The following is a 115,343-nucleotide window of genomic DNA, read 5'->3' as shown; positions in this document are numbered from 1 at the left end:
CGGCATCTGCAAATCCATCAGGATCACGTCAAAGGGCTGCTCCGCCACCTGCTCCACCGCCTCGCGCCCGTTGTCCACCACGGTGACCACGGCTTCGACCCGGCGCAGGTACTCCATGATGAGCTGCTGGTTGACGCGGTTGTCTTCGGCCAGCAGCACCCGGGTCCCGTGCAGCAGCTCCCTGAAGTGCTGCTGATCCCCCTGCGCCTCGGCCTGACGGACCTTGTTGTCGTGGGAGCTGCCGTTGAGCAGCTCGTCCACCTTGGCCAGCAGGGCGTTCTCTGTCATGGGCTTGGGCAGGAAGTGGGTCAGCCCCATGCTCTCCATGCGCCCGTGCAGCCCCTCCCTGGACCAGGCGCTGGTCATCAGTATGGGCAGGCGCCGCCACTGGCTGTGCTGATACATCTCGAGGGCGAGATCCAGGCCGTCCTCCTGCCCCATGCGCCAGTCGAGGATGGCGAGCCGGATGTGGTGGCCCTCCTCACGCAGCGCCTGGCGGGCGCGGGAGAGGCTGTTGACCGCGATCACCGAGGCGCCGGCCCGGCCCAGTATGTCCTTGGCGAGCTCCAGCACCAGTTCGTTGTCATCCATCATCAGGATGAGGGGCTGGTGATCGAAGAAGACCCGGCGCCCGGAGACCCCATAGACCGCCTGGGACAGGGGGATCTCGAACAGGAAGGTGGAGCCCACCCCGGGCTTGCTCTGCACCCTGATCTCCCCCCCCATCAGCCCCACCAGCCGCTGGGAGATGTTGAGCCCGAGCCCCGAGCCGCCATATTTGCGGGTGTTGCCCGCCTCCAGCTGGGTAAAGGGCTGGAACAGCTGCGCCTGCTTCTCCGGCGCTATGCCGATGCCGGTGTCCCGCACGCTGAAGCAGACCCGCATCGGGTATTGATTGACTAGAGTGATGGCCACCTCCACCTCCCCCCGCTCGGTGAACTTGATGGCGTTGTTGACCAGGTTGACCAGCACCTGGCCGAGGCGCAGCGGATCGCCGCGCAGGAAATCGGGCACCGCAGGCGACTTGTTGATGATGACCTCGATCTGCTTGCGCTCCGCCAGATCCGCAAACATGGCGGCCAGGGAGTCGAGCTGCTCGCTGAGATCGAAGTCGATCTCCTCCAGGGTCAGCTTGCCGGACTCCACCTTGGTGAGATCCAGGATGTCGTTGATGAGCAGCAGCAAGGTATCGGACGATGACTTTATCTTGTTGAGATAGTCCCGCTGCTGCTGATCGAGCTTGGTCTGCAGCGCCAGGGCACTGAAGCCGATGATGGCGTTCATGGGGGTGCGGATCTCGTGGCTCATGTTGGCCAGGAAGTCGCTCTTGGCCTGGGCCAGCAAGGCGGCGTGGCGGGACAGCTCGCTCAGCTTCTGGTTGCGGCGCCACAGGGTCGCAGCCACCAGCGAGAAGCAGAGCAGCGCGCCCCCCAGTACTATCAGGTAGAAGCGGCTCTTGAGGGAAGAGGCCAAGTCCAGCTTGCTCTGCTTCCAGGCCGGCAGCGAGGCCAGCCCCTTCATCTCGACGATCTGGTTGCGCAGGCGATGGTATTCCATCACCTGCTGGTTGAGCTCCTGGCTGAGCCGGGTAAGGGCCATGACCTTGGGCTGCCCGGGGTAGGTCTCCATCAGCCGCCGTTGCAGTTGCTGCAGTTGACTCTGCTCGCTCGTGTCCCAGCTGCGCCTGAGGTAGTGGCTCAGGCGGGCGAGCTCGGTGAGATCGCGGGCTTGCTCGGCCCCGGCCGGCAGGGTTGCCAGCAGCGCCTTGAGCTGGCCCTGGAAACGGGGCGCCAGGTATTCGATGGTCATCTCCATGGTGTAGAGCCTGGCGAGATCCAGCAGATAACCATCTATATCCCGTTGCAGCGCCTGGGACTTGGGATCATCCACCGACCCCGGGTCTTCGCGCACCTGGCTCACGAAACGATCCAGGCTGCTCGACAGCAGGCTGAGGCGCTGCTGTACGCTGCCATCGCTGGCCTTCTCGCGTCCCAGCAGATAGACGGTGTCGGTATTGACCCGGTTGAGGACCAGCTCTGCGGCCACGCTCAGATCGGAGGCGCGTTGCTGCTGGCTCAGCAACTGCCAGCAATAGGCAGAAAACGCCAGCAGCGATACGATGATAAGGCCAAAGACAACACCATTGTCCCGTGCAACACTCTTCATCCCGTCTCGATTCTCATGTCATGGTCGGCCATCCGGTGACCCTGGGTCAGGGCCAGACAGCCGAGTGTGAAAAACAACTGAGCACTATGTTACCGTTAGTCTGCTCTGTGAATGCAATAAAGATGTTGCCGGGCCATGAATAAAGGAGCCAATTATGTCACTTGTCACTACCTATTGTAGCCACTGCTTTACCCGCAATCGCCTGCCCGGCGACAAGCTGGACGCCAGTGCGAAGTGCGGTCGCTGCCACCAGCCCCTGTTTTCCCACTCCCCGGTGTCGGGTCGCATGGCGCACTTTGATGCCCTGATCCAGTCCGACATACCGGTGGTAGTCGACTTCTGGGCCAGCTGGTGCGGCCCCTGCCTGCAGTTCGCCCCCGTCTTTCAAGAGATAGCCCAGGAGCTCGAACCCCGCATCCGCTTCGTGAAGCTAGACACCGAACAGGAGGCCGCCATCGCCAGCCGCTATGCCATTCGCAGCATACCGACCCTGATGATCTTCAGAGGGGGGCAGATCCTGGCTCAGCGCAGCGGCTCCCTGCCCAAGAGCCTGTTCAAGGAGTGGTTGCTGTCCGTCACGGCAGCACCCAAATGAAAACGAAATGTTTAATTTCTGTTTAATGTCAGATCCATTTTCACTTGACTCTGTGAGTCGCCACATGCTTTGACCATATCCCCCTGTTTCAAACAGGGGGATAAATGTAACCTCGGCAACACAACAACAACCATAAATTAACCGAGAGAACAACATGCATACCTCTGCAGTCCCTTCCGCCCCTACACGCTGGCTGGACATCAAGGCCGGGATCGTCATTCTGGATCTCCTGCTGCTCTGTGCCATGCTCGCCTGGCTTCCGTTTGATCCCATGATCAACAAAGGCCTCGGCATCCTGATCTTCATCGCCATCCTCTGGCTGACCGAGGCGGTGAACATCACCATCACGGCCTTGTCCATCCCGGTGCTCGCCACCCTGCTCGGGGTGTTTGACATGAGCAAGTCGCTGACCGACTTCGCCAACCCTGTCCTCTTCCTCTTCTTCGGCGGCTTTGCCCTGGCGGCGGCCCTCTCCAAGCAGGGGCTGGATACCCAGATCGCCGCCAAGGTGATGCAGCTGGCCAAGGGGCACCTGGGCTGGGCAGCCATAGTGCTGTTCACCATCACGGCGGCGCTCTCCATGTGGATCAGCAACACCGCCACCGCCGCCATGATGATGCCGCTCGCCCTCGGCATGCTCAAGGGACTCGACGTTCACAAGGAGCGTCGCACCCTGGTCTTCGTGCTGCTTGGCGTCGCCTACAGCGCCAGCATCGGCGGGATCGGCACCCTGGTGGGCAGCCCCCCCAATGCCATCGCCGCCGCCCAGATGGGACTTGGCTTCACCGACTGGCTGAAGTTCGGCATCCCGGTGGTGCTCATCTTCATGCCGGTGGGCATAGGCCTGCTCTACTGGGTGACGCGCCCCAACCTGTCGCACCAGGTCAGCACCGAGCAGGTCACCATAGAGTGGACCGGCCAGCGCAAGACCACCTTGCTCATCTTCCTGACCACAGTGCTGCTGTGGATTGGCTCCCAGCCCATCGCCGCGGCGCTCGGCGGCATTCCCCAGTTCGATACCCTGATCGCCATGGGCGCCATCCTGGCCATCGCCGTCAGCCGGGTCGCCAGCTGGGATGACATCAATCAGAACACCGACTGGGGCGTGCTGCTGCTGTTCGGGGGTGGCCTGACCTTAAGCGCCATCCTCAAGCAGACCGGCGCCAACGCCTTCCTGGCGGAGCACCTCTCCAGTGCGCTCGCCACCATGCCCATCTTCATCATACTGCTCTGCCTTGCCGCCTTCGTGGTGTTCCTGACCGAGCTGGTCTCCAACACCGCCACCGCCGCCCTGCTGGTGCCGCTGTTCGCCGGTGTGGCCGAGGCGCTGGGGGTCTCCCCCATCGTCGTGTCCGTGCTGATCGCCGTCGGGGCCTCCTGCGCCTTCATGCTGCCGGTGGCCACGCCGCCCAACGCCATCGTCTTCGCCAGCGGTCACATCCAGCAGCGGGAGATGATGCGCGCCGGTCTGGTGCTGAACCTGGTGTTCACCGTCATCCTGACCCTGCTGGCCTATTTCATGGGTGACATCCTCCATTGATCCCCGGCCAGGCAGATGGGCCTGAGGATGCTGACGGAGCAAGCCCCTGAGCCGTCATCCACCTTGCCCGTTGAAACACCAGAGCCCCGCACCGTCGGGGCTCTGTTTATTCTTCCCCCCCCAGCGTATCTTCCCCAGCCCCTCCCCCTCTCCTTGCCACCGGCCCTGCCCTGTGACGCGCCCCGGGCCATTAACACGGCCTTAAGAAAGTGCCTCCATGATGCGGACAAGGGCGCGCCGGCAACAGGCGCATGGAAAGTCGGTATGCATCACAATGAGAGGAAAAAATCATGGCGAAATCGATGGGAAGCGGCAGGGCCATCAGGGTATGGGATCCCCTGATCAGGGTATTTCACTGGGCTACCGTCCTGCTGTGCGTGCTCAACCTGTTCATCCTGGAGGAGGGCAGACTCAATCACCGCTATGTCGGGTACGCCCTGGCCGGATTGCTGGTGCTGCGCATCCTGTGGGGATTTGTCGGCTCCGACTACGCCAGGTTTGCCCAGTGGTTTCCGACCCCGGCCCGCCTGGGCCGCTACCTGCAGACCAGCTGGCAGGGCAGACACCCCTATCATGCCGGCCACAATCCGCTGGGCGCCTTGATGATACTGCTGCTGTTGACCTGTCTGGTGGGGACGGCCGTCACCGGGATCATGACGGGGTACGAGCAGCTGTTTGATGAGGAGCTCATGGAGGAGCTCCACGAATTCTTTGCCAAGGCGCTGCAGATCGCCATCTTCATCCATGTGCTGGCGGTCATCGTCCTCGATCGCCTGACCCGGGGGGATCTCATCAGGGCCATGATCACCGGCAGGAAGCGCGTACCAGCCGACACCGAGATCGTCGACAAGCGCTGAGGCACCTCAGCCAGATGAGATAAAAAAACCCCGCGATGCGGGGTTTTTTCATATTGGGAGTGGTCAGCCGACGTTGCAGCTCTTCAATTTCCAGATCCGATCCACGTAGTCCTGGATGGAGCGGTCGGAGTTGAACTTGCCCATAGTAGCCGAGTTGATGATGGCCTTCTTCGCCCACAGCGCCGGATCCCGATACCAGGTATCGATCAGCTTGTGCGCTTCCGAGTAGGAGGCGAAATCGGCCAGGGTCAGGTAGGGATCTCCCCCTTCCAGCAAGGAGCGCTTGATGGAGGCGAGCTCCCCCGGGCGACCCGGCGTGAAGTAGTCGGTGTCGAACCAGTCCAGCACCGCCTTGAGCTCGGAGTTGGCGTAGTAGAAGTCGTACGGATTGTAACCGCGCGCCTTCAGGGACTTCACCTCGTCCACGTTCAGGCCGAAGATGGCACAGTTCTCGGCCCCCGCCTCTTCGGCGATCTCGATGTTGGCGCCGTCCAGGGTGCCTATGGTGATGGCGCCGTTCAGTGCCATCTTCATGTTGCCGGTACCTGAGGCTTCATAACCTGCGGTGGAGATCTGCTCGGAGACATCCGCCGCCGGGATCAGCTTCTCGGCCAGGCTCACCCGGTAGTTCGGCATGAACACCACTTTCAGCTTGCCCTGGATGCGGGCGTCGTTGTTGACCCGCTCCGCCAGCTTGTTGATGGCGTAGATGATGTCCTTGGCCAGCTTGTAACCGGGCGCCGCCTTGGAGCCGAAGATGAACACCCGCGGGTGCATGTCATAGTCCGGGTTCGCCAGCAGACGGCGGTAGAGCGCCATGATGTGGATGAGGTTCAGTTGCTGGCGCTTGTACTCGTGCAGACGCTTGATCTGGACGTCGAAGATCGCCTCGGCCGAGACATCGATGCCGGTTTCCGCCTTGATGACCTTGACCAGCTTCTCCTTGTTGTGACGCTTGATGGTCATGAACTGCTGCTGGAACGCCTTGTCGTCGGCAAACTTGGTCACGCTGCGCAGCTTGTCCAGCTGCAGCGGCCACTCCTTGCCCACCACTTCGTTGTAGAGGGCGGCAAGCTCGGGGTTGCAGGCCAGCAGCCAGCGACGGGGGGTCACGCCGTTGGTGACGTTGCACATCTTCTCGGGCCACAGCTCGGCATACTCGGGGAAGAGATCCTCTTTCACCAGCTTGGAATGGATCTCGGCCACGCCGTTCACCTTGGAGGAGCCGATGACGCACAGGTTGCCCATGCGTACCTTGCGCACGTCCCCTTCTTCGATGATGGAGAGCTTGGCCTTGATGGCGTCGTTGCCCGGCCACTTGGGCTCCACCAGCTCGTTCAGGAAGCGGGCGTTGATCTCGTAGATGATCTCGAGATGACGGGGCAGCACCTTCTCGAACAGGCTGACGGACCACTTCTCCAGCGCTTCCGGCAGCAGGGTGTGGTTGGTGTAGGAGAAGACCTGATAGCAGATGGCCCAGGCGGCATCCCAGTTCAAGTCTTCCTCGTCCACCAGCACCCGCATCAACTCGGGGATGGCCACCGTCGGGTGGGTATCGTTGAGCTGGATGGCAATTTGCGCGGCAAAGTTGCGGAAATCCGAACCATGAACCCGCTTGTAGCGGCGCATGATGTCCTTGATGGAGCAGGCACAGAAGAAGTACTGCTGGATCAGGCGCAGCTCTTTGCCTGCATCTGTCTCGTCATTCGGGTAGAGCACCTTGGAGATGGTCTCGGCCTGGGCCTTCTCTGCCTGGGAGTCGATGTAGCCACCGGCGTTGAACACGTCCCAGTCGAAGAACTCGGAGGCGCGGGATTCCCACAGGCGCAGGATATTAACGGTGTGACCGCCAAAGCCCACCACAGGAATGTCCCAGGGCACCCCTTTGATCTTGCGACCGGCGTGCCACACCTTCTTCAGGCCGCCCTTGTCACCGAACACGGTTTCCACGTAGCCGTAGAGCGGGATCTCCTGCACCGACTCGGGGCGGCAGATCTCCCAGGGGTTGCCATATTCACGCCAGGAGTCCGGGCGCTCGATCTGGCGGCCATCCTGGATCTCCTGACGGAACAGGCCGTGCTCGTAATGGATGCCGTAGCCCACCGCCGGGTAATTCAGGGTGGCCAGGGAGTCGATGAAGCAGGCGGCCAGACGGCCCAGGCCGCCGTTGCCAAGGGCCATGTCCGGCTCTTGCTCGCACAGGTCGGTCAGTTCCAGACCGAGTTCACCCAGGGCCTCTTCGCAAGTCTTGTACAGGGAGAGGTTGTGCAGGTTGTTGGAGGTCAAACGCCCCATCAGGAATTCAGCAGAGAGATAGTGAATCGCACGAGTATCTTTCTTGAAGTGAGTCTGCTGAGTACGGGTCAGGCGCTCGTACACCTGTTCGTTGACGGCGGCAGCGGTCGCTTTCCACCATGCTTCGGGAGAGGCTTTCTGTTCGCTTGTACCCAAGGTAGAACGCAGGTGACGCACGATACTCGCCTTGAGCTGATCTTTATCCAGTTGGAGATCCTGGTCTGTCTTCTTCTTGGTAGCCATAAACCATTTTCCTTCGTTACAAATAAAAAATGTTATCCCCTTGAGGGACCGGCGCTGTTGTTATCTCAGAATATGTTCCGGCGTGGGCATACTAGCTAAAGCCGGGGGTTTAAAAGTTAACGTGAGTCACACTTTAACGTATAAAAATGACAGTTTCACCATGAAAACCCTTTCCTATATCCTCCCTGAACAAAATAAAAATAACCTTAAAAATCAAAACATTGAATGAAATACAAAAAGTTGGATTCATGAATAGGTTTTCAATGATTGCCAGCGGCTGAAAATACGTGAAAATAAGCGCCGACTCGGCCGGCGATGAAATCGCTTTCAATGCTTGGTGTATCAGCACGGCAATAAAAGGAAGCTGCCCCAATTGGGGCAGCTTCCTGAGCTGAATTAACCATGGGCCTTGAACTGGTTACTCATGGGGTCGTAGTGATAACCAATCTGCTGCAGACGGGTGGCCAGCTGATCCTCCGTCATGTCGTAGTAAGCCAGCAACTCTTCCAGACCATCGCACTCCAGCCGCAGCTTCTCGTTGATGATCCCGAGCAGAATATTGGCGTCCAGCCGTTGCAAGGTGCTCACATCCATCTTGGTCCCTCCTCTTGCCATACATACTGTATAACCATGAGCGCCGGCCCGCGCTTTGTCTACAGGTTAAAAAACACCCGCCCCATCATCGATATAAATAGTGTTTAAATTCAAATGGTTAATAAAAACCCCTGTTAGTCTGCTCACATTTTTAATCACAAACGCCTTGTCACTGGCATGAGATAGAACTACTGTATACGCATACAGCATGGTTATTCATACAGGACACACATATGAGCCAGCCCCTGAGTCACCGCCCACTCTCCTCCTCTGCCGGTGTGATCACCACCTGGCCCACCCGCCATCAGAGCAAGGCGGAGCATGAGCATCGACTGGCCATGGATCTCCATGAAGCCCCGTTGCTGGATGCGCTGGGAAGATTGAGCCAAAGCGACAGCGGCTGGATCCTGCTCATAGCGCCGCCAGGGCTGCCCGTAGCCAAGCAACTGCAGGCACAGGGAATCAATCCCGCCCGGGTACTGGTGGTTCACGGCCCCAAGATCAAGAACTGGCAACGTCTGCTGGAGCAGAGCCTGGCCAACGGCCATTGTGCCGCCGTCTTGACCTGGCTGCCCGAACGGGTTGCCCTGGATCGCAGCCGCCTCAGCACCCTGGGTCAGCGTGCCGGTGTCCTGACCCGCTTCTTCGAGCCCACCCCTTCCCAGGGCTCTCTCTGTTACGGTGGGCAGGACGTCTACCTGAACCATTGAGTCATATCGTGCCGACCCGGGCTGGCAGGGCTCCCCGCCCCAGCGTCAGTCTGGCAGGGCGGCAACCAAGACGAGAAAGGCGACCCTGGGGTCGCCTTCTGTCATATGGCCTGGGCTGCCATCTGCCCGGCGCCCCGCAGGGGCTTTTACCGGATCAGGCGAGCCTGGTATCCAGCTCGGCAATTTTGGCAGACCAGTAGGCCGGACCGGTTTCATGGATGTTGTTGCCCTGGGAGTCCACCGCCACTGTCACCGGCATGTCTTCCACCTCGAACTCATAGATGGCTTCCATGCCCAGATCGGCGAAGGCCACCACACGGGCCTTCTTGATGGCCTTGGCCACCAGGTAGGCGGCGCCACCCACTGCCATCAGATAGACGGCCTGGTGCTGCTTGATGCTCTCGACGGTTTTCGGACCCCGCTCGGACTTGCCTATCATGCCGATGAGGCCGGTTTCACCCAGCATCATGTCGGTGAACTTGTCCATCCGGGTGGAGGTGGTGGGACCGGCCGGGCCGACCACTTCGTCACGCACCGCATCGACCGGGCCGACGTAGTAGATGAAGCGGTTGGTGAAGTCGACCCCTTCCGGCAAGCCTTCGCCATTTTTCAGCATGTCGGCAATGCGCTTGTGGGCGGCGTCACGGCCGGTGAGGATCTTGCCGGACAGCAGCACGGTATCGCCGCTCTTCCAGCTGGCGAGCTCGGCCTTGGTGATGCCGTCGACATTGACCCGGCGCACGTTGCCGCCCGCTTCACGGGTGATTTCCGGCCAGTCACTCAGCCTCGGCGGAGTCAATTCGGCGGGGCCAGAGCCGTCGAGCTCAAAGTGAACGTGGCGGGTGGCGGCGCAGTTGGGGATCATCACCACCGGCTTGGAGGCGGCATGGGTCGGGGCGGATTTGACCTTCACGTCCAGCACTGTGGTGAGGCCCCCCAGCCCCTGGGCGCCGATCCCCAGCCGGTTGACCTTGTCATAGAGCTCGACCCGCAGCTTCTCTTCTGTGGTCTCTGGACCCCGGGCGATCAGCTCTTGAATGTCGATGTGCTCCATCAGGGCTTCCTTGGCGAGCACGGCCGCCTTCTCGGCGGTACCGCCGATGCCGATCCCCAGCATGCCAGGCGGGCACCAGCCGGCGCCCATGGTCGGCACGGTTTTGAGCACCCATTCGACCACGTCGTCGGAGGGGTTGAGCATCACCATCTTGGACTTGTTCTCGGAGCCGCCGCCCTTGGCCGCTATGCTCACTTCCACCTTGTCCCCCGGGATCATGTCGATGTGCACCACGGCAGGGGCGTTGTCCTTGGTGTTCTTGCGACTGCCGGCCGGATCCGCCAGCACGCTGGCACGCAGCGGGTTGTCCGGATTGGTGTAAGCGCGGCGAGTGCCCTCGTCCACCATCTCCTGCACCGTCATGTCGCTGTCCCACTGCACCTGCATGCCGATCTTGACGAAGCAGGTGACGATGCCGGTGTCCTGGCACAGGGGGCGATGCCCTTCGGCAGACATGCGGGAGTTGATCAGGATCTGGGCCAGGGCATCCTTGGCGGCCGGGTTGATCTCGCGGTCATAGGCAGCCTTGGCGGCGTGGACAAAATCGAGGGGGTGGTAGAAAGAGATGTACTGCAGGGCGTCAGCAATGGAATCGATAAAGTCCTGTTTTCTAATGATGCTCATATCATCCTCACTGGTCCTTGTCGTCGCTTGCGCGAGCAAGGGCTTCCATATGAGCCGGGCCTTCGGCAGGCGGCGAATGCGCACAGAGCCGGCGACTACGGCGTGTTTTTATAACGGTGTTTTTCTTAAAAATGCCGGCGGCCATGATACGCTTGAGCACCCGAACCGGCTAGGGAGCTGGGTGCAAACTGTTGCCTGTGTAACAAAAAATGAAACCAAGACTGCATATCCACCATTTCGATCCGCAAGCATCGCTTCACGCCCTGTTTGCCCGCTTGCAACACCAGGCCTGGGCCATCCTGCTGGAATCGGCAGGCCCAACGGGCGCCGACAACCGCTTTGACATCATCAGCGCCGATCCCCTTGCCACCCTGGAGACCCGGGGTGCCAGCACCTGCCTCACCCAGGCTGGCCACCAGAACCATCATGACGGCGATCCCCTCGCCCTGCTCGCCGAGACCCAACGAGCCCTGCTGGGGGAGCTGGTGCAGGATGAGCATGACCTGCCCTTCATCGGGGGCGCCCTGGGGCTCTTTGGCTACGATCTGGGCCGGCGATTCGAACGTCTGCCCGTCCAGGCCAGTGCAGACATCCAGGTTCCCGACATGGCAGTGGGGATCTACGACTGGGCACTGCTGCGGGAGGTCGCGACCGGTCGCTGGCAGCTGGTGCACTGGGGAGATGAGGCCGGGCTCGCCAGACGATTGCAGTGGCTGGCGGCGCAAGCCCCTCGGCCCTGCGCCCCCTTCGCCTTGCAGGGCGAGTGGCAGAGCAACATGAGTCGGGCCGAGTACGGCGAAAAGTTCGCCCGCATCCAGGCCTATCTGGCGGCAGGGGACTGCTATCAAATCAACCTGACCCAGCGCTTCAGCGCCCCCTATGGAGGGGACGAGTGGTCCGCCTATCTCGCCCTCAGTGCCGCCAACAAGGCCCCCTTCTCGGCCTTTGTCCGGCTGCCCCGTAGCGCCATGTTGAGCCTCTCCCCCGAGCGCTTCCTGCTGCTCGATGGCCGCCACATCGAGACCAAGCCCATCAAGGGCACCCGGCCCCGTCATCCGGATCCCGCTATCGACAAACAGGTGGCCGAGTCGCTCGCCAGTGCCGACAAGGACAGATCGGAGAACCTGATGATCGTGGATCTGCTGCGCAACGACATAGGCCGGGTCAGCCGCCCTGGCTCCGTCAGCGTGCCGAGCCTGTTTGCGGTGGAGTCCTTCCCCGCCGTGCATCACCTGGTCTCCACCATTCACGGGGAGCTGGATGCGCGCTGGCAGGGGGTGGATCTGCTGCGGGCCTGTTTCCCAGGCGGCTCCATCACGGGGGCCCCCAAGATCCGGGCAATGGAGATCATCGAGGAGCTGGAGCCGGTGCGCCGAAACGCCTATTGCGGCAGCATCGGCTATCTGAGCCAGCACGGTCGGATGGACACCAGCATCTGCATTCGCACCCTGATAGCCGAAGCCGGCCGGCTCCATTGCTGGGCGGGAGGGGGCATCATCGCCGACTCAGACCCGGACGCCGAATATCAGGAGACCTACGACAAGGTGGCTCGCATCCTGCCGCTGCTGGCTGCCTTGCGCCAATGAGCCTGTGACTGCCCTCGCCCGCCCCAAGGAGACCAGGACCGAGATGGATATCGAGATGAACCGCGCCGAGCTGCTGACCCGCTTCCTGTTGCAGCGCCCCGCCCCCGCCCACCGTTTGATGCTGGCAGGGCTCAAGCCGGCGGCTGTGCTGATCCCCCTGGTGGAGCGCCCCCAGGGGCTGCGCCTGTTGCTGACCCGTCGCAGCACCACCCTGCGCCACCACCCGGGGCAGATAAGCTTCCCCGGCGGGCGCCAGGATCCGGAAGATGAGAGCCTGATCCACACGGCCCTGCGAGAGACCCATGAAGAGCTCGGGATCCCCGCCTCCCAGATCCGGGTCATCGGCAGCCTCACCCCGCTCAACACCATCTCCCTGTATGACGTCCTCCCTGTACTGGCCATGATAGACCCCGACTACCGGCTTGCCCTCAGCCCCGACGAAGTGGAGCAGGCCTTCGAGGTGCCCCTCAGCCATGTGCTGGATCCGGCCCACCACATCGCCCTGACCCTGCCAAGGGCGGGCAAGCGCCACACCATCTACTGGATCCCCTGGCAGCACTCCTTCATCTGGGGGGCAACCGCCAGCATGATCCGCCAACTGGCCCAGCACCTGTCAGAACAACATATTGATAACCTTTAGAGGTGAGAAATCATCCAGTTAACATTCAACTAACACTGCATATGATAAATAAATTTTGATTTTTTATTCTTTTGATCACATTTCCATAAGAAAGTGCGGGTTTCAGCCTCATAAAGGTGAATCTGATCAACATTTTTGGGTAAAAAGAAAGTATTCTTGCGCCGACTAATTAAAACCACACATTCGGGGTGAGACACATGTCCAATACTGTCACTGGCGCACAGGACGTTGCAGCCGCACAGGAGCAAGGGATCCGCTCGGTCCAATCACGCGGTTGGAGCAAACAAGACACCACCTGGGTTATCAGCCTGTTCGGCACCGCCGTCGGCGCCGGCATCCTGTTCCTGCCCATCAACGCCGGCATGGGTGGCTTCTGGCCACTGGTAGTGATGGCGCTGCTGGTCGGCCCCATGACCTACCTGGCCCACCGCGGCCTGGCGCGCTTCGTGCTCTCCTCCAAGAAGCCCAATGCGGACATCACCGAAGTGGTGGAAGAGCATTTCGGCGTGGGCGCCGGCAAATTAATCACCCTGCTCTACTTCTTTGCCATCTACCCCATAGTGCTGATCTACGGCGTGGGCATCACCAATACCGTCGAGAGCTTCCTGGTCAACCAGCTGCAGATGACGGCGCCACCGCGCTGGATCCTCTCCATCGTGCTGATCATGGCCATGATGTCGGTCATGCTGGCCGGTGAGAAGCTGATGCTGAAGGTCACCGAGTTCCTGGTGTACCCCCTCATCGCCATCCTGGCGGGCATCTCCCTCTACCTGATCCCGGACTGGACCGGTGCCGCCCTGGCCCAGGTGCCCTCCGCCAAGGATTTCGCCACCACCCTGTGGCTGACCATCCCGGTGCTGGTATTCTCCTTCAACCACAGCCCGGCCATCTCCAGCTTCGCCCTGGCCCAGCGCCGTGATCACGGCGACAACGCCGTTGCCAAGTCCGACGCCATCTTGAAGCGCACCGCCATCATACTGCTGGGCTTCGTGATGTTCTTCGTCTTCTCCTGCGTGATGAGCCTGACTCCGGCCCAGCTGGCAGAAGCCAAGTCCCAGAACATTGCCGTGCTCTCCTACCTGGCCAACCAGCATGCGAGCCCCATCATCTCCTACTTCGGTCCGCTGGTTGCTTTCGTCGCCATCGTCTCCTCCTTCTTCGGCCACTATCTGGGTGCCCGTGAAGGTCTGAAGGGCATGGTGATGCAGCAGATGCGCTCCTCCGGCAAGGAGCCGAACCACAAGAAGATCGAGCTGTTCATCATCGCCTTCTTCATCCTGACCCTGTGGGCCGTGGCCGTGATCAACCCCTCCATCCTCGGCATGATCGAATCCCTGGGTGGTCCCATCATCGCCACAATCCTGTTCCTCATGCCGATGTACGCCATCAAGCGCGTCCCGGCCATGGCGAAATACCAGGGCCAGATCAGCAACCTGTTCGTGGCAACCATGGGCCTCATCGCCATCTCTGCCATCCTCTATCAACTGGTCGGCTAACCCCGCCCCCGATAGCCAGGGTCAACCGGATCGCCGGTTGACCCTGCCAGAGACCCACAGCCCGGCAGGCTCAGCGTGCCGGGCTGTTTTCATTGCGGGGCACCGGCAAGGGCCAGGATAAGGCTATCTGCCTATCAGCCACCTTTCCCACCCACCCGCTGCGTTGCCGCCCGTGCAATCTGCTCTCTTATCAGTCCCCGCGCTTGGGCAAAAGGGATGACAGCCCCATGCTGCCGAGTGATCCCCCCGCCCATGTTCCTTTCAGACCTTCCCCAACCCTTTGCCGGGTTCCCGTGCAGGAGGATGGGCGCTATACCGCGCCTACATCGGGCACCTCGGGCCCCCCCTCAGGAGCCTGGGTTTGCATCCGATACACGGGATACCGTCGCTCGCCAAGGCTCCAAGGCGGCGACACAGAACGACCCCAATCCTGCGCCCCTCTGCCCGCTGACTAGCCTTGAGCCCTTGCCGCGATGGCGACACGGCGGCTGACTGCCCATCAGCGCCTGAGCCTATGACCCCCGCCGCCCCTGCTGCCCTTCCTTTCCAGAGGGATAGCCGCGACCGCCCTCGCAGGCAGGCGCGTCCACCCATGGACAAGAGGCCCACAGCGGCAACCGGCAGATTGGATTAAGGAAGGCGCAAGCGTCGGTGACACAAGATTGCAGACAATAAAAAGCGCCCTCCGAAGAGGGCGCCAGCATTCAGGGAAAAGCTAAGGGGATCAGGCTTCGCGGCTGGGCAGCGGCGCCGCCTCCAGCAGGCTCTCATCCTCGGCCATGCAAGCGGCCGCGGTGAACAGCACGTCGGTGGAGCTGTTGAGGGCCGTCTCGGCGGAATCTTGCAGCACCCCGATGATGAAGCCCACGGCGACGACCTGCATGGCGATGTCGTTGCTGATGCCAAACAGGCTGCACGCCAGCGGGATCAGCAGCAGGGAGCCACCGGCCACGCCGGAGGCGCCACAGGCGCTGATGGTGGCGACCACGGAGAGCAGAATGGCGGTGGCTATATCCACTTCCATCCCCAAAGTGTGCACCGCCGCCATGGAGAGCACAGTAATGGTGATGGCAGCACCGGCCATGTTGATGGTGGCACCCAGCGGAATGGAGACCGCGTAGGTGTCTTCCGGCAGACGCAGCTTCTCGGCCAGCGCCATGTTGACCGGGATGTTGGCGGCGGAGCTGCGGGTGAAGAAGGCGGTCACGCCACTCTCTTTCAGACAGGTCAGCACCAGCGGATAGGGGTTGCGTTTGATCTTCCAGAACACGATGAGCGGGTTGACCACGAAGGCGATGAACAGCATGCAGCCGATCAGCACCACCAGCAGTTGGGCATAGCCAAACAGGGCATCGAAACCTGTCTCGGCCAGGGTGGAGGCCACCAGACCCAGGATGCCGAGCGGGGCGCAGCGGATCACCGCTCTGACGATGCTGGAAACCCCGTGGGACACATCGGAAATCAGTGCCTTGGTGCTGTCACCCGCGTGACGCATGGCGATGCCAAGGCCGATGGCCCAGGCCAGGATACCGATGTAGTTGGCATCCAGCAGCGCCTTCACCGGGTTGGTCACCACGTTGAACAGCAGGGTCTGCAGTACCTCGGTGATGCCGCCCGGCGGGGTGATCTCGGCAGTGCTGGCCACCAGGTGCAGGTTGGAGGGGAACAGGAAGCTCGCCATCACGGCCACCACGGCGGCCAGGAAGGTCCCCAGCACATAGAGCAGCAAGATCGGCTTCATGTTGGTCTTCTGACCCTGCTTGTGACCGATGATCGCCGACATTACCAGCACGAAGACCAGCAGCGGGGCGACCGCCTTCAGGGCACCGACGAACAGGCTGCCAAGCAGACCCGCCGCCTTGGCCCATTCAGGCATGAACATGGCAAGGAGGATACCGAATACCAGACCGACCAGGATCTGGCTAACCAGACTGGTGCTGTTGACCAGTTTTATGAGGGGGTGTTGTTGTGTCATCAAATAGTCCCTGTGCACTCATGGTGCGTGAATCATTAGTCCTGTTGGCAACCTGCCGCGCGCATTGACACCGGCCTGTGGACGGTGGTGCCGTTGGCAAACCTTCTTCTGGATCTGTCCAGTACGCGTGGGGTTGCGGACAAGGAATATCCCATCTGCCATCGTTTTTTTCCACATAATCACTGAAAAATATCAGGGTTACCTCACAAAAAATCTACAACAATGTGATAACACAATATCAACTACGGTCAAATTGTCACCAAACCAGTCCTATCATCGGCCGATGTGGAGGCGAGAGTGGTATCATGCCGCTCACTTTGCACTGGAGCCTGTTGCCATGATCACCTCTTTATTGACCCGACACTTCGGCTTCGACCGGCTGCGCCCCGGCCAGGAAGCGGTGATCAGCCGCCTGCTAGCCGGCAAGAGTGCGGCAGCCATCTTCCCGACCGGCGCAGGCAAGTCCCTCTGCTACCAGTTGCCCGCGCTGGCACTGCCCCATCTGACCCTGGTCATCTCCCCCCTGCTGGCGCTGATGCACGATCAGCTCGCCTTCTTGCAGAGCAAGGGGATTGCCGCCGCCACCCTGGACTCCAGCCAGACCCCAGAGGAGAGCCGCCGGGTGATGCAGCAGGCCAGTGACGGCCAGCTCAAGATCCTGATGATCTCGGTGGAGCGCCTCAAGAACGAACGCTTTCGCCGCTTTATCGCCCAGGTGCCACTCTCCCTGCTGGTGGTGGACGAGGCGCACTGCATCTCGGAGTGGGGCCACAACTTTCGGCCCGACTATCTGAAGCTGCCGGACCATCGCCGCGATCTCGCCATTCCCCAGGTACTGCTGCTCACCGCCACCGCCACCCCGGCGGTCATGGCAGACATGCAGGCCAAATTCGCCATCGAGGCCGAGGATCTGGTGGTGACAGGTTTCTATCGCCCCAATCTGGATCTCACCGTGATCCCGCTGGCCGGCAGTGCCCGCGATGGCTGGCTGCGTGACGAGTTGCGCCGCGATCCCGCGGCCCCCACCATCGTCTACGTCACCCTGCAGCACAGCGCGCAGCAGTGCGCCGATCAGCTGCAGGCCATCGGCATTCGCGCCTGTGCCTATCATGCGGGGCTGGATCCCGCCCTTCGCAGCCAGATCCAGCACGACTTCATGGCCGGCCGACTCGACTGCATCGTCGCCACCATCGCCTTTGGCATGGGCATCGACAAGGCCGATATCCGCCGGGTCATTCACTACGATCTGCCCAAATCCATCGAGAACTACAGCCAGGAGATAGGCCGCGCCGGACGTGACGGGTTCCCCTCCCGCTGCATGGTGCTGGCGAGCCGCGCCCAGTTGCCTGTGCTGGAAAACTTCGTCTATGGGGACACCCCGGACAGGGAGGCCATCCTGAGCTTGCTCCAGATCCTGCAACAGAGTGGTGCCGAGTGGGAATTTGGCCTGCTGCGCCTCTCCAACGAGACCAACATTCGCCAACTGCCCCTCAAGACCCTGCTGGTCTATCTGGAGATGGCGGGGATCATTGCCCCGGCCTACAGCTACTTTGCCGAGTACCGTTTCAAGTTCGTGCTGGAAAAACGGGAGATCCTGGCTCGCTTCAATCCCGATCGCCGCCAGTTCCTGGAGCAGCTGTTTGCCTGTGCGCCCCAGGCGCGCAGCTGGTGCACCATGGACTTCGATGCGCTGTGGCAGGGTTATCAGGGGGAACGCCAGCGCGCTGCGGCGGCGCTGGATTATCTGCAGCAGCAGGGCTGGATCGAGCTTGAAAGCAAGCAGATGACGGAGGTGTATCGGATCGTGCGCCAGCATATCGACCCGACGGCACTGGCCGAAGAGCTGCATGGACTGTTTGAAAAGAAAGAGCAGAGCGAGCTTGCCCGCCTCCAGGCCCTGCTGGGGTTCTTTACCTCGACCCACTGCCTGAGCCATGAGCTGGCCCGCTATTTTGCCGATGAAGAGGCGCCCGAGCAGTGCGGGCACTGCTCCGTCTGCCGGGGGGAGATAGCCGTGCTGCCGCCGCTGCCATCTCCGGGCTTGCCCAACGAGCACGGCTTGCGCGCCTGGTGCGATCCTCTGATTGCCCTGTGTCACCAGCGCCATCCCAGGATCCTGACCCGCTTCCTGTGCGGTATCGCCACCCCCCTGACCACCCGGATCAAGGCGAGAAACCTGGCCGGTTTTGGCCAGCTGGCGACCCATCCCTTCGCCGAGGTGCTGGCGGCGGTGTCCGCGATCTATCCTGCCGACGCTTGATCACCCGCTTGCCGGACGCTGAAAAAATAAGACCCTCGCGGATGCGAGGGTCAAGCCAACGGAAACGTGCTTAAACAGAGCTTAGTATCTGCGCAATCACCCACTCTCTTGCTAAAGCGATGACTGCTCGACACAGGGCCAATCTAGAGCAGCCGGAATGTAGCGTCAATGTAAAAATTAGAGCTTAAACACCAAACAACACGCATTACGTTAACGTAAGCGTCATGACATTTCATCCCTTCTCCCCTGCCACCCTTGCCCCGCCTGCACTTCGATTCGACAAACCCGGGGACCATCATTTTCTGCGCCTGCCACACAAACATTTATTTTTTATGTCTTTGACATTTGCATCACTGTCGTGGCAAAAATAATTTAACAGTCAGTAACATAGAGATGTCATTGGCTGCCTCTTCCCGCATGAGGATCGGGAAGCTCCCGTACAAACTTAAACCAATGATGGCGATGGATTACTGGGGGCTGTTGACTAGGCTTAAGAGGTAAACAGAACAAAAGTAGTGATCCACTCTTTTTCAGGGTAAGCGACTATAACGAGGGCTAAGTTATGGGCATCTTCGAGCACTATCAACAGCGGTATGAGAAGGCCAGAGAGGAGGAGTACAGCATCCAGGAGTTTCTGGATATGTGCAAACAGGACAAATCCTGCTATGCCTCCGCCGCCGAACGACTGCTGGTTGCCATCGGCGAACCGGAAATGATCGACACTTCCGTCAATCCGCGCCTCAGCCGCCTCTTTTCCAACCGCGTCGTCGCACGCTATCCCGCTTTCAAAGACTTCTATGGCATGGAAGAGGCCATCGAGCAGATCGTCTCCTACCTCAAGCACTCCGCTCAGGGACTGGAAGAGAAGAAGCAGATCCTCTATCTGCTCGGCCCCGTCGGCGGCGGCAAATCCTCGCTGGCCGAGAAACTCAAGTCCCTGATGCAAAAAGTGCCCATCTATCGCATCAAGGGGTCGCCGGTCAATGACCACCCCTTCTGCCTGTTCGACATCGAAGAGGACGGCGAGATCCTGGAAAAAGAGTACGGCATACCGCGCCGCTACCTGAGGCCCATCATGTCCCCCTGGGTGGCCAAGCGGCTGCACGAGTTTGGCGGTGACATCACCAAGTTCAAAGTGGAGAAGGTCAACCCCTCCATCCTGGATCAGATCGCTATCGCGAAAACCGAGCCGGGGGACGACAACAACCAGGACATCTCCTCCCTGGTGGGCAAGGTCGACATCCGCATGCTGGAGCACTACGCCCAGGATGATGCCGATGCCTACTCCTACTCAGGGGCGCTGTGCAAGGCGAACCAGGGGATGATGGAATTCGTGGAGATGTTCAAGGCTCCCATCAAGGTATTGCACCCCTTGCTGACCGCGACCCAGGAAGGCAACTACAACGGCACCGAGGGGCTCTCCGCCCTCCCCTTCGACGGCATCCTGCTGGCCCACTCCAACGAATCCGAGTGGCAGCAGTTCCGCAACAACAAGAACAACGAGGCCTTCCTCGACCGGGTCTACATCGTCAAGGTGCCCTACTGCCTGCGCGTCTCGGAAGAGGTGAAGATCTACGAGAAACTGCTGTTCAACAGCGAGCTTACCGAGGCCAAGTGCGCCCCTGGCACCCTGGAGCTGCTGGGCCAGTTCTCCGTATTGTCACGGCTCAAGGAGCCTGAAAACTCCAGCCTCTACTCCAAGATGCGGGTCTATGATGGCGAGAGCCTCAAGGATACGGATCCCAAGGCGAAGAGCTATCAGGAGTATCGCGACTACGCTGGCGTCGACGAGGGCATGAACGGCCTCTCCACCCGCTTTGCGTTCAAGATCCTCTCCCGTGTCTTCAACTTCGACCATGCGGAAGTGGCGGCCAACCCTGTCCACCTCTTCTATGTGCTGGAGCAGCAGATAGAGCGCGAGCAGTTCCCGCAGGAGCTGCACGATCGCTATCTCGAGTTCATCAAGGGCTATCTGACCCCGCGCTACGTGGAATTTATCGGCAAGGAGATCCAGACCGCCTATCTCGAGTCGTATTCAGAGTACGGGCAGAACATCTTCGATCGCTATGTCACCTATGCCGACTTCTGGATCCAGGATCAGGAGTACCGTGACCCCGAGACCGGCCAGCTGTTTGATCGGGCATCGCTCAACAGCGAGCTGGAGAAGATCGAAAAACCGGCCGGGATCAGCAACCCGAAAGATTTTCGCAACGAGATCGTCAACTTCGTGCTGCGTGCACGGGCCAACAACGCAGGCCGTAACCCCAACTGGACCAGTTACGAGAAGCTGCGCACCGTGATCGAGAAGAAGATGTTCTCCAACACGGAAGAGCTGCTGCCGGTTATCTCCTTCAACAGCAAAACCTCGGCCGAGGAGCAGAAGAAGCACGATAACTTTGTCGAACGGATGATGGAGAAGGGCTACACCCGCAAACAGGTACGCCTGCTCTCCGAATGGTATCTCAGGGTACGCAAGTCATCCTGACCCTGCCGTGTTCAAGGGGGAGTTATGGCGCATTTTATCGACCGCAGGCTCAACGGCAAAAACAAAAGCGCTGTCAATCGGCAGCGCTTCATCCGCCGCTACAAGAAGCAGATCAAACAAGCGGTCTCGGATGCTGTCTCCAAGCGCAGCATTCAGGACGTGGACAAGGGCGAGAGCATCAGCATCCCGACCAAGGACATCGGTGAGCCCCATTTCCATCAAGGCCAAGGCGGTAAACGGGAGATGGTGCACCCGGGCAATGATCAGTTCGTCTCCGGTGACAAGATTGACCGCCCCAAGGGAGGGGGCAGCGGTCAGGGCGGGGGCGAAGGCCAGGCCTCGGATCAGGGTGAGGGAGCTGACGACTTCGTGTTCCAGATCTCGAAAGACGAGTACCTGGACCTGCTGTTTGAGGATCTGGAGCTGCCACGGCTGCAGAAGACCCAGCTCAACCAGCTGATGGAGATGAAAACCTACCGCGCGGGCTACACCTCCAACGGGGTGCCCGCCAACATCAACGTGGTGCGCTCGCTGCAAAATTCGCTGGCGCGTCGCATGGCGCTGCAGGCGGGCAAGAAGCGCCAGCTGCGTGAACTGGAGGAGCGGCTGGCCCTGCTGGCCGTCGATCCCAACGAACATTTTGCCGAGATGGCACAGCTCGAAAAGGAGATCAGGGAGCTGAAACGGCGGATCGAGGCGGTGCCCTTCATCGACACCTTCGATCTCAAGTTCAACAACTTCGTCAAACGGCCCGTGCCCTCCAGCCAGGCGGTGATGTTCTGCCTGATGGATGTCTCCGGCTCCATGGATCAAGCCACCAAGGAGATGGCCAAGCGTTTCTACATCCTGCTCTATCTGTTCCTGAGCCGAACCTACAAGAACGTGGAGGTGGTCTACATTCGCCACCACACCCAGGCCAAGGAAGTGGACGAACACGAGTTCTTCTACTCTCAGGAGACCGGCGGCACCATAGTCTCCAGCGCCCTCAAGATGATGAACGACATCATCAACGAGCGTTACCCTGCCAACCAGTGGAACATCTATGCGGCGCAGGCGTCCGATGGCGACAACTGGGCGGATGACTCGCCCCAGTGCCGGGAGATACTGATGCGCGACATCATGCCGCGGGTGCGCTACTACTCCTACATCGAGATCACCACCCGCGCTCATCAGACCCTGTGGCACGAGTACGAGTCGGTGGCCGAGCAGTACCCCCACTTCGCGATGGAGCACATTCGCAAGGTTGAGGACATCTATCCGGTGTTCCGGGAGTTGTTCAAGAAGCAAGCGGCTTGAGGGATCACATATGGTAGAAACCGCGAGAAAAATAGCGCCGCTGGACGATGGGCCTGACTGGAACTTCGATCTGCTGGAGACCTATCACCAGGAGATTGCCCGGGTTGCCAAGTTTTATCGGCTGGATACCTATCCCAACCAGATCGAGGTGATCACCGCCGAGCAGATGATGGATGCCTACTCCAGCGTCGGCATGCCCATCGGCTATCAGCACTGGTCGTTCGGCAAGCGCTTCATCCACACCGAGCGCAACTACAAGCGCGGCCAGATGGGCTTGGCCTATGAGATCGTCATCAACTCGGACCCTTGCATCGCCTACCTGATGGAAGAGAACACCATGCCGATGCAGGCCCTGGTGATGGCGCACGCCTGCTATGGCCACAACTCTTTTTTCAAGAACAACTACCTGTTCAAGGCCTGGACCGATGCCTCCTCCATCATCGACTACCTGCTGTTTGCCAAGAACTACATCACCGAATGCGAGGAAAAACACGGCATAGATGCCGTAGAGCGGCTGATCGATTCCTGCCACGCCCTGATGAACTTCGGGGTGGATCGCTACAAGCGGCCCCAGAAGATCTCCCTGGCAGAGGAGAAGCGGCGCCAGAAGGCGCGGGAAGATTACCTTCAGACCCAGGTCAACGAGTTGTGGCGTACCCTTCCCAAGCAGCACAAGGCCGCCGGTATCGAGGACAGGCGTTATCCACCCGAGCCTCAGGAGAACATCCTCTACTTCATCGAGAAGAACGCCCCCCTGCTGGAACCCTGGCAGCGGGAAGTGGTGCGCATAGTGCGCAAGATCAGCCAGTACTTCTACCCGCAGAAACAGACCCAGGTGATGAACGAGGGCTGGGCCACCTTTTGGCACTACACCATCCTCAATCACCTGTATGACGAGGGGAAGATCAGCGATCGCTTCATGATAGAGGTGCTGCACAGCCACACCAACGTGGTGTACCAGCCCCCCTATAACAGCCGCTACTACTCGGGCATCAATCCCTATGCCCTCGGTTTTGCCATGTTCACCGACCTGCGCCGCATCTGCGAGCACCCCACAGAGGAAGACAGATACTGGTTCCCCGATTACGCCGGCACCAACTGGGTCGACACCCTGCACTTCGCCATGCAGAACTTCAAGGACGAGAGCTTTATCAGCCAGTTTTTAAGTCCTAAAGTGATGCGCGACATGAAGTTGTTTGCCATCGATGACGACGATCTGAAGAACTACCTCAAGGTCTCCGCCATCCACAACGAGGAGGGTTACCGGCTGGTGCGCAACACCCTGTCAGCCCAATACAACCTGAGCAATCTGGAGCCCAACATTCAGGTCTACAACGTGGCGGTGAAGGGAGATCGCTCCCTCACCCTGCGTTATGTCCCCCACAACAGGATCCCCCTCGGCGAGTCGCGGCACGAGGTGCTCAAGCATCTGCACCAGCTGTGGGGATTCGATGTGGTGCTGGAGCAGGATAACGGCGAGCTCACCGCAGACATCATAGGGCGCTGCCCGGATCGCAAGAGCCTGACCTGATGGGCAGGCAAGGAGCATAAAAAAACGCGCCATCAGGCGCGTTTTTTCGTTGTGACACACATCAGTTATCGCACAGGTTGCTCGGCATGTCCTGGCGCAGACGGGTCCACAATTTACCTGACTCTATACCGTACTGGCGCACCGTCATGAACACGGCCTCGTGATTCTTGGTCTCGGCCAAGCCCAGCAGCGTCTTGTAGTAGGCATCCGCCGTCTCGCGCGCCTGCTTGTCGGAGAAGTAATAGCGGCCGACCCGGCTGTACAGCCCTTTGAACCCATTGAGGATCAAGGCGTAGATCGGATTGCCGGAAGCAAAGGAGAGCTGGTGGTGCAGACGGTAATCGAACTCGGCATAGGCCTCAGCCGTGTTCTCGACCTCATCGGCACCGCGCAGGATCTCGGCGGCTTGCTCCGGGTTGTTTCTAATGGCGCCACGGATGAAGATGGTGCAGATGTTGGTGCGCGCCGACAGCAGTTGGGCCACCAGATCCGGCACCTTGTCCTGATCGAGCCGTGCCAAGGTCTCCAGGATGTTGAGACCCGAGGTTTCCCAGAAATTGTTGACCTTGGTCGGTTTGCCATGCTGGATGGTGAGCCAGCCATCGCGGGCAAGGCGCTGCAGCACTTCGCGCAAGGTAGTGCGAGTCACGCCAATCAGCTCGGACAGTTCGCGCTCCGCCGGCAGAATGGATCCTGGAGGAAAGCGATTGTTCCAGATGGACTCGATGATGTATTCCTCGGCAAACCCGGCAGGGCTTTGCGCTTTTATGACCATGTGGTGACTCTGTTGTAGTGCGTAAAAAGGCTCACGAATAATAGCAAAGCCGGTCATGCTGGCAAGCAGAAGGTCAGTCCTCTGCTCACATTAACCCGATCTTTTTGTTAAAAATATGTATACAGCCATATGGCCGGAGCCAAGCAACACCAAATGATGGTGATATCGACGCCTCGCCGCTGGGCAAGTACGGCGGCGTTATTTATAGTTAGCGCTCCCTTGATTAAAATCATGTGCAATCAATTTGATAAAGGTGAATATCCGGATGTTCGGGTCGAGTCGGGCTCGACTGCATAGACGCAGATACCAACAACAGAACAGAGAACCATCATTATGCCAATCAGCCTAGGGCGCGCTTTTGCAAAGAATTTTTTGGGTAATGCCCCTCGGTGGTACAAAATTGCCATCGTTCTATTCCTGCTGATCAATCCGATCGTCTTCCACATTGATCCCTTCCTGGCTGGCTGGTTGCTGGTTGTCGAGTTCATCTTCACCCTGGCCATGGCGCTCAAGTGCTACCCGCTGCAACCGGGCGGCCTGCTGGCCATCGAAGCCGTGCTCATCGGCATGACTTCGGCGAACCAGATCAAGCATGAACTGGTGGCCAACATCGAAGTGCTGCTGCTGCTGGTCTTCATGGTGGCCGGCATCTATTTCATGAAGCAGTTGCTGCTCTACGTCTTCACCAAGATGCTGGTCCGCATCCATTCCAAGACCCTGCTCTCCCTCGCCTTCTGCCTGGTGTCGGCCTTCTTGTCCGCCTTCCTCGACGCCCTGACGGTGATCGCCGTGGTCATCAGCGTCGCCACCGGTTTCTACTCCATCTATCACAAGGTGGCCTCCCGCGACGAGTTTGAGGGTCAACATCAGGATGACGAGGACATCGACGAGTTGTCTCGCCAGCACCTGAACGAGTTCCGCGCCTTTTTGCGCAGCCTGATGATGCATGCCGCCATCGGTACTGCCCTGGGTGGCGTGTGCACCCTGGTCGGCGAGCCCCAGAACCTCATCATTGGTGAGCAGGCGGGCTGGCATTTCGGTGAATTTGCCATTCGCATGGCCCCGGTCACCATCCCCGTCTTCCTCTGCGGTCTGCTCACCTGCATCCTGGTGGAGAAATTCCGCTGGTTCGGTTATGGCACCAAGTTGCCAGAGCCTGTGCGCCATATCATGGAAGCCTATGAGCGCGACGAAGATGCCGGGCGCAGCCCGCAAGACAAGGCCAAGCTGCTGGTCCAGGCGGCGATCGCCCTCTGGCTCATCACTGGTCTGGCCCTGCATCTGGCGGCGGTGGGCCTGATCGGCCTGACCGTCATAGTGCTCGCAACCTCCTTCACCGGCGTCACCGAGGAACATGCCCTAGGCAAGGCCTTCCATGAGGCGCTGCCCTTCACCGCCCTGCTCACCGTCTTCTTCAGCGTGGTCGCGGTGATCATCGATCAACAGCTGTTCAAACCGGTGATCCAGTGGGTACTGGCTGCCAAACCCGAGGATCAGCTCGCCCTCTTCTATCTGGCCAACGGCTTGCTCTCCATGGTGAGCGACAACGTCTTCGTCGGCACCGTCTACATCAACGAGGTAAAGACCGCCCTGCTCAATGGCGCCATCAGCCGCGAGCATTTCGATCTGCTGGCGGTGGCCATCAACACGGGGACCAATCTGCCGTCGGTGGCCACCCCCAATGGCCAGGCGGCCTTCCTGTTCATGCTCACCTCGGCGCTGGCGCCGCTGCTGCGCCTCTCCTATGGCCGCATGGTGTGGATGGCTCTGCCCTACACCCTGGTGCTGGGGCTGGTGGGGTTCTTTGCGGTGGAACAACTGCTCGCCCCTGCCACCGAATGGTTCTACCAGGCCGGCTGGCTGACGCAGGGGGGCGCCGTGCCAACCCTGGCACCCGCGGCACACTGATGACGCGAGGGGCCATGAGGCCCCTTTCTTTTTAAATGGGGCTCTGCTCTAATTCAGCCATTATTTTTCTCTGTGAGATCAATCAGATGATCGAGTTTCTTCGCCGTATTGCCAGCCATCGTCTGGCCTGGGGCCTGCTGGCCGCGTCTGCTCTCTGCTTCGAGCTGTGCGCCCTCTTCTTCCAGCATGTGCTGGGTCTGCACCCGTGTGTGATGTGCATCTATGAGCGGATCGCCATCCTCGGGGTGTTTGCTGCCGGCCTGCTCGGCATGGTGGCGCCAGAGAAGTGGTATCTCCGCTGGAGTGCCATACTGCTGTGGGGCTACAGCGCCTTCTGGGGCCTGAAGCTGGCACTCAAGCATGTGGATTACCAGGTGAACCCCTCCCCCTTCAATGTGTGCGAAGGCTTCGTCGACTTCCCAAGCTGGGCTCCCCTCGATCAGTGGGTGCCCTGGCTCTTCTTCCCGGACGGCGATTGCAGCGAGATCAGCTGGCAGTTCCTGAGTTTCTCCATGCCGCAGTGGTTGATCGTCATCTTCGCCGCCTACCTGCTGGTGTTCGTGGTGGTCGCCATCGGTAACCTGGTCAAGGGCCGCTGCTGCAACTGACGCTGACGCCGCCATATAAGACGCATCAACGCACACAAAAAGGGAGCCATCGGCTCCCTTTTCCATCAGCGGTGCCAATCACCCAAGCCGCTCCCGTTTCTCCATGCCCCTGTCATCTGGCTGATGGCCAGCTTCGCCGCCTACCTGCTGGTGTTCGTGGTAGTGGCAGTCGGCAACCTGGTCAGGGGCCGCTGCTGCAACTGACGCTGATGCCGCCATATACAACCCATACAAAAGGGAGCCATCGGCTCCCTTTTCCATCAGCGGTGTCAGCCACCCAAGCCGCTCCCGTTTCTCCATGCCCCTGTCATCTGGCTGATGGTCAGCTTCGCCGCCTACCTGCTGGTGTTCGTGGTAGTGGCAGTCGGCAACCTGGTCAGGGGCCGCTGCTGCAACTGACGCTGACGCTGACGCAGCCATATAAGACGCATCAACGCATACAAAAGGGAGCCATCGGCTCCCTTTTCATTTTCCGCAGTCTCTGTGCACGGTTGCACAGGCACGCACTCAACTCGCCTTGGCGGTGTGCATCCGAGCCTTCACCATGCCGACAATCATGGGCAGCAGCGAGATGCCGATGATGCCGAAGATGAGCAGGGTGAAGTTGTGGCGCACCACCGGCAGGTTGCCGAAGAAGTGGCCCGCATAGACGAACGACAACACCCACAGCAAGCCGCCAATCAGGTTGAACGCCAGGAAGCGCGGGTAGGTCATGGCTCCCATGCCCGCCACGAAGGGGGCAAAGGTGCGCACTATGGGCAGGAAGCGGGTGATGATGATGGTCTTGCCGCCATGCTTGGCATAGAAGGCGTGGGTCTTGACCAGATAGTCGCGCCGGAAGATCTTCGAATCGGGATTGCGAAACAGCTGATCCCCGAAGAAGTGGCCTATGGTGTAGTTCACCACGTTGCCAAGCACGGCGGCGATGATCAGCACCCCCGCCAGGGTGTGCACGTCCAGCACGCTGCCCACTGTGAGGGCGCCTGCGGCAAACAGCAGGGAGTCGCCGGGCAGGAAGGGGGTCACCACCAGGCCGGTCTCACAGAAGATGATGAGGAACAGGATGGCGTAAACCCAGATGCCATAGTGCTCGAACAGCTCTTTCAGGTGCACGTCAACGTGCAGAATAAAGTCGATTGCAAACAGGATCAGATCCATTTTCTCATACCCATGAAGTGAACGGCGTGGAGTCTACGCCAATGCCTTGCGCCCGACAATCTGCGGCATCGTCTCTCCCCTCATTCCAGGGTATCCAGCCCCTTCCTGACTGTTGCGGGCAGGCAGGACTCCCCCCCCCAGAGCAGCAACAGCAGCAGGCTGACGTCGTCGAGCCAGCCAACGAAGGGCACCAGATCCGGGATGAGATCCACCGGACTGATGCCATAGACGAGGATGAGGATCACCAGCCCCTTGGCCCACCAGGGGGTGTCCGGGTGGCGAAAACCGGCGTAGAGGCGACGCAGGCGCCGCCAGATCAGCCAACGCTTGCCGCTCATGATTCAATCAACTCGCCGCGCAGCCGCTGGATCTGATCCCGCATGGCGGCGGCCTGTTCGAACTCCAGATCCCGGGCATGCTGGAACATCTGCTCCTCCATCCGCTTGATCTCCTTGGCGATCTCGCTGGCGGAGCGGGCATGGTACTCCCCTTGCGGCTCGGCCGCCTTGCGACTGCCTCTGCCGGGTTTGCCGGCGGTGCGGCTGCCCCCCATGTCCATCACGTCCCCCACCGACTTGTTGAGGCCCTTGGGCGTGATGCCGTGCTCCAGGTTATGGGCGTGCTGCAGGGCACGGCGCCGCTCGGTCTCCTCGATGGCCACCTTCATGGAGTTGGTGATGGTGTCGCCGTAGAGGATGACCTTGCCGTTGAGGTTGCGCGCCGCCCGGCCAATGGTCTGGATGAGGGAGCGGGTGGAGCGCAGGAAGCCCTCTTTATCCGCATCCAGAATGGCCACCAGGGAGACCTCCGGCATGTCGAGCCCTTCCCGCAGCAGGTTGATGCCCACCAGCACGTCGAATTTGCCGAGACGCAGATCACGGATGATCTCCACCCGCTCCACTGTGTCTATGTCCGAATGCAGGTAACGCACCCGCACGTCGTGATCCGCCAGGTATTCGGTCAAGTCTTCCGCCATCCGCTTGGTGAGGGTGGTGACCAGCACCCGCTCCTCCACCGCCACCCGCAGCCGGATCTCGGAGAGCAGATCGTCTACCTGGGTGGTGACGGGGCGCACCTCGATGACAGGATCGAGCAGGCCGGTGGGACGCACCACCTGCTGCACCACGTCGCCGCCGGACTTCTCCAGCTCGTAGGGGCCGGGGGTCGCCGAGACGAACACTGTCTGGGGCATCAGGGCCTCGAACTCGTCAAACTTCAGCGGCCTGTTGTCGAGCGCCGAGGGGAGCCGGAAGCCGTACTCCACCAGGGTCTCCTTGCGGGATCTGTCCCCTTTGAACATGGCGCCTATCTGCGGCACAGTGACGTGGGACTCGTCGATGATGAGCAGGCCATCCCCCGGCAGGTAGTCAAACAGGGTGGGCGGCGGCTCGCCGGGGGCCCGCCCCGACAGATAGCGGCTGTAGTTCTCGATGCCGGAGCAGTACCCCAGCTCCTGCATCATCTCGATGTCGAACTGGGTGCGCTGGCTGATGCGCTGCTCCTCCACCAGCTTGTTGAGGGAGAGCAACTGCTCGCGGCGTCCCTTGAGCTCTTCCTTGATGTGATCGATGGCCCCGAGGATGGTCTCGCGCGGCGTGGCGTAGTGGGTCTTGGGGTAAATGGTGTAGCGCACCACAGTCTGCTCGATGGCACCGGTCAGGGGATCGAACTGGGAGAGGCGCTCCACCTCCTCGTCAAACAGCTCCACCCGCAAGGCCAGCTTGTCCGATTCGGCAGGGTAGATGTCGATCACCTCCCCCCGCACCCGGAAGGTGCCGCGCTGGAAGGCCATGTCGTTGCGGGTGTATTGCAGCTCGGCGAGGCGGCGCAGTATGTCCCGCTGGTTGATCACATCCCCCACCTTCAGGTGCAGCATCATGCTGAGGTAGGCCTGGGGGTCCCCCAGACCATAGATGGCCGATACCGAGGCGACGATCACCACGTCTCGCCGCTCCAGCAGCGCCTTGGTGGCCGACAGCCGCATCTGCTCGATGTGATCGTTGATGGAGGCATCCTTCTCTATAAAGGTGTCCGTGGTCGGCACATAGGCTTCCGGCTGGTAGTAGTCGTAATAGGAGACGAAGTACTCCACCGAGTTCTCGGGGAAGAACTCCTTCATCTCCCCATAGAGCTGGGCGGCCAGGGTCTTGTTGGGAGCCAGTATCATGGTCGGGCGGTTCAGGGTGGCGATGACGTTGGCCATGGTGAAGGTCTTGCCCGACCCGGTCACCCCGAGCAGGGTCTGGTGGGCGAGGCCGGACTCGATGCCATCGAGCAGGCGGGCGATGGCCGCAGGCTGATCCCCCGCGGGTTTAAACTGGCTGGCCAGCTTGAAAGGCTTATTCATGACGACTCCCGACAAAAAACGGCAAGAGAGCAGTGTACCCCGAGTTGACGGGCCTGGGTATCCGCTCTCGCCCCCTGACGGCTATTGACCCCGAAATGCGACCTCTGTATGATGCTCCTCCTTGCCTGATGTTCCCCCGTAGTTCAGTCGGTAGAACGGCGGACTGTTAATCCGTATGTCACTGGTTCAAGTCCAGTCGGGGGAGCCAATTCCTCACCATCTCGGTGCAAGTTATCCACTTTAGTGCTTTCCTCTGCCAATTTTAATGCACAAGCCGTCCCTCGCGGCACACTCCCCATTTGATCCCCGGTTCCTGGCCAGCAGCGTTTTGTTCTGCTGCGTATAACTATTTGATTTTTATAGAAACATTTTTTTACCGGTATTTTTTGAACAGTCCTTGCACCCCAGTATTGGCGCGGCTTGCAGGCTGATCGCCAAGTTTCATGAACAGGGTTATCCACAGTTTCTGTGGGTAAGTGTGCCAAACCCAATGCAGGCCTAGGTTGGCAGCGATTGTCTCCGCTTTGGCGAGGCGAAACATCTCGCCCCCCATTTTCTCCTGTTTTTGCCCTCCCCCCTAAATGGGTCGGACGGGGGCGAGACCTCCTCTTCCTGCCACTTTTTTTTCGCCATGCCCCGTGCCATGGGTCAGCCTCCACCGAACGGCAAGAAGGGTTCCTTTGCATCCCTCGCTCCCCGCCAGTCAAAAATGCTGAAAACCATGCTCAATCGCCCCCTGCACAGCAGGTAATAAATTGTCCACAGGGCTGTCACTCCTTCCCCGGTCGACAGCAGAAATCACTCATTGACAGCGAGAACGGCAGCGGAAAATAGAGGTATTTTCCCCAAGTTGCCCGCGCATCCCTCCCCTCCCCGGGGAGACCAGCACTTAACTGGCCGTTAATCCGCTTTCGCGCTTCTTTCTTGATGAGGGATCCGGCACAATATCGGCCCCACTTTTTTCCTCGGTTTTTCCGGGCATGACCATAGATTTCGTGACACTGCTACATCAAAGCGACTCCCTGCTGCTGTTCGTGGTGCTGGCCTTCGGCCTGCTGCTGGGCAAGGTGCGCATCGGCAACTTCCAGATTGGCAACACCATAGGGGTGCTGTTCACCGCCCTGCTGTTTGGCCAGATGGGGTTCCAGTTCTCCACCTCCACCGAGAACGTCGGCTTCATGCTGTTCATCTTCTGTGTGGGGATCGAGGCGGGCCCGCACTTCTTCAGCGTCTTCCTGCGCGACGGCATCCACTACATCACCCTGACCCTGGTGATCCTGCTGACCGCCTTGCTGCTGACGGTGGGACTGGCCAAGTTCTTCAATCTGGGGCCCGGCATGGCGGCGGGGATACTGGCGGGGTCGCTCACCTCGACCCCGGCGCTGGTGGGGGCCCAGGATGCCCTGCGCAGCGGCCTGCTCAACCTGCCCCACGGCACCGACATGCAGCCCGTGCTCGACAACATGGGCATCGGCTACGCCCTGACCTACCTGGTGGGTCTGGTGGGGCTGATGCTGGTGGTGCGCTACCTCCCCTCCCTGGCACGACTCGACCTCAATACCGAGGCCCAGAAGATCGCCCGCGAGCGTGGGCTCTCCGACAGCGAGAGCCGCAAGACCTACCTGCCCATCATCCGCGCCTACAGAGTCGGCCCCGAGCTCGCCGCCTGGATAGGTGGCCGCACCCTGCGCGAAACCGGCATCTACCCCCACACCGGCTGCTATGTGGAGCGGATCCGCCGCAACGGCATACTGGCGAGCCCGGATGGAGACGCGGTGATCCAGGAGGGGGACGAGATCGCCCTGGTGGGCTATCCCGAGAGCCACGAGAAGCTGGACGTCAACTACCGCAACGGCAAGGAGGTGTTTGACCGCAACCTGCTCGACCTGCAGATCGTCACCGAAGAGATAGTGGTGAAGAACGACGCCGTGGTGGGCCGCCATCTGGTGGAGCTCAACCTGACCGAGAAGGGCTGCTTCCTCAACCGGGTGGTGCGCTCCCAGATCGAGATGCCGTTCGATCGCAACATCATGCTGCAAAAAGGCGACGTGCTGCAGATCAGCGGCGAGAAGCAGCGGGTCAAGCTCTTGGCCAACAAGATCGGCTTCATCAGCATCCACAGCCAGACCACGGATCTGGTGGCCTTCACCACCTTCTTCGTACTCGGCCTGCTGATTGGCTCCGTCTCCCTGGTGTTCGGCCAGATCGAATTTGGCCTCGGCAACGCCGTCGGCCTGCTGCTGGCGGGGATCCTGATGGGTTACCTGAGGGCCAACCACCCGACGGTCGGTTATGTGCCGCCCGGTGCCTTGCGCCTTGCCAAGGATCTCGGCCTCGCCGTCTTCATGGTGAGCACAGGGTTGAAAGCGGGGGGCGGCATCCTGGATCACCTCAGCGAGGTGGGGGTGGTGGTGCTCTTCTCCGGCATGCTGGTGACCACCTTGCCGGTGCTGGTGGGCTATCTGTTCGGGGTCTGGGTGCTGAAGATGAACCCCGCCCTGCTGCTCGGGGCCATCACGGGGGCCCGTACCTGCGCCCCGGCCATGGACGTGGTCAACGAGGCCGCCAACAGCTCGATCCCGGCGCTCGGCTACGCCGGCACCTATGCGGTGGCCAACGTGATGCTGACCCTGGCGGGCTCCTTCATCATCGGTTTCTGGTTCTAGCCCAGGTCCCCTTGACCCGGCACAATCCGCAAAGAGGGAGCCCATGGGCTCCCTCTTTTATTGTCGGGGCTGAGGGCTTTCAACGACCAGGGAGGGGCAGCAGGCTGGATAGCTGGAATCGTGCTATTGGCTGGCGGCGATGAAACTCAAAGAGCTAAAGCGCCCCCTGCGCGGCACTTACACTCAGTAAAACGAGTGAGGTGATCGTCATGAAACGCTTATGGATTTTCCTTGTTTGGGTGCTGGGTTCCCTGCCACTGGCCTGGAGCGCCGAAGCGGACAAGGCGGCAGTCGAAGAAGAGGCGCGCAGCGCCCTCAGCTTCGCCAGCGAGGATCTCGCCAAACCCATGTTGGGGGACCTCGACGCCATGATGGAACGGCGCACCATCAGGGTGCTGACCACCTACAACAAGACCGGCTACTTCATCCACAAGGGGGTGCAACGGGGGGTCACCTACGACGCCTTCATGCAGGTTGAAAAGCGGCTCAACGAGCAGCTGCGCAAGGACAAGGCCATCAAGCGTCACCTCAAGCTGAACTTCGTCTTCATTCCGGTCGCCCGGGAAAACCTGCTGAAGGCCCTCATCGACGGCAAGGGGGACATCGCCGCCGCCAACCTCACCATCACGGACAAGCGCAGGCAGCAAGGGGTGGAGTTCAGCGCCCCCCTCATCGAGAACGTGCGCGAGCTGCTCATCTCGGGGCCGGACTCCCCCAAGGTGGAGAGCGCCGCCGATCTCGGGGGCAAGAGCATCTATGTCAGGCCCTCCTCCAGCTACTTCGAGAGCCTGATGGCCTACAACCAGGCACGCAAGGAGGCGGGGGACCCCCTCATCGACATCCAGCCCGCCTCCGAGGTGCTGGAAGATGAAGATCTGGTGGAGATGGTCAATGCCGGCCTGCTCCCCTTCATCGTCATGGATGAGCACAAGGCCCGCTTCTGGCAGAAGATCTTCCCTGCTATCCGGATCCACGAAGAGCCCGTGTTTCGCGACGGCGGCATCATCGCCTGGGCGGTACGCAAGGAGAGCACCCAGCTGCTCGCCATGCTCAACGAGCAGATCAAGGCGCTGCGGGGCAAGGCCACCGGCGAGGCCATCCTGGCCCGCTACCTCAAACAGAACAAGTTCATCAAGAGCGCCGCCGCCGAGGCCGAGCGCAAGAAGTTCCTGCAGGTGGTGGAGCTGTTTCGTGAATACGGCAATAAATACGACGTGGACTGGCTGCTGATCGCGGCCCAGGGCTATCAGGAGTCGGCCCTCAACCACAAGGCGCGCAGTCATGTCGGCGCCATCGGCATCATGCAGATCATGCCCGCCACCGGGAAAGGGCTCAAGGTGGGGGACATACGCCAGCTCGAGCCCAACATCCACGGCGGCGTCAAATACATGCGCTGGATGATAGATCACTACTACGCCGACGAGCCCATGACGGCCCTCGACAAGGCCCTGTTCTCGTTTGCCTCCTACAACGCCGGTCCCGCCCGGGTGGCGCGGCTGCGGGCCGAGGCCAAGAAGCGGGGGCTGGACCCCAATGTCTGGTTCCACAACGTCGAGTACGTGGCGGCGGAGAAGATAGGCCCGGAGACCGTGACCTATGTGGGCAACATCTACAAGTACTACATCGCCTACAAGCTGGTGATGGAGCAGTTGCAGCTCAAGGAGCAGGCCACCGACACCCTCAAGCAGCAGGAGAAGATGGGCGAGAAAGTCTCGGCGGCAGAGAAATCATAGGCAGCCAGGACCAATGTCAGTTGCAGGCGGGGCTCCCTCTTCAGCAGAGGCGAGCCCCGCCTCTTCTTAGGCGAAAAGCGCCCTTCCCCCCATGACCAGAATGAACAGAATGGGCAGAACAGCCTTAATAGCCATTACGGCCAGATTGTTTTCCAATCAGACACGATTAATTAACCTCCTGGCAACAATCACAAGGAGAACACCATGTTGCAAGGAACCTTCAAGCGCACCCTGCTCTGCTGCCTGCTGGGAGCCAGCCTCGGCGTCCAGGCCAAGATAGACGAAGTCCACTTCCTGATCCCGGGCGGCGCCGGCGGCGGCTGGGACAACACGGCCCGTGGCACCGGCGAGGCCCTGACCAAGTCCGGCCTCATCACCACCGCCTCCTACCAGAACATCTCGGCCGGCGGCGGCGCCAAGGCCATCGCCCACCTGATCGAGACCTCGGCCCAGTCCGACAAGACGCTGCTGGTCAACTCCACCCCCATCATCGTCAAGTCCCTCTCCAAGGAGCTGCCGCAATCCTTCCGGGATCTCACCCCGGTTGCCGCCATCATCGCCGACTATCAGGCGCTGGCGGTCCCCCTGGACTCCCCCTATCAGAACTGGGCCCAGTTGCTGGCCGCCTATGAAGCCAATCCCGCCAAGGTGAAGATCGCCGGTGGCTCCGCCCGCGGCAGCCTGGATCACCTGGTGGCCGCCATGACCTTCAAGAATGCGGGGGCCGATGCCGGCAAGCTGCGCTACGTGGCCTATGACGCCGGTGGCAGCGCCATGGCGGCGGTACTGGCGGGGGAAACCCAGGTGCTCTCCACCGGCTTTGGCGAGGCGATGGAGGCAGTCAAGTCCGGCCAGATGCGGATCCTCGGCGTCACCGCCCCCGAGCGGATGCCGGATGCGAGCGAGGTGCCCACCTTCAGCGAACAGGGCAACCCCACCGTCTTTGCCAACTGGCGCGGCTACTTCGCCTCTCCCGACGTCAGCCCCGAGCAGTCCGCCGAGTTCGCCGCCCTGCTCAAGCAGATGTACGACAAGCCGGAGTGGGAAGTGGTGCGCGCGCGCAACAGCTGGATCAACCAGTATCAGGCCGGCCCCGAGTTCACTGCCTTCCTCAACAGCCAGGAGCAGCAAATTGGCGGCCTGATGCGCGAGCTCGGCTTCATCAAGTAACCTTCAGCCCGTGGCGGGCCAGGCCCGCCCATCGGAGTCATCATGCGACTGACCAAGGAAAGGTTCGGGGGGCTGCTGTTTTTGCTGCTCTCCCTCGCCTATGGCTATCACGCCACCCAGATCCCCGGTTACCCGGGGGACGAATATGAACCCTTTACCGCCAGCACCCTGCCCTATGCCCTGGCGGGTGTAGGGGTCCTGCTCTCCCTGATCCTGATCTGTTCCCCGGGAGGGGAGCGACTGGGCAAGGAGTCCGGCAACTGGCGGCTGGTGTTCGCCCTGCTGGGGCTGATGCTGGTCTATGGCCTGGCCCTCGGCTGGCTCGGCTTCCTCATCGCCACCATCCTGTTCCTCATCGGCGGCATCCTGCTGATGGGCGAGCAGAGCCTCGCCTTCGCCTGCAAGGTGAGCATCCCCTTCACCCTCATTTTCTGGGCCCTGCTGACCAAGGGGCTCAATGTCTATCTCGAGCCGGGTCGGCTGTTCACCCAGTTGCTGGGATAAGGAGAACCCATGTTAGACGGAATCCTGCAAGGGCTCGGCACCGCCATGATGCCCATCAACCTCTTCATGGTGGTGGTCGGCTGCTTCGTCGGCACCTTCATCGGCATGCTGCCGGGCCTCGGGCCCGTCACCGCCATCGCCCTGATGATCCCCATCACCTACGGGCTGGATCCGGCCTCCGGCATCATACTGATGGCCGGGGTCTATTACGGCTCCATGTTCGGCGGCTCCACCGCCTCCATCCTGATCAACACCCCGGGCTGCTCCGCCAGCATGATCACCGCCATCGACGGCTATCCGCTGGCCTGCAAGGGGTTCGCAGGCAAGGCGCTGGCCATCGCCGCCTACGCCTCCTTCGTCGGCGGCACCCTGTCGGCTATCTTCCTGATGGTGGCGGCGCCCCTGCTCGCCAAGGTCTCTCTCGCCTTCCAGTCGGCGGACTACTTCGCCCTCATGGTGCTCGGGCTCTCCGCGGTGGCGGCCTTCGCCGGCAAGGGCCAGGTGCTCAAGGCACTGATCATGGCGCTGTTTGGCATCATGATCTCCACCGTCGGCATCGACCGCAGCGTCGGGGTGGACAGATTCACCTTCGGCCTGCCGGATCTGCGGGATGGCTTCTCCTTCCTGCTGCTGGCCATGGCCACCTTCGCCCTGGCGGAGATCCTGATGACGGTGCTGCGCCCGGGCAAGGACACCAGCAAGGAGGAGGCGAGCAAGCTGCAGCAGCTCGGCTCCCTCAAACTCAGCCGGGACGAGGTCAAGGAGATAGCGCCCCCCATCGCCCGCTCCTCTGTGCTGGGGTTCCTCATCGGCGTGCTGCCGGGAGCCGGCGCCACCATCGCCTCCTTCATGGCCTATGGCGCCGAGCGCAACTTCGCCCGCAAGGGCAAGCGGGACGAGTTTGGCAAGGGCAGCCTGACCGGCATAGCCGCGCCGGAAGCGGCCAACAACGCCGCCTCCAGCGGGGCCTTCGTGCCGTTGCTGACCCTGGGGATCCCGGGCTCCGGCACCACGGCCCTGATGCTGGGGGCCCTCATCGCCTACGGTATCCAGCCAGGCCCGCGCCTCTTCATGGAGCACCCGGACGTGTTCTGGTCGGTGATCATCTCCATGTATCTGGGCAACGTGGTGCTCTTGATCCTCAACCTGCCGCTCATTCCCTACCTGGCCAAGGTACTGCAGGTGCCGCGCCCCGTGCTCATTCCCATGGTGCTGCTGTTCTCGCTCATCGGGGTCTATCTGGTCTCCTTCAACACCATGGACATCTATGTGATGGTGCTGGTGGCCCTGGTGGCCATCGGCCTGCGCCTGCTGGACTTCCCCATGGCTCCCATGCTGCTCGGCTTCATCCTGGGGGGCATGCTGGAGGACAACCTGCGCCGGGCCCTGGTGATCAACGACGGCTCCCTGAGCTTCCTGTGGGAGCGCCCCATCACCCTGGGCTTCACCCTGGTCACCCTGGTGATGCTGTTGCTGCCGCTCTGGCAGTGGTGGCAGGCCCGTCGCACGCCGGTGGCGACCCTGCAATCCGACCCGACCTGATCCCAGCCATCACAAAAAGAGCGCCAACAGGCGCTCTTTTTTTGGGTTGGAACCGGCCACTCACCGCTGGCGGTAGCGCCGCTCCGGCCGCCCGACGGTGCCGTATTCGAGCTCGGGGCTCGCAAGCTGCTGACCCACCAGAAACTCCAGGTAGCGGCGCGCCGTGGTGCGGCTCACCCCGACCCGGTTGCCTATCTCCTCGGCGCTGGCCCCCTGCTGATCGAGGGCCGCCAGCACCCTTTGCAGGGTGAGGGCGTCTATTCCCTTGGGCAGGCCGCCCGCCGCCACCTGTTGCAGCGGGGTGCCAAAGAGCGCATCCACCGCCTGCTGATCGATGTCCGCCAGGGCGGCCAGGGCGGCGCGGCTCTGGCAGTATGTGTCGAGGGTGTCGCGCAGTCGCTCGAACACCACGGGCTTCAAAATGAAATCCACCACCCCGAGGCGCATCGCCTCCTGCAGGGCTGCGGCCTCACGGGCGGCGGTGAGCAGGATGACGTCGAGATGGGCCCCGCACTGGCGCAGCTCCCGCAGCAGGGAGAAGCCCTCCCCGTCCGGCAGCCATACATCCAGCAGCACCAGATCAGGCTTGAGGATGGCTATCTGCTCTCTCGCATCGAACAGGGTGAGCGCCACCCCCAGCACCTCGAACCCCGCCAGCCGCTGCACGAAGCGACGGTGGATCTCGGCAATGGCCGGATCATCCTCGACGATCAGGATCTTGATCACTCACACCTCCTTGGGAATGTAACAGACGACGCAACTTCCCTGCGCCGTGGCTTCGATGGTGATGGTCCCCTGCAGGGCATCCAGGGTCCTGCGCACCAGGGCGAGGCCGATGCCGTGGCCGGGCTCCGCCTTGCTGCTCACCCCGCGCTCGAACAAGGTGTCCGCCAGGGCGGGATCCACCCCACCGGCCCCGTCCTCCACCTCCAGGATGAGATCCTGGCCGAGATCGCTCAAAGAGACCCGGATCGGCTGATAGGGGGCGCCATGGCGGCGGGTCGCCTCGAAGGCGTTGTCGATGAGGTTGCCAAGCAGGGTCACCAGCTGGGAGCCGCTGACCCGGGCGGGGATGTCGTGCAGGCGGGAATCCGGGTCCACCTCCAGCACCAGTCCCAGCTCGTGGGCCCTGTGATACTTGCCAAGCAGCAGACCCGCCACCTTGGGCTTGGCGATGGCCCCCATCAAAAAGCTCAGCAGGGTCTGCTCGGTGGCCGCCTCCCGGCCGATGAAGGCGAGTGCCTCCCGGGTGGCACCCAGCTCGATGAGACCGGCTATGGTGCCGAGCTGGTTGTTGTGTTCGTGGGTCTGCACCCGCAGCAGATCGCTGTAGGCCTGCACCTGGGAGAGCTGGGCACTGAGCTCGGCCAGCTCGTCCTTGCGCCGAAAGCTCGAGACGGCGCCAATCAGTCTGCCCTCCTGCACCAGGGGCAGCCGGTTGACGATGAGAGACTGGCCGTTGAGCACTATCTCCTCGTCATACTGGGGCCGGGGATCCTGGATGAGGGAGAGCATGCGGCTGCCGGGCAGCAAGCGGGTGACGGGCTGGCCTATGGCGGCCTGCGCGGCCCGCTCATCGAGGCGCAGCAGCCGGATGCCGTTGGGATTGAGGGAGGTGAGCCTGCCCTGCTCGTCTATGGTGAGTATCCCCTCGCGCACCGTGCGCAGGGTGCAGTCGAGCTCCGCATAGAGGCGCCCTATCTGCTCGGGCTCAAACCCCAGCAGGGCCCGCTTGTAGCGCTTGGCCAGCCAGGCCGCGGCGGCGCTGTTGAGCAGCACGATGAGGAGGGTCATGGCGAGGCCGAAACGCAGGAAACCCTGCAGGTCCGCCTCTATGTCCCGCACCAGATAACCGACCGAGACCACGCCGATGACCCTCCCCATCTCATCCCGGATGGGCCCCTTGCCGCGCACCGAGACCCCGAGGGAGCCCTGGGCGCGGGAGATGTAGAACTCCCCCTGCAGGGCACGGGCAGGATCGTCCCCCATCATGGGTTTGCCTATCCTGTCCGCATTGGGGTGCACCAGGCGGCGCGCCTCCTCATCGCCGATGACGATGTAGCTGGCACCGACCTCGGCCCGCATCCGCTCCACCAGCACGTTGAGCCGCGCCCGATCGACCCGCTTCACCCCCGCGATGACGCCGGGCTCACGGGCCACCAGCCGCGCCACGTCCAGGGCCTGATCCCCCACCTCCCGGTAGCGCTGCTCGGCGACATAGTAGTAGCTGGCCCCGCTCAGCAGCACCAGTTGCAGCAGGCTGACCAGGCAGAGCATGAGCAGGATGCGTCCTTGCAACCCCAGCTTCATGCCTCCCTGTCACCTCGCAACAGATCGAGCAGCAGGCTGCCATCCCGCAGGGCCTTGTGCACCTGCACCGAGGTGGGCTTGGTGGGATCTTCGTAAAAATGGGTGGACTCTATCTGCAGCCGCACCAGGTATTCCGCCGGCAGCTGACTCGCCAGGGACTGGTGCAGCATGGGGAACAGCAGCCGATCGGCCCGGGTGATCTCCCCCCCCAGCAGCAGCTTGCCCGGGTTGAGCAGGCAGATGAGGTTGGCCAGCACCCGGGAGAGCCGGCCCGCCGCCTGATGCAGTATGTCCTGGCACAGGCTGTTGCCCGCCAGCGCCAGCTCGCACAGCTCGCGGATGTTGACGCTCGCCGGCAGATCGTGCTCCTGCATCCGCTCGCGCAGGTCCCGGTACTGGGCCTCCAGCGCCTGGTTGGTCACCAGCGTACAGGCGCAGCCGAAGCCGCCGCAGTAGCAGCGCTGGCCATAGGGTTCCAGCTGCAGGTGGCTGAGATCCCCGAGCAGGGCCGACTCGCTCTCGATGAGCTGGCCGTTGACCACCATACCCACCCCTATGTCGTTGTGGACGAACACCAGCACCGCATCGGCGCAGTTCCTGGCGGCGCCCCACTCCCGCTCGGCCTGGATCCAGGTGCGCACGTCGCCGCTCACCAGCACGGGCACCTCGAAGGCCTCTTGCAGGCTGGGCCCGAGCGGCCAGTTGCGCAGATCATAGAAGGGGAAGTGCTTGACCATGCCGGAGTGGCGCTCCACCTGCCCGGGCAGGCAGAGGGCGATGCAGGCCAGCCGCAGGGCCTTCTTCGGCAGGAAAACCTCGATGGCCCGCACCAGGCTGGCCAGCAGATCGTCGCGTTCCGACTCGCTGAACAGGTGGCGATGACGCGCCAGGGAGTGGCCGGCGAGATCGAACAGGGCCATGTCCACGTAACCGCGGCCAAGACGCATGGAGAGAAACTGGAAGCGGCGCTCGTTGATGCGCAGCAAGGTCTGACGACGGCCACGGCCCACCGAGCTCTCGCCACAGGTGACCACCAGACCGCCATCGAGCAGTTCGCGGGTGATCTTGGTGATGCTGGCCGGTGAGAGGCCGGTCAAACGGGACAGATCGGTACGGGACAGTTCCTTGTGCTCTTCCAGGCTGGCGTAGACCAGACCGTAGTTGAGCTGACGGATCAAATCGATACTGCCTTTCACGATCTCATTCATAGGGTAGGGGCTAACGAAAGGAACGAATGGCGCGATTTTCCCACATTCTGCGCCGATCCCCAAATTTGCCGTCTGGAAATGACGTCCAGACGGCAAAAATGTGACTAGTAACGGAAGCGGGAGACGAGTTGACGCAATTTGTCACCCGTGCCGGCCAGGGCCCGGGTGGTGGTGTTGGACTCCCCGGCGGCCTCGGTCAGCTCGCTGACGATCTGCTGTATGGCCACCAGGTTCTTGTTGATCTCCTCGGAGACCGCATGCTGCTCCTCGGCGGCGGTCGCTATCTGGATGTTCATGTCGTTGATGGTGCTGACCGCCGTCACCATGCTGTCGAGGGAGCTGGCGATGTGGCTCGCCTCCTGCACCGTCTCCTGGCTGCGCGATTCGCTCGCCTGCATCACCTCCACCGCCTGACGCACGCCACCCTGCAGCCGCTGCAGCATCTCGTTGATCTCCTTGGTGCTCTGCTGGGTGCGACCGGCCAGCGAACGGACCTCGTCCGCCACCACCGCAAAGCCGCGCCCCTGCTCACCGGCCCGGGCCGCCTCGATGGCGGCATTGAGCGCCAGCAGGTTGGTCTGATCGGCGATGCCGCGAATCACCTCCACCACGGATCCTATCTTGCCGGTCTCCTGGGCCAGCTGCTCGATGACACCGGAGGCGGTGTGCACCTCCTCCACCAGGCGGTTGATGCTGCCGATGGCGCTGCCCACCACCTCGCGGGCCGCATCGGATTCCCGCGCCGCGTCGCTGGTGGCCGTGGCCGCGTTGGAGGCGCTGGCCGCCACTTCCTGGGCGGTGGAGCTCATCTCGGTCACCGCGGTGACCACCTGATCCGTCTCCTTGCCGTGGCCTTGCATCTGCCGGTCGGCGTGCTCGCTTAAGCTGTGCAGGCGATCCACGGCCCCCAGCAGCTGATGGCTGGTCTCCCCGACCTGGCTCACCACCGACTGGATCCGCTCCACGAAGCGGTTGAAGGCGCTGGCCAGCTGGCCCACCTCGTCATGACTCTGCACCTTGAGGCGCCGGGTCAGATCCCCCTCCCCGTCGGCGATGTCATTGAGGGCTGCGACCGCATCCGCCAGCGGCCGGGTGACCCGGTTGCCGAGCACCACTGTCACCGCCAGGGTCACCCCCAGGATCACCAGAATGAGCAGCACGCTGCTCTGCAGTGAGCCGTGCATGTTCTCCTCGCGCTCACTGCGCAGGGCCGCCAGCTCGGTGTCGATGTCATCTATGTAGAAGCCGGTCCCCACCACCCACTGGTACTTGTCGAGCACCAGGTTGAAGGAGAGCTTGGGCGCATCCCGCCCGATGGAGGGCTTGTTGGTCCAGTACTCCGAGTAGCCATCCCCCTCACGGGCCGCCTTGACGATCTCCTGAATGAGGAAGGTGCCCTTGGTATCCTTGTCCTGCCAGCGGTTCTTGCCCTCCACCTCGGGGCGAGTGGGCAGCAGCAGGGTATTGCCCTGGAAGTCGTAGACGAAGAAGTAACCGTCACTGCCATAACGCAAGGGGCGCAGCAGCTCCTTCACCCGGGCACGGGCCTCCGGGCTGTCCGGCGCGGCATACTCTTTCTCGATGGCCGTCTTGGCGAGCATCAGGTAGCTGCTGAGCAGGGCCTTGCGCTCCTTGACCGCCTTGTCTCTCGCCACCACCAGCTCGGACTCCAGGTCGCTCCTGGCCACCAGGTAGTTGCTGAGGTTGACCACCAGGGCCATCAGCAGCACGGGGATGGCCCCCAGCAACAGAATTTTCTGCTTTAGCGTCATCTTGTACTTCCTTTAGCCATTTATTGTGGGTGCTTCGTTCCTGCTCGCTCAGCCATGGAGTGCTGGCCGAAGGGGGAGTGCCTTAGCTACAATCCCGCCACCTTCTATTATCGACCCGATGAACTGACCCATGAGCCAATGTCCTTGCGGTTCCTCTCTTTCCCTCGCCCAATGCTGCGGCGCGCTTCACGCCGGCCAGGCCGCCACCACCACCGAGCAGCTGATGCGCTCCCGCTACAGCGCCTTCGTGCTGGGCTTGGGAGAGTACCTGGTCCATAGCTGGCACCCGGACTATCTGGGGGATCTGACCCCAGAGGCGCTCTCCCACACCGACACCCGCTGGGCGGGGCTGGAGATCCTGTCCGCCCAGGGCGGCCCCGCGGATGAGACCGGCATGGTGGAGTTCAAGGCCTGGTTTTGGGAGGGGGATGAGCGCCACTGTCTGCACGAGCGCTCCCGCTTCGTGCGCCACCAGGGGCGCTGGGTCTACACCGACGGCGAGCAGGATCCGGCGCAGCCCAAAGCGGGTCGCAACGATCCCTGCCCCTGTGGCAGCGGCAAGAAGTTCAAGAAGTGCTGCGGCTAACCCTCCCTATATGCCGCCATCCGGCCAGCCCGCGGGCTGGCCTTCCCCTCCTCTTCTCGTGCAGCCCCCTGCCCGCCTCGGCGGTGACGTGACCCTCATCACATTTCGCTCATCACCTCACACATAATGAGCGTTTACGAACATTAATTTGGCCAATATCAAACATTTTCAGCCAGACAGGCGCCACACTGGCCTCATCTGGAAGAGATGAGACGGGCAAGAATGAAAAGAATCACCACAGAAGTCGTCATCATAGGGGGTGGCGCCACCGGGGCCGGCATCATGCGCGACTGCGCGCTGCGCGGCATCGACTGCATCCTGCTGGAGCGGGACGACATCGCCGCAGGCACCACGGGTCGCAACCACGGCCTGCTCCATTCGGGGGCCCGCTACGCGGTGACGGATCCGGAGTCCGCCCGCGAGTGCATTCAGGAGAACCGCATCCTCAAGCGGATCGCCAGCCACTGCGTGGAGGCGACCGGCGGCCTATTCGTCACCCTGCCGGAAGATGACATCAATTTCCAAAGTACCTTCATGGAGGCCTGCGCCCAGGCCGGTATCGACACCCGCCAGCTGGATCCCCGCGAGGCGCTGCGGCTCGAACCCAACGCCAACCCGGCAATGATAGGCGCCATTCATGTGCCGGATGGCACGGTCGATCCCTTCCGCCTGGCCGCCGCAAACGTCTTGGACGCCAAGGAACACGGCGCCCGCATCTTCACCCACAGCAAGGTGCTGGGGCTGCTCCGCACTCAGGATAGGGTGCACGGGGTCAAGGCCATCAATACCCGCACCGGCGAGGCGTTCGAGGTGGAGTGCCAGGAGGTGATCAACGCCGCCGGCATCTGGGGCCAGCAAATTTGCGAATACGCCGACCTCGGCATCCGCATGTTCCCGGCCAAGGGCTCCCTGCTCATCATGGATTACCGCATCAACCAGCTGGTGCTCAACCGCGCCCGCAAACCGGCGGACGCGGACATCCTGGTGCCGGGCGACACCATCTCCCTCATCGGCACCACGTCGAGTCGCATCGATTACCACAAGATTGACCAGCTCACCGTCGAACCCGACGAGGTGGAGGTGCTGCTGCGCGAGGGGATAAAACTGGCCCCCATCATGGCCCGCACCCGCTTGCTGCGCGCCTACGCCGGGGTGCGCCCCCTGGTGGCGGTGGACGGCGACGAGAGCGGCCGCAACATCAGCCGCGGCATAGTGCTGCTGGATCATGCCGAGCGTGATGGCCTCAAGGGCTTCAACACCATCACCGGCGGCAAGCTGATGACCTACCGCCTGATGGCGGAGTGGGCCACGGATCTCGTCGCCAGCAAGCTCGGCAACAACAGGCCCTGCCGCACCGCCGAACTCAATCTGCCCGGCTCGCGGGATCCGGAAAAGGTCTCGGCCCCCGGTCTCTCGGTGCCGGTGGAAGGCTCGGCCCAGTACCGCCACGGCGAGCGGGTCATCGCCTTCTTCCGCGACAACCCCAAGGCCAACGCCCTCATCTGCGAGTGCGAGATGGTCACCGCTGGCGAAATCGAATACGCCCTGCGGGAGCTCGACGTGGACAACCTGGTGGATCTGCGCCGCCGCACCCGTCTGGGCATGGGCCCCTGTCAGGGGGAGCTGTGCGCCTACCGCGCCGCCGGCCTGATGCAGGAGTACGGCAAGGCCGATGGCCGTGAGGCCTGCGTCATGCTGCGCCAGTTCCTGGAGGAGCGCTACAAGGGCACCCGCCCCGTGCTCTGGGGCGATGCCCTGCGCGAAGCCGAGTTTACCTACTGGATCTACGAAGGGCTCTTTGGTCTGGGGGAGTGGACGGCGCCCCACCTGGTGGCGGAGCCCCCCTTCCCCCTCGCCCGGACCCCGTCCAGCCCATCCAGCCAAGGAGTGCAGCCATGAAATTTGACACTATCGTGATAGGCGGCGGCATGGCAGGCCTGTCGGCGGCCCTGCGTCTGGCCGAGGCGGGCCAGAAGGCGCTGCTGATGGCCTCGGGCCAGAGCGCCCTGCACTTCTCCTCCGGCTCGGTGGATCTGCTGGAGAGCGAAGGCGACCCTCGCGCCGCCCTGCCCGCCTTTATGGCGGCCCATCCGGATCACCCCTACAGCAAGGTGGGCCTTGCCAGCATAGAGGCGAGCCTCGCGGATCTGCAGCGCCACTGCGCCCTGCAGGGTTTGCCCCTGTTTCGCCAGGAGCGCAACCACCAGCGCCTGACCCCCATAGGCACCCTGAAATCGACCTGGCTCTCCCCCGAGACCTGCGCCTGCGTCACGGAGGCGCCCGCACCGGACGTCCTGCTGCTGGCCACCCTCGAGGGCTTTCGCGACTTCCACCCGGCGCTGGCGGCGGCGAATCTGGCGACCCACTCGCGCTTCGCCCACAGCCGCATCCTGACCGGTGAGATTCGCCTGCCACAGCTCGCCGCGTTCAGCCGCAATCCCCACGAGTTCCGATCCGCCGACATCGCCCGCCTGTTTGACAAACAGCAGCACGACAAGCAGGACCTGCTGACGGATCTGGCCCGCGAGATAGGCCGCATGGTGCAGGAGTGCGGCGAGCCGGGCTGCCGCCATATAGTGCTGCCCGCCTGCCTGTCCCTGGGGCTGGTCGGCCCCCGTCTGGCAGAGCTGGAGCAGCGCACCGGCTGCACCATCAAGGAGGTCGCCACCATGCCGCCGTCCCTTATCGGGATGCGGATGCAGGAGGCCCTCAAGCGCCGCTTCCTGGCCCTCGGCGGCACCTTCCTCACCAGCGAGCGGGTGCTGGGCGCCCGCTACGAGGGCGACAGGGTGGTAGGCGTACACAGCCAGAATGGCGACGATCAGCTGTTCGAGGCGGACCACTTCGTGCTCGCCTCCGGCAGCTTCTTCAGCCGCGGGCTGGAGTCCCGCCTCGGGGGCATTCGCGAGCCCATCTTCGACGCCGACGTCCTGAGCCTGCCCGAGCGCGACGCCTGGGCAGGTCGCCGCCTGTTCGACCACCACCCCTTCATGGGCTTTGGGGTCAAGACCGACGACCAGCTGCGGGTGCTGCGCGGCGGCAAGCCGCTTGCCAACCTCTATGGCGCCGGCAGCGTGCTGGCCCACTACGACCCCGTCAAAGAGGGCTCGGGCTCCGGGGTCGCCGTCGCCACCGGCTGGCAGGCCGCAGGCCATATTCTGGCGGAGGGCTGAGATGCCTCCCCTTCACTTCCTGACTGCGGGCAGCCAACTGCCCGCTCGACAATCCCATTGCCGCGTCCCTTGCGCTTTTTATCCGGCCCGGGAGGAGTAAATCATGCTACTGGATCATGCCAACCAAACCTTCGATCAGTGCATCAAATGCACCGTCTGTACCGCCTACTGCCCGGTGGCCAAGGCCAACCCCGCCTATCCCGGCCCCAAACAGGCGGGCCCGGATGGGGAGCGGCTGCGGATCAAGAGCCCGGAGCTCTTTGACAGCGCCCTCAAGCACTGCACCAACTGCAAGCGCTGTGAGGTGGCCTGCCCGAGCGGGGTGCGCATCGGCGACATCATCGCCAAAGCCAAGCACCAGTACAGCGGCTTCAAACCGGGAGTACGCGAGTTCGTGCTCTCCCACACGGATCTCATGGGCAGCATGTCCACCCTGATGGCCCCTGTGGTCAACTTCACCACAAGCCTCAAGCCGATGAAGCTGGTGCTGGACAAGGCGCTGGGGGTCTCCTCCCACCGCGACCTGCCCAAATACTCCCAGGGCACCTTCCGCGGCTGGTACAAGAAGCAGAAGGCCACCCAGGCCAGCTATGCGCGCCAGATAGCCTACTTCCACGGCTGCTACGTGAACTACAACCACCCGCAGCTTGGCAAGGAGCTGGTGCAGGTGCTCAACGCCATGAACATCGGCGTCCAGTTGCTTGCGCGGGAGAAGTGCTGCGGCGTACCGCTGATTGCCAACGGCTTCATGGACAAGGCCAAGCGCCAGGCGGCGTTCAATATCCAGCAGATGGAGAACTCCCTGCTCGGCAACGAGATGCCGCTGCTGGCCACCTCCTCCACCTGCGGCTTTACCCTGCGCGACGAATACCCCCACCTGCTGGAGCAGGACAACCACAAGGTGCGGGATCGCATCTCGCTAGTGACGCGCTTTATCTGGAACGAGTTCTACCAGGGCAACAAGCCGGCGATGAAGCCGCTCAATCTGCACATCGCCTACCACACTCCCTGCCACATGGAGAAAATGGGGGGCGTCATCTACACCCTGGAACTCTTGCGTGCCATTCCCGGGGTCAAGGTGACGGTGCTGGAGTCCCAGTGCTGCGGCATCGCCGGCACCTACGGCTTCAAGTCGGAGAACTACGAAACCAGCCAGACCATAGGCGAAGGGTTGTTCGATCAGATAAACCGGCTGGCGCCCGATCTGGTGATCACCGACTGCGAGACCTGCAAGTGGCAGATCGAGATGAGCACCGCCTTCCGCTGCGAACATCCGATCCATCTGCTGGCCAAAGCCTTGGCTTGAGATGAGCATGTCCCTATCTCGCTGCGAGCACCCCAGCCACCTGCTGGCCCAGGCGTTGGTATAGCGGACGGCAGACAGGGGCATAGGCAGAGACTTGTCGAGATGAGCACTCCGACCTGCCGTTGCAAGCACCCGATCCATCTGCTGGCCCAGGCGCTGGCCAGATCTTCTTCCAACATCCGGCCGGACGGCCCGTTTAGCAAAGGGGCTGACGGGTAAAAACCTGGCAAAAGAAGAGCCGGCAACCGCCGGCTCTTTTCTATGGTGCTGTCTCCCTCAGATTCAGGGGTGCTGGATGATCAGGCTGTGCTGATCCAGCATGGACTGCAGTATGTCGTGAGAGGAGGAGCCGCTCAGGTTCCAGCCGCTCAGATCCACGTCCTTCAGGGTGATCTGCTGGGTAACCTGACCATCCCCCGCCGGAGAGACCGAGAGATTCACATCGCTCAGGCCCGCGCTGCCCGTGGTCACAGACGCAGAGAGGTGGCCCAGCAAGCCATCCACGCTGTTGTCGGTCACCCCCTTGAGCAGATCCGCCAGATCTATCTTGTCCCCCTCCTCCGGGTGGAAGTCGGTGACGGTGTCGATGGCCGGCAAGGCCGCCGTCCCCTCATCGCCGCTGCCCCACACGAAGAGATCGCTGCCCGCGCCACCGGTCAGGATGTCGTTGCCCTGACCGCCCCGGAGCATGTCATCCCCCAGGCCGCCCAGAATGCGATCGTCACCGGTGGCGCCGAACAGCCAGTCACTCTGATCCGAGCCCAGCAGATCATGGCCGCTCTGGCTGTGGATATTGAGAGTCTCCTCGGCCGATCTCAGGGTGCTGCCACCCGCGCTGGATTCCGCACTCAGGGTCAGGGCATGATCCCCCGCCGTCAGACCGCTGAGGTAGAGGGGCACGGACTGATCCCCCGGTAGCAGCCAGTCGCCGTTGCTGTCCGCATGGCCCACGCTCTGGCCGTGCTCGTCCACCACCTGGGCCCCCCCCAGATTCTGGATGCGGATGGAGAGTTCTCCCGGCGCCGGGTTGACCACGCTGGCGCTCAGGTTGAGCGGCACCCAGGCCCCTTGCAGGGTATGGATGTCGTGGGTACCCAGGCTGAGCTGGGGATCGTCTGCCTCTGCGGTCACCTGGATGCCAATCTGGGCGCTGTCGGTCAGGACGCCGCCCGACCCGGTATTGCCCTGATCCGAGGTGGTGATGGTCAGGTTGTCCTGTCCCCAGAAGTCCTTGGCCGGCTCGTAATGCAGATTGCCATTGATGAGGTTGTTAAGATCATCAAGGGAGCCCACCAGGGTGATCTCGCTGGTACCCGCCCCCTGCACCGAGACGGCACCCGCCGCCCCGAGCAGGGTCAGCACGCCGTGCTCGACCCGCAGCACCATGGACATGGGGGCCGTGCCCGCATCCACGTCCTTCACGCTGATCCCGGAGAGGGACAGTGAACCATCCTCCTTCACCTGCATGGCCCCCGGCACCTGGGTCACAGGGGCATCGTTGACCGCCTCCACCTCGATGGGCAGCACGCCGGTGTCGGCCAGGGCGCCACCGCTGCCGGTGTTGCCCTGATCATTGGTCACCATGGTCAGGGCATCCTGACCATTGAAGTCCTGCTCGCCCTGATAGGTCACGCCCCCCGCCAGCAAGGCATTGATGGCGTCTTGCGATCCGCTCAGCACCAGGGTATCGCTGCCGCTGCCGACCACTGTCACCCCGCTGCCGTCCGCCAGCACCAGGGTGCCGTGCAGGACCGACAGACGCACCTCCATGGGGCTGCTGCCCGCATCCACGTCCTGTACCTGCAGGCCCTTGATGACAAAGGGAGTATCCTCCTGCGCCACCTGAGGGGTGTCCGGCAGCACGTTGACGGGGGCGTCGTTGACCGGCTGCACCTCGATGGGGAGCACGTCGGTGTCACTCAGGGCACCGCCGCTGCCGGTGTTGCCATTGTCATTGGTGACCATGGTCAGGTTGTCGTTGCCGTGATAGTCCGGATTGCCCTGATAGGTCACACCACCGGAGAGCAAGGCATTGAGATCCGCCAGGGAGCCGGTCAGCACCAGAGATCCGGTGCCGTTGCCGGTCACGGTCACGCCGCTCCCTGCCGGCAGGTTGAGGGTGCCGTGTTCCACCGACAGACGCACCTCCATGGTGCCGCTGCCCGCGTCCACATCCTTCACCTGCAGACCCTGGATGACGAAGGGCTTGTCCTCCTGCGCCACCTGGGGATCCGTTGGCAGCACGTTGATGGGGGCGTCGTTGACCGGGCTCACCTCCACCTGGATGGTGCCGTTGACCTCTGGGCCAAGGGCGCCGTTGTCCAGGCTCTGGGCCGTCACCTTGAGATCCAGGGTGCCATTGGCATCCTTGGTCACCAGCTCCACGGCAGCCAGCTTGGTGCCCTCCGTGGTGACCTGCCAGACACCGCCGCCCAGATCCACCACAGTGCCATTGACCCCGTTTGGCAGGCGAATTTCGGCGCCATCGGGTACCCCTTCGATGGTGACTCGCACCTGCTCCGGGCCGTTCTCGTTAACATTGGTGGCGCTGCCGCCGGTGGCCTGGGTGTCCTTGGTCTCCAGCCCCAGGTTCAGGGTGATCACATCCCCCTCGGTGCCACTCGCCTTGTCTTGAATGTCGGCGATGATGGGATCCCCCACCGGGTTGACGGTGACGGTAAAGCTGCCGCTGGTCTCAAGAGGCAGGGTCAGCCCCTTGTCCAGGGTGAAGGCGCTCAGGGTGAGCTCCACGCTGCCGCTGAAGTCTGCCGGCGGGATCAGGGTCAGCTTGGAGAAATCTGTGCCCACCGGCACCTGCCAGACGCCGCCGCCGTTGTTGACCGCCGGAGCCGACAGGGTGAAGCCGTCCGGTACCCCCTTGATCTGCAGCGCCACTATCTGCTCGGAGCCATCATTGTCGATCAGGGTCGCGCCTAGTCCGCCGAGGTTGACGCTGCCATCCTCGTTGCCGCTCACATCCTTCACCGTAAGCTGGGCCGGATCGTTGACCGGCAGCACCTCGAAGCTGGCATTGCCGCTCCAGCTGCCGCGATCCGTCCCCGTGGTGGCGGTGTCCAGAATGTCCACCTTGATCTCCAGGGGGACCTGACCGCTGAAGTGCTGCTTGGGCACGAACACCAGATCCTTGAGGCCGTTGGCATCCACCACCAGGGTGTTGACCGGCAGGCCGTTGCCATCGAGGAAATGGCCGTACTGGGCATCGACGGTCACAGTGACCTTCTCCACCGTCTCCAGACCACCGTCGGCCACCGTGGGGCTGATGTCCGCCAGCTTGACCGAGAGATCGAGGTGGATCTCGGTGTCTTCCAGGTTGTCCGGCTGGCCGTCGCCGTTCACATCCTTCACCTGCAGGTGCAGCTCGGGTAGACCATCGGCGCCGCCCTTGATGTCCACCTCGGGGGTGATGGAGAGGGTGACGTCCTTCTCCACCTGCTTGATATCACCGCTCACCGTGTCGGTATTGACCAGACGCACGTTGAAGCGCAGGCCGTCACCGGCATAGTCTTCCGGCAGGGTCAGGGTCAGACGGTCGAGATCGCCGAGGCCATTTGGCAGCTTGATCAAGTACTCGCCGTTGACGAAGTCGAAGGTGAGCCCCTGCACATTGACGTCCGACGGCAGACCCGTGATGACGATGCTGAGCTCGTCATCCCCGATGTCCGCCGTGCCCAGGGTCACCATGCTCTTGAGCTGACTGCCGAAGTTGACACCGTGATCTTCCACCCCTGTGATGGGGGCGCTGTTGTCAAAATCGACATCGGCGGCCACCTGGCCCGAGTGGGTCGCGTCTTTGAACTCGGCGCTAGCGGTGAGCTCCCGATAAGCCGGGGCGCTCACATCCCCTTCGTTGTTGTCGCCAAGATCGATCACCCTGGCGCTGACCTTGAAGGTGACTGTGCCTTTGTAGTCATCCGGCGAGCGCAGGGAGAAGCTCCCAAGGGCACTGTTCGGCACTGTCCAGTTGCCCTGGCCATCGTTGATCCCCCCCACCACCACGAAGCCGGGGGGCAGATCGCTGATCACCAGATAGTCGATGGTCTCGACGCTGCTGGGATCCAGATCCTCGAACACGAAGACGCCATTGAGCGGAATATCGTGCCCGTCCGGGCTCTCCAGCGCGCCGCCAATCTGTACCAGATTGCCATCGGGTTCGACCACGGCCTGGATATCCACATGCAGCTGACCATTGACCTCTTTGCTGACTACAACATTGGAATCCACATCCTTCTGAGTCACGGTGACATGGCTCTGGATAGTGGTGTCCCTGTCGCTGTCCTCCGGTCCCTTCACCAGCAGCTGACCGCCGCCGAGCAGGCTCTTCAGATCAGCGTCACTCAACGCCACCGCACCGCCGTTCACGGTGAGCTGGGTCTCAACCCCACCTGCGCGGATCCAGATCTCGTAACCTGGCTCTATGCCGGAGAGACTGAGGTGAGTCACCTTTTCGGCGCCGTCGGTGAGGTCCGGCTGCCAGTCGAGGACGGTGAACTGATCCTCCAGACCCTGGCTGGTCTTGGCATAGTCACCGGCGTCGATCACCGGCTCCACCTTGATGGTGAGCGGCACATCGAAGCTCTTGTGATCCCCGTCGTTCTCGGTCACCACCACGTGGCCGATGAGGTGGATGTCGGCGGTGCTGTTGGGGGGCGGCTGGATCTGCAGGTTGCCCAGACTCGAGACGTCGACCTGATAGGTCGGCTTGCCCTGGGCGTCGAGCCCGGCGAAGGTCAGGGTCAGCTCCTTGCCGTTGCCATCGAACACCTTGGCTCCTTCCGGCAAGCCTTCCAGCACCAGGTTGAGGGTTTCGGAGCCATCGCCCGTCGTCTCTCCCGACGCCAGTTTGAAGTCCAGCGGCGCCTTGCCATCTTCCCCTATGGTGGTGACATAGCCCTTGCCATCCTGGCTCCAGCCGGTGCTATCCAGATTGAAGTGAGGCTCATCTACCACCCCCACCAGATCCACATGCAGGTTCTGGCTGCCGGTCACCTTCTCGTTGACCACTGTATGGGTCTGACCGTTGGCATCGGTCAGGGTGGCGGTATCTTTCACCACCCCCTGGATACCGAGATCGAAGTCGACGTTGCTGTCCTTCGGCGGCTCCAGCTTGAGCTCGCCGATACGGGCATAGGGCACCTCGTAATAACCGTTCGCATCCAGGGTGACCGCCACGCCGCCGAGCCAGAGGGTGGCACCGGCGGGCAGGCCGCTGATGCGCACGAACATCTGCTCGGAACCGTCCGTGGTGTCCCCCAGATGGGCGAGCACTATCTTGCTGCCCAGATCCAGCAGGTTGTCTTCCTTGCCCTGGATGTCGCGCACCGTCAGCTTGGCATCATCCGCCTGCGGGTTGACGTTGATCACCACCTCCAGCGGATCGCCGAGGGCCGTCTCCTGGCCGGTGACCACTGGGGTTTTCTCCGTGCTGACCGGGGTCACAACGAGCTTGATGTCGCCGCTGTAGTCCTTGCCGGGCACCACGGTGACCTTGTTGATCTCCCCCGCTGAGACGGTCACCAGGCCGTTTGCATCGGGTGTGAGCACCTTGCCGTTCAGGGTCAGGCTGCCCTCGCCGGACGCCCACGTGATCTGGTAGCTCAACGTCTCGGAGCCATCGGTATCCGTCAGGTTGGCCTGCACGTTGAGGGAAATGCCGGTGCTGTCCTCGTTCGTGCTGTAGTGCTGGTGGGTGCTTGCCCCATCCCAGAGCGGCTTGTCGGCAATGCCCTGCACAGTGATATCCAGGTTACCGGTCAGCACCGGGGGCTTGTTCCCCTCGGTGACACCGACCTGCAGCTGCACCGGGAAGCGCAGCGGGTTGCCGCCATCGTTGTAGCTCGAGTAGTCGTGATCGGGCACAAAGGTCACGCCCTTGAGTTCGAACTTGTCGTTGGTACCGACAACGGCTTGCATCGCCGCTGGCGGCACCTGGTACCAGGTCTTGCCACCCTGAGTCACCGTCGTGAGCGATACTCCGTTGTAGTAGAAGATGCCCTGGGCATTGGCCGGCGCCTGGATAAGCAATTTCTCGACGAACTCGCCCCGATCGTAGTCGCCTATGTCCAGATCCATGGTGATGGGAATGCCATGAGTGGGGTCATTGGCCCCCGCATCCTCGGCACCGGTGACGGCGCTGACGGTGAGCTTGCCCGCCTCGTCCCTGATGGTCAGGGTCAGGACCCCGTCATCGGTATCCCCATCCCCATCCACCAGGTGGAAGTCGACCTTCTGCACCAGGGTGTTATTGCTGTGATCTATATCAGCCCGGGCGGTGAAGCTGTATTTCCCCTCGGCGTTGATCACCAGGGTGCCTATGGTCTGCCCAGTGCTGTCTGTGACCGTAATGGTGGTGTCGCCCTTGGCGGCGATGGGGTGCGGGGTGCCATTGATGGTGACCGACCTGATCACGGCATCGTCAGCACCTTCATTGGCGGTGGCCAGCAGATCGCCGCTCACCTTGCCGCCCTCGTTCAGGGTCTTGCCCGCATCCACGGCCACCGGCACGTCATCCTGCACGCTCACATGGCCTATCACCTCGGCGCTGAGATCCCCATCGCTGTCCAGGGCCTGCAACGGCAGCTGGATATCCAGCAGATCCTTGCCCTGGACACTGTGATCCAGGTTGCCGGTCAGCTCGAAGGTATAGCGGCCGGAGACATCCAGGGTCAGCTTGAAGATGAGCTTGCCCCCGCTGTCCTTGCCAACGTAGACACCCGGCTGGCTGTCGGCGCTGAGGGTCACTGCCTTGCCCCCTGAGCTGAGCGTGTTCAAGGCATTGAAGCGGGCCACATCCAGTTGCAGGCCGGCAACCCGATCGCTCCCGGCGGCGATCGTCACCTGGCCGACGGCGATCTCCCCCGTTCCGGACGGGCTGGTGCCGACGTGCTGACCACTGCCACCATTGAGATCCGACTCCTTGACGGTGACGCTCCCGATGGAGCTGATCACGGGATCGGCCGCATCGGTGATCACCGCCGTGGTATTGCCGGTGATCACCGAGCCGTCGCTGTCGGTCACCTGCACCGGCAGGGTCAGGTTGAGCCTGTCGTTGGCGCCGTGATCCAGGTTGGTGTGTACGGTGATCTGGTAATCCAGGGTCGCCGAGCTGTGGGCCGCTATGCTGCCCGGCACGCTCGGCAGGGTGACAGTCAACACCAGGGTGCCGCTCGCGGTGACCCCCTGGAAGCTGTGGCCGTTGCTGCCCGGCACCTCCTGCCAAGTCAGGGTCTCACCGTTGTGGGTGATGGCCTTGCCGCTGGCATCCACAACCTGACCGGAGAGGGTCAGGCGCACGTCCACCACGGGATCCGAATCCGCCTTGATGGTCAGGGTGCCGGTGGCTTGCTGGTCGTCCGCGGTCTGGTTGTTCGCAGCCCCATCGAAGCGCCCCTCGGTCAGGGTGACGCCGGTGAGGCTGAGGGTCGGCTTGTCCCCTTCCGAAATGCTGATGTTGAGGGTGCCCGAGGTGGTGTCGTTGTTGCCCGCCCCCTTGTCGCTGTCGACGACATTGATCTTGAATGGCAGCTCGGTGCTGCTGCCATTGGCCTGGTGTACCCCCTCGAACAGGGTCACCTTGTAGTCGAAGCCATTGCTGGCAGCGTTGTCGAGCTTGCCGCTGATCTCCACCTGCAGCACCTCGACCCGCACCCCGTTCACTTCCACATAGCCCTTGAGGATCTGGTTGCCCGGGATGCCAGCATCGCCGTCCACCAGTTCGTATTTCACGCTCTGGCCCAGGGCGGTCAGGGCCGGCTGCTCGTTCACATTCGCAAAGGAGACCTCGCTCACCCGATCCGAGCCCGCGTCCACGGTAAAGTGACCGGTGCCGGTCAGGGTATTGCTGCCATCGAGCCCACGCTCATCCAGATTGACGCCGGGGCCAGCCACAAAGCCGGGCGCATTGCCATCCTTGATGGTGAGTGGCAAGTCGGTGGAGACCCTGTCCCCGTCCTTGTCGGTCAGGGTCACGGTCAGCGGTAAGTCGAGGGATTCGCTACCCTGGTGATCCAGCTCGGCGCTCAAGACAACCTTGGCGCTGACGCTCCAGTTGCCGTTGTTGTCCACCAGATCCAGCTCGGCGCGCAGCACCTCGCGGCCATCCGCGCTGGTGCCCACCAGATCCCCATTGGCATCCAGGGTGAAGGTCACCGGACTGCCGTGGCTGCTGTATTTGCCGTCCAGGCTCTGCTGGATGGCCGAAATATCGAATTTCAGGCTGTTTGCATCGAGCGCATCAGCGCCGTGACTCACGGTGAAGCTCATGTGGCTGACCACATCCTTAGCCCCCTGGTTGGCCTCCGTCATGGCGGTGCCGGTCACGGCGCTGATCACCGGATTGGCGCCATCCCCGATGGCAACGCTCAGGGTGGAAGAGACTTTGTCCCCATCGCTGTCGGTGAGGGTAAAGCCCGCCTTCAGCAGGCTGTCGGCACTGCCCTGATCCAGCGGCTGGTTCAGGGTGAAGACGTAGTGACCTTTCTGATCCAGCGTCAGGGTGAACACATTCTGGCCGTTGACCGCGCCGCTGATGCTGTTGCCGCCGATGCTGATGACAACGGGTTGGCCGCCGCTGGTGAGCCCCTGCAGGCCCGGCTGGCTGGCATCGAAGCTGATGCTGGCAAGGGGGTCGCTGCCGGCGGTGATATCGAGATCCCCGGTCAGGGTCTGGGCCGTGCTCCAGTCGCTGTCCTCCACCAGAGTCAGGGAAACCGGGTCGACCTGGGGCAAGGCGCCGTCGGTGATCTGGATATTGAGGGTGCCGAGATTGCTCTTGTCCCCGTCAAAATCGCTGCCCTGTACCTGCAGTCCCAGGTTGACGCTGTTGGTGCCCACAGGTTGATCCAGCACGCCATCGAGCTTCACATGGTACTTGCCGTCCAGATCCAGGGTCACGGTCAGCACCGTCTTGCCGTTCGCATCCAGCAGGGTGATCTGGTTGCCATTGACCTGATAGCTGGTCGGCTTGCCGCCGCTGGTGAGACCATCCAGGGCGGGCTGGTTCCCCTCGAAATTCAGGGACACCAGGCGATCGCTGCCCACATTGACCGGCAGCTGGCCATCCAGGGACTGGCTGGCGCCCCCTTCCTGCAGGCTGATGCCGCTGTCGATGCCGAGGCTCGGATCGACCGCATCTGTGATCACTGCCGTGGTATTGCCAGTGATTACCGAGCCGTCGCTGTCGGTCACCTGCACCGGCAGGGTCAGGTTGAGCCTGTCGTCGGCGCCGTGATCCAGGTTGGTGTGTACGGTGATCTGGTAATCAAGGGTCGCCGAGCTGTGGGCCGCTATGCTGCCCGGCACGCTCGGCAGGGTCACGCTCAGCACCAGGGTGCCGCTCGCGGTCACCCCTTGGAAGCTGTGGCCGTTGCTGCCCGGCACCTCCTGCCAGATCAGGGTCTCGCCGTTATGGGTGATGGCCTTGCCACTCCCATCCACAACCTGGCCGGAGAGGGTCAGGCGCACGTCCACCACGGGATCCGAATCCGCCTTGATGGTCAGGGTGCCGGTGGCCTGCTGGTCGTCCGCGGTCTGGTTGCTGGCGGCCCCATCGAAGCGCCCCTCGGTCAGGGTCACCCCGGTGAGGCTGAGGGTCGGCTTGTCCCCTTCCGCAACGCTGATGTTGAGGATGCCCGAGGTGGTGTCGTTGTTGCCCGCCCCCTTGTCGCTGTCGACGACATTGACCTTGAACGGCAGCTCGGTGCTGCTGCCATTGGCCTGATGTACCCCCTCGAACAGGGTCACCTTGTAGTCGAAGCGATTGCTGGCGGCGTTGTCGAGCTTGCCGCTGATCTCCACCTGCAACACCTCGACCCGCACCCCGTTCACTTCCACATAGCCCTTGAGGATCTGGTTGCCCGGGATGCCGGCATCGCCGTCCACCAGCTCGTATTTCACGCTCTGGCCCAGTGCGGTCAGGGCCGGCTGCTCGTTCACATCCGCAAAGGAGACCTCGCTCACCCGATCCGAGCCCGCGTCCACGGTGAAGTGACCGGTGCCGGTCAAGGTATTACTGCCATTGAGGTTGCCTTCATCCAGGCTCACCCCGCTGCCCGCCACAAAGCCGGGCGCATTGCCATCCTTGATGGTGAGCGGCAAGTCGGTGGAGACCCTGTCCCCGTCCTTGTCGGTCAGGGTCACGGTGAGCGGCAGATCCAAAGACTCGCTACCCTGGTGATCCAGCTCGGCGCTCAAGACAACCTTGGCCGTGACGCTCCAGTTGCCGTTGTTGTCCACCAGATCCAGCTCGGCCCTCAGCACCTCGCGGCCGTCCGCACTGGTGCCCACCAGATCCCCATTGGCATCCAGGGTGAAGGTTACCGGGCTGCCGTGGCTGCTGTATTTACCATCCAGGCTCTGCTGGATGGCGTTGATATCGAACTTGAGGCTGTCGGGGGCCAGGGCATCGGAGCCGTGGCTCACGGTGAAGCTCATGTGGCTGACCACATCCTTCGCCCCTTGGTTGGCCTCCGTCATGGAGGTGCCGGTCACGGCGCTGATCACCGGGTTGGCGCCATCCCCGATGGCGACGCTCAGGGAAGAGGACACGGTATCCCCATCGCTGTCGGTGAGGGTAAAGCCCGCCTTCAGCAGGCTGTCCGCACTGCCCTGATCCAGCGGCTGGTTCAGGGTAAAGACGTAGTGACCTTTCTGATCCAGCGTCAGGGTAAACACATTCTGGCCGTTGACCGCGCCACTGATGCTGTTGCCGCTGATGCTGATGACAACGGGTTGGCCGCCGCTGGTGAGCCCCTGCAGGCCCGGCTGGCTGGCATCGAAGCTGATGCTGGCAAGGGGATCGCTGCCAGCGGTGATATCGAGATCCCCGGTCAGGGTCTGACCGGCGCTCCAGTCGCTGTCCTCCACCAGAGTCAGGGAAACGGGGTCGACCTGGGGCAAGGCGCCGTCGGTGATCTGGATATTGAGGGTGCCGAGATTGCTCTTGTCGCCGTCAAAATCGGTGCCCTGCACCTGCAGTCCCAGGTTGACGCTGTTGGTGCCCACAGGTTGATCCAGCACGCCATCGAGCTTCACATGGTACTTGCCGTCCAGATCCAGGGTCACTGTCAGAATGGTCTTGCCACTCGCATCCAGCAGGGTGATCTGGTTGCCATTGACCTGATAGCTGGTCGGCTTGCCGCCGCTGGTGAGACCATCCAGTGCAGGCTGGTTCCCCTCGAAGTTCAGGGACACCAGGCGGTCGCTGCCCACATTGACCGGCAGCTGACCATCCAGGGACTGGCTGGCGCCCCCTTCCTGCAGAGTTACACCCGTGTCGATGCCGAGATTCGGATCGGCCGCATCGGTGATCACTGCCGTGGTATTTCCGGTGATCACCGAGCCGTCGCTGTCGGTCACCTGCACCGGCACCGGCAGGGTCAGATTCAGCCTGTCGTCGGCGCCGTGATCCAGGTTGGTGTGCACGGTGATCTGGTAATCCAGGGTCGCGTCGGTATGCGCCTCAATGCGGCCCGGCACGCTCGGCAGGGTGACGCTCAGCACCAGGGTGCCGCTCGCGGTGACCCCCTGGAAGCTGTGGCCGTTGCTGCCCGGCACCTCCTGCCAGATCAGGGTCTCGCCGTTGTGGGTGATGGCCTTGCCGCTTGCATCCACGACCTGACCGGAGAGAGTCAGGCGCACGTCCACCACGGGATCCGAATCCGCCTTGATGGTCAGGGTGCCGGTGGCCTGCTGGTCGTCCGCGGTCTGGTTGTTCGCGGCCCCATCGAAGCGCCCCTCGGTCAGGGTCACGCCGGTGAGGCTGAGGGTCGGTTTGTCGCCTTCCGAAATGCTGATATTGAGGGTGCCCGAGGTGGTGTCGTTGTTGCCCGCCCCCTTGTCGCTGTCGACGACATTGATCTTGAACGGCAGCTCGGTGCTGCTGCCATTGGCCTGGTGTACCCCCTCGAACAGGGTCACCTTGTAGTCGAACGAGTTGCTGGCGGCGTTGTCGAGCTTGCCGCTGATCTCCACCTGCAGCACCTCGACCCGCACCCCGTTCACTTCCACATAGCCCTTGAGGATCTGGTTGCCCGGGATGCCGGCATCGCCGTCCACCAGTTCGTATTTCACGCTCTGGCCTAGGGCGGTCAGGGCCGGTTGCTCTGCGATGTCGGCGAACGACACCTCGCTCACCCGATCCGAGCCCGCGTCCACGGTAAAGTGACCGGTGCCGGTCAGGGGAGTGTTGCCATCGAGGTTGCCTTCATCCAGGCTCACCCCGCTGCCCGCCACAAAGCCGGGCGCATTGCCGTCCTTGATGGTGAGCGGCAAGTCGGTGGAGACCCTGTCCCCGTCCTTGTCGGTCAGGGTCACGGTCAGCGGCAAGTCGAGGGACTCGCCGCCCTGGTGATCCAGCTCGGCGCTCAAGGTCACCTTGCTGGTGACGCTCCAGTTGCCGTTGTTGTCCACCAGATCAAGCTCGGCGCGCAGCACCTCGCGGCCATCCGCGCTGGTACCCACCAGATCCCCATTGGCATCCAGGGTGAAGGTTACCGGGCTGCCGTGGCTGCTGTATTTACCGTCCAGGCTCTGCTGGATGGCTGAAATGTCGAATTTCAGGCTGCTTGCATCGAGCGCATCGGAGCCGTGGCTCACGGTGAAGCTCATGTGGCTGACCACATCCTTGGCCCCTTGATTGGCCTCCGTCATGGCGGTGCCGGTCACGGCGCTGATCACCGGATTGGCGCCGTCGCCGATGGTGACGCTCAGGGAAGAGGACACGGTATCCCCATCGCTGTCGGTGAGGGTAAAGCCCGTCTTCAGCAGGCTGTCCGCGCTGCCCTGATCCAGCGGCTGGTTCAGGGTAAAGATGTAGTGACCTTTCTGATCCAGCGTCAGGGTAAACACATTCTGGCCGTTGACCGCGCCGCTGATGCTGTTGCCGCTGACGCTTATAACGACCGGCTGCCCGCCGCTGGTGAGCCCCAGCAGGCCCGGCTGGCTGGCATCGAAGCTGATGCTGGCAAGGGGATCGCTGCCGGCGGTGATGTTCAGATCACCGGACAGGGTCTGGGCCGCGCTCCAGTCGCTGTCCTCCACCAGGGTGAGAGAAACGGGGTCGACCTGGGGCAAGGCGCCGTCGGTGATCTGGATGTTGAGGGTACCGAGGTTGCTCTGGTCGCCGTCAAAGTCGGTGCCCTGCACCTGCAGCCCCAGGTTGACGCTGTTGGTGCCCACCGGTTGATCCAGCACGCCATCGAGCTTCACATGGTACTTGCCGTCCAAGTCCAGGGTCACGGTCAGCACCGTCTTGCCGCCCGCATCCAGCAGGGTGATGACATTGCCATTGACCTGATAGCTGGTCGGCTTGCCGCCGCTGGTGAGACCATCCAGGGCGGGCTGGTTCCCCTCGAAGTTCAGGGACACCAGGCGATCGCTGCCCACATTGACCGGCAGCTGGCCATCCAGGGAGTGGCTGGCGCCCCCTTCCTGCAGACTGATGCCGCTGTCGATGCCGAGGCTGGGATCCACGCCGTCGTTGATGGAGACCACCAGATCGGCGCGGGTCTCGTCACCGTCGATCTCCTTGGCCGAGACGGTGAGCCCCAGGGAAAGGTTGTCGCTGCCCTGATGATCCAGAGGCCCATTGAGGGAAACGGTCACCTTGCCGTCGATGTCGCTGCCAGACTGGCTGGCACTCAGCTCGGCCTTGATCACGTCAATGCGACTGCCCTGATCATCGATGTAAAAGCCGGTGAGCAGGCGATCGCTGCCGAACTCGAAGCTGAGCACATGGCCGTCGCTGCTGAGCCCGCTGCCGTTCAGACGAGTGAGCGTCGCGGCCTGATCGGCAAAGGCAAGGGAGTCCGCCAGCAGGGGATCGGCCTGATGGCCCACCACGAACTCGCTCTGGCCCACCACGGCGCCCTGCTGGGTGAAGCCGTCTTCCGTGAGCGAAATGGGGGCTATGGTGAAGTCCGGCGGCGTGCTGTCCACCAGCTTGACGGTGAGATTGGCACTCACCAGATTCCCGTCGCTGTCGCGGTATTCGAGGGAGAACGGCAGGCTCTGGCTGTCCTGGCCGTGATCCAGACTCTGGTTCCAGACGATGCGATAGCTGCCGTCATTGGCCAAGGTCAGGGTGAAGACGGTGATGCCCCCCGCGCTCGCGGTCAGGGTCTGGCCGCTTATCTGGTAGCCGAGGGCCGCGCCCTGGCTGGTGAGGCCGAGCTGTTCGAGGGCGCTCTGATCGGCGCCGAAACTCACCTGCAGGTTGCCATCCAGGCCAGCCCCCGTGTGCAGGGAGCCGGTGGCGCTCACCGGGCCCTTGGCCAGATCCGCCTCGGACAGGGTCAGGGTATCGCTCTGGCCGATGAGGGGGGCGCCGTCGATCACCCGGTTCCCCGCCAGATCCGTCACCTCGGCGCGTACCTCGAAGGGGCCTTGAATGCCGGAGAGATCCAGGCCATTGAGCTGCCAGCGGCCGTCGCTCTCCACCAGGGCGCTGCCGCTATAGAGGGTCTGGCCGTTCTGGCCGATGAGGGTGATGGTGACGCGCTGGCCAGCTTCCACCTCTGTGGTGCTGCCGCTCAGGATGACATTGCCCTGGCCCAGCAGGCTCTGGGTGTCGAGATCGTCGATGTCGATGCCGGCACGGGTGTCGACGGTGACGGTCAGGGTGTCGCTGGCCCGGTTACCGGCGATGTCCACAGAATCGACGCGAAAATCATAGGCACCATCGGCCAGGGTAGTGGGGATCTGGTATTGCCAGTTGCCGTTGCCGTCCACGGTGAGCACGGTCAGCACATTGCCGCCGAGGCTCAGGGTGACGGTGGCACCGGGCTCTCCCTTCCCTTGCAGCAGCGGCGTGGTGTCGCGGGTCAGATCGTCCACCTGGCTGGCGCCGGTGTCGCTCTCGTCGGTGAGATCCAGCGTGATGGTGGTGATGGTGTCGAGCAGGGTCTGGCCGGTGTCGCTGGCCCGGTTGCCGGCCGCATCCTGGGTATCGGCCACTATGGTGAGCGGGCCGTCCACCAGCTTGCCGGTGACGTCGCCGAAGTTTGCCTCCCAGACGAAGCCCGGCAGCACCACTGTGGTGGTGGTCAGGCGATTGCCATCCTGATCGATCAGGGTGACGGTCACCGTCTGGCCCACCTCGACGTCCTCGACAAAGCCGCGAATGATGACGCCGGCCGCCTCGTCGGCGTTGATGATGTTGTCGTCGGTCTGGGGTTCGGTGATGGTGATAGCTGCCAGGAGATCCTGATCTTCCGAATAGAGCAGCTCGTCCCCTGGCTGGGCGCCCTGATGGTCGGTGTCAAAGCCAGACTCCGCCAGGGTATATTCGCTGTTGAGATCCACTACCACGAAGCCGCCGGCACTGGAGCCGACCACACCGCCACCCGTGGCGGCTGCCGCGTTACCGGCCGCGGTCTCTTCAAACAACTCGGTCGGGTCGGCCCCCTGACGGATGGCCTCCTGCAGGCTGGCCAGGTCGGGATCCATGGCCACGTTCGGTTCTGCCTGCGCCAGCTCGGACTGGTCGGCGTCCGGGGTCTTCGCGGGATCGGCCAGCTCGAAGCGCCCGTCCCCTTCGGTGAGCAGGCGCATGCCCGGCAGCAGCTGCATCCCCAGAGTGGCGCGGTGCAAGGAGCCATCGGCATCCATCACCAGCACGGTGCCCTCCACCTGGGTAACAAGAGTCGGTTTCTCTATTCGCAGCTCAGCCATACATCCTCCAACGGGTAAACACAGACAGCCCAGACCCACAAGGGTACAGGACGTCACCGTGACAGGCGGCTATTTTACCGCCTCTGCCGACACAGATCCCTTCGCCATTTTCGAAAATATCGAAAGTAAATGCCGTAAACCTTCCTATTAAATTCAATAAAGTGCTGCCATTCACGGGATATCTCGGGATAGATACCCTTTTTCACGCCCCAGATGAAAAACATGGCTCTCCTGATACCCATCCATACGACAACTCCTGACCTGCCCGCCCCCGGCCAGGCTTTCCCACTATTTCACCAGGGGAAGGTGAGTCCTCCATCCCCAGCAGAAACAAAGAATAAATATTCATTTTTACTTGACAGAAGCTCAGGCCAAAGAGGCCATCCACCTGCTCTTCCACCCTTTGGCACGCCCCTGCTTCCCCGAGGCGCCGGCCAGCCGCAGCAGATCACCATGGATGAGGTGACGGGGATAACCACCAGATTGGGCTCAATAATTCAACCTGGATCTCACTTTTTGCATTAGCCCCCCATGCCAATTGATCTAGCGCAACTCCCACAGGGATAAATGATTATCCATTTTACCCATTTGGTATTATCCCCCCGAGCAAATGCATAAAAAACATTTTCTATGCAGTCATAACAATTAATCGGCCTGCCATGCCCATAAACCATGGGCACAGATGTCCACGCACCAAGATGGAACGGTCAGGCTCGGCATGGACATTTTATCTGGGAGTGATGACCGTGGGTTCACATAACAAGCCATTTCGGCCGGGTCTGGCCACCCTGCTGCTGACGGCCCTGCTCGGCACCAGCATGCTGGCACAGGCAGACGAGGCCGCCCCCGAGGGCAAGATAGAGGCGCGCAGCGAGCTGTTCGCCAAGGATCACGCCGATCAGTTCAGCAGCTGGAAAGGCACCAGCGAGAGCAAGGAGCGCACCGACGCCCTGGCGGACGATCCGCAGATGGTGGTGCTCTGGGCCGGCTACCCCTTCTCCAAGGATTACAACAAGCCGCGCGGCCACTTCTACGCCCTGACCGACGTGCGGGAAACCCTGCGCACCGGCGCTCCCAAGACCGCCGAGGATGGCCCCCTACCCATGGCCTGCTGGAGCTGCAAGGGCCCGGACGTGGCCCGCGTCATCAATGAAAAAGGCGAGGATGGCTACTTCAAGGGGATGTGGGCAAAAGGCGGACCCGAGATAGTCAACACCATAGGCTGCGCCGACTGCCACGACACCGCCTCGAAAGAATTCAAGGAAGGGAAACCTGCCCTGCACCTCTCCCGTCCCTATGCCGACCGCGCCATGACCGCCATCGGCAAGCCGTTCAAGGAGCAGGGGCGTTTCGATCAGCAGTCCCAGGTGTGCGGCCAGTGCCACGTGGAGTACTACTTCAGCGGCCCCACCAAGGCGGTGAAATTCCCCTGGGACAAGGGCACGACTGTTGAGCAGATGGAAGAGTACTACGACGAGATCGGTTTCGCCGACTGGACCCACGCCCTCTCCAAGACCCCCATGCTCAAAGCCCAGCATCCGGAATATGAGACCTGGCGCGCCGGCATCCACGGCCAGAACAACGTCGCCTGCGTCGACTGCCACATGCCCAAGGTGCAGAACGAGCAGGGCAAGGTCTACACGGATCACAAGGTGGGCAACCCCTTCGATCGCTTCGATCAGACCTGCCGCAACTGCCACACCCAGAGCAAGGAGATGCTGCAAGGCATAGTCCAGCAGCGCAAGGACGCGGTTCACGATCTCAAGCTCAGAGTCGAGAAGCAGCTGGTGCACGCCCACTTCGAGGCCAAGGCGGCCTGGGATGCCGGCGCCACCGAGGCCGAGATGAAGGACATTCTGCAGGACATCCGCCACGCCCAATGGCGCTGGGACTTCTCCATCGCCTCCCACGGGGTGCAGATGCACGCCCCAGAAGTGGCGCTGCGCATGCTGGGAACCGCCCTGGACAAGGCAGCAGACGCCCGCACCAGGCTGGCACGCCTGCTGGCCGCCAAGGGGATCAGCAACGAGATCGCCATTCCTGACATCTCCAGCAAGGAGAAGGCCCAGGCCGCCCTTGGCATGGACATGAAGCAGATGAATGCCGACAAGGCCCAGTTCCTCAAGACCACAGTCCCCGCCTGGGATGCCGAGGCCAAGGCGGCCGGACGGCTGGCACAGTAATGGCGCCTGCGAGCCCGGCTAGGCCGGGCTCGCAATGGATGGAGGCTTCCTATGGGTGATTTAACGATGGATTTCTTACGACTGATGCTGATGGCAGCCATGCTGCTGACCAGCCTGCAGGGCCAGGCCGCCGAGGCGACGAGCGCCCCTGCGGCCCTGCCCGCGACACATGACGTGACGTTCTTGCGCAGCCCCGACAAGGCCTGCACCGACTGCCACAAGGAGCAGAGCGAGGGGATGCACGGCAAGCATGGCCAGGCGACCAACCCCAACAACCTGGCACCTGTGACCTGCACCAACTGCCACGGCCAGCCCTCCCCCCAGCACAGGGAAGGGGTCAAGGACGTGATGCGCTTTAGCGACAGCTTCAACAACAAGCAGAGCACCGGGACCTACCCCATCGCCGAGCAGAACGGGGTCTGCATGAGCTGTCACGAGCCGGGGCCCCTGCGCGAGGCGCTCTGGGCCCACGACGTGCACGCCACCAAACTCAGCTGTACCAGCTGCCACCAGTTGCACCCGGCCAGGGAGCCCATGGTGGCTATTCCGGAGAAGTCCCGCATCAAGCTCTGCGTCGACTGCCACAGCAAGCAGCATCAAGCCAAGGCGGTCGGTCTGCAGGTCAATGCGGGCGAGGAGGCACCATGAGCTGCTCTCGTCGTGACTTCATGGCGGGGATGGGCGCGGGGGCCCTCATCATGATGACGGGCCCGGTGCGCGCCGGCGCAGCCAGCCTCGCCCACAGCCAGACCATAGACGGAGTGCGCTACGGCATGCTCCATGACGAGACGGCCTGCATCGGCTGTACCGCCTGCATGGATGCCTGCCGGGAGGTGAATCAGGTGCCGGAAGGGGTCTCGCGCCTCGAGATCATCCGCTCCGGCCCCATCGGCACCTTCCCAGATGCCGACTACCGCTTCTTTCGCAAATCGTGCCAGCACTGCGACAACGCCCCCTGCGTACACGTCTGCCCCACCGGTGCCTCCCATATCCGCAAGGAGGATGGCATCGTCGACGTCAACCCGGATCTCTGCGTCGGCTGCATGTATTGTCTGGCCGCCTGCCCCTATCAGGTGCGCTTTATCAACCCTGTGACCAAGGTTGCCGACAAGTGCGACTTTTGCCGCAAGACCAACCTGGCGGCGGGCAAGGAGCCGGCCTGCGTGGCCTCCTGCCCCACCAGGGCGCTGGTGTTCGGCAATCTGGATGACCCGGGCAGCCCCATCGCCAAACGGCTGGTGAAGGAGACCACCTATCGCTACAAGCAGGCACTCGGCACCTCGCCCAAGATGTACCGCGTGCCCAAAGGGGAGATAACGTCATGACCATACAAGCGGCATTTCACTTCCCCTCCCTTGTCTGGGGATTTGTCCGATCGCCATCTACCGCAGTAACAGAAGGAGGAATGGATCATGTGGTATGACGCATTTCACTTCTCCTCGCTGGTGTGGGACTGGCCCATCGCCATCTATCTCTTTCTGCTCGGCATCTCCGCCGGGGCCACCACCCTCTCGGTGCTGCTGCGCCGCCAGGGGGCCGGCAGCGAGAGCGGCATCATCAAGGCGACCGCCCTGCTGGCGCCAGCCTCGGTGATCCTGGGGCTGCTTATCCTCATCTTCCACCTGGCCCGCCCCTGGACCTTCTGGAAGCTGATGTTCCACTACCAGTTCGACTCCGTGATGTCCATGGGGGTCATGCTGTTCCAGGTCTATATGGCGGTGCTGTTCGCCTGGCTAGGGGTGGTGTTTCGGGCCGAGATCGAGACCCTGCGTAGCCGGTTGCTGAAAGAGAAGTTCGCCTTTGTGGATGGGCTGATAGGCCTGCTGGCTCGTTTCGAGCGCCTGCTGGCACCGCTCCTGCTGCTGCTTGCCGTGCTGCTGGGGGCCTACACCGGCTTTCTGCTCTCGGCGCTCAAGACCTATCCGCTCTTGAACAACCCGGTACTGCCGGTGCTATTCCTCATCTCCGGCGTCAGCTCCGGCATCGCCTCCACCATCTTGCTGGCGGTCACCCTGTTCAAGGAGAACCATCACAGCCAGGGGGTGAGCTTTGTCCACCGCTTCGAGCGGCCGGTGCTGGCGGTAGAGGTGTTGCTGCTGGTCTGCTTCTTTACCGGCCTCTACTTCGGTGGCGGCCAGAAAGAGATGGCCATGTGGGCCGCCATCGGCGGCGGCTTCTGGGCCCAGGTGTTCTGGCTCGGGGTGGTGGGCATCGGCATGCTGCTGCCCCAGCTGCTGGCCCTGCTGGCACCCGCGCCGCTGCGGGAGCAAAACGGCTATCTGGTGCTGGTCTGTAGCCTGACCCTGGTGGGGATACTGCTGCTGCGCTACTTCGTGCTTTATGCCGGCCAGATGACGGTCGTATAACAACCCGTTCACGCTCCTGCTGCGAGGCCGTGATCAAGGCTCATATGCTGCTCGGAATCCTCATGTATTCACATACACTCCGGTTCCTGCGCTGCTCTTTACCGAGCTTCCGACCTCTCGCGACGGATCGTGGACAGGTTATAAAAATGGGGGACAAGCGCCAGCCGCCCTCGGGTGACTGGCGCTGGCTTGTTGCTGGCCCAATGAATTTCTGGTGATGCCACACCCGTTGCTTGGCAATGCTCTCCGCCAAAGGGAGACGATGCGGCCTGTGTGTCATGACATAAATGAGATCAAAGATTGAACCGGAGGTTGTGTGCTGGCGGAGCTCGGCTATCTCTCACTGCTGCTGGCAGCGGCGCTCTCCCTGTTGCAGGGCACCCTGCCCTGGCTGGGCTTGCGGCTCGCCTCACGCCCGCTGCTCGGCTGCGCAAAGCCGCTGGCCCTCCTGGTCGCGCTCCTGCTCGGGGCCGCCCTGCTGCTGCTCGCCAGCTGTTTTGGCCAGGATGACTTCACCCTGGTCTATGTGGCCCAGCACGCCAACAGCGCCCTGCCCACGGGCTTCAAGCTGGCAGCCGTGTGGGGCGGCCACGAGGGCTCCATGCTGTTCTTCGTCTTTGCGCTGGGGCTGTGGGGGGCACTGGTCGCGCTCTGTTCGAAGCGGGTCGATCCCCTTATCCGCACCCGGGTGCTGGCCATCATGGGGCTGATCGTAGGGCTCTTTGCCCTCTATACCCTGATCTTCTCCAGCCCCTTTGACCGCCAATTCCCCGGACCGCTGGAGGGGCGCGATCTCAACCCCATGCTGCAGGACATCGGCCTTATCATACACCCGCCCCTGCTCTATCTCGGCTATGTCGGCTTTGCGGTCAACTTCGCCTTCGCCATGGCGGCGCTGCACTCGGGCCGGCTCGATGGCGCCGTGGCCCACTGGAGCCGCCCCTGGGCGCTCGGCTCCTGGGTGTTTCTCACCGCCGGCATAGTGCTGGGCTCCTGGTGGGCCTATTACGAGCTCGGCTGGGGCGGCTGGTGGTTCTGGGATCCGGTGGAAAACGCCTCCCTGCTGCCCTGGCTGCTGGGCACCGCCCTCTTGCATGCCCTCATCGTCTGCGAGCGACGCGGCGCCTACGGTCACGGCGTGCTGCTGCTCTCCATCTTCACCTTCGCATTGAGCCTGCTCGGCACCTTCGTGGTGCGCTCCGGGGTGCTCACCTCGGTGCACGCCTTCGCGGTGGATCCCAGCCGTGGTCTCACCCTCTTGCTGCTGCTCGGGCTGCTATTGACCACAGCACTCACCCTGTTTGCCCTGCGGGCGGACATTCGCGCCCCCTATGCCCGCTTCGGTTTCTGGTCAAAGGAGGGGCTGCTCGGCGCTGCCATACTGCTGCTCTGCGTGGCCTGCGCCTGCGTGCTGCTCGGCACCTTCTACCCCATGGTGTTCCAGTCACTCCATCTGGGGTCGCTCTCGGTGGGTGCCCCCTACTTCAACGCTGTTTTCGTGCCGCTAGCGCTCTGTCTGATGGGGCTGATGACCCAGATCCCGCGCCTTCGCTGGCAGCGCCTTGCCAGGGTCTCCCCCCTCGGGACGCTGCTGCCGCCCCTGCTCGGCCTGCTGGGGGGCGGCCTGCTCAGCCTCGGCTATCGCGAACAGGGGTCCATGGGCTGGAGCGGCATCCTCGCCAATATGGCGAGCCTCTGGCTAATCGCGAGCCTGCTGCTCAATTTCTCATTCAAGACTCGCGACCTGAGCGCCAGCCGGCTGGGAAGCCTGCTGGCCCACCTCGGGGTGGCGGTCTGCGCCCTCGGCATCGCTCAGGTGAGTCACCACAGCCAGGAGGGAGGCACTGTGCTCTCTGCTGAGCGCCCCTACCGCCTCGGTGCCTATGAATTTCGTTACGAGGGGAGCGAGCCTCTGCTCGGCCCCAACTACACCGCCAAGCGCATCACTCTTAGCGTGTACAAGGAGGGTCTCGAGGTGGCCAGGCTCACCCCCGAGCGACGCCACTACAGCGTGCGCACCATGAACATGAACGAGCCCGGCATTGCCTGGGGGCTCTTTGGCGATCTCTACGTGGTGCTGGGCGAGAAGATGGGGCCGGAGGCCTATGCCATGCGGCTGCACCATAAGCCGCTGGTGCGCTGGATCTGGCTCGGGGGCATCCTGATGATGACGGGTGGTGCCCTGCGTTTGCTGGGGCGCAAGCCCTTGCTGGCATCCCGTCCAGCCAGGATCCCGCAGCTCCTGCGCCAACAAGAGGCACCATGAGCCCGCGCCTGCGTCTCTTCCTCCCCCTGATAGTCACCCTGGGCCTAGGCGCCCTGCTCTGGCTCGGCCTTGGCAAGGATCCTTACCGCCAGGACGAGGCGACCCTGGGGCGCACCCTGCCCACCTGGCAGAGCGACAACCTGCTGGATGGGGGCCTTATCCATACCGCCAGCCTCAAGGGGGAGCCCTTCGTGCTTAACATCTGGGCCAGCTGGTGCCCGAGCTGCCGCGCCGAGCACCCGCTGCTCAGTGAGCTGGCAAGCGCCGTGCCCCTCTACGGCCTCAACTACCGGGACAAGGGGGATGCCGCCCGCGCCTGGCTCACGCAGGCGGGCAACCCTTATCGCGCCGTGCTGGCCGACCCCGACGGCAAGCTGGCGATGGAGCTCGGCGTCTACGGCACGCCGGAGACCTATCTCTTTGCCGCCGATGGCACCCTGCTTAGCCGCCACACGGGGGAGCTCACCAAGGAGGTCTGGCAGCGCCAGTTTGCGCCCCTGCTTGCAGAGGCTCGCAGCAAAACCCCTAGCCTGGAGCAAGTACGGGAGAGTAAACCATGAGCCGTCTCGGCCACACCCTGATCGCGCCGCTCTTGCTGGCATTGAGCCTCGGGGCCTTTGCCAGCGGAGTCGACACCTATCAGTTCCAGCACCCCGAGTTGCAAGACCGGGCCCAGGATCTCGCCCGCGCCCTGCGCTGCCCCCAGTGCCAGAACCAGAACCTAGTGGAGTCCAACTCCCCCATAGCCCGGGATCTGCGCCTCGAGGTCTACCGCTGGGTGGACGAAGGGCAGAGCGATGAGCAGGTGATCGCCCGCATGACGGAGCGCTTCGGCGATTTCGTGCGCTACGATCCCCCCTTCAAGGGCAGCACGGCACTGCTGTGGGGAGGGCCCCTGCTGCTGCTGGGGCTGGCGCTGTGGCTCCTTCGTCGCCGCCTGAAGGCCAGAGGGGAGCAGGCCGCTCCGCCCGATGACAGGGTCAATCTGCGTGAGAGAGATCCCCGCAGCGCATTGAATCGCCTCATCATGGCAAGGGAGCAGGCAGGCCTCCCTCCCCATGATCCCCTCTATCGGGAGCTGGCCGCCGCCCACCTTGTCCATGCCACGCCTGTCGCCGAGCTGGCCCTGCGCGAGCGGCTGACCCGGGCCCCCGGCCGCAGCGGGCGGCACGCGCGCGCCCTGTTACTGCTCGGGATAGTGGCGCTAGGCGTTGTGGCTGGCATTTATGCCGCCAGCGGCCGCTACCAGGCCTGGCAGGCCTATCAATCCCGCCCCGATCCGCTGGCAGGATTGAGCCCGCGGGATCTGCAGGACAAGGCGCTCGGCGCCCTGCACCAGCGCCTGCAAGCCAACCCCGAAGATCTAAAGGCCTGGGCCGAGCTCGGCCAGTTGTATCTCTATCGGGACGAGTACGACAACGCCCTGCTCGCCTACCAGCGTCTGGCCCTGCTGGAGGGGGGCGCCAGCGCGGCGACCCAGGCCGCGCAAGCCACAGTGCTCTACTACCAGGCGGGTCAGCGGCTCACCCCCGAGGCCGAACGCCTGCTGGCTAGCGCCCTCAAGCAGGACAAGGGGGAAGTGAGCGCCCTGATGCTGCTCGCCTCCGATCACTTCCTGCATGGCCGCTACAGCCAGGCGATAGCCCTGTGGCAACAACTGCTCGACAGCGAGCGCCCCCGCATCAACCGGGCCGCGCTGATTGAGGCTATCCAGACGGCAAGAATAATGGGGGGCTGACAGCACTCATGATGAGGGCTGACCGCCCCTGTCACGTTTGGCCCGCACAGGCGCCGCCGACGGGGAAATCACTTGCCAACCTCCCGTCGACGGCCGAACAATAGGCGCCTATTGAACCTATTTCTGGAGCCTCTCCCATGATCCCCATTCGCTGCAAAGCCGTCTCCGGCGTTGCCCTTTCCACTGTCGATGGCGAAACAAAATTGCTGGTGATGAAACGGGTCAAGGGCAGCTTCTGGTGTCATGTGGCGGGCACGGTCGAGGCGGGTGAAACCGGCTGGCAGACCATAGTGCGCGAGTTTGGCGAGGAGACGGGCATCAAAGTGGCCGAGCTCTATAACGGCCAGTATCTGGAGCAGTTTTACGATGCGGCCACGAATACCGTGATGGTGGTGCCTGTGTTCGTGGTCTATTGCCCGCCCAATCAAGCGGTCACTCTCAACGACGAGCACACCGAGTATCGCTGGTGTTCGCTCACCGAGGCCAAGGCGCTGGTGAGCTTTCCCGGGCAGCAGGCGCTCTATGACCATGTCTGGCACCATTTTGTGGCGCGCCGCCCCTCGCCACTGATGAGGGTGGCACTGCGCTGATCCGGGTCGGCTGACAGCTCCCTCGCAGCCCCTGCCGGCGCCCCTCTTCACCGCCACAAAGAGGATTAATGGTGCGTTCGACCCGATGCCGCCCCGGAAGGCGCAAAAAGAGTAGCAATGATGGGCCAGAAAGGGCATATAGTGCGCCCCATGACGGGCAGAACCCGGCCAATGTGCGCGCCAGATGTGGCTCATTATGAATCCCGTCAAAGGGCGCCATAGCCATGAATTCGGCTATTTCAAGGTGAGCCATCCCATAAAATGGAAATATCGGGCCGTCAGACGTTGTGAAGCGTCAATTACCGTCATATAACTTAGCCAAATGTCCCTGTTAGTCGTAGTAGAGCCAAACCATGAACCTTCGTCCTTTTCTTCCCCTGCTGCTCGGCGCCTTCCTCCTTCCCGCCAGCATGGAAAGCGCCCATGCCAACCCGTTTTCTGCGACCTCCTCCTCCACCAACAGCCTGATAGCACCACGCACCAATCTCGCCCTGGGATCCGATGCCTTCGTGGTTGCCAATCCCAGAACCGGGGAGATCCTGGCTGAACGCAATGCCAACCGGGTGATGGCGATCGCCTCCATCACCAAGCTGATGACGGCGCTGGTAGTGCTGGATGGCAACCAGCGCCTCAACGAGATGCTCACCGTCACCATGGACGATGTGGACAGGATCAAGGGCACCGGCTCCCGCCTGGCCATAGGCTCCCGCCTCAGTCGCGCCGACATGTTGCACATCGCCCTGATGTCGTCGGAAAACCGGGCCGCCTCGGCCCTGGCGAGACACTACCCCGGCGGCCGCCGCGCCTTTATCGAGGCGATGAACGCCAAGGCCCGCATGCTCGGCATGTGGAGCACCCATTTCGCCGACAGTACCGGGCTAAACCCCCGCAATGTCTCCAGCGCCCACGATCTCGCCAAGCTGGTGGCCAGCGCCTCCAGCTACCCGCTGATCCGCCAGTACTCCACCACAGAGCACAGACTGGTGCGCAACGGCAAACGCCAGATGCAGTACCACAACTCCAACCGCCTGGTGCGGGAAGGGAGCTGGCCCATCATGGTCTCCAAGACCGGCTACATCCGCGAGGCGGGCCGCTGCCTGGTGATGGACACCCGGGTCAACAATGAGCCCGTGGTCATGGTGCTGCTTCACGCCAATACCACGGATGAGCGGGTGGCCGACGCCAAGAAGATCAGAACCTGGCTGGAAACCTCGGGCCGCATGACCCTGACCGCCCAGTCCACCCCGCGCCCCAAGCTCTTCTCGGCGCAATAAGCGGATCTCCCCGGACCGCAGGCCGCTCGCCTGCGGTTTTTTTGTGGCCGATCTCCAGGCTCCTGCCCCTCCCCTGACCCTTGCGCCGATGGCAAGGATCGCCCCTTCCATTTCCAGCAGCAAACATCATCAAGGCATGAAAAACGATGATGAAACACTGGCGATAAATGTTAACGCAGTGATAAATCACATTTTCAAGCAAGCGGATTTGCTGATCCCGCTGCCGATGATAACGTGATGCCCAGCCCGCAACCCCGGTCGGCTGGACCCGGGTTGCCGAAGGATTCAATCTGGTATGTTCAATGGCAAGGATGACGTGATGAAGATAGTCGTATTGGGGGGTGGGGTGATAGGGGTGGCCAGCGCCTGGTATCTGGCCAAGGCGGGCCATCAGGTGACCCTGCTGGAGCGACGCGGCGGGGTGGCACTGGAGACCAGTCATGCCAATGCGGGTCAGATCTCCCCCGGCTATGCCTCCCCCTGGGCGGCCCCGGGCATCCCGCTCAAGGCGGCCAAATGGCTGCTGCAAAAGCACGCCCCCTTCACGGTACGCCCCACCTCGGATCCCTTCCAGCTGCGCTGGATGCTGAAGATGTTCGCCAACTGCACCCCGGCGGCCTATGCCACCAACAAGGGGCGCATGGTGCGTCTGGCCGAATACAGCCGGGACTGCATGAAGTTGCTGCGCGACGAGCTGGCACTGGATTATGAAGGCCGTCAGCTTGGCACCCTGCAGCTGTTTCGAAGCACGGCCCAGTGTGAGGCCAGCAAGCGGGACATCGAGGTGCTGGAAGAGTACGGCGTGCCCTATGAGGCGCTGGATGCCAGCGGCTGTGAAGAGGTGGAACCCGCCCTGGCGCGGGTACGCGGCAAGATAGTGGGGGGCCTGCGCCTGCCGGGGGACGAGACGGGGGACTGCTTCCGCTTCACCCAGGCCCTGGCGGCGGAGGCGGCGCGCCTCGGGGTGGAGTTCGTCTTCGACTGCCCCATCGACGAGGTTGAACTCGCCCAGGGACGGGCCGTGGCGGTCCGTGCCGGTGAGCGGCGCTGGCAGGCCGATGCCATCGTCTGCGCCCTGGGCAGCTATGGCACCGGCTTCCTGCGCCCACTCGGGATAGAGCTCCCCGTCTACCCGGTCAAGGGCTACTCCCTCACCCTGCCGATGACGGACGCCGCCGGGGCGCCGCGCAGCACAGTGCTCGACGAAACCTACAAGGTCGCCATCACCCGCTTCGACGAGCGGATCCGGGTCGGCGGCATGGCCGAGCTCAGCGGCTTCAATCTGGCGCTCAACCCCAGACGCCACGACACCCTGGCCATGGTGGTGAGGGACCTCTTCCCCGAGGGGGGCGATCTCCCCCGGGCCGAGTTCTGGACCGGGCTGCGCCCCATGACCCCGGACGGCACGCCCCTGGTGGGCCCAAGCCCCATCCCCGGGCTCTGGCTCAACACCGGTCACGGCACCCTGGGCTGGACCATGGCGGCAGGCTCGGGCCGCTTGCTGGCCGATCTCATCTCGGGCAGCGCCCCCGCCATCAGCGACGAGGGGCTCACCCTGGCCCGCTACGGCTAGCCCCCAGGGCGCAACACCAGATGCAACAGAGGGAGTGCCTGGCACTCCCTCTCTTTATTTGTCCCCCTTCGCAGGGACCGAGCCACCCGGCGCCAGCCCCGGCATCGACTGCCAGACCCGGGCGGGATCCGGCTCTTCGATGGCCGCCATCATCAGCTGCTCGCTCCAGCGTCTGTGCAGCAGCCACAGCTGCGCCCCCGCCTCCCCCTGCCCCTTGGTGCACTGCTTGGCCACGTCCGCGGTCCGGTAGAAATAGCGCACCAGGGTGGTGAGCTCGGGCTCGGGCCAGCGGCAGCCAAAGTGGCGCAGCCGCTCGGACCAGAAAGTGACCTGTCGCCCCTCGTGCTCCTGCTCGACCCCGTGCAGGGCGGGAATGAGATCCATCGCCTGCCACAGCGCCCCGTACCCGACGAAGCGCTCATCCAGCGCCTCCAGCGCCTCGTCCAGCATCAGCAGGGTCTGCGGCCAGCTGTCGGCCTGCTCGCGGATGATTTCCTGCGCCTCGCACACCGCCGAGAGCCAGGCCAGGGCCAACCGGCAGATGATGGCCTCCTTGTTGGGAAACAGGTGGTAGAGCGACTTGATGCCCACCCCGGCGCGGGCGGCGATGGCATTGGTGTTGAGGGCCGCAAACCCCTGCTCCTGCAACAGGGCCAGGGTGGCCTGCTCGATGCGGCTCGCCACCTCCTGGCTGCGCAGTTGCCTGGGTTGGCGCCGCATGCAAAGTTCAGCCGGCAGCACGTGTTGTGACATTCTCTTCCCCCGATGCGGTATCCGCCCCCAGGGGGCGACTGGTTGTCATAACTACATGATGAGACAAGGTAAACACAAGTCAAAAAAAGTGCAGCAATCACTGGTATTTTTCAGAATAGCTGCGATAACCATAAGTGCTCATATCTGCAGTAAAAACTGCAATTAACCCAAGGAGAGCGCGCTATGGATAGCAAACACCCCCGTCTCAGGCTGGGCGCCATCGCCCTGCTGGTGAGCGGCCTGCTCGGCTGCCAGCAAGACAGCAGTGAACCGCCCCCCGGCAACACCCTTTATCTCAACGGCAAGATCCACACCCAGGATGGGCAACGCAGCCAGGCCGAGGCCATGGTGGTGCAAGGGGGCAAGTTCACCTACGTGGGCTCCCGCGCAGGGGCCGAGGCCTTGCAAAACAGTGCGACCCAGGTGGTGGATCTGCAAGGGAGGATGGTGCTGCCTGGGCTGCACGACAACCACATCCACCTGCTCGGCACTGTGGCGCTCGACATGTGCGATCTGGACGGTCAGAGCGTCAACCTGGATCAGCTCGCGGCCAAGATCGGCGAGTGCCTGCCCCGCTACGCCCCGGCTCCCGGGGAGTGGCTGGTGGTCAACCAGTGGTCGCCCTATGACGGCAACACCCCCACCGCCACCCATGCCACCCTGCTGGCGGCCCTGGATGCGGCGGCGCCGAACAACCCCGTGATGCTGGCCGGGGTCGACGGCCATGCGGGCGGCTACAACTCCCAGGCGCTGGCGCAGGCACAGGACGAGGACGGCAATGTGGTCGGCTTCAATGCCACCACCCTGGCACCGGGCGGCGTGTTCGAGGCCTTCATCCCCTATGTGGATCTGGCAACCGGCGTGGTCCGGGACGCGGCCCGCAGCGCCATTGCGGTCCCCGACACCGGGGTGCTGAGCGCGGAGGGGGAACAGGCACAGGCGCAGTATGACAAGATACTCCCCGCCATCTCGACGCTGATGGCCTCCCGCGGCATCACCGGGGTGCAGGATGCCTGCGCCAACGACTTCATCCGGGGGCGGCTGCTCAAGATGCAGGACCAGGATCTGCTGCACATGCGCGTCACCGCCGCCACCTGCTTCAACCAGGATGACTACAGCGGCAAGCTGGACATCGACGGGCACCTAGCCAAGGCGAACCAGGTGCGCGACGCCTTCGCCGGCAACCCCCTCATCAAGGCCGATGCGGTCAAGATCTTCCTCGACGGCGTGCTGGAGGGGGATCCCTTCACCAGTCCCCCCTTCCTGCCCAATGCCGGCATGCTGGGAAACTACCATCATCCCCATCTGGCCCTGGATCCCGACAGCGGCGAGGTGAGCATCACTGCAGACAGCGAGGATGCGGGCAGCAACGGCATCGTCAACTACAAGGAGGCGGATCTGGCGCGTTACGTCACGGCGCTGGATGGGGCCGGATTTGGCATCCACATGCACAGCATCGGCGATCGCAGCACCCGGGTGGCCCTCGATGCCCTGGAGGCGGCCCGCGCCAGCAACGGGAACAGCGGCATCCCCCACACCCTGGCCCACCTGCAGGTGGTGCACCCGGACGATCAGAAACGCCTCGGCGAGCTTGGCCTCTACCTCACCTTCACCTATGCCTGGACCACGCCCCAGCTTGCCTACGACATGCTGGTCAGCCCCTTCATCCAGCCAACCAGGGTGGGACAGTCCCTGAGCGAGGCCATCTACGACCCCATGGGCTATCTCCATGACGCCCTCTACCCGGTCGAGAGTTCGCGCCAGGCCGGCGCCGTGCTGGTGGCGGGCAGCGACGCCCCGGTGGACAGCCGGGATCCGCGCCCGTTCGAAAACATGGCCGCCGGCATAGTGAAGGCGGCTGGCAGCGGCGACGACTTCAGGGCCAGTCAGCGCACTTCCCTGGCCGAGATGCTGGCCGCCTATACCATCAACGGCGCCAGGGCGGTGCGTCAGGGCGACATCACCGGCTCCATCGAGGCGGGCAAGTCGGCGGACTTCATCGTGCTGGACCGGGACCTGTTCGCCCTGGTCAAGGCCGGCACGCCGGAGCAGATTGCCCAGACCCAGGTCGAGCAGACGGTCTTCATGGGGGAGACCGTCTACCGCAACCCCTGAACGACACGGGCCCCACAAGGGGCCCGCTTCTTATGGCTCATTCTTATGGCTCACAGACGGGCGTCTCCTCCGCCTGCCCGGGTTGCAGGGCCAGGGTGAAGAGGGCCGCCACCATGTCGGACTGGGTGATGATGCCCACCAGCCGCTCCCCTTCCACCACCGGCATGTGGTGCAGGCCCCCGTCGGAGAAGGCTTCCACCAGATCGTAGAGGGGCTGGTAGCGCCGCGCCGTCTGCACCTCCCGGGTCATCAGATCCGCCACCCGCAATTGCTCGAGCGCCTCCCGCCCCCTGGGCTGGCGGCTCTCCCTGTCGATCATCAGATCATGCAGGGTGATGATGCCCGCCAATCGGCCCCCCTCGTCCGCCACCGGCAGCGCCTTGATCTGATGGCGAGAGAGCAGCTCCCAGGCCGTCATGGCGGACGCCTCTGGGGAGCTGACCACCAGATCCCGCGACATCACCTCCTGGCAGCGCACCGTACCCACTCGCCCCCGCAGGGCGTGCAACTGGGCCTCCTGCAGCAGCTCCTGCAGATCCTGGCGGCTGATGTCGAGCAGCTCCCCGTGCTTGTCCAGGGCAAAGTCGATGTCCTGGGTGGCGAGCCGCGCGCTCGGCTGGGGATCCGCCGTCTGGTGACGATTGGGTGCCACCTTGCCGCCATTGGGATAACGGCGCCCCAGGGCGCGGTTGTAGAGCAGCCCCAGGCTCAGCAACAGCAGGGAGTTGAGCAGCACCGGCAGCAGCACATAGCCGACCCCCAGCGCCCGGATCCCCTCGCCGCCGATGACGGCGGTCAGGGCCACGGCGCCGCCGGGCGGGTGCAGGCTGCGGGTGAGGAACATGGCGGCGATGGCCAGCATCACCGCCAGCGCCGAGGCAAGGGCCATGTCCGGCACCAGGCTGGCACTCAGTACCCCCATCAGGGCCGAAACCCCGTTGCCCACCAGGATGGACCAGGGCTGGGCCAGGGGGCTCGCCGGGGCGGCAAACAGCAGCACGGCGGAGGCCCCCATGGGGGCGATCAGCCAGTGTACCTCTAACCCCAGCCCCCACTGGCAGAGCAGGGCGGTGCCCAGCAAGCCGACGAAGGCGCCAAGGGCGCCGTAACAACTCTCTTTGAGGCTGGTATTGGTCGATACCGGCAAAAAATCCCTGAACTGCATCCTGCTCCCGAAGACGATAACATTTATTTCAAATGCGCAATTCTAGCCAGTTCCCCCGTCCAGTACCAACACGAGTGTCATCGCGGCCTCCGGATCCCGGGCGCTGCTCACCTCAATCCGGTGATCGGGGATCGCAAAGCCATCCCCCTCGACCTGTGCTGGCTGGCCGAGGCGCCGACGCGAGATTGGCAGCGGGCGCAGAGCCCGGCACCTTGCCCGCCAACCGGCCCTCCCCTGCGGCTCTGAGGGGCTTAAGAGCATCATGCAAAAAGAGGGAAAGCTTTCGCCTTCCCTCTCTCGTTATCTCAGTGCTCTTGCCTTGTCTGCCGAGCTAGCTGGAGGGGCTGCTCAGGCCAGTTCGGCCCGCAGCGCCTTGGTGGCATCGACCATCACCTTGAGGGCAGCCTCGGTCTCTTCCCAGCCGCGGGTCTTGAGGCCGCAGTCCGGGTTGACCCAGAGCCTGTCGGCCGGGATCTGCTTGGCCGCCTTGCGGATGAGGTCCTCAATCCAGCCCTGGCTCGGCACGTTCGGGGAGTGGATGTCGTAGACCCCAGGGCCGATCTCGTTGGGGTAGTTGAAGCGCTCGAACGCTTCGAGCAGCTGCATCTGGCTGCGGCTCGTCTCTATGGTGATGACGTCCGCGTCCAGCGCCGCCACCGCCTCTATGATGAGGTTGAAGTCGCTGTAGCACATGTGGGTGTGGATCTGGGTGCTGTCCACCACTGGGCTTGCGCTCAGACGGAAGGCGCGCACCGCCCAGTCCAGATAGGCCTGGTGATCCTGCTTGCGCAGGGGCAGCCCTTCGCGGATCGCCGGTTCGTCGATCTGGATGATCTTGATGCCAGCGGCTTCCAAGTCAGCCACCTCGTCGCGAATGGCGAGACCAATCTGCAGGGCGGACTGCTCCCGGCTCACGTCTTCCCGGGGGAAGGACCAGCAGAGGATGGTCACGGGCCCGGTCAGCATCCCCTTGACCGGCTTGTCGGTCAGGCTCTGGGCAAACTTCGTCCATTCGAGCGTCATGGGGGTGGGTCTGTCGATATCCCGGGTGATCACCGGCGGCTTGACGCAGCGGGAGCCATAGCTCTGTACCCAGCCGAAGCGGGTGATGGCAAAGCCGTCCAGCAGCTCACCGAAATACTCCACCATGTCGTTGCGCTCGGCTTCGCCGTGCACCAGCACGTCCAGCCCTATGGCTTCCTGGCGCTCAATCGCATCCTTGATCTGGGCCTGGATGCCTGCCTCGTAGGCGCTATCGTCGATGCGACCGGCACGCCACTCCTGGCGCAGCAACCGGATGTCGGAGGTCTGCGGGAAGGAGCCTATGGTGGTGGTGGGCAGCAGCGGCAGCTTGAGATCCGAGCGCTGCGCCTGCGCCCGTACCGGGTAGGCGCTCTGGCGGTCGAAGTCGCTGTTGGTGAGGCTGGCGAGCCACGACTGCACCGCTTTCTTGTGGACCCGGCTGTCGGACTCCCGATCGACGATGGGCTGGCTGTAGGCCTCGATCTTGTCGAGCTCGCCCCCGTCGAGATAGTCCGCCAGCAGCCCCAGCTCGTAGCACTTTTGCAGGGCGAAGGCGAACCAGCTGCGGGTCTGGGGATCCAGCTCGTGCTCCAGGGTCAAATCCACCGGGCTGTGCAGCAATGAGCAGGAGGAGGCGACCCATAGGCGCTCGCCAAGCTTCTCTTTCAATGCCTTGAGGGTCGGCGCCAGCTTGCCCAGGTTGGCACGCCAGACGTTGCGGCCGTTGATGACCCCAGCCGAGAGGACCCACTGAGCCGGCAGGTGCGGCACCAGCGTCTCCAGCTGCTCGGGGGCGGCCACCAGATCCAGGTGCAGGCCGTCCACCTTGAGGCTGGTGATGATGTCGCGCTGATGGGCGACCGAGCCGAAATAGGTGGTGAGCAGCAGCTTGCAGGGGCCAGCCAGGCGCTCATAGGCATTGAGATAGGCCAGACGCCACTCGTCCGGCAAGTCCAGCGCCAGGGCCGGCTCGTCGATTTGCACCCACTCCACCCCTTGTGCGGCCAGTTTCGCCAGGATCTCCTGATAGACGATAAGCAGGCGATCGAGCAATTCCAGACGAGAGAAGCCGCTCTCTTTCTCCTTGCCGAGCCAGAGGTAGGAGACAGGGCCCAGCAGCACCGCCTTGACCGGCAGCCCCAGCGCCTTGGCCTCTTCCACCTCGTCAAACAGTTGGCTCCAGCCCAGCTTGAAGCGCTGATCGCGGCTGAACTCGGGCACCAGGTAGTGGTAGTTGGTGTTGAACCACTTGGTCATCTCGGCGGCGGCGGCAGCCGGGCCGGTCGGCGCACGGCCACGGGCGACCCGGAACAGGGTGTCGAGATCGGTGTCGCCGTGGCGGTGACGGGCAGGCACGGCGTCCACCAGCAGGCTGGTGCCAAGCACCTGATCGTACCAGGCGAAGTCGCCCACCGGCAGCAGGTTGACCCCGGCGGTGCGCTGCGCCTGCCAGTGGCGCTCACGCAGGCTCTTGCCCACGGCGACCAGCTCGGCCTGGGTGGTCTCGCCACGCCAGTAGGATTCCAGGGCAAATTTCAACTCGCGCTTGGCGCCGATGCGGGGGAAGCCCAGGGTGTGTGCTCGTGTCATAGGTCCAATTCCTTATGCTCATTCATCTGATGGGAAACTGGATGATTTAGCCATCCAGATGTTTACACATCTAGAGTGGCGAGATAAGGTGACCTTGGCTATTGAATCCTCTTCAACTGGCTCTCAAGAAATCCTCAACTGACGCACAAAGGAGCAGTGCCATGGGTGTGCCCAACCAGTCGACCAGCCATCAGAACACCAACGCGGGCATCGATCTCAAGCACCTGAAGACCATCAGTGCCCTGGCCGAACAGGGCTCCCTGGCGGGGGCGGCCCTCAGCCTCAACCTCACTCAGTCCGCCCTCTCCCACCAGCTCAAAGAGCTGGAGACCCGCCTCAATCTGGAGCTGTTTCTTCGCAAGAGCCGCCCCCTGGTGCTGACGGCGGCCGGCCAGCATCTGCTGGCCCTGGCCCGCCAGGTGCTGCCCGCCCTGGCACAGACCGAGCGCCAGCTGCTGGCCCTGCACAGCGGGGATGCTGGCAGGCTTCATCTGGCGCTGGATTGTCACAGCTGTATCCAGTGGCTGCTGCCGCTGTTGCCGGGCTTTCGCCGCCAGTGGCCCGGGGTGGCCCTTGAGGTGGAGTCCGTGCCCGGCTTCGATGCCATCAGCGCCCTGCTCGGCGGCCAGCTCGACCTGCTGCTCACCTCGGACGTGCAGGCGCGCGGGGATCTCCACTTCGAGCCCCTGTTCGCCTTCGATCTCACCCTGGTGATGGCTCCGGATCACCCCCTCTGTCAGCAGGGCCGGATAGCCCCGGACGATCTGCGACCCGAGGTGCTGCTGGTCTACCCGGTGGAGCGGGCCCGCATGGACGTGTTCAGCCGCTTCCTGCAACCCGCCGGGGTGGAGCCCGCCCGCTGCAAGCCGGTGGACAACACCTCGGTCATGCTGCAGATGGCCGCCGCCGGGCTCGGGGTCGCCGCCCTGCCGCGCTGGGCCAGCGAGGAGTTCGTGCGCCAGGGCCTGCTCGAGGCGCGTCCCCTGGGCACCGGGATCCGCCGCCATATGTACGGGGCCGTGCGGGCCGCGGATCGGGATCAGCCCTGCCTGCAGAGCCTGTTCGAGCGCATTCGCACCCAGATGGCCGAGCAATGACAGGGCATGAAAACGCCGCCCCGGGGGCGGCGTTCACGCTCTCTTTTCCATGGGCCTGCTCTCTGACACCTCAGGCTCCCTCGCCGCAGCCGGCGGCCTCCTGCCGTCTCGGGCAGTTGCCGCAAAGCTCCCCATCCCCTCGCCTGTAGTGCAGGCAGCAGCGCTGGCGCACATAGCCAGGGAAGGCCTCATCCCGGGGGAGTGAGGCCGGACGCCAGCCCGCCAGATGCCCGGCGGGCAGGCCGCAGGCGGCGAGCCAGAGCGGCGCATGGGCTTCGACCACCGCCGGGCTCACCTCGTCAAAGAAATCCGGCACCCGTACCAGGGCCGCCAGCAGATCGTCCGCCAGGAGCGGGCGCACGAAACCGGGGCGCAGCCGCTGCACCTCCCCAAGCAGCGCGAACAACGCCTGCCAGTGGGCCTGGAGCCGTTCCCCCGCCGCCTTGATCAGGGTCTTCACCTCCCCCTTGATCATGGGCTCCGCCGGCAGGCTGAAGCCGGACACCAGCCCCTCCTGATAGCCCTGCCCCATGCGATCCAGGGCGGGCACGGCTCCCACCCGATAGACGGCCACCATGGCGAGGTAGATGGACTGCCAGCAGAGCATGCCCCAGCTGCGGGTCAGCCAGTAGGCCGCCCCCGCCTCCGGGTGCGCCTGCTGCCAGTGACCATGCAGGGCAGCCGCCACCTCGTTCGGGGCACCATGAGGGGGGGCCGTCAGCAGAGCGGGGCTCTCCCCCGCCAGCCGCCCCTTGAGAGAGGGGATAAGCCCGGCCGCCGCCGCAAACAGGGCGTCGTGATCCGCCAGCAGGCTATGCTGGCTGTGCACCGCCAGGGCACCGAGTCCACGAGGCAGGGCATGTTCGGTGTTCACCGCCAGGGCGCCTGGGCCGCGAGGCAGGGCGTGCCCCGGTGCAGGTCCGGGGCGCAAGGTCAGAATGCGTATTTGAGTCGAGCCTCCACATTGCGCTCAGCCCCGAACCAGCAGTTGTTCTGGTCGTAGCAGGAGTAGTAGGTCTTGTTCAGCAGGTTGCTGGCGCTAAGCGATACCCCCACCCCCTTCATGCTCGCGCTGAGGGCGGCGAGATCATAGGAGGCGGACATGTCCATCAGCAGATAATCCGGCACTGTGTCGGTGTTGGCGGCATCCATCTCGGCCTCCCCCACGTAGCGCAGGCCGGCGCCGACCCGCATTCCCTCCAGGCTGCCGCCCGGCAGGTAGTTGCTCCACAAGGAGGCCATCTGCCTGGGCACCCAGACCGGAGTCTTGCCCTGCAGATCCGTGGTGTCCTTGGTGATCTCCATGTCCTGAAGGGTATAGCTCAGCGCCAGATCCAGCCGGCTGGTGAGATCGGCGCGCCCTTCCAGCTCTATCCCCCTGGAGACGATTTCGCCGGTCTGCAGCTTGGGCCCGTAGACGTTGTCAGGATCCGTCACCAGGGCGTTCTCCTTGGTGATGTGGAACGCCGAGATCGTGGCCGTCTTGCTCATGTCCTCGGAGAGGAACTTGAGCCCCCCCTCCCACTGGTGGCCGGTAGCGGGATCGAACGCCTTGCCGCTCTTGTCCGCCCCCGGCACCGGCTCGAAGCTCTCGGCATAGCTCACATAGGGTGACAAGCCATAGTCCAGCTCATAGAGGGCGCCGAGGCGGAAGGAGAGGTTGTCCTGATCGATCTGGGCCAGGGACTGGCTGGCGGCTCCCAGGTAGAGGCCGCGGCTGTCGGTGTCCATCCGGTAGCTGTCGTAGCGGGCGCCGCCTATGGCCACCAGCCGGTCGAGGCGCACCTGATCCTGCAGATAGACGCCGGTTTGGGACTGGCGAATGGTCTTGCGATCCTCATAGGAGAAGGTCAGGGCATCCTGCCGGATCTGGTTGTGGTCCGGATTGAAGATGTCGATGGCGGGCGCCGAGTAGTCGAGGGTGTCCTGATAGAGGATGCGCGCGTCCAGATATTGGTAGTCGACCCCGAGCAGCAGGTTGTGCTGGGCGCCGCCGGTCTGCACCTTGCCCGCCAGCTGGTTGTCGATGACAAAACCGCGTGACGCCTCATCGGTGAGATAGGCGTTGCGGGCCAGGGTGCGGTTGTCCGCCGCCAGCGCCGCGTTGTAGGTGTTGCGCTGATAGGCGGAGGCATCCATGTAGCGGGCATTCTGCAGCACCTGCCAGTTGGCGTTGAAGTCGTGGCTCAGCTTGTAGCCGAGCAGGGTCACATCCCGGTTGTACTCGTTCCAGTTCTCGTCGCCGAGGAAGGTGTCGCTGCCAAGCTGCCCCAGGGGGTTGGACTTGACCGAGCCGCTGGCGGGCACAGTGGTGTAGATGCCGGCTTGCGGATCCTTCTGGTAGTAGAGGTTGAGGTTCAGCAGGGTGCGGTCGCTCAACTGCCAGTCCAGGGAGGGCGCAAAGACGTAGCGCTCCTCTTCGGAGGTCACCGCCTGGCCCTCTTTCTGGCGGGCCAGCCCCACCACCCGATAGGCGAGCTGCTCGTTGATGGCACCTGTGCTGTCGAGGGTCATCTCCTTGAGGGTGCCCGTCCCCGTCGCCACGCTGACGTTATGCTTGGCTTCCCGCTGGGGGCGCTTGGCAATGAGGTTGACCATGCCGCCGGGGGGCATGCTGCCATAGAGCACCGAGGTCGGCCCCTTGAACACCTCCAGCTGCTCGATGGCCACAGGATCTATCTGGGGTTGCAGGTTCCACTCGTTGTATTGCAGCAAGAGGCCGTCGTAGAAGTTCTGGTAGTTGTCAAAGCCGCGGATGTTGAACAGATCCAGCCGGTTGACCGCCCCGCCCCGCAGCTCGGTATTGACCCCGGGCACGTAACGCAGCGCCTCGCTCACCGAGCTGACGCCGCGCTGTTCCAGAGTCTCGCTCTCCACGACCGAGATCGCCTGGGGCGTCTCTATGGGGTCAAGCCGGGTCTTGGTCGCCGTGTTGCGATAGGTCTGACCCAGCACGGTCAGGGTCTCGTCGGCCAGCGCCGCGTCCTGGCTGCCGGGCGCGGCGGCCAGCACAGAGCCTGCCAACAGGGTGGAGATGGTCGCGGCGACCACGGTCAATGGGGGGTGAACAAGTTGCATCTGATCCTCGACTGCCTACTGCATATGAATAGTAACAAATATCATTTGCATTTTATTGTTCTAATTTGCCGCGGAATTAACAATTTGGGGCATGTTGGCGGGTCAGTGACAAAGAAAGGGGGAAGAAGAGCGCCATCTGACTGCGTGACGAGTGAAACAGAGTGCAGGGGAAGCCAAATGGAGGGGCTGCGGCCTGGCGCTGGTCGAGACGCGCTTTCGCCGGGGTGGCCTCAAGGCCCCTGCCCTGCCGGTCGAACCGGGCCGGATCAGCGCCCGCATCCGGCCTTCGCTTTAGAGCAGTTGCTCCTTTTTCATCCACACCCTTGATCCGGGTCAAGCCCTGCTGACAGGGATGGCGATAGTATGCGGCCCCTTTTATCAGTCCTGTTTGAGACGATACAAGGCATACGATCACCCCAATGAATGACACCATCAATAAAGATCTGCACTGCCACACCCAGCTCCACGTCTCCTTTGCGGTGATAGTGCTGACCCTGCTCACCGCCCTGGTGGGGGTCAGTTGCAGCATCCAGCGTGCGGCCGAAGTGAAGTATCACAAGGTGGCCGCCATGTTCGTGCACAACATGGCGACCCAGTTCATCGCGTTGCAATTCAAGCCGCTGGAGCACGTCCTCAACGAGACCGGCAGCTTCATCGACAAGCCCGCCCTGCAGGCCTTCCTCGGCGACGGGCACGCCCCCCTTCGCATGACCCTGATGCAAACGTTGTCCCTCACCCCCTATGTGAAAAGCATCCTGGTCGCCGATCAGCAGGGGCGCTTCAACTCTGTCCCCCACCTGCCGGTCGAGGCGGGCTTTGATGCCAGGGAGCGGCCCTGGTTCAAGTCCGCCGCCTCCCGCACCCTCTTCGTCAGCTACACGGACCACTACGCCAGCAGAATCGACCAGCAGCGGACCGTCTCCGTCTCCCGGCCCATCGTCGACAAGGAGGGCTTTCCCCTCGGCACCCTGGCCATGGAGCTCGATCTCGAGCAGATGAGCCATCCCCTGCGCCTGCTCAAGAGCCCACTCAAGGGGGAGTTCTATCTCATCGCCCGCAGCGGCGACACCCTGCTGCACTCCAATGTGGGCAACCTGTTTCGCCGCCAGCTGGCGCCGCAGCTCATCGCGCAGATGACCAACGGGGCCGACCATCTCTATGACGCCGAGCACCAGACCCATGTCTACTACTTCGCCTTCTCCAACCCGGACTGGTTCGCCATCTACACCGTCAGCGACGCCGAATTCAAGGAGGCCAGCCACAGCGAATCCTATCAGTTGCAGATCGCCGTGGCGGGTTGCCTGCTGATCTGCCTGCTCTGCTGGGGCTCCCTGCGCCATGCCATCAACAAGATGATCGTCGAGATCATCGCCCTGATGCGCGTCGGCCGCATCGACATGAGCAAGCCCGGAGAGCTGCTGCGCCAGGAGATCCAGAGCGCCCATCACCAGATGCAGGAGGCGGTCGCCGCCTCCAACACGGATGCCCTGACCGGCCTCTTCAATCGCCGCAGCTTCGATCAGGATCTGGCCAGCTATCTGGCCGACGGCCGCCCCTTCTCCCTCGGCATGATAGATCTGGACAACTTCAAGGCCATCAACGATCAACTGGGACACCTGGTGGGCGACCGCGTCCTCCAGGCCGTGGCGCAGGAAGGGGTGACGGTGGCCGACGGCCTGGCCAGGCTCTACCGCTACGGCGGGGAGGAGCTGGCCATCCTGATCCCCGGGGAGGACGAAGCCCAGGCACTGGCCCTGCTGGATCGCTGGCGCCAACGGGTCCAGCAGCGCCAATGGCGAGAGGCCGGGCTGGTGGTGACCTTCTCGGCGGGGCTGGGGCAGTGGCGCCATGAATCGGCCGCGCACCTGATAGCAAGGGTCGATCGGGCACTCTATCAGGCCAAGGAGGCGGGCAAGAACCGGGTTCACCCGGCAGACTGACGGGGCTGGTTATCTGGCGTCATACGGGCGGTATGAAGGGCCCCGTTGCCGAGCCTAGCGGGGCGCTATGGGCAGCCAGTACTCCATGGAGGCATCGGGCTGCTGGCCGTCAAAGCCCGGGGCATAGCGCTCCAGCTCGAAGCCATCCAGCCCGCGATAGCCGGAGGAGGGCAGCCAGTGCAGGATGAACCAGTTGAGGCTCTGCCCTAGCTGGCTGATGGGGCCCAGGTGACCCAGCACCGCATACTCCTGGGAGGGAACCCGAAGGCCCGCCAGCCCGGGGCCGGGCTCACTCCCCTCCTCTGCCGCCACCCCGGCCCAGTAAGGCAGCCGCTCTCCCGCCTCCGAGACGTCCACCACCCCCAGCAGCTCGCTGGACGACAGGCGTCCCCCCGCCTCGCGCCAGGCCCCCCAGATGGCGGGCACCGTCTGCTGAAAGTCAGGCGCCTTCGCAAAGAGGCCCCGGATCTCCCCCCTGACGCCGTGCAGGGTGAACCCCGGCCGGCTCTCCACCCGCACCTGCACCAGCCTGGGAGGGCTGGCCAGGGGCATGGGGGCCCGCACCAGGGGGGTGCGCAGCCCCAGCCGCAGGCCACGCTTGCGATAGGCCAGGGGGGAGCAGCCAAAGTGCTGCTTGAAGGCCCGGCTGAAGCTGACTTCCGAGCCAAAACCGTGGTTCAGCGCCAGATCCAGCACCCGCTGGCGGCTCGAGAGCAGCGCCTCCGCCGCCAGGCTCAGCTTCAGCTCGCGCACATAGTGGGCCACCGTCTGGCCGGTCTCGTGCAGGAAGACCCGCTGCAACTGCCAGCGCGACCAGCAGCTCTGCTCGGCCAGTTGCTCCAGCGACAGGGGCTGATCCAGGTGGGTGTGAATGTAGTCGAGCACCCGCTCGATGCGGGTGAAATGGGGGCGCGTCTGTGGCGCCGGGTCTGGGAAAGCGGGGAAGCTTGTCATGCTGTGGTCGGGCTCTGTGCCGGCGAAGGGGCGCATTCGCCCAAGTGGCCACATTAAACATGGCCGCCGTGCCGGGGGCAAGCCTTGTGCGGCCCAGGCGCCCGCTCGCAAGCACCTTGCCCCCAGACGTTCCCCTGTCACAAAAATGACTCCTTTCCCTGCCACATTGTTTGCAGACAAGGTTGTCAATTGCCCCAGGGGCACCATTCAACTCGTGACATGCAGGGAGAGCCAAGATGAAGAAGATTGCCTTGATCACCGGAGCCCGTGGCGGCATCGGATCCGCCATCACCACCGCCTTGCTGGCCCAGGGGTATCGCATCATCGCCACCCACTCCAGCGTCAATGCCGCCGCTGCACGGGAGTGGTACCAGGAGCAGGGGTATCAGCCGGATCGGGTGCGGCTGCTGGCGCTGGATGTGGCCGACACCGCCATGTGCCGCGAGACCCTGGGCCGCCTGCTGCAGGAGGAGGGCCGGGTGGACGTGCTGGTCAACAACGCCGGCATCACCCGGGATGGGGCCTTCAAGCGGATGGCGCCGGATCAGTGGTTCGAGGTGATCCACACCAACCTGTGCAGCCTCTACAACGTGACCCAGCCGCTGTTCGATGCCATGTGCGAGCAACGTGATGCCCGCATCATCAACATCTCCTCGGTCAACGGCCAGAAGGGGCAGTTCGGTCAGGTCAACTACTCGGCGGCCAAGGCGGGCATGCTGGGCTTCACCAAGGCGCTGGCGGCGGAAGGGGCCCGCTTCGGGGTCACGGTCAACGCCATCGCCCCCGGCTACACCGCCACCCCCATGGTGGCGGCGATCCGCACCGACATCCTCGACAGCATCAAGGCCGACATTCCCATGCGCCGCCTCGCCAAGCCGGAGGAGATAGCCGCCGCCGTGGCCTTCCTCGCCAGCGAAGCAGGGGCCTATATCACGGGGGAGACCCTGGCCATCAACGGCGGCCTCTATATGAAGTAGCGCCGGGATAATTGCAATAGACGGAGGGCAGCCAACGGGCTGCCCTCCGCTTTTGGTCGACACTACAAGGGGCGCGCCGCCCCCCCGGGCTCGGCGAAATGGCTGCGCAGGGCGGTGATCACCCGGCGCACCTTCTCCGGGATCTCCCGCTGGGGGGTGATGGCGTGGATCTCCATGGGCGGCACCCGAAAACCTGGCAGCAAGGCGAGCAGGCGGCCCTGGGCGAGATCCTCAGCAACTTCCCCCTCGGGTTGCAGGGAGATCCCCTGCCCCGCCAGGGCAAACTGGCGCAGAGGCAGCACGTTGTTGCATTGCACCCTGGGTTTGCACCTCACCCTGTGCTCGCCCCCCCGCTCGTCAAGGAGCAGCAAGCCGCTCCCCAGCATGTCGCCGCAGAGCCAGTCGTGCGCGGCCAGATCTGCCGGGGTGCGCGGCGTCCCCTTGCGCGCCAGGTAGGCGGGGGCGGCGCACAGCAGCATCCGGGTCTGGCCCAGCTTGCGGGCCACCAGGGTGGAGTCCGGCAGGGAGCCGACCCGCAGCGCCACGTCGATGCGCTCGGCGATGAGATCCCGCTTCTCGTCGTCGGCGATGATCTGGATGCACAGGCCAGGATGGGCCTGCAACAGGGGCGACAAGGCCAGCGCCAGCGGCTGGCCCGCCATGCCCACGGGGGCGGTGATCCGCACCTCCCCGAGCAGGCTGTCGCGCACTTCCGAGAGGCGCAGCTCGGTCTGGTTGAGGGTCTGTTGCAGGGACTGGCACCCCTGCCACACCACCTCCCCCGCCTCCGTCAGGCTGAGGCGACGGGTGGAGCGATGGAGCAGAGGCAGGCCGAGCAGGCTCTCCAGCTGGCCGATGTGCTGGCTGACGGCGGAGGGGGTCATGCCGAGGGCCTTGGCGGCCCCCGTCATGGTGCCCGCCTCCACCACGGCGGCGAAGATGGCGTAACGTCTGAGCTGATCCATTATTAAATCCAGCTTACAAGTGAATGCAATTTACAGAGGATTATTAAATCACATCCGGGGGCGTAGGATAGCCCCATTCCCACAGTGAAGGAGAGATATCCATGAAGATTGCCCTCATAGGTGCCAGCGGTTTTGTCGGTTCAGCCATCCTCAACGAAGCCGTCAGCCGCGGCCATCACGTCACCGCCATCGTGCGTGACGTGAGCAAGGTAGCAGCTCACCCACAGGTCACCGCCGTGGCGGTGGATGCCCAGGACAGCCAGGCGCTGGCCGACGTGCTCAAGGGGCACGATCGGGTGATCAGCGCCTACAACCCGGGCTGGAGTACCCCGGATATCCATGATCAGTACCTCAAGGGCGCCAGCGCCATCGTCGAGGCTGCCAACGCCGCCCACAGCTGGCTGCTGGTGATCGGCGGTGCCGGCAGCCTGGAGATAGCCCCCGGCGTGCAGCTGGTGGATACCCCGGACTTCCCGGCCGAGTGGAAGCAAGGCGCCCTGGCGGCCCGCGACGGTCTCACGGCCCTTCGCCGCGAAACGACCCTCGACTGGCGCTTCGTCTCCCCGCCGGTGTTCCTCGAACCCGGCGAGAAGCGCGGCGGCTATCGTCTCGGGGGCGATCAGGTGCTCTTTGACGGCGACAAGCCTGCCGGGATCACAGTCGGGGATCTGGCGGATGCGGTGCTCAACGAAGCGGAACAACCGGCCCACCTGCGCCAGCGCTTCACCCTGGGTTATTGAAGAGAGTGATCTGGGCGCGCTGGGCGGGCGCTCACCCTCTAACCTCTGCGCCACACTACCCAAGGGGGGGCTGATGCCTCCCCTTTGTTCATTCGCCTCCCACGGGCACAGCCCCTTCCCTGGCCCCAGGCAGATTCATGGGCAAGGCGATCGGCTGGGTCGCATTTTCTCCGTGCAATCGACAAACTTCCCCAAAGAGATCGAATCCTATTTCGACTTTTGTATATAACTAAGAATATTTTGTTGCTTCCACCTTATAACTCCGAACAGTAGCATCCCCTTAAACCCAAACGGTGCCATCGTGAGCCACGGACCCGAGTCCTGCCACTCGCCACACCGCCGTCTTTGTCGCGGATCCTCGGGACTGCACCCGACATCCGACACCTGAGGAGATGCATATGGAACATTCATCACTGCCCATCATCGACTTTGCCGCGATCACTGGTGCCCCCGAGGAGCGCCGCCAGATGCTGGCCAAGCTTGGCCGGGCGGCCCGCGACATCGGCTTCTTCTATCTGACAGGCCATGGTCTGAGCGAAGCGCAGCAACGGGAAACCCTGGCGCTGGCGGCCCGCTTCTTCGCCCTGCCCCTGCAGGAGAAGCTGGCGGTGCAGATGGTGCACTCCCCCCACTTTCGTGGCTACAACCTGGTGGGGGCCGAGCTCACCCGGGAGCGGCCGGACAGGCGGGAGCAGTTCGACATCATGAACGAGGAGCAGGCCCTCCCCCTGGCGCAGGACAGTCACCCCTGGCAGCGGCTCACAGGCCCCAACCAGTGGCCCGCTGCCCTGCCCGGGATGAAGACGCAACTGCTGGCGTGGCAGGATCGGCTGAGCGACATCACCCTCACCCTGCTCGCCGCCTTTGCCGAGGTACTGGAGCAACCGGCCGGGGTGTTCGATGAGAGCATCCAGGGTGCCCCCTATCAGCACATGAAGCTCATTCACTACCCGGGACGGGAGACGGGGGGCAGCGGCCAGGGGGTCGGCGCCCACAAGGATCCCGGCTACCTGACCCTGGTGATGCAGGACCATCACTCCGGCCTCGAGGTGGAGACGGCGCACGGCTGGATTTCCGCGCCCCCCCTGCCCGGCGCCCTGGTGGTCAACATAGGCGAGCTGCTGGAGCTTGCCTCCAACGGCTACCTCAAGGCGACCCTGCACCGGGTGCAGAGCCCGCCCCCCGGGATCTCCCGTCTCTCCTGCGCCTTCTTCATGGCGGCGAGACTCGATGCCACAGTGCCGCTGCTCACCCTCTCCCCCGAACTGGCGGTGCAGGCGCAAGGGCCAGAGAGCGACCCGGCCAACCCCCTCTTCTATCAGGTGGGGGAGAACGTGCTCAAGGGGAGGCTGCGATCCCACCCGGATGTGGCGGCGCGCCACTATGCTCGGCAACACAGGGGAGCGCAGGAGCCGATACCGGCCTGACGCCATCAAGGGGTGGCGACAGACCGCCATCCCGACCACAGGAGAGGGGCGCCAGCGTGGCCCCGTCCACCGATTTTCACACCAGAACAACAACGCCATAGCCTGGCAACCACGGAGCAAGACGATGAAATTCAAGACCATGAGCGTGCACAGCGGCCAGCGGATCGATCCCCAGACCGGCGCACTCACCACCCCGCTCTACCAGAGCAGCACCTTCAGCTACGTCAATGCCCAGGCGGGCAAGGAGCGCTTCGCAGGCCAGGCCCCGGGCTTTATCTACAGCCGCTTCGGCAACCCCACCACCGCCGAGCTGGAGCTGAAACTGGCGGCCCTCGAGGGCGCCGACGAGGCCCTGGTGGTGGCGAGCGGCATGGCGGCGGTGAGCGCCATCCTCTATGCCCTGGCCAGCAGCGGGGATGAAGTGGCCTACGTCGGCCCCCTCTACGGCGGCACCGATGCCTTCCTCAAGCAGACCTTCAGCCGGGCCGGCATCACCATCACGGGTTACGACAGCGATCAGGATCTGCTGGCCAACATCAGCCCCGCCACCAAGGTGATCCTGTTCGAGACCCTGACCAACCCCACCCTCAAGGTGGTGGATCCCCGGGTGGTGGTGGAAGCGGCACGCAAGGTGGGCGCCATCAGCGTGTGTGACAACACCTTCCTCACCCCTTACCTGCTGCGCCCGCTGGAGCTCGGCATCGATGTGGTGATGCACAGCGGCACCAAGTACCTGGGCGGTCACGGCGACATCATCGCCGGGGTGGTGGCGGGCTCCCACGCACTGATGAAGTCGATCCGCACCGTGGCCCTCAAGCACATAGGCTCCCCCATAGGCCCGCAGGAGGCCTACCTGCTGCAGCGCGGGGTCAAGACCCTGCCTCTGCGCATGGATGCCCACCTGCACAACGCCCAGAAGGTGGCCGACTTCCTGGCCGCCCATCCGGCGGTGAAGAAGGTGATCTACCCGGGCCTTGCCAGCCACCCGGGCCACGACGCCCTCGGCGCCTTCGCCAGCGGCTTTGGCGGCATGGTGAGCATAGAGCTGGAGGGAGGCTTTGCGCGCTGCGCCACCCTGCTCGACAACCTGCAGCTGTTCGTGCAGGCGGTGAGCCTCGGCGATCTCGAGAGCCTGGCTTGCCATCCGGCCAGCACCACCCACGCCGCCATGGACGAGGCGAGCCGCCTCGCCGCCGGGGTCAACGACGATCTCATCCGCTTCAGCATAGGGGTGGAAGACGCCGACGATCTCATCGCCGATCTGGCGGCGGCGCTGGCCCTGATCTGACCCTAAGCCGCCATGCACGACCGGCGCCACGCGCAATAAAAAAGGGAAGGCCAGGCCTTCCCTTTCTCTCATCCATTCCCGGGTGCGGGAAGGAGCCTAACTCAGGCGTCGTGATAATCCTGGCAGGCGCTCAGGGTGTTCTCCATCAGGCTGGCCACCGTCATGGGCCCCACGCCACCGGGTACAGGGGTGATGAAGGCGGCGTGATTGCGCGCCGTTTCAAACTCCACATCCCCCACCAGGGAGCCGTCGGCCAGGCGGTTGATCCCCACGTCGATCACCAGAGCCCCCGGCTTGACCCACTCCCCCGGGATGAAGTTCGGCTTGCCCACCGCCACCACCAGCAGATCGGCACGGCGCACCTGGGCCTCCAGATCCTGGGTGAAGCGGTGACAGGTGGTGGTGGTGCACCCCGCCAGCAGCAGCTCCAGCGTCATCGGGCGACCGACGATGTTGGAGGCACCGACCACTACCGCATGCAGACCGTGGGTCTTGACGCCGGTCGCCTCGATCAGGGTCATGATCCCCTTGGGGGTGCAGGGACGCAGCGCCGGGATGCGCTGGGCCAGACGGCCCACGTTGTAGGGGTGGAAACCATCCACGTCCTTGTCGGGACGAATGCGCTCCAGCACCTGGGTGGTGTCGCAATGAGCCGGCAGGGGCAACTGCACCAGGATGCCGTCCACCTCCGCATCCTCATTGAGCCGGTCGATCAGGGCCAGCAACTCTTCCTGGGTCGCATTGGCGCTCAGATCATAGGAGCGGGAGACAAACCCCACCTCTTCACAGGCACGACGCTTGCTGCCCACATAGACCTGGGACGCCGGATCCAGCCCCACCAGGATCACCGCCAGACCCGGTGCCCGCTTGCCCAGAGCCAACCGCTGTTGGACTTGTTCGGCGACCTGATTGCGAATCGTTTGCGCAACCTGTTTTCCATCAATGATTTTGGCAGACATCGTTCTTCACTCACCATGTGTTCAACTGCCGCGCATTGTCGCATTTTTTTGGCGCGGGTGTTAGCGGCTCTCGCCTGGCGGGCAATAAGTAGGCATTTGAATTTACTGGCGGAAAAAGTCGTTGACGCTGACTTTGACGCTTGGGTATGATGCCCGCCCGTTGCCCAGTCGTACCGCCCCCGGTATGCTGGACGATGAGATTTCGGTGATTAGCGCAGCCCGGTAGCGCATCTGGTTTGGGACCAGAGGGTCAAAGGTTCGAATCCTTTATCACCGACCAGGTTCATCGGGAAGTCCTTCGGATTTCTTGATACAACGCGCCCTTAGCTCAGTCGGATAGAGCAACGGCCTTCTAAGCCGTGGGTCGCAGGTTCGAATCCTGCAGGGCGCGCCATTGATGTGACTCTTCCCTCGAAGAGCGACATCGAAGGCAGATTTCAGTGGTGGCTGTAGCTCAGTTGGTAGAGTCCCGGATTGTGATTCCGGTTGTCGTGGGTTCGAGCCCCATCAGCCACCCCATTATTAGCTGTTCGCGCTGAATCAAGCCGACAGAGGCAAGCCCGACTTGCCATGAACCGGGCATCTGATGCCCTCATCAAGACCGGCTCTGCGCCGGTTTTTTTGTGCCTGCGCCCCAGCCTCGCCGCCTGTCCCGAGCGCTCCGCTCCCTCTTTATGCTCTTTGCTCCCCTCCCCCTTGCTCTCTGACGCTTGTCCCTTTGCTGGTCGGTCAATGTCACCGCCTGGTGCTGCACCTCGCCAGGCCGGATCACAGACATGATCGGAGCCATCACGGCCCCGGGCTATCCCTGCTTCCCATGACGCAGCGCAAGCTTCCATGCCGATGACCGTGATATGGATAAAAACCGGCAAATGCCTTGTCTGCTTCCCTCATAAGGGCGAGCAACCACTTGCGCCTTGGCAGCGCATCACAGGTTGCCGCCGCGCCTGATGCGAGGGGAAGTCGGGCAGAACGTAAATAGATTGTTAAACTAGATGGTCGTGATTCATCTTTTCGTAATCCATTCACTGCACAATAACGCAATATATTGAAAAAAAAGGAGTAATTGAAAGCCAGCCGCACAACAACAGACAGATCCTCTGCCATGACCCCACACAGCGCAGTGGAAATCTTCCCATACTAAGTGTCAGCAATGTAGATGCCCTCCAAGGAGAGACTGAGATGAGTGAAGAAAGCAAATGCCCCTTCAACCACACCGCCGGCGTCGGCAGAACCAACCGTGATTGGTGGCCGAATCAGTTGCGGCTGGATCTGCTGCACCAGCATTCCCCCAGCTCCGATCCCATGGATAACGATTTCAACTATGCCGAGGCATTCAACAGCCTCGACTACAAGGCACTCAAGAAAGACCTGGTCAAGCTGATGACCGACTCCCAGGAGTGGTGGCCGGCGGACTTCGGCCACTATGGCCCCCAGTTCATCCGCATGACCTGGCACGCCGCAGGCACCTATCGCATCACGGATGGCCGTGGCGGCGGTGGCCGCGGCCAGCAACGCTTCGCTCCCCTCAACAGCTGGCCCGACAACGTCAACATCGACAAGTCCCGCCGCCTGCTCTGGCCCATCAAGCAGAAGTACGGCAACAAGATCTCCTGGGCCGATCTGCTGATCCTCGCCGGCAACGTCGCGCTGGAGACCATGGGCTTTAGAACCTTCGGATTTGGCGGCGGCCGCCCGGATGTGTGGGAGCCGGATCAGGATGTCAACTGGGGTGACGAGATCGCCTGGCTCGGAGTCGACCCCGACCGGGTCAAGGGCGACCGCGAGCTCACGGCCCCCTTTGGCGCCACCCACATGGGCCTCATCTACGTCAACCCCGAAGGCCCCAATGCCAGCGGTGACTACATGGAGGCGGCCAAGGACATCCGCTCCACCTTCGGCCGCATGGCCATGAATGACGAAGAGACAGTCGCCCTCATTGCCGGTGGCCACACCTTCGGCAAGGCCCACGGCGCCGCCCCCGAATCCCACAAGGGGCCCGAGCCGGAAGCGGCCCCCCTGGAAGCCCAGGGCCTGGGCTGGATGAGCAACTACGGCAGCGGCCACGGCAAGGATACCGTCTCCAGCGGCCTCGAGGTGACCTGGACCAAGACACCGGCTCTTTGGAGCAACAACTTCTTCGAGAACCTGTTCAACTTCGAGTGGGAGCTGACCAAGTCGCCGGCGGGCGCCAAGCAGTGGGTGGCCAAGGATGCACCGGAGATCATTCCCGATGCGCATATCCCGGGCAAGTTCCACAAGCCGACCATGCTGACCACCGACCTGACCCTGCGCTTTGACCCCGAGTTTGGCAAGATCTCACGCCACTTCTATGAGGACCCGCAAGCCTTCGCCGATGCCTTTGCCCGCGCCTGGTACAAGCTGACCCACAGGGACATGGGCCCCATCGCACGCTATCTGGGGCCGGAAGTGCCCAAGGAGGAGCTGATCTGGCAGGACCCCATCCCCGCCGTCAATCACCCCCTGGTCGATGAGAAGGACGTGGCCGCCCTCAAGGAGAAGATCCTGGCGGCCTCCCTGACCGTCGCCGAGCTGGCATCCACCGCCTGGGCTTCGGCATCCACCTTCCGCGGCTCTGACAAGCGCGGCGGTGCCAACGGTGCTCGCATCCGCCTGGCCCCGCAAAAGGATTGGGCAGTCAACCAACCGGCACAGCTGGCCAAGGTGCTCAAGACCCTCGAAGGCATCCAGCAAGAGTTCAACGCCTCGGCCACCGGCGGCAAACGGGTATCCCTCGCCGATCTGATCGTGCTGGCCGGCGGCGTCGGTGTCGAACAGGCGGCCAAGCTGGCGGGGGTCACAGTGACTGTGCCCTTCACGCCGGGTCGCATGGATGCCTCCCAAGCACAGACCGATGTGGACTCCTTTGCCGTGCTCGAGCCCCTCGCCGACGGGTTCCGCAACTACGGTGGCGAGTGCGCCGCCTTCGCGGAGACCATGCTGATCGACAAGGCGCAGTTGCTCACCCTGAGTGCCCCCGAGATGACGGTACTGGTGGGCGGCATGCGGGTGCTCGGCACCAACGCCGGCAACTGCCACGGGGTCTTTACCTCTGCCCCCGGCACCCTCTCCAACGACTTCTTCGTCAACCTGCTCGACATGGGCACGGAGTGGAAACCGGCAGCAGGAGCCAAGGGCATCTACGAGGGGAGTGATCGCAAGACAGGCAAGGTGAAGTGGACCGGCACCCGCGTCGATCTGGTGTTCGGCTCGAACTCCCAGTTGCGGGCCCTGGCGGAGGTGTATGGCAGTGCGGACGGGAAGGAGAAGTTCGTGAAGGACTTCGTGGCGGCCTGGACCAAGGTGATGAACCTGGATCGCTTCGATCTCGCCTGACCCGCACTCTCTGCATGTCGCCAGACCTGCTTCAAGGGACATGGGTGAGAGATGACCGGGCACCACAAGACAAAAACCCGACCATAAGGTCGGGTTTTTATATTGGCGGCGGGTCTGGATTGACCCGGACTGCCCTGCCCCTTGTCGAACCAGGGTTCAAACCGAGCGTCATCACCGGATAAAGTAAAAGGGCCTGTCGCAAGACAGGCCCTTTTACTTTATTTTGCCGTGAGGGAGGGATGATTCGCCACTGCGTGGCTCACCCCTTCGGGGCGGCCTCTGGCCGTTCATCGCAGCAAGCCGCTCTGCTCGAACCCGGCGAGGCTTCTCACCCTCCCTCTATGCACATCAGGGAACACGGTAGCCCAGATGCAAAAAACCGACCCTGAGGTCGGTTTTTTATAATTTGGCGGTGAGGGAGGGATTCGAACCCTCGATACGTTGCCGTATACACACTTTCCAGGCGTGCTCCTTCAGCCACTCGGACACCTCACCAAATTTTCGACTGTCGTTTAACGTGTTCAATCTCCACGTGATGTTCTGCACTGTTGCGCCGGAACGGGGCGTAATTTAGGGGAAAGCCCCGCCGGCGTCAACGGCTTTTTGGCTGCCGCGAACCGTTCGAACATTAAACGCGCAACTCAGTGCACAGATTCCGGTGCGACCTGGATCTCCGGCAGATTGAGGAAGCCAAGGCGTTCACATTCGGACACCACTTCATGGGTCGCCGCCGTGGTGCTTTCGACAAACAGCAGGAACTGCTCGACGGAGAGACCCGCCTTGGTGAAGACGGTGTGACCCACGACGAGGCGCGGCAGGTTGTCATCTATGATGTCGAGGAACACCTTGAGGGACGGGTATTGCATGTTGAGACGACTCAGCTCGGCCACCAGGGGCAGCAGGGATGAGGGGCGCACCTCCAGTTCGGATGAAAACAGCAACCCTTCCTCTTCCACGAAGATCCGGCTCTCCTGGATGCCCTCGACGGACTGCAGGGAGACCATGTGGATGCCGTGGCACTGATCGCACACATAGTGCTCGATCCGGGCCTGCTGCAGCCAACGCATTATCATTTCAGAGCTGGGGATATTCATCATTTTCACGAACACAATAAGGATCAAGGGGCGCAGTCTAAACCAATTTTCCGACAACCAAAAGCGCACAGGCGGGATCACCCCCGCTCTCGCTTCTTTTTGGCAAGCGCTATGCATATACTCAGCCATTCTCGTACCGCACTCGCCTCCACAGAAGGCCCGATGACCATCCAAGAAAAGTATCGCCTGCACCTCAAATCCCTCTCGGATGAACTGCTCGCCCTGCAAAAACCCATTCGCATCCTGGATGCCATCAAGTGGCCCCGCCACCTGCAGACCGAGTTTCTCGCCAAGGGCGGACGAGTGCTGCCCGCCATCGATGCCGACTTCTATCAGGCCCTCCCCCTCGATTTCGATCCCCGCAACAAATACCTGGAGCTCAAGGAGCTGAGGGACAGGATCCGCAGAAAGCTGGGGCCGCAGGATGATCTCGGCCGGATCCTGCAAGAGACGGTGGATCAGTACATGGTGGTGATCGAGATGCTGCGCCAGCGCGGGCAGCCGGACTTCCAGCGTTACAGCCAGTTGCTGTACGGCTCGGCGAGCGATCATCTGCGCGGGGATCGCAAGACGTTAAAGGAGCTGGGAGCCCGCCTGTGCGACATCTTCTCCCTGCCCGGCGCCCGCCATCTGGTGCGCCCCTACCCCAAGGAGTTCGAGGGGGAAGCGGCGGTGGCCAGATTGCAGGGCAAGCTGTCAAACTACTTCAGCGACGGCACAGTGCAGGTCAAGCTGAGCGATGGCATCGTCTCCGATGCCGCCGCAGGGGGGGATTACATCAAGCTGAGCTCCCACGCCCGCTTCTCCGAGCTGGACTTGCAGGTATTGGAGGTGCACGAGGGCTGGGTGCACGTCGGCACCACCCTCAACGGCCGCCAGCAATCCTATGCCACCTGGCTGGGGGCCGGCTCGCCGCGCATCACCGCCTGCCAGGAGGGGCTGGCCGTGCTCATCGAGACCCTCACCTTCAGCTCCTTCCCGGACAGGGCCAAGCGCATCTCGGATCGGGTGATGGCCATCGACATGGCGGAGCGCGGCGCCGACTTCATCGAGGTGTTCCGCCACTTCGTCGAGAAGGGGGCCAGCGAGCACGATGCCTACAAGATCACCCAGCGGGTGTTTAGGGGCGGCATGGTCGAGGGCGGCGCCTGCTTCACCAAGGATCTCTCCTATGTGAAGGGCTATGTGGAGACTGTCAACTTCATCCGCAGCGCCGTGCTGGAAGGGGTGCCGGAGATCCTGCCCATGCTGTTTGTCGGCAAGGTGACCCTGGACGACATCCCCGTGCTCTATCAGCACTATCTGGAGGGGCTCATCGACGCCCCCCGCTACCTGCCCCCCATGTTTCGCGATCTCACCGGTCTCTATGTCTGGTTCGGCTTCGCCTCCGGCATGTCCCTGGTGGACATAGGCCGGGTACAGCAGCATTTTCGCCAGCTGTTCCACCGCCTGCCGGTGGCCGACCCCATCATAGCGCCGATGGACATAGAGATAGACTGAACCCTTCGTCGACAAAAAAGGGCGCCCCCGAGGCGCCCTTTTTCATGCTGTGGCTTACCTGTAAGCCCGTCCTTCCAGATAGTGCTTGCGGCAGAGCGACACATAGCGATCGTTGCCCCCTATCTCCACCTGCTCGCCGTCGCGCATCACCTGCCCCGCCTCGTTGACGCGAGAGTTCATGTGCGCCTTGTTGCCGCACCAGCAGATGCTTTTGAGCTCCTCGAACTTGTCCGCCAGGCAGAGCAGGTGGTAGGAGCCGGGGAACAGCTCGCCGCGAAAATCGGTCTTGAGGCCGTAGGCGATCACCGGTATGTCCTGCTCATCGACGATGCGGGCGAGCTGATACACCTGCTCCCGGGTCAGGAACTGCGCCTCGTCGACGATGAACACATCGATATGGCGATTTGCATGGCGCGCCTTGACCATCTCGAACAGATCGCAGCTGTCACTGAACACCTCCACCTTCAGCTCCAGCCCGACCCTGGCGCTGATGATCCCGGCACCGAAGCGGTCATCGATGGCGGGGGTCATGGCCAGCGGATACATGCCACGCTCCAGATAGTTGAAGTGGGCCTGGATGAGCTGGGTCGACTTGCCCGAGTTCATGGTGGCGAATTTGTAGTGCAGTGAAGCCATGATGGGGTTCCGAAACGGGATTGATGGGGGGCATGCTAACCAAAGCCCCTGCCAAAACCAAGGGACCCGTGGGCCCCTTGCTCTCTTTATGCGACGGCCAGGGCGCGGTGCATCCGAGCCTTGCGCAAATGGTAACCGGAGAAGATCAGGAACCAGAGCGCGCTGACCGTGAAACCAGCCAGCACCGAGTGCATCAGCCCCATCACCAGGTAACCGAGCGCGGCACCGAAGGCGATGGCCAGCGCATAAGGCAGCTGGGTCATCACGTGATCGATGTGATGGCAGCCGGCGCCGGTGGCAGACAGTATGCTGGTGCTGGAGATGGGCGAGCTGTGATCACCGAACACGGAGCCCGCCAATACGGCGGCCAGCATCGGCAGCATCAGGCTGATGTCGCTGGCGGCCGCCATGTCGCCGGCCAGCGGCAGCATGATGCCGAAGGTGCCCCAGCTGGTGCCGGTAGCAAAGGCCATGGCGCAGGAAAGCACGAAGACCACAGCCGGCAGCACTTCGATCGGCAGGTTGCCATTGGCCATGGAAGCCAGGTACTTGCCGGTCTCCACGTCGCGCACCACGGCGCCTATGGTCCAGGCAAACAGCAGGATGTTGATGGCGGGCAGCATGGCCATGATCCCCTGGGGGGCCGCCTTCATCCAGTTGCTGGCACCCAGCTTGAGGCGCATGGCCAGACCGATGGAGACCACCAGGCTGCACAGGGCGCCATAGACCAGGGAGGAGCCGACGTTGGTGTTCTCGAACGAGCCGAGCACGCTGAACGGCAGGCCTTTGTCGGCCAGCACGGCGGCGCCGGAACCGATCATGAAGTAGACGGTCGCCAGAGTCAGGGTCAGGATCGGCAGCACCATGTCGATCATGCCGCCATTGCTCTCCTCGGGAGACTCCATGTCCAGGCCGATGGGACGGCCCTTGGACTCATCCCACAGCTTGCCCTCCAGCGCCCACTGCTCGTGTTGACGCATGGCGCCGATGTCGAGCTGGAAGGCGATCACCACCAGCACCATGATCAGGGTGAAGACCGCATAGAGGTTCATCGGGATCATCTCGACGAACGCGGAGATGGGGCTCTGATCGGTCAGACCATGGGCCGCCATGATGCCGCCCACCAGGGCGATGATGTAGGCGCCCCAGGAGGAGATGGGCATCAGCACGCAGACCGGCGCCGCGGTGGAGTCCAGCAGATAGGCCAGCTTGGCGCGGGAGATCTGGAAGCGATCGGTAACCGGGCGGCAGATGGCCCCCACCGACAGGCTGTGGAAGAAGTCGTCGATGAAGAAGGCGAACACCATCATGCCGGTGAGGGCCTTGGCCCCCTTGCGGGTCTTGGCGCGGCGCGCGGCCCACTCGGCAAAGGCCCGGGTCGCCCCGGAGACGCTCATCAGGCTGATGAGGCCCCCCAGCAGCAACATGAACAGGATCATGTTGACGTTGTCCCGGTTGAGCGCACCGTCGACCCAGAAGATCTTGAGCACGGTGTTCAGCATGTAATGCAGGGATTCGAGGGGGGAGAACTGGTTGAGCAGCAGACTGCCTGCGACTATGCCCACCCCCAGCGACACCAGGACGCGGCGGGTGATGATCGCAAGGGCGACGGCCAACAGGGGGGGAACGACGGACCAACCGGAGTCGGCGTAATGAACAATGTCCATGATCTCTTTGCACCTAAAGACAACAGGTGGAGATCTACCGAGAGGATCAAAGAAACAAAACCCAGGGCGGGCATACTCCTCAGCCCCTTCAGGTAGCGCTCCATAGTGGATGACTATGGCAGTCCTGCACCTGTTCGATGCAGAACCAGCAACCCGGTATGATGGCCTGGTCACTTCGGCGCCGACTCCTTTCATCGAGCATCGCAGGCATCACCCTCCGCTCGGTTACTCATAGGCAGCGCGCCTCTACTTAAAGGTATTCGCGGCACATTTTATCGAGCCACCGGGTGATAGCAAGTTTTTTGATTAAATTTCAAGGCTTGTGTGGCGAAAAGCGGAAAAATGGTAGTCAAATGGTTCATAAAATACGACATGGTCGATATTTTCATCTACTCGGCACTCATTCGGAAATGAAACTCCTGCCAAGAGAATAAAGCGGGCAGCGTGAATAATTGCCGGACTTTATTTATCTGCCTAATTAATTATTTTGGCAGACTTGACTTGGTGCCAATCCCCCCTATAAATTATCGAAAAACCAGCCCTTCCCATTAATATTTCTGCTCGCGTGGTAGCCAATATGAACGAATTTCTGAAAATTCTGCTGAATATCCGTAGTCTGCGCGCAGCCTGCCGCGATTTGTCCCTGGAGCAACTGGAAGAGGGACTGCAGAAATTGTCCGAGGTGGTCGCCGAGCGCCAGCAGGATGAATCTGCCGAACGCCAGGCCCGTGAAGAACATCAGAAGAAAATTGCCGAATACGCCGAAATGTTGAAAGCCGCCGGGATAGATCCTGCTGAATTGGTGGGCACAGTTGCCACCGAAAGCACCAAGGCCAGCAAAGGCAAACGTGCCCCCCGCCCCGCCAAATATCGTTATCTGGACAATGGCGTGGAAAAAACCTGGACCGGCCAGGGCCGCATGCCCTCCGCCATTGCCAAGGCCGTGGCCGAAGGCAAATCCGTGGAAGACTTTGCCATCTGATCAAAAGCAGGGTCCCACCCAATAAAAAACCTCGCCATGCGAGGTTTTTTATTGTTTCCATGCCGGGCGCCTCAGCGCCTGTCTGCCGCCTTGACCCAGAGCACTTCCGGGGTACCGGCAGAGACCAGCAAGTATCTGGCTACCGTGAAAAACCAGTCACTTAGCCGATTCAGATAGGGCAGGATCGCCGGGTTCACCTGCTCTTCCCGGCTCAAGCCGAGCAGCAGCCGCTCGCAGCGACGGGTCAGGGTGCGCACCACATGGGCCTGCGCCGCCGCCCGCGAACCGCTCGGCAGAATGAAATTGCGCAATACCGGCAACTGGGCGCTGTAGGCGTCAATCTGTTGCTCCAGCCGCGCCGTCCAGGCCTCATTGACCTGCCACAGGGAGGCATTTTGCGCCTCGCTGGAAAACGCCAGCTCCCCGCCCAAATCAAACAGCTCCTGCTGCAGCAATATGAGTTGAGCCAATAATGCCGGCTCATTCTCGGGTATTTCGGCCATCAGCAGACCTATCTGGGAATTGAGCTCGTCAATGGCGCCATAGGTCTCGACCCGCCGGTCATCTTTTGCCAGGGAGGAGCCATCAGCCAGCCGCGTGAGGCCCTTGTCCCCTTGCCGGGTATATATTCTCATTCTGACATCCTGTTAATAATGGGAATAATCATGGACTCCAGTCCATTGAGTTTTATCTCGTACGCCAGTGCCAGGGTTTGGCCCAGCGCACCAGCCGGAAAACCGCTGCGCGCCATCCATACCAGATAGGGCTCTGGAATATCTATGATGCGTCGCCCCTGATATTTACCGTAGGGCATCTTGCCCGCCAGGGTGAGCAATACCCGCTCATCGGAGAGTCTGTCCATATCAATCGATATTCAGATATTTATGGGTCTGGATGGAGAGCCGCCAATTACGGGCGATGCAGGTCGCCATGGCCAGCTCGGTGGCCCTGGGCTTCTGGCTGATGGGCTGCAATGCGATCACCACATCGGGACGCAGGCTGGCCGTGGCCAGCAGGGCATCGAGCTCCTCGATGTGGCGCTCGGTGGCCACCGGATGCTTGATCTCGTTGGCCCGCTCCAGAGCCGATACCAGCACAGGCAAGCCCCCCTTCATGCCGATCTTGGGGGAGACGGTGACCCAGGTCTGCGCGTGGGTCAGGATCTCGCTGGTACCACTGGTTTCGATCTGCACCTGATATCCCGCCGCCAGCAGGGCCGACGAGAGTTCGTGCAGATCGTAGAGACAGGGCTCGCCACCGGTCAACACCACATGACGCGCCCGGTAACCCAGGGTCTCGAAGCTCCCCAGGATCTCGCCCGTGCTCATCTTGCTCCAGCCGTCGGACTCGTTGGATCGGTCGAGCACCTCGCGACTGCCCACCTCACGGGCAGGATCCACCACCCAGGTATGGCGGGTGTCGCACCAGGGGCAGCCCACAGGGCAGCCTTGCAGGCGAACGAAGATGGCGGGCACGCCGGTGAAGACGCCCTCCCCCTGGATGGTCTGGAAGATCTCGTTGATTGGGTAGTGCATCTCGGTCACGGCTTGCTGCAAAAGGCGCGGATTATACCCCAAACCCGCGAAAGTGGCAGGATCACAATCCGGTTTTCTCGCGCAAGCTGGCCATGATGCCCGCCTTGTCGTCCAGATAGCGCTGCAGGCCGCGGCTGCGCAGCTCGCAGGCAGGGCAAGTGCCACAGCCATCCCCCTGGATGCCGTTGTAGCAGGTGAGTGTCTGCTGGCGCACCGTCTCGAGGTGACCATAGTGATCCGCCAGGGCCCAGGTTTCCGCCTTGTCGAGCCACATCAGGGGGGTCTCGAAGCGAATGGCGCGATCCAGCCCCAGCGACACCGCCTGATTGAGGGCCTTGACGAAGTCGTCGCGGCAATCGGGATAACCGGAGAAGTCGGTCTCGCACACCCCGGTGATCAGGGTGTCGGCGCCGACCTGGTAGGCATAGATGGCCGCCAGGGTCAGAAACAGTATGTTGCGACCCGGCACGAAGGTATTGGGCAGGCCGTTGTCCTGCAACTCACCGCTGACCGGGATGTCGTCACGGGTCAGGGCCGAGACGGCCAGCTCACCCAGCATGGTCACATCCATCACCTTGTGGGCGGCAATCCCGAGCTGCCCGGCCAGACGGCGAGCGGTCTCGATCTCCTCCCGATGACGCTGGCCATAGTCGAAGGTGATGGCGTGCACTTCATCATAGAGGGCCAGGGCCTGCACCAGACAGGTGGTACTGTCCTGACCACCACTGAATACCACGACGGCTTTTTTCACGTTCATCACTCCTGTTTGCAATTCAGATTCAGGTACGGCGGCCTTGGGCAAAGTCATGCCACTGCCGGTTCAACTCGGTAAAGAGGTTCATCAGCGGGGCGAAGCGCTCGGGCTCCCCTTCCCACTGGGATAACAGATGGTAGCCCGCCTCCAGGGTCGACAGCGCCTCGGAAAACGGCTTCTTGCGAATGGAATATTGCCCCGCCATGGCGCCGAGGGTGATCCTCGGCAACCCCAGCAGGGCCGGGTTGCTGTGCAACATGCGATAGGCCTTGCGCCAGGTACCATCGAGCAGGATGAAGTGCACCTCTCTGGCTTGCTCACTGCGCGCTCGCACCTGCGCCAGGGTCAGGGCCTCATCATCGGGCCACAGCAGATAGCACTGCACCTTGGGGTCGGCGAGCAGGGCATTGAGCCAGTCGGCATCGGCGAAGTGCTCCCCCACGTGAATGCGGGCATGGCTGAGGGAGGCGGCCAGCAGGGCGGCCGTTCCCTTGGGGTGAGCGACCTCGTTGGGGTGCTGCAGGATATGGAGCGGTGCGAGGTGGGGCACCTGCCGGATATATTCACACAGGCAGGCTTTGAGGGCTCGGGCACAGCGTGTACAGTATCGGCTCTCTCTGTCGTTGGGTTGTTTCATGTTGTCAGAAAAATCGGGTCTGCTCTGGGTCATCACGCTTTCGCTCGTCACTGCCTTGCTCTTCTTCACCGTACCTAACCACCTACTCTCCTTCGATCGCGACCTGATCGCCCAGGGCGAAGGGTGGCGCATCATAACAGGCAATCTGGCCCACACCAACGGATGGCACCTGCTGCTCAACCTGAGCGGGCTTGCGGTGCTCTACAGCCTGTTTCGCGAATACCTGACGGGCTGGCGCCTGCCCGTGCTGCTCCTGCTGCTGGGGACGGCCGTCGGGCTCGGGATCTGGTGGTGGTGCCCGCAGACCCAATGGTACATGGGGCTCTCCGGCCTGCTGCACGGCTTGTTCGTGTGGGGGGCCATGCAGGATATCCGCTATCGTCGCTACTCGGGCTGGCTCATGCTGCTTGGCATCGTCATCAAGCTCGGGCTGGATTTTTACAGTGCGGGCGAGAGCCCTGTCTCTGCCCTCATTGGCGCCAGGGTGCACATAGAGTCGCACCTCATCGGCTCGGCCGCCGGCCTGCTGCTCGGCCTCTTCCCCATCGGCCTGGGTGTGCAGACCGTCAAGTCCTGACCGCCTGGGGATAAGGGCTGCCACTCATTTGCAGCAGCGCTCAGCTACCCATCAAAACGCAACAGGCCGGATCTGCAATCCGGCCTGTTGTCATTCAGGGGTCGGCCCTTATCGGCAGAGCTCGGCGTTGATCGCCCCCAGCACGGCAGCCGGATCCGCCGCCTGGGTAATGGGGCGCCCAATCACCAGGTAGTCGGCCCCCGCCTGCACCGCCGCCAGCGGCGTCATGACCCGGCGTTGATCCCCGGCCGCAGATCCGCTCGGGCGAATGCCCGGGGTCACCAGCTTGAAGTCAGAGCCGAGCAAGGCTTTCAACTCGCGAGCCTCCTCGGCGGAGCAGACCACGCCGTCCAGCCCTGACGTCTTGGCGAGGGTGGCCAGCCGGATCACCTGCTCGGCCGGACTCACATCCAGACCCAGAGGCGCCATGTCGGACTGCTCCATGCTGGTCAGCACGGTCACACCGATCAGCAAGGGCGCCTTGTCGCCATAGGGCAGCAGCGCCTCCCTGGCGGCGCGCATCATGCGCTCTCCCCCGCTGGCATGGACGTTCACCATCCAGACCCCGAGCTCGGCACTCGCCGCCACGGCCTTGGCAACCGTATTGGGAATGTCGTGAAACTTCAGATCCAGGAACACCTCGAAGCCCTTGGCCACCAGCTGGCGCACGAACTGGGGGCCAAACAGGGTAAACATCTCCTTGCCCACCTTGAGGCGGCACTCGGCCGGAGAGATCTGTTCAATGAAGGCGAAGGCATCGGCTTCGTGCTGATAATCCAGCGCGACCAGTACTTTGGGATCTTGCATGTCACTTCCTATGGGTTGTTATGCCACATCCAGACTCGACACGGCCGGCGAGCCGGTCGCAGTCTGGCATCTTGCTCACTCGGGTTTGCGCCAGGTTCGGCTTGCCGCCTCCGCTCGAGACGCGCAGGGACGGACTTTTTGTCACTAAGAGCTATTCACCATCCAGGCCACGGATAGGCTTGATGGAGCCCCACTGCCGGCAGGAGGGACACTGCCAGAACAGCGAATGGGTGGCAAAGCCGCACTGGCGGCACTTGTGGGTCGATTTTATCTTGATCTGCTCGCCGACCAGCTGCTGCAGCAGCTCCAGACTCTCCTTGGCGGGTCCCTCCTCGGCGCTCGCCAGCTGGAAGCCCACCAGCTGGTAAAACCCCTTCATGGAGGGGTGGCGCCGCAGCTGGCGCAGCACCAGGGCGCGGGCCTGGCTCAGGCCGTCGCGCGCCTCCACCAGATTGGCCAGGGCCAGGGTCACGCTGACACCGGCATGATCCTCCACCGCCTTCTCCAGCAGCGGGATCAGCTCCTGAGTGCGGCCAAGCTGCTGATAGCAATCGAGCAGCCTGGGCATGGCCTCGGAGGCAAAATCCATGTCCTGCTCGAACACCCGCAGCAGATCCTTGCTGGCCTCCTCGAACTTGCCCTCCTCCATCGACAGATCGGCCAGTCGCAGGCTGGCCCGAGCACAGGCAGGGTGGGCTGCGAGCGCCCGCTTGAACTTGGCGATCCCCGCCCCCTTGTCACCGTCGCGCAAGGCGTTCTCAGCCTGCTCGCAATAGAAATGGGAGATGGGCTCCGCCAGCTTCTTGCCCTGGAATTTCTGCAGGCGAATGGCGACCTCGATGGCCTTGTCCCAGTCACGCAGCTGTTGATGGATGATGAGCAACTGCGCCAAGGCCGTCTCTTCAAAGTCGCTGTCTTCGCACAGCTCCTTCCAGAGCGCTTCTGCCCGATCCAGCAGGCCGGCAGCCAGGAAATCCCGGGCCAGCTCCTGCAGCGCGAGCTGACGCTGCTCCCGGGTCAGCTGACGGGCGACCAGGTTCTGGTGGATCTTGATGGCACGATCGACCTCCCCCCGCTGACGAAACAGGTTGCCGAGGGAGAGATGGGTTTCGATGGTTTCGCTGTCGACTTCCAGCAGCTGGATAAAGAGATCCACCGCCTTGTCCGACTCGTCAGACAGCAAATAGTTGAGGCCCGCCACGTACTGGCGGGAAAACTGGTTACTCTGTTGCTGGGTGTCCTGGCGAACACTCCTGCGTCCCATGTACCAGCCATAACCAGCGGCAATCGGCAACAGCAGGAAAAGCAGTTCAAGCATCGAGGGACATTATTCCTTGGCTGGCGACCGGGCTAGCTCCAACTCACGGGATTGACGACGCATGGTGCGACTGAGGGTACGGTTTTGCAGTTTCAAGCGCAGGAAGAGCAGACCGAACACCAGCCAGCCCAACAGGAAGCCACCGGCAAAGAAGAACCCCAGCAGCATGGAGAGAGAGAACTCCCCCTGGGCGATGAGATAGTTGAACTGCACCAGCTGGCCATTTTGCGAACCGATGGCGAGGGTCAGTACAAACACCAGCACCAATGGGATGAGGGCCAAGATACGCTTCATAAGATCTCCCTGTCTGTAGCTAATGAGAGACTGATTATCCTTAAAATCACAGGCAGACTCTAGAGCGAATGGGAAAAGACTGCGAGAAACCTGACAAATCACATATCTAAAGACGTAAAAATAAAAAAGGCATACCCAGGTATGCCATTTTCTGCATTATTCGATGATGTTCACGCGTTCGCGCAACTCTTTACCAGGCTTGAAATGCGGGACATATTTCCCGGTCAGTTCAACCTTGTCCCCAGTCTTGGGGTTACGACCCACGCGGGGCGCACGATAGTGCAGTGAGAAACTTCCAAATCCTCGGATTTCAATCCGGTCGCCGTTTTGCAAGGTCGATGCCATCTGCTCAAGGATCTCCTTGATGGCGGCTTCGACATCTTTGGCCGGCATATGCATGCGGCTGGCAGCCAATTGTTCGATGAGATCTGATTTGGTCATAAGGTTAAATCTCCTTCCCCGATCACATGCAATTTTCATTATGCCAAGATAAAAAAGGGCGGCGTGAAGCCGCCCTTTTCTTGCATCAAGGATTACTCACCCTTGGCGGCTTTGAACGCTTCCATCATGGCATTGCTGAACACAACTTCTTCTTGTTGGTTCAGGCTGTCGATGGCAACACGCTCGTCAGCCTCGTCCTTGGCACGGACAGACAGGCTTACGGTACGGTTCTTGCGATCAACACCCATGAATTTGGCTTCAACTTCGTCACCAACAGACAGCACCAGAGTGGCGTCTTCTACACGGTCACGAGCAGCGTCGGAGGCACGCAGGTAGCCTTCCACGCCGTCAGCCAGTTCGATCACGGCACCCTTGGCATCAACCTCGGTAACCTTACCCTTCACGATAGCACCTTTCTTGTTGTCAGACAGGTACTTGTTGAACGGGTCTTCTTCGATCTGCTTGACACCCAGGGAGATGCGCTCACGCTCCGGGTCCACTTGCAGAACAACGGCTTCGATTTCGTCGCCCTTCTTGAATTCACGTACTGCTTCTTCGCCCTGGTTGTTCCAGGAGATGTCAGACAGGTGAACCAGGCCGTCGATGCCGCCGTCCAGACCGATGAAGATACCGAAGTCAGTGATGGACTTGATCTTGCCGGAAACACGGTCGCCCTTGGCGTGAGTTTCGGCAAACAGCTGCCACGGGTTGGATTTGCACTGCTTCAGACCCAGGGAGATACGACGACGCTCTTCGTCGATGTCCAGAACCATCACGTCAACCACGTCGCCAACGTTGACAACCTTGGACGGGTGGATGTTCTTGTTGGTCCAATCCATCTCGGATACGTGTACCAGGCCTTCAACGCCTTCTTCGATTTCAACGAAGCAGCCGTAGTCGGTCAGGTTGGTCACGCGGCCAGACAGACGGGTGGTCTCCGGGTAACGCTTGGCGATAGCAACCCAGGGATCTTCGCCCAGCTGCTTCAGACCCAGGGATACACGGGTACGCTCGCGGTCGAACTTCAGAACCTTGACTGCGATCTCGTCGCCAACGTTGACGATTTCGGAAGGATGCTTAACGCGCTTCCACGCCATGTCGGTGATGTGCAGCAGGCCGTCAACACCGCCCAGATCTACGAATGCACCGTAGTCGGTCAGGTTCTTGACGATACCCTTAACTTCTTGACCTTCTTGCAGGTTGGCCAGCAGGCTTTCGCGCTCGGAGGTGTTCTCGGTTTCGATCACGGCACGACGGGAAACGACAACGTTGTTGCGCTTCTGGTCCAGCTTGATGACCTTGAACTCGAGTTCTTTGTTTTCCAGGTGAGCGGTGTCACGGATCGGACGCACGTCAACCAGAGAACCCGGCAGGAAGGCACGGATGCCGTTCAGCTCAACGGTGAAACCACCCTTGACCTTGCCGTTGATGATACCGATAACGGTAGCTTGCTCTTCGTATGCCTTCTCAAGCTGCAGCCAGGCTTCGTGGCGCTTGGCTTTTTCGCGGGACAGCTTGGTTTCGCCGAAACCATCTTCGATAGAGTCCAGAGCCACGTCAACGGTGTCGCCTACGTTGATTTCCAGCTCGCCCAGGGCGTTCTTGAACTCTTCAGCAGGAATGGCAGACTCAGATTTCAGACCGGCGTCAACCAGTACAAAACCGTTCTCGATAGCAACGACGGTACCCTTGACGATGGAACCTTGACGGGTTTCAACGGCGTTCAGGGACTCTTCAAAGAGTTGAGCAAAAGATTCGATCATTGTTTGTGTCACAAATGAAACATCCACTCGCAATCCGGCACAAGCGGGGTTGTTTTAAATTATCTGCGCCATCCATGGTGCAGACGACTGACATCAGCTGGTGCTGACATCACCAAGTTGTTGCTCCGCATAGGCGAGCACCGTTGCCAGCACGTCATCTATGGTCATAGACGTTGAGTCTACCACAAGAGCATCTTCCGCGGGTTTCAGGGGGGCAACGGCGCGATTTCTGTCGCGGTCGTCACGTTCCCGAATCTCGGTTAAAAGACGCTCAAAGTTAACATCAAAGCCCTTATCTTGCAACTGCTTATAGCGGCGCTGCGCCCGCTCCTCCGCGCTGGCATCGAGGAAAATCTTCACCTCGGCCTCGGGGAAAACCACTGTGCCCATGTCACGGCCATCGGCAATGAGGCCCGGCAACTGGCGGAAGGCTCGCTGGCGGCGCAGCAGCGCTTCGCGCACGCGGGGGAAGACGGCGACCTTGCTGGCGGCATCGCTCACTTCCTGGGAGCGGATGGTACGGGAAACATCCTCTCCTTCCAGCACCACCTTGACCTGTCCGCCATCAACCTGGAACTGCACGTCCAGATTGGCGGCCAGGGGCACCAGCGCGGCTTCGGCATCGAGCTCCACATCGTGGTGCAAGGCCGCCAGCGCCAGTACCCGGTAGATGGCACCGGAGTCGAGCAGGTGCCAACCCAGTTTCTCTGCCAACAGCTGGCACAGGGTGCCTTTACCGGCTCCACTCGGGCCATCAATTGTCATCACGGGGGCCATCTGAGGCATAACTTTTCTCCTGCGCACTCGGCATGTTGACTGGTTGCCCGCATCCCTGTCGGGAGGGGTAATGGGCGCCGATTATACCCGAATGCACCGGCGCTGGCAGTTGTCGAGGCGCACAATTGCGCAAAAGTCGTCGCGATTGCGCCTATTATGACCAATCGAGTGGATCATTCCTGAATACAAGCTTTTGTTCTTATGGTTGTTAGGGGTGAGGCACGTTAAACTAGCCGCCTTTTTCAAGCAGCTGTAGTCAGGAGCAACCCTATGAGCAGCATTACTCTCGTAGCCAAATCCAAGTTGCCGACCCCTTGGGGTATCTTCACGCTGGTAGGCTTTCAGGAAACCGGCACAGGCAAGGATCACGCCGCGCTGGTGATGGGCGATATCGCGGACGGTGAGCCCGTGCTGGGCCGAATTCATTCCGAGTGTCTGACCGGGGATGCCCTGTTCAGCCTTCGCTGCGACTGTGGCTTCCAGCTGCAGGCCGCCATGGAGAAGATCGCCAAGGCCGGTCGCGGCGTCTTACTGTATGTCCGTCAGGAAGGGCGTGGCATCGGCCTGCTCAACAAGATCCGCGCCTATCATCTGCAGGATCAGGGCGCCGACACCGTCGAAGCCAACGTGGCACTGGGCTTTGCCGCCGACATGCGCGATTACACCATCTGTGCCGACATGCTGAAGGCCTTGGAGGTCAAGAGCCTGCGCCTGATGACCAACAACCCGCGCAAGCTGAAGGC

General features: G+C 62.6%; 81 protein-coding genes, 5 tRNA genes, 1 other RNA gene and 1 riboswitch (2 of these 88 only partly in view). Of the genes, 49 read left to right on the top strand and 38 right to left on the bottom strand.

The window, feature by feature from the left end:
- A protein-coding gene (locus tag AC1IN8_RS15375) for a response regulator (RefSeq protein ID WP_479759476.1) crosses the window boundary here: on the bottom strand, positions 1 to 2,166 show its 5' portion. The gene continues 633 nt to the left of window position 1, outside the view; 2,166 of the gene's 2,799 nt are visible here — the first part of the coding sequence; the start codon lies at positions 2,164 to 2,166; its stop codon lies beyond the left edge, outside the window.
- A 154-nt stretch (positions 2,167 to 2,320) separates the two neighbouring features.
- Between AC1IN8_RS15375 and trxC the strand changes: the two genes are divergently transcribed.
- The 3 genes from trxC (at position 2,321) to AC1IN8_RS15360 (ending at position 5,158) form a co-directional block, all read left to right on the top strand.
- The gene (gene trxC / locus AC1IN8_RS15370) at positions 2,321 to 2,761 is read left to right on the top strand and encodes a thioredoxin TrxC (protein WP_139434305.1); all 441 of its coding nucleotides are present in this window, start codon (positions 2,321 to 2,323) and stop codon (positions 2,759 to 2,761) included.
- Positions 2,762 to 2,915: 154 nt separating this feature from the next.
- The gene (locus tag AC1IN8_RS15365) at positions 2,916 to 4,301 is read left to right on the top strand and encodes an SLC13 family permease (RefSeq protein ID WP_139434304.1); all 1,386 of its coding nucleotides are present in this window, start codon (positions 2,916 to 2,918) and stop codon (positions 4,299 to 4,301) included.
- Positions 4,302 to 4,603: 302 nt separating this feature from the next.
- Positions 4,604 to 5,158 carry a cytochrome b/b6 domain-containing protein gene (locus tag AC1IN8_RS15360; RefSeq protein ID WP_479759515.1) on the top strand — a complete coding sequence of 185 codons (555 nt, stop codon included), beginning with the start codon at positions 4,604 to 4,606 and terminating at the stop codon, positions 5,156 to 5,158.
- A gap of 63 nt (positions 5,159 to 5,221) precedes the next feature.
- Here the strand turns inward: AC1IN8_RS15360 and AC1IN8_RS15355 are convergent, their stop codons facing one another.
- Both AC1IN8_RS15355 and AC1IN8_RS15350 read right to left on the bottom strand, forming a co-directional pair.
- Positions 5,222 to 7,696 (bottom strand): glycogen/starch/alpha-glucan phosphorylase, encoded by a 2,475-nt coding sequence (locus AC1IN8_RS15355; RefSeq protein WP_139434303.1) that lies wholly within the window; start codon positions 7,694 to 7,696, stop codon positions 5,222 to 5,224.
- Between the two features lie 396 nt (positions 7,697 to 8,092).
- The gene (locus tag AC1IN8_RS15350; RefSeq protein WP_005323525.1) at positions 8,093 to 8,290 is read right to left on the bottom strand and encodes a DUF4250 domain-containing protein; all 198 of its coding nucleotides are present in this window, start codon (positions 8,288 to 8,290) and stop codon (positions 8,093 to 8,095) included.
- Between the two features lie 233 nt (positions 8,291 to 8,523).
- Here AC1IN8_RS15350 and AC1IN8_RS15345 point away from each other — a divergent pair, with 233 nt between their 5' ends.
- Positions 8,524 to 9,000, top strand: a complete 477-nt coding sequence (locus tag AC1IN8_RS15345; protein ID WP_202045853.1) for a cell division inhibitor — start codon at positions 8,524 to 8,526, stop codon at positions 8,998 to 9,000.
- A 154-nt stretch (positions 9,001 to 9,154) separates the two neighbouring features.
- Here AC1IN8_RS15345 and AC1IN8_RS15340 read toward each other — a convergent pair whose 3' ends face one another.
- Positions 9,155 to 10,678, bottom strand: coding sequence for a fumarate hydratase (locus AC1IN8_RS15340; RefSeq protein ID WP_202045854.1), 1,524 nt, complete (start codon positions 10,676 to 10,678; stop codon positions 9,155 to 9,157).
- Positions 10,679 to 10,887: 209 nt separating this feature from the next.
- On the opposite strand from AC1IN8_RS15340, the gene pabB reads away from it, so the two are divergent.
- From pabB to AC1IN8_RS15325, 3 genes are all read left to right on the top strand, one after another.
- Positions 10,888 to 12,264, top strand: a complete 1,377-nt coding sequence (pabB, locus tag AC1IN8_RS15335) for an aminodeoxychorismate synthase component I (RefSeq protein WP_479759474.1) — start codon at positions 10,888 to 10,890, stop codon at positions 12,262 to 12,264.
- 55 nt (positions 12,265 to 12,319) lie between these two features.
- Entirely contained in the window at positions 12,320 to 12,904 is a 585-nt protein-coding gene (locus AC1IN8_RS15330; protein WP_342058402.1) for a CoA pyrophosphatase, read from the top strand.
- 197 nt (positions 12,905 to 13,101) lie between these two features.
- Positions 13,102 to 14,400, top strand: a complete 1,299-nt coding sequence (locus AC1IN8_RS15325; protein ID WP_247626006.1) for an HAAAP family serine/threonine permease — start codon at positions 13,102 to 13,104, stop codon at positions 14,398 to 14,400.
- Positions 14,401 to 15,124: 724 nt separating this feature from the next.
- Here the strand turns inward: AC1IN8_RS15325 and sstT are convergent.
- A complete protein-coding gene (sstT, locus tag AC1IN8_RS15320; RefSeq protein ID WP_319912384.1) occupies positions 15,125 to 16,375 on the bottom strand; it encodes a serine/threonine transporter SstT in 1,251 nt (416 codons plus the stop codon).
- Positions 16,376 to 16,712: 337 nt separating this feature from the next.
- Here sstT and AC1IN8_RS15315 point away from each other — a divergent pair, with 337 nt between their 5' ends.
- The 4 genes from AC1IN8_RS15315 (at position 16,713) to AC1IN8_RS15300 (ending at position 23,947) form a co-directional block, all read left to right on the top strand.
- The gene (locus tag AC1IN8_RS15315; protein WP_479759472.1) at positions 16,713 to 18,635 is read left to right on the top strand and encodes a RecQ family ATP-dependent DNA helicase; all 1,923 of its coding nucleotides are present in this window, start codon (positions 16,713 to 16,715) and stop codon (positions 18,633 to 18,635) included.
- Between the two features lie 562 nt (positions 18,636 to 19,197).
- A complete protein-coding gene (locus tag AC1IN8_RS15310) occupies positions 19,198 to 21,120 on the top strand; it encodes a PrkA family serine protein kinase (RefSeq protein ID WP_139434296.1) in 1,923 nt (640 codons plus the stop codon).
- A 24-nt stretch (positions 21,121 to 21,144) separates the two neighbouring features.
- The gene (locus AC1IN8_RS15305) at positions 21,145 to 22,416 is read left to right on the top strand and encodes a YeaH/YhbH family protein (protein WP_202045859.1); all 1,272 of its coding nucleotides are present in this window, start codon (positions 21,145 to 21,147) and stop codon (positions 22,414 to 22,416) included.
- A 10-nt stretch (positions 22,417 to 22,426) separates the two neighbouring features.
- The gene (locus tag AC1IN8_RS15300) at positions 22,427 to 23,947 is read left to right on the top strand and encodes a SpoVR family protein (protein WP_202045860.1); all 1,521 of its coding nucleotides are present in this window, start codon (positions 22,427 to 22,429) and stop codon (positions 23,945 to 23,947) included.
- A gap of 61 nt (positions 23,948 to 24,008) precedes the next feature.
- On the opposite strand, the gene fadR is transcribed toward AC1IN8_RS15300, so the two are convergent.
- Entirely contained in the window at positions 24,009 to 24,722 is a 714-nt protein-coding gene (fadR, locus tag AC1IN8_RS15295) for a fatty acid metabolism transcriptional regulator FadR (protein ID WP_139434293.1), read from the bottom strand.
- Between the two features lie 333 nt (positions 24,723 to 25,055).
- Here fadR and nhaB point away from each other — a divergent pair, with 333 nt between their 5' ends.
- Both nhaB and dsbB read left to right on the top strand, forming a co-directional pair.
- A complete protein-coding gene (gene nhaB / locus AC1IN8_RS15290) occupies positions 25,056 to 26,630 on the top strand; it encodes a Na(+)/H(+) antiporter NhaB (RefSeq protein ID WP_479759469.1) in 1,575 nt (524 codons plus the stop codon).
- A gap of 86 nt (positions 26,631 to 26,716) precedes the next feature.
- On the top strand, positions 26,717 to 27,238 hold the full coding sequence (dsbB, locus tag AC1IN8_RS15285; RefSeq protein ID WP_479759467.1) for a disulfide bond formation protein DsbB: 522 nt from the start codon (positions 26,717 to 26,719) through the stop codon (positions 27,236 to 27,238).
- Between the two features lie 507 nt (positions 27,239 to 27,745).
- On the opposite strand, the gene AC1IN8_RS15280 is transcribed toward dsbB, so the two are convergent.
- The 3 genes from AC1IN8_RS15280 to uvrB all read right to left on the bottom strand — a co-directional run bounded on the left by AC1IN8_RS15280 (position 27,746) and on the right by uvrB (position 30,743).
- Positions 27,746 to 28,396: a DedA family protein gene (locus AC1IN8_RS15280; protein ID WP_139434290.1), complete on the bottom strand. Its 651-nt coding sequence runs from the start codon at positions 28,394 to 28,396 to the stop codon at positions 27,746 to 27,748.
- Positions 28,397 to 28,476: 80 nt separating this feature from the next.
- Positions 28,477 to 28,734, bottom strand: coding sequence for a YkvA family protein (locus AC1IN8_RS15275; RefSeq protein WP_479759465.1), 258 nt, complete (start codon positions 28,732 to 28,734; stop codon positions 28,477 to 28,479).
- On the bottom strand, positions 28,731 to 30,743 hold the full coding sequence (gene uvrB, locus AC1IN8_RS15270; protein WP_139434289.1) for an excinuclease ABC subunit UvrB: 2,013 nt from the start codon (positions 30,741 to 30,743) through the stop codon (positions 28,731 to 28,733). Before uvrB ends, AC1IN8_RS15275 begins: the two co-directional genes overlap by 4 nt.
- Positions 30,744 to 30,875: 132 nt before the next feature.
- On the opposite strand from uvrB, the gene AC1IN8_RS15265 reads away from it, so the two are divergent.
- The 6 genes from AC1IN8_RS15265 (at position 30,876) to AC1IN8_RS15240 (ending at position 38,358) form a co-directional block, all read left to right on the top strand.
- Positions 30,876 to 30,951, top strand: a tRNA-Asn gene (locus AC1IN8_RS15265).
- A gap of 772 nt (positions 30,952 to 31,723) precedes the next feature.
- Positions 31,724 to 33,409: an aspartate:alanine antiporter gene (locus AC1IN8_RS15260; protein WP_139434287.1), complete on the top strand. Its 1,686-nt coding sequence runs from the start codon at positions 31,724 to 31,726 to the stop codon at positions 33,407 to 33,409.
- Between the two features lie 209 nt (positions 33,410 to 33,618).
- Positions 33,619 to 35,142: an MltF family protein gene (locus tag AC1IN8_RS15255; RefSeq protein ID WP_479759464.1), complete on the top strand. Its 1,524-nt coding sequence runs from the start codon at positions 33,619 to 33,621 to the stop codon at positions 35,140 to 35,142.
- Between the two features lie 204 nt (positions 35,143 to 35,346).
- On the top strand, positions 35,347 to 36,312 hold the full coding sequence (locus tag AC1IN8_RS15250; protein ID WP_139434285.1) for a tripartite tricarboxylate transporter substrate binding protein: 966 nt from the start codon (positions 35,347 to 35,349) through the stop codon (positions 36,310 to 36,312).
- Between the two features lie 42 nt (positions 36,313 to 36,354).
- Entirely contained in the window at positions 36,355 to 36,816 is a 462-nt protein-coding gene (locus tag AC1IN8_RS15245; RefSeq protein ID WP_139434284.1) for a tripartite tricarboxylate transporter TctB family protein, read from the top strand.
- A 9-nt stretch (positions 36,817 to 36,825) separates the two neighbouring features.
- On the top strand, positions 36,826 to 38,358 hold the full coding sequence (locus tag AC1IN8_RS15240; RefSeq protein WP_139434283.1) for a tripartite tricarboxylate transporter permease: 1,533 nt from the start codon (positions 36,826 to 36,828) through the stop codon (positions 38,356 to 38,358).
- A gap of 60 nt (positions 38,359 to 38,418) precedes the next feature.
- On the opposite strand, the gene AC1IN8_RS15235 is transcribed toward AC1IN8_RS15240, so the two are convergent.
- From AC1IN8_RS15235 to AC1IN8_RS15220, 4 genes are all read right to left on the bottom strand, one after another.
- The gene (locus tag AC1IN8_RS15235; RefSeq protein ID WP_479759461.1) at positions 38,419 to 39,084 is read right to left on the bottom strand and encodes a response regulator; all 666 of its coding nucleotides are present in this window, start codon (positions 39,082 to 39,084) and stop codon (positions 38,419 to 38,421) included.
- Positions 39,085 to 40,668, bottom strand: coding sequence for an ATP-binding protein (locus AC1IN8_RS15230; protein WP_202045869.1), 1,584 nt, complete (start codon positions 40,666 to 40,668; stop codon positions 39,085 to 39,087).
- Positions 40,665 to 41,876, bottom strand: coding sequence for an ROK family protein (locus AC1IN8_RS15225; protein WP_139434280.1), 1,212 nt, complete (start codon positions 41,874 to 41,876; stop codon positions 40,665 to 40,667). The genes AC1IN8_RS15230 and AC1IN8_RS15225 overlap by 4 nt, the downstream gene beginning before the upstream one ends.
- A gap of 104 nt (positions 41,877 to 41,980) precedes the next feature.
- The gene (locus tag AC1IN8_RS15220) at positions 41,981 to 43,648 is read right to left on the bottom strand and encodes a methyl-accepting chemotaxis protein (protein WP_139434279.1); all 1,668 of its coding nucleotides are present in this window, start codon (positions 43,646 to 43,648) and stop codon (positions 41,981 to 41,983) included.
- 130 nt (positions 43,649 to 43,778) lie between these two features.
- On the opposite strand from AC1IN8_RS15220, the gene AC1IN8_RS15215 reads away from it, so the two are divergent.
- The 4 genes from AC1IN8_RS15215 to glpC all read left to right on the top strand — a co-directional run bounded on the left by AC1IN8_RS15215 (position 43,779) and on the right by glpC (position 48,713).
- Positions 43,779 to 44,234: a YchJ family protein gene (locus AC1IN8_RS15215; RefSeq protein WP_479759459.1), complete on the top strand. Its 456-nt coding sequence runs from the start codon at positions 43,779 to 43,781 to the stop codon at positions 44,232 to 44,234.
- A gap of 222 nt (positions 44,235 to 44,456) precedes the next feature.
- Positions 44,457 to 46,133, top strand: a complete 1,677-nt coding sequence (glpA, locus tag AC1IN8_RS15210; RefSeq protein WP_479759457.1) for an anaerobic glycerol-3-phosphate dehydrogenase subunit A — start codon at positions 44,457 to 44,459, stop codon at positions 46,131 to 46,133.
- The gene (glpB, locus tag AC1IN8_RS15205) at positions 46,130 to 47,407 is read left to right on the top strand and encodes a glycerol-3-phosphate dehydrogenase subunit GlpB (RefSeq protein ID WP_247625996.1); all 1,278 of its coding nucleotides are present in this window, start codon (positions 46,130 to 46,132) and stop codon (positions 47,405 to 47,407) included. Before glpA ends, glpB begins: the two co-directional genes overlap by 4 nt.
- A gap of 103 nt (positions 47,408 to 47,510) precedes the next feature.
- Positions 47,511 to 48,713, top strand: a complete 1,203-nt coding sequence (gene glpC, locus AC1IN8_RS15200; protein WP_265435782.1) for an anaerobic glycerol-3-phosphate dehydrogenase subunit GlpC — start codon at positions 47,511 to 47,513, stop codon at positions 48,711 to 48,713.
- 282 nt (positions 48,714 to 48,995) lie between these two features.
- Here the strand turns inward: glpC and AC1IN8_RS15195 are convergent, their stop codons facing one another.
- A complete protein-coding gene (locus AC1IN8_RS15195) occupies positions 48,996 to 64,400 on the bottom strand; it encodes a retention module-containing protein (RefSeq protein ID WP_479759454.1) in 15,405 nt (5,134 codons plus the stop codon).
- 740 nt (positions 64,401 to 65,140) lie between these two features.
- On the opposite strand from AC1IN8_RS15195, the gene nrfA reads away from it, so the two are divergent.
- The 11 genes from nrfA to AC1IN8_RS15140 all read left to right on the top strand — a co-directional run bounded on the left by nrfA (position 65,141) and on the right by AC1IN8_RS15140 (position 76,390).
- Complete coding sequence (gene nrfA, locus AC1IN8_RS15190) at positions 65,141 to 66,583, top strand: ammonia-forming nitrite reductase cytochrome c552 subunit (protein ID WP_479759452.1); 1,443 nt, start codon at positions 65,141 to 65,143, stop codon at positions 66,581 to 66,583.
- 51 nt (positions 66,584 to 66,634) lie between these two features.
- On the top strand, positions 66,635 to 67,231 hold the full coding sequence (gene nrfB, locus AC1IN8_RS15185) for a cytochrome c nitrite reductase pentaheme subunit (RefSeq protein ID WP_479759450.1): 597 nt from the start codon (positions 66,635 to 66,637) through the stop codon (positions 67,229 to 67,231).
- Complete coding sequence (locus tag AC1IN8_RS15180; protein ID WP_479759448.1) at positions 67,228 to 67,908, top strand: 4Fe-4S dicluster domain-containing protein; 681 nt, start codon at positions 67,228 to 67,230, stop codon at positions 67,906 to 67,908. The genes nrfB and AC1IN8_RS15180 overlap by 4 nt, the downstream gene beginning before the upstream one ends.
- An 87-nt stretch (positions 67,909 to 67,995) precedes the next feature.
- The gene (gene nrfD, locus AC1IN8_RS15175) at positions 67,996 to 68,949 is read left to right on the top strand and encodes a cytochrome c nitrite reductase subunit NrfD (protein ID WP_479759446.1); all 954 of its coding nucleotides are present in this window, start codon (positions 67,996 to 67,998) and stop codon (positions 68,947 to 68,949) included.
- 316 nt (positions 68,950 to 69,265) lie between these two features.
- Entirely contained in the window at positions 69,266 to 71,215 is a 1,950-nt protein-coding gene (gene nrfE, locus AC1IN8_RS15170) for a heme lyase NrfEFG subunit NrfE (RefSeq protein ID WP_479759444.1), read from the top strand.
- The gene (locus tag AC1IN8_RS15165) at positions 71,212 to 71,775 is read left to right on the top strand and encodes a DsbE family thiol:disulfide interchange protein (RefSeq protein ID WP_319916139.1); all 564 of its coding nucleotides are present in this window, start codon (positions 71,212 to 71,214) and stop codon (positions 71,773 to 71,775) included. Before nrfE ends, AC1IN8_RS15165 begins: the two co-directional genes overlap by 4 nt.
- Complete coding sequence (gene nrfF, locus AC1IN8_RS15160) at positions 71,772 to 72,953, top strand: heme lyase NrfEFG subunit NrfF (protein ID WP_479759442.1); 1,182 nt, start codon at positions 71,772 to 71,774, stop codon at positions 72,951 to 72,953. The genes AC1IN8_RS15165 and nrfF overlap by 4 nt, the downstream gene beginning before the upstream one ends.
- Positions 72,954 to 73,090: 137 nt before the next feature.
- On the top strand, positions 73,091 to 73,543 hold the full coding sequence (locus tag AC1IN8_RS15155) for an NUDIX hydrolase (RefSeq protein WP_479759440.1): 453 nt from the start codon (positions 73,091 to 73,093) through the stop codon (positions 73,541 to 73,543).
- A 353-nt stretch (positions 73,544 to 73,896) separates the two neighbouring features.
- On the top strand, positions 73,897 to 74,817 hold the full coding sequence (gene pbpG, locus AC1IN8_RS15150) for a D-alanyl-D-alanine endopeptidase (protein ID WP_247625982.1): 921 nt from the start codon (positions 73,897 to 73,899) through the stop codon (positions 74,815 to 74,817).
- A 43-nt stretch (positions 74,818 to 74,860) separates the two neighbouring features.
- Positions 74,861 to 75,055 (top strand): hypothetical protein, encoded by a 195-nt coding sequence (locus AC1IN8_RS15145; protein ID WP_479759438.1) that lies wholly within the window; start codon positions 74,861 to 74,863, stop codon positions 75,053 to 75,055.
- A gap of 81 nt (positions 75,056 to 75,136) precedes the next feature.
- Complete coding sequence (locus AC1IN8_RS15140; protein WP_319912521.1) at positions 75,137 to 76,390, top strand: D-amino acid dehydrogenase; 1,254 nt, start codon at positions 75,137 to 75,139, stop codon at positions 76,388 to 76,390.
- Positions 76,391 to 76,444: 54 nt separating this feature from the next.
- Here AC1IN8_RS15140 and AC1IN8_RS15135 read toward each other — a convergent pair whose 3' ends face one another.
- Positions 76,445 to 77,143 (bottom strand): TetR/AcrR family transcriptional regulator, encoded by a 699-nt coding sequence (locus AC1IN8_RS15135; protein WP_479759436.1) that lies wholly within the window; start codon positions 77,141 to 77,143, stop codon positions 76,445 to 76,447.
- A 183-nt stretch (positions 77,144 to 77,326) separates the two neighbouring features.
- Here AC1IN8_RS15135 and AC1IN8_RS15130 point away from each other — a divergent pair, with 183 nt between their 5' ends.
- On the top strand, positions 77,327 to 79,258 hold the full coding sequence (locus AC1IN8_RS15130) for an amidohydrolase (RefSeq protein WP_479759435.1): 1,932 nt from the start codon (positions 77,327 to 77,329) through the stop codon (positions 79,256 to 79,258).
- A gap of 43 nt (positions 79,259 to 79,301) precedes the next feature.
- Here AC1IN8_RS15130 and AC1IN8_RS15125 read toward each other — a convergent pair whose 3' ends face one another.
- Together AC1IN8_RS15125 and metE are read right to left on the bottom strand one after the other, a co-directional pair.
- Positions 79,302 to 80,423: an HPP family protein gene (locus AC1IN8_RS15125; RefSeq protein WP_479759433.1), complete on the bottom strand. Its 1,122-nt coding sequence runs from the start codon at positions 80,421 to 80,423 to the stop codon at positions 79,302 to 79,304.
- 348 nt (positions 80,424 to 80,771) lie between these two features.
- Positions 80,772 to 83,036 (bottom strand): 5-methyltetrahydropteroyltriglutamate--homocysteine S-methyltransferase, encoded by a 2,265-nt coding sequence (gene metE / locus AC1IN8_RS15120; RefSeq protein WP_479759431.1) that lies wholly within the window; start codon positions 83,034 to 83,036, stop codon positions 80,772 to 80,774.
- A 161-nt stretch (positions 83,037 to 83,197) separates the two neighbouring features.
- Here metE and AC1IN8_RS15115 point away from each other — a divergent pair, with 161 nt between their 5' ends.
- Complete coding sequence (locus tag AC1IN8_RS15115; RefSeq protein ID WP_139434704.1) at positions 83,198 to 84,133, top strand: LysR substrate-binding domain-containing protein; 936 nt, start codon at positions 83,198 to 83,200, stop codon at positions 84,131 to 84,133.
- Positions 84,134 to 84,203: 70 nt separating this feature from the next.
- On the opposite strand, the gene AC1IN8_RS15110 is transcribed toward AC1IN8_RS15115, so the two are convergent.
- Together AC1IN8_RS15110 and AC1IN8_RS15105 are read right to left on the bottom strand one after the other, a co-directional pair.
- Positions 84,204 to 84,989, bottom strand: a complete 786-nt coding sequence (locus tag AC1IN8_RS15110; protein ID WP_479759513.1) for a siderophore ferric iron reductase — start codon at positions 84,987 to 84,989, stop codon at positions 84,204 to 84,206.
- A 77-nt stretch (positions 84,990 to 85,066) separates the two neighbouring features.
- Positions 85,067 to 87,211 (bottom strand): TonB-dependent siderophore receptor, encoded by a 2,145-nt coding sequence (locus AC1IN8_RS15105; RefSeq protein ID WP_479759429.1) that lies wholly within the window; start codon positions 87,209 to 87,211, stop codon positions 85,067 to 85,069.
- 419 nt (positions 87,212 to 87,630) lie between these two features.
- Here AC1IN8_RS15105 and AC1IN8_RS15100 point away from each other — a divergent pair, with 419 nt between their 5' ends.
- The gene (locus AC1IN8_RS15100) at positions 87,631 to 89,151 is read left to right on the top strand and encodes a GGDEF domain-containing protein (RefSeq protein WP_479759427.1); all 1,521 of its coding nucleotides are present in this window, start codon (positions 87,631 to 87,633) and stop codon (positions 89,149 to 89,151) included.
- 54 nt (positions 89,152 to 89,205) lie between these two features.
- Here AC1IN8_RS15100 and AC1IN8_RS15095 read toward each other — a convergent pair whose 3' ends face one another.
- Positions 89,206 to 90,105 carry a helix-turn-helix domain-containing protein gene (locus AC1IN8_RS15095; protein WP_479759426.1) on the bottom strand — a complete coding sequence of 300 codons (900 nt, stop codon included), beginning with the start codon at positions 90,103 to 90,105 and terminating at the stop codon, positions 89,206 to 89,208.
- 236 nt (positions 90,106 to 90,341) lie between these two features.
- On the opposite strand from AC1IN8_RS15095, the gene AC1IN8_RS15090 reads away from it, so the two are divergent.
- Positions 90,342 to 91,082, top strand: coding sequence for an SDR family oxidoreductase (locus AC1IN8_RS15090; RefSeq protein WP_139439566.1), 741 nt, complete (start codon positions 90,342 to 90,344; stop codon positions 91,080 to 91,082).
- A gap of 62 nt (positions 91,083 to 91,144) precedes the next feature.
- On the opposite strand, the gene AC1IN8_RS15085 is transcribed toward AC1IN8_RS15090, so the two are convergent.
- On the bottom strand, positions 91,145 to 92,047 hold the full coding sequence (locus AC1IN8_RS15085) for a LysR family transcriptional regulator (RefSeq protein WP_429107687.1): 903 nt from the start codon (positions 92,045 to 92,047) through the stop codon (positions 91,145 to 91,147).
- A gap of 101 nt (positions 92,048 to 92,148) precedes the next feature.
- Here AC1IN8_RS15085 and AC1IN8_RS15080 point away from each other — a divergent pair, with 101 nt between their 5' ends.
- From AC1IN8_RS15080 to AC1IN8_RS15070, 3 genes are all read left to right on the top strand, one after another.
- Positions 92,149 to 92,787 carry an NAD(P)-dependent oxidoreductase gene (locus tag AC1IN8_RS15080; protein ID WP_479759424.1) on the top strand — a complete coding sequence of 213 codons (639 nt, stop codon included), beginning with the start codon at positions 92,149 to 92,151 and terminating at the stop codon, positions 92,785 to 92,787.
- Positions 92,788 to 93,185: 398 nt separating this feature from the next.
- On the top strand, positions 93,186 to 94,214 hold the full coding sequence (locus AC1IN8_RS15075) for an isopenicillin N synthase family dioxygenase (protein ID WP_479759422.1): 1,029 nt from the start codon (positions 93,186 to 93,188) through the stop codon (positions 94,212 to 94,214).
- Between the two features lie 124 nt (positions 94,215 to 94,338).
- Entirely contained in the window at positions 94,339 to 95,502 is a 1,164-nt protein-coding gene (locus AC1IN8_RS15070) for a trans-sulfuration enzyme family protein (RefSeq protein WP_479759420.1), read from the top strand.
- Between the two features lie 101 nt (positions 95,503 to 95,603).
- On the opposite strand, the gene folD is transcribed toward AC1IN8_RS15070, so the two are convergent.
- Entirely contained in the window at positions 95,604 to 96,461 is an 858-nt protein-coding gene (gene folD, locus AC1IN8_RS15065) for a bifunctional methylenetetrahydrofolate dehydrogenase/methenyltetrahydrofolate cyclohydrolase FolD (protein WP_005326697.1), read from the bottom strand.
- Positions 96,462 to 96,664: 203 nt separating this feature from the next.
- Here folD and AC1IN8_RS15060 point away from each other — a divergent pair.
- The 4 genes from AC1IN8_RS15060 (at position 96,665) to katG (ending at position 99,818) form a co-directional block, all read left to right on the top strand.
- Positions 96,665 to 96,741 (top strand) — tRNA-Pro (locus AC1IN8_RS15060).
- A gap of 37 nt (positions 96,742 to 96,778) precedes the next feature.
- A tRNA-Arg gene (locus tag AC1IN8_RS15055) sits at positions 96,779 to 96,855 on the top strand.
- A 49-nt stretch (positions 96,856 to 96,904) separates the two neighbouring features.
- Positions 96,905 to 96,980, top strand: a tRNA-His gene (locus tag AC1IN8_RS15050).
- Positions 96,981 to 97,643: 663 nt separating this feature from the next.
- Complete coding sequence (gene katG, locus AC1IN8_RS15045) at positions 97,644 to 99,818, top strand: catalase/peroxidase HPI (protein ID WP_479759418.1); 2,175 nt, start codon at positions 97,644 to 97,646, stop codon at positions 99,816 to 99,818.
- Positions 99,819 to 100,041: 223 nt separating this feature from the next.
- Here katG and AC1IN8_RS15040 read toward each other — a convergent pair.
- The 3 genes from AC1IN8_RS15040 to AC1IN8_RS15030 all read right to left on the bottom strand — a co-directional run bounded on the left by AC1IN8_RS15040 (position 100,042) and on the right by AC1IN8_RS15030 (position 100,915).
- Positions 100,042 to 100,170, bottom strand: a non-coding RNA gene (locus AC1IN8_RS15040) — RtT sRNA.
- 55 nt (positions 100,171 to 100,225) lie between these two features.
- Positions 100,226 to 100,313, bottom strand: a tRNA-Ser gene (locus tag AC1IN8_RS15035).
- A 146-nt stretch (positions 100,314 to 100,459) separates the two neighbouring features.
- Positions 100,460 to 100,915: a type III secretion system chaperone family protein gene (locus AC1IN8_RS15030; protein WP_479759416.1), complete on the bottom strand. Its 456-nt coding sequence runs from the start codon at positions 100,913 to 100,915 to the stop codon at positions 100,460 to 100,462.
- Positions 100,916 to 101,074: 159 nt separating this feature from the next.
- Between AC1IN8_RS15030 and AC1IN8_RS15025 the strand changes: the two genes are divergently transcribed.
- The gene (locus tag AC1IN8_RS15025; RefSeq protein ID WP_479759414.1) at positions 101,075 to 102,412 is read left to right on the top strand and encodes a flavohemoglobin expression-modulating QEGLA motif protein; all 1,338 of its coding nucleotides are present in this window, start codon (positions 101,075 to 101,077) and stop codon (positions 102,410 to 102,412) included.
- Between the two features lie 54 nt (positions 102,413 to 102,466).
- Here AC1IN8_RS15025 and AC1IN8_RS15020 read toward each other — a convergent pair whose 3' ends face one another.
- Complete coding sequence (locus tag AC1IN8_RS15020; protein ID WP_247626363.1) at positions 102,467 to 103,048, bottom strand: thymidine kinase; 582 nt, start codon at positions 103,046 to 103,048, stop codon at positions 102,467 to 102,469.
- Positions 103,049 to 103,134: 86 nt separating this feature from the next.
- Complete coding sequence (locus AC1IN8_RS15015; RefSeq protein ID WP_479759412.1) at positions 103,135 to 104,715, bottom strand: Na+/H+ antiporter NhaC family protein; 1,581 nt, start codon at positions 104,713 to 104,715, stop codon at positions 103,135 to 103,137.
- 85 nt (positions 104,716 to 104,800) lie between these two features.
- A riboswitch (Lysine riboswitch) is annotated at positions 104,801 to 104,972 on the bottom strand.
- 320 nt (positions 104,973 to 105,292) lie between these two features.
- Here AC1IN8_RS15015 and AC1IN8_RS15010 point away from each other — a divergent pair.
- Positions 105,293 to 105,697, top strand: a complete 405-nt coding sequence (locus AC1IN8_RS15010; RefSeq protein WP_025327182.1) for an H-NS family histone-like protein — start codon at positions 105,293 to 105,295, stop codon at positions 105,695 to 105,697.
- A 71-nt stretch (positions 105,698 to 105,768) separates the two neighbouring features.
- On the opposite strand, the gene AC1IN8_RS15005 is transcribed toward AC1IN8_RS15010, so the two are convergent.
- The 5 genes from AC1IN8_RS15005 to AC1IN8_RS14985 all read right to left on the bottom strand — a co-directional run bounded on the left by AC1IN8_RS15005 (position 105,769) and on the right by AC1IN8_RS14985 (position 108,656).
- Complete coding sequence (locus AC1IN8_RS15005) at positions 105,769 to 106,332, bottom strand: cob(I)yrinic acid a,c-diamide adenosyltransferase (RefSeq protein WP_043133473.1); 564 nt, start codon at positions 106,330 to 106,332, stop codon at positions 105,769 to 105,771.
- Positions 106,329 to 106,559, bottom strand: coding sequence for a DUF3820 family protein (locus AC1IN8_RS15000; protein ID WP_005327834.1), 231 nt, complete (start codon positions 106,557 to 106,559; stop codon positions 106,329 to 106,331). Before AC1IN8_RS15000 ends, AC1IN8_RS15005 begins: the two co-directional genes overlap by 4 nt.
- Position 106,560: 1 nt before the next feature.
- On the bottom strand, positions 106,561 to 107,232 hold the full coding sequence (gene queE, locus AC1IN8_RS14995) for a 7-carboxy-7-deazaguanine synthase QueE (RefSeq protein ID WP_162520167.1): 672 nt from the start codon (positions 107,230 to 107,232) through the stop codon (positions 106,561 to 106,563).
- A gap of 61 nt (positions 107,233 to 107,293) precedes the next feature.
- Positions 107,294 to 107,983 (bottom strand): 7-cyano-7-deazaguanine synthase QueC, encoded by a 690-nt coding sequence (gene queC, locus AC1IN8_RS14990; protein ID WP_319912415.1) that lies wholly within the window; start codon positions 107,981 to 107,983, stop codon positions 107,294 to 107,296.
- A gap of 28 nt (positions 107,984 to 108,011) precedes the next feature.
- Positions 108,012 to 108,656 (bottom strand): tRNA-uridine aminocarboxypropyltransferase, encoded by a 645-nt coding sequence (locus AC1IN8_RS14985; RefSeq protein ID WP_479759409.1) that lies wholly within the window; start codon positions 108,654 to 108,656, stop codon positions 108,012 to 108,014.
- Between AC1IN8_RS14985 and rrtA the strand changes: the two genes are divergently transcribed.
- The gene (gene rrtA, locus AC1IN8_RS14980) at positions 108,622 to 109,200 is read left to right on the top strand and encodes a rhombosortase (protein WP_232534664.1); all 579 of its coding nucleotides are present in this window, start codon (positions 108,622 to 108,624) and stop codon (positions 109,198 to 109,200) included. The two genes, AC1IN8_RS14985 and rrtA, sit on opposite strands and share 35 nt — an antisense overlap.
- Positions 109,201 to 109,308: 108 nt before the next feature.
- Here rrtA and pyrF read toward each other — a convergent pair whose 3' ends face one another.
- The 6 genes from pyrF to cmk form a co-directional block, all read right to left on the bottom strand.
- Positions 109,309 to 110,007 (bottom strand): orotidine-5'-phosphate decarboxylase, encoded by a 699-nt coding sequence (pyrF, locus tag AC1IN8_RS14975; RefSeq protein WP_479759407.1) that lies wholly within the window; start codon positions 110,005 to 110,007, stop codon positions 109,309 to 109,311.
- A gap of 151 nt (positions 110,008 to 110,158) precedes the next feature.
- Positions 110,159 to 111,325, bottom strand: a complete 1,167-nt coding sequence (gene lapB / locus AC1IN8_RS14970; protein WP_139439580.1) for a lipopolysaccharide assembly protein LapB — start codon at positions 111,323 to 111,325, stop codon at positions 110,159 to 110,161.
- Between the two features lie 9 nt (positions 111,326 to 111,334).
- The gene (locus AC1IN8_RS14965) at positions 111,335 to 111,619 is read right to left on the bottom strand and encodes a LapA family protein (RefSeq protein ID WP_005327818.1); all 285 of its coding nucleotides are present in this window, start codon (positions 111,617 to 111,619) and stop codon (positions 111,335 to 111,337) included.
- Positions 111,620 to 111,775: 156 nt separating this feature from the next.
- Positions 111,776 to 112,060, bottom strand: coding sequence for an integration host factor subunit beta (ihfB, locus tag AC1IN8_RS14960; RefSeq protein WP_005299934.1), 285 nt, complete (start codon positions 112,058 to 112,060; stop codon positions 111,776 to 111,778).
- A 92-nt stretch (positions 112,061 to 112,152) separates the two neighbouring features.
- Positions 112,153 to 113,823, bottom strand: coding sequence for a 30S ribosomal protein S1 (gene rpsA, locus AC1IN8_RS14955; RefSeq protein WP_005327816.1), 1,671 nt, complete (start codon positions 113,821 to 113,823; stop codon positions 112,153 to 112,155).
- A gap of 93 nt (positions 113,824 to 113,916) precedes the next feature.
- The gene (cmk, locus tag AC1IN8_RS14950; RefSeq protein ID WP_042649706.1) at positions 113,917 to 114,609 is read right to left on the bottom strand and encodes a (d)CMP kinase; all 693 of its coding nucleotides are present in this window, start codon (positions 114,607 to 114,609) and stop codon (positions 113,917 to 113,919) included.
- Positions 114,610 to 114,870: 261 nt separating this feature from the next.
- Here cmk and ribA point away from each other — a divergent pair, with 261 nt between their 5' ends.
- On the top strand, positions 114,871 to 115,343 hold the 5' portion of the coding sequence (gene ribA, locus AC1IN8_RS14945; protein ID WP_005327814.1) for a GTP cyclohydrolase II. Its footprint extends 121 nt past the window's final position; the window shows 473 of its 594 coding nt (coding positions 1-473); the start codon lies at positions 114,871 to 114,873; the stop codon falls past the right edge of the window.

Source organism: Aeromonas sp. 130281 (assembly GCF_056642115.1).
The sequence above is the reverse complement of the archived record's forward strand: the minus strand, read 5'-3'. Positions and strand labels throughout refer to the sequence as shown.

Excerpts from the sequence above, each read along its gene's own strand:
- glpA (WP_479759457.1), top strand. The coding sequence starts at position 44,457 with ATGAAAAGAATCACCACAGAAGTCGTCATCATAGGGGGTGGCGCCACC.
- AC1IN8_RS15230 (WP_202045869.1), bottom strand. The coding sequence starts at position 40,668 with ATGAAGCTGGGGTTGCAAGGACGCATCCTGCTCATGCTCTGCCTGGTC.
- AC1IN8_RS15080 (WP_479759424.1), top strand. The coding sequence starts at position 92,149 with ATGAAGATTGCCCTCATAGGTGCCAGCGGTTTTGTCGGTTCAGCCATC.
- nhaB (WP_479759469.1), top strand. The coding sequence starts at position 25,056 with ATGCCAATCAGCCTAGGGCGCGCTTTTGCAAAGAATTTTTTGGGTAAT.
- AC1IN8_RS15350 (WP_005323525.1), bottom strand. The coding sequence starts at position 8,290 with ATGGATGTGAGCACCTTGCAACGGCTGGACGCCAATATTCTGCTCGGG.
- sstT (WP_319912384.1), bottom strand. The coding sequence starts at position 16,375 with ATGACACAACAACACCCCCTCATAAAACTGGTCAACAGCACCAGTCTG.
- nrfB (WP_479759450.1), top strand. The coding sequence starts at position 66,635 with ATGGGTGATTTAACGATGGATTTCTTACGACTGATGCTGATGGCAGCC.
- AC1IN8_RS15100 (WP_479759427.1), top strand. The coding sequence starts at position 87,631 with ATGAATGACACCATCAATAAAGATCTGCACTGCCACACCCAGCTCCAC.
- pabB (WP_479759474.1), top strand. The coding sequence starts at position 10,888 with ATGAAACCAAGACTGCATATCCACCATTTCGATCCGCAAGCATCGCTT.
- AC1IN8_RS15260 (WP_139434287.1), top strand. The coding sequence starts at position 31,724 with ATGACCATAGATTTCGTGACACTGCTACATCAAAGCGACTCCCTGCTG.
- katG (WP_479759418.1), top strand. The coding sequence starts at position 97,644 with ATGAGTGAAGAAAGCAAATGCCCCTTCAACCACACCGCCGGCGTCGGC.
- AC1IN8_RS15010 (WP_025327182.1), top strand. The coding sequence starts at position 105,293 with ATGAACGAATTTCTGAAAATTCTGCTGAATATCCGTAGTCTGCGCGCA.
- AC1IN8_RS15025 (WP_479759414.1), top strand. The coding sequence starts at position 101,075 with ATGACCATCCAAGAAAAGTATCGCCTGCACCTCAAATCCCTCTCGGAT.
- AC1IN8_RS15315 (WP_479759472.1), top strand. The coding sequence starts at position 16,713 with ATGATCACCTCTTTATTGACCCGACACTTCGGCTTCGACCGGCTGCGC.
- AC1IN8_RS15275 (WP_479759465.1), bottom strand. The coding sequence starts at position 28,734 with ATGAGCGGCAAGCGTTGGCTGATCTGGCGGCGCCTGCGTCGCCTCTAC.
- AC1IN8_RS15180 (WP_479759448.1), top strand. The coding sequence starts at position 67,228 with ATGAGCTGCTCTCGTCGTGACTTCATGGCGGGGATGGGCGCGGGGGCC.
- metE (WP_479759431.1), bottom strand. The coding sequence starts at position 83,036 with ATGACACGAGCACACACCCTGGGCTTCCCCCGCATCGGCGCCAAGCGC.
- AC1IN8_RS15325 (WP_247626006.1), top strand. The coding sequence starts at position 13,102 with ATGTCCAATACTGTCACTGGCGCACAGGACGTTGCAGCCGCACAGGAG.
- glpB (WP_247625996.1), top strand. The coding sequence starts at position 46,130 with ATGAAATTTGACACTATCGTGATAGGCGGCGGCATGGCAGGCCTGTCG.
- AC1IN8_RS15020 (WP_247626363.1), bottom strand. The coding sequence starts at position 103,048 with ATGGCTTCACTGCACTACAAATTCGCCACCATGAACTCGGGCAAGTCG.
- folD (WP_005326697.1), bottom strand. The coding sequence starts at position 96,461 with ATGTCTGCCAAAATCATTGATGGAAAACAGGTTGCGCAAACGATTCGC.
- AC1IN8_RS15240 (WP_139434283.1), top strand. The coding sequence starts at position 36,826 with ATGTTAGACGGAATCCTGCAAGGGCTCGGCACCGCCATGATGCCCATC.
- trxC (WP_139434305.1), top strand. The coding sequence starts at position 2,321 with ATGTCACTTGTCACTACCTATTGTAGCCACTGCTTTACCCGCAATCGC.
- AC1IN8_RS15310 (WP_139434296.1), top strand. The coding sequence starts at position 19,198 with ATGGGCATCTTCGAGCACTATCAACAGCGGTATGAGAAGGCCAGAGAG.
- AC1IN8_RS15095 (WP_479759426.1), bottom strand. The coding sequence starts at position 90,105 with ATGACAAGCTTCCCCGCTTTCCCAGACCCGGCGCCACAGACGCGCCCC.
- AC1IN8_RS15140 (WP_319912521.1), top strand. The coding sequence starts at position 75,137 with ATGAAGATAGTCGTATTGGGGGGTGGGGTGATAGGGGTGGCCAGCGCC.
- AC1IN8_RS15245 (WP_139434284.1), top strand. The coding sequence starts at position 36,355 with ATGCGACTGACCAAGGAAAGGTTCGGGGGGCTGCTGTTTTTGCTGCTC.
- AC1IN8_RS15280 (WP_139434290.1), bottom strand. The coding sequence starts at position 28,396 with ATGGATCTGATCCTGTTTGCAATCGACTTTATTCTGCACGTTGACGTG.
- nrfF (WP_479759442.1), top strand. The coding sequence starts at position 71,772 with ATGAGCCGTCTCGGCCACACCCTGATCGCGCCGCTCTTGCTGGCATTG.
- queE (WP_162520167.1), bottom strand. The coding sequence starts at position 107,232 with ATGCACTACCCAATCAACGAGATCTTCCAGACCATCCAGGGGGAGGGC.
- fadR (WP_139434293.1), bottom strand. The coding sequence starts at position 24,722 with ATGGTCATAAAAGCGCAAAGCCCTGCCGGGTTTGCCGAGGAATACATC.
- AC1IN8_RS15220 (WP_139434279.1), bottom strand. The coding sequence starts at position 43,648 with ATGACGCTAAAGCAGAAAATTCTGTTGCTGGGGGCCATCCCCGTGCTG.
- AC1IN8_RS15195 (WP_479759454.1), bottom strand. The coding sequence starts at position 64,400 with ATGGCTGAGCTGCGAATAGAGAAACCGACTCTTGTTACCCAGGTGGAG.
- AC1IN8_RS15255 (WP_479759464.1), top strand. The coding sequence starts at position 33,619 with ATGAAACGCTTATGGATTTTCCTTGTTTGGGTGCTGGGTTCCCTGCCA.
- AC1IN8_RS15115 (WP_139434704.1), top strand. The coding sequence starts at position 83,198 with ATGGGTGTGCCCAACCAGTCGACCAGCCATCAGAACACCAACGCGGGC.
- AC1IN8_RS15165 (WP_319916139.1), top strand. The coding sequence starts at position 71,212 with ATGAGCCCGCGCCTGCGTCTCTTCCTCCCCCTGATAGTCACCCTGGGC.
- AC1IN8_RS15000 (WP_005327834.1), bottom strand. The coding sequence starts at position 106,559 with ATGGACAGACTCTCCGATGAGCGGGTATTGCTCACCCTGGCGGGCAAG.
- rrtA (WP_232534664.1), top strand. The coding sequence starts at position 108,622 with ATGTTGTCAGAAAAATCGGGTCTGCTCTGGGTCATCACGCTTTCGCTC.
- AC1IN8_RS14985 (WP_479759409.1), bottom strand. The coding sequence starts at position 108,656 with ATGACCCAGAGCAGACCCGATTTTTCTGACAACATGAAACAACCCAAC.
- AC1IN8_RS15305 (WP_202045859.1), top strand. The coding sequence starts at position 21,145 with ATGGCGCATTTTATCGACCGCAGGCTCAACGGCAAAAACAAAAGCGCT.
- AC1IN8_RS15250 (WP_139434285.1), top strand. The coding sequence starts at position 35,347 with ATGTTGCAAGGAACCTTCAAGCGCACCCTGCTCTGCTGCCTGCTGGGA.
- AC1IN8_RS14965 (WP_005327818.1), bottom strand. The coding sequence starts at position 111,619 with ATGAAGCGTATCTTGGCCCTCATCCCATTGGTGCTGGTGTTTGTACTG.
- AC1IN8_RS15365 (WP_139434304.1), top strand. The coding sequence starts at position 2,916 with ATGCATACCTCTGCAGTCCCTTCCGCCCCTACACGCTGGCTGGACATC.
- AC1IN8_RS15360 (WP_479759515.1), top strand. The coding sequence starts at position 4,604 with ATGGGAAGCGGCAGGGCCATCAGGGTATGGGATCCCCTGATCAGGGTA.
- lapB (WP_139439580.1), bottom strand. The coding sequence starts at position 111,325 with ATGCTTGAACTGCTTTTCCTGCTGTTGCCGATTGCCGCTGGTTATGGC.
- AC1IN8_RS15355 (WP_139434303.1), bottom strand. The coding sequence starts at position 7,696 with ATGGCTACCAAGAAGAAGACAGACCAGGATCTCCAACTGGATAAAGAT.
- AC1IN8_RS15330 (WP_342058402.1), top strand. The coding sequence starts at position 12,320 with ATGAACCGCGCCGAGCTGCTGACCCGCTTCCTGTTGCAGCGCCCCGCC.
- AC1IN8_RS15300 (WP_202045860.1), top strand. The coding sequence starts at position 22,427 with ATGGTAGAAACCGCGAGAAAAATAGCGCCGCTGGACGATGGGCCTGAC.
- AC1IN8_RS15070 (WP_479759420.1), top strand. The coding sequence starts at position 94,339 with ATGAAATTCAAGACCATGAGCGTGCACAGCGGCCAGCGGATCGATCCC.
- AC1IN8_RS15030 (WP_479759416.1), bottom strand. The coding sequence starts at position 100,915 with ATGATGAATATCCCCAGCTCTGAAATGATAATGCGTTGGCTGCAGCAG.
- rpsA (WP_005327816.1), bottom strand. The coding sequence starts at position 113,823 with ATGATCGAATCTTTTGCTCAACTCTTTGAAGAGTCCCTGAACGCCGTT.
- pbpG (WP_247625982.1), top strand. The coding sequence starts at position 73,897 with ATGAACCTTCGTCCTTTTCTTCCCCTGCTGCTCGGCGCCTTCCTCCTT.
- glpC (WP_265435782.1), top strand. The coding sequence starts at position 47,511 with ATGCTACTGGATCATGCCAACCAAACCTTCGATCAGTGCATCAAATGC.
- AC1IN8_RS15105 (WP_479759429.1), bottom strand. The coding sequence starts at position 87,211 with ATGCAACTTGTTCACCCCCCATTGACCGTGGTCGCCGCGACCATCTCC.
- AC1IN8_RS15125 (WP_479759433.1), bottom strand. The coding sequence starts at position 80,423 with ATGCAGTTCAGGGATTTTTTGCCGGTATCGACCAATACCAGCCTCAAA.
- AC1IN8_RS15085 (WP_429107687.1), bottom strand. The coding sequence starts at position 92,047 with ATGGATCAGCTCAGACGTTACGCCATCTTCGCCGCCGTGGTGGAGGCG.
- pyrF (WP_479759407.1), bottom strand. The coding sequence starts at position 110,007 with ATGCAAGATCCCAAAGTACTGGTCGCGCTGGATTATCAGCACGAAGCC.
- AC1IN8_RS15135 (WP_479759436.1), bottom strand. The coding sequence starts at position 77,143 with ATGTCACAACACGTGCTGCCGGCTGAACTTTGCATGCGGCGCCAACCC.
- AC1IN8_RS15345 (WP_202045853.1), top strand. The coding sequence starts at position 8,524 with ATGAGCCAGCCCCTGAGTCACCGCCCACTCTCCTCCTCTGCCGGTGTG.
- cmk (WP_042649706.1), bottom strand. The coding sequence starts at position 114,609 with ATGCCTCAGATGGCCCCCGTGATGACAATTGATGGCCCGAGTGGAGCC.
- dsbB (WP_479759467.1), top strand. The coding sequence starts at position 26,717 with ATGATCGAGTTTCTTCGCCGTATTGCCAGCCATCGTCTGGCCTGGGGC.
- AC1IN8_RS15340 (WP_202045854.1), bottom strand. The coding sequence starts at position 10,678 with ATGAGCATCATTAGAAAACAGGACTTTATCGATTCCATTGCTGACGCC.
- AC1IN8_RS15090 (WP_139439566.1), top strand. The coding sequence starts at position 90,342 with ATGAAGAAGATTGCCTTGATCACCGGAGCCCGTGGCGGCATCGGATCC.
- AC1IN8_RS15005 (WP_043133473.1), bottom strand. The coding sequence starts at position 106,332 with ATGAGAATATATACCCGGCAAGGGGACAAGGGCCTCACGCGGCTGGCT.
- AC1IN8_RS15015 (WP_479759412.1), bottom strand. The coding sequence starts at position 104,715 with ATGGACATTGTTCATTACGCCGACTCCGGTTGGTCCGTCGTTCCCCCC.
- nrfD (WP_479759446.1), top strand. The coding sequence starts at position 67,996 with ATGTGGTATGACGCATTTCACTTCTCCTCGCTGGTGTGGGACTGGCCC.
- uvrB (WP_139434289.1), bottom strand. The coding sequence starts at position 30,743 with ATGAATAAGCCTTTCAAGCTGGCCAGCCAGTTTAAACCCGCGGGGGAT.
- AC1IN8_RS15215 (WP_479759459.1), top strand. The coding sequence starts at position 43,779 with ATGAGCCAATGTCCTTGCGGTTCCTCTCTTTCCCTCGCCCAATGCTGC.
- AC1IN8_RS15155 (WP_479759440.1), top strand. The coding sequence starts at position 73,091 with ATGATCCCCATTCGCTGCAAAGCCGTCTCCGGCGTTGCCCTTTCCACT.
- ihfB (WP_005299934.1), bottom strand. The coding sequence starts at position 112,060 with ATGACCAAATCAGATCTCATCGAACAATTGGCTGCCAGCCGCATGCAT.
- AC1IN8_RS15225 (WP_139434280.1), bottom strand. The coding sequence starts at position 41,876 with ATGAATGAGATCGTGAAAGGCAGTATCGATTTGATCCGTCAGCTCAAC.
- AC1IN8_RS15130 (WP_479759435.1), top strand. The coding sequence starts at position 77,327 with ATGGATAGCAAACACCCCCGTCTCAGGCTGGGCGCCATCGCCCTGCTG.
- AC1IN8_RS15075 (WP_479759422.1), top strand. The coding sequence starts at position 93,186 with ATGGAACATTCATCACTGCCCATCATCGACTTTGCCGCGATCACTGGT.
- nrfA (WP_479759452.1), top strand. The coding sequence starts at position 65,141 with ATGACCGTGGGTTCACATAACAAGCCATTTCGGCCGGGTCTGGCCACC.